Here is a 114,712-nt window from a genome sequence, read left to right on the forward strand (position 1 = left end):
CTCGGCCGCTCGCCACTGCGAACACAGACCGGATGCCACAGGCGGACCAGGGTGAACCCGTCACCCTCTCGGTGCTGGAGAACGACTCGAACCCCTTCCCAGACGTGCCGTTGAAGGTCTTGTCCGCGCAGCGGGAGTCCGGTCAAGGCTCGGTGAAGGTGGACGGCGATCAGGTGACCGTCACGCCGGCGGATGACTTTGTGGGCACCATGGTGGTGCGTTATCGGATCCAGGATGCGACTGAGGATGCCGACCGCGAGGTCGACGGAAAGATCGTCCTCACTGTGCAGGGTGTTCCGGATGCGCCAGGACGTCCGACGGTGACGAGCGTGCAGGATCGCGTCGTGGTCGTGTCGTACGCCGCGCCGTCCAATAACGGGGCCGAGATCACGAAGTACACGGTCACGAGCGTGGCAGGCAAGCCGTACTCGAAGACGTGCACGTCGACCACATGCACACTGGACGGCCTGACGAACAACGTCGAGTACACGTTCCAGGTGACGGCGACCAACCGCGTGGGCGAATCCGAGGCGTCTCAGGCGTCCGAGATCGCCCGCCCCGATGCCCGTCCGGACACGCCGGTGGCACCGACGCTGAAATTCGGTGACAAGTCGCTGGCCGTGGCGTGGACGACGCCGACGACGCCCGGCTCGCCCGTCGACTCCTTCACGCTGCAGATTTCGCCGGCGCCTCCGTCGGGCATCACCGAGAAAAAGGTCACCGGCAACTCGATCGTCTGGGAGGGGCTAGAGAACGGCACCGACTATCAGGTGCGCGTGCAGGCACACAACAAAGCGCCTGAGGCGTCGAGCTGGAGCGGCTGGTCGTCATCCGAGATCCCCGCTGGTCCTCCCGCGGCACCGGCGGCGCCGACCACGACCGAGCTCTCACCGGTGGGATCGCAGGCGCAGATGCAGGTTTCCTGGGTCACGCCCTCGAACAACGGCGCGGCGATCTCCGGCTACCAGCTTCAGATCCGCAACGGATCGACTGTCGTGGACACTCTGGACATCTCCGCCGGTCAGACCAGCCAGGCGGTGACGGTCAACACGTCGGAGACCGGATACACCTACATCGTGCACGCGATCAACAAGGCGGGCTGGGGCGAGTGGAGCCCACCGTCAGCGGAACGCAGAGGCGTCATTGCGCCCTCGGCGCCGACGAATGTCGCCGGCAGTCCGGGTGACAATGTGATCAGCCCGGTCACGTATACGCCTGGGGCCAGAAACGGTGCCAGGGCCAATGAGGTCACATATCAGTACAGCGTGAACAACGGCAGTTGGCGCTCGGACTGGGACGGCGCGACGATCGGCAACGGCCAGGTCGACAACAACGGCAGCTATGCGATCCGCGTTCGAGCAGTCGCGACCGTGGACGGAACGGTCTACGCCGGAGCGCCGTCCGCGCCGTCCGCTACCGTGCAGCCCTACGGGGCTGTCGGCCAGCCAGGGGCCGACGGTGCCGTCACCGGCACCACGATCAAGTGGTCCTGGACAGCCCCTGCCCGCAACGGCCGGGACATCGTGCTGGAAGTTCGCTTCGACGGTGGTGCGTGGGGGCCAGCCAACGGGACCGGAACCACCGGTACCTACGGGTACAGCCAGACGGTGAAGATGGATGTACGCGTGACAGACGCCGCAGGCCAGACGAAGACCACCTCGATTTCGCGCACCACGGTGGCTGCGCCACCCCCACCGCCACCACCGCCGGAACCACGCGCATGGGTCACCCGGGGCGACTCCGTTTACGTGAACGATGAGACCGGGGTGTGCACCACAGAGGCCTGTGCGTTCTTCTTGCTGAACACCAAGGACTTCCAAGGCGACCGATACAACGTGCAATGCATGTCGGCCCACGGGGCACTCGGCGGCAACCACCCCGTCGACGTGCCCTCCAACGGGACGAAGCAGCTTTCGTGCTACTACGGTTACCCGGGCGAAAACGTGTGGGTGGAAATCAACGGCAAAGCCTATGAGAAGCGCGCATGGTAGCCGTGACCGCACCCTCTGAGAGAAATAAGGAATCGCACGCATGACAATGACACCCGAGCAGGCCGCCTGGTTCCAGGGCACCTTCAACCGCCTCGTCGACAACGTCGACAAGGCGCTGCAGGGCAAGCGTGAGATCGTCAGCCTCGTGCTGGCGTCGATGCTCGCCGAGGGGCACGTGCTCCTCGAAGACGCCCCCGGCACCGGAAAGACCAGCCTCGCGAAGGCGCTCGCCGCGACGGTGCAGGGCAGCAGCTCCCGCATCCAGTTCACGCCTGACCTGCTGCCGTCCGACGTGACCGGCGTGACGATCTATGACCAGCAGGCGCACAAGTTCGAGTTCCACAAGGGGCCGATCTTCGCATCGATCGTGCTGGCGGATGAGATCAACCGTGCCTCTCCGAAGACACAGTCCGCGCTGCTTGAGGTCATGGAGGAGTCACGCGTCACGGTTGACGGTGTCACGCACGAGGCCGGTCGCCCGTTCCTCGTCATCGCAACGCAGAACCCCGTCGAGCAGGCTGGAACTTACAAGCTCCCCGAGGCGCAGCTCGACCGCTTCCTCATCAAGACCTCGATCGGCTATCCCGATCTCGCGGTGACCGAGAGCATCCTTGCTGGCGCGTCCGATCGCAACCCCTCCGCGCGACTCTCCGCGATCATCACCACCAGCGCGGTCGCCGACATGGCAGACCTCGGCGCGAGTGCCCATGTCGACCCCGCGGTACTGCGCTACGTGGCAGAGCTCGCCGAGGCGACCCGTGAGGACAGCGGGGTGCGCCTGGGAGTGTCCGTGCGTGGCGCGATCGCGATCATCCGTCTGGCCAAGGTCTGGGCAGCGGCCCACGGCAGGCACTACGTGCTGCCGGACGACATCAAGATGCTGGTCCGTCCGGCGTGGCAGCATCGTCTGCTGCTCGACGCTGAAGCCGAGTTCGCTGGTACGACGCCGGATGTCGTTATCGACCGTGTGCTCGACCGCGTTGCGGCTCCTCAGGCGCGATCGGCGGCCTGATGACCGCAGATACGGTGTCCGACGCGCCGGAGATCGAACGCGACGCCGGCTGGCGTGACGTCGCGGCGGTCCTCGGGGCGCGCGTCGGCGCGCGTCTGCTGAAGATCACGAGTGTGATCAGACCGCTCGCCTGGGTGCTGATGGCGCTGGCGATCGTCTTGTGGGTTCTCGGCCAACGTTTCGGCTGGATCGAACCGACGATCGCCGCCGTCGTCATCACAATCACGCTGATACTGTGCGCCCTGTTCCTGATCGGACGCACCGAGTACGACGTCGCCCTCGATTTGGCGCGCACCCGCGTGGTCGTCGGCGAGAGGGCCGTCGGTGCGCTGACGCTCGCTAACCCGAGCAGTCGGGCGATCCTGCCCTCGCGGGTTGTGCTTCCGGTCGGAGCCGGGCGCGGTGAGTTCGGCATCCACCGGCTCGCGCCGGGGGAGACGTCGGAGGAGCTGTTCGCGATCCCTACCCAGAAACGTGGAGTGGTCAAGGTCGGTCCCGTCAGCGTGGTGCGCGGCGACCCGCTGGGGCTGTTCGAGCGCGCACATCGGCGCGACGATCCCGTCGACCTCTATGTGCACCCGAAAACCACGATGTTCGGTGGCCAGTCGCTGGGGTTCCTGCGCGATCTCGAGGGACTTCCCGCCGCAGACCTCTCTCGGGACGACGTCTCGTTCCATGCGCTCAACGAGTACCAACCCGGCGACGACCTTCGTCACGTGCACTGGCGCTCGACCGCTCGCACAGGTGTGATGATGGTGCGCCAGTACGAGGAGACCCGGCGATCACACTTCGTCATCGGCCTCTCGCGCTCGAGCGGCGACTACATGACGGAGGCCGAGTTCGAACTCGGCATCTCGGTGGCCGGTTCCGTCGGCCTGCGCGCACTGCGCGACTCGCAGCGCGTTGACGCGCGTGTGCAGGGGCGCGAACTGCGGGCGGGCAGCGGCAAGCAGTTGCTCGACTCGCTCGCGGCTGTGGAGAGCAGTAGACCGCGTGACGGCGGCATCTCCGATCTCAGTGGCCTGATCGCAGCCACCATGCCGCTGGCGAGTGTCGTGGTGCTCGTCTGCGGCTCGAAGGTCTCGAACGAAGACCTCCGCCTCGCCTGCTCGCGTCTCCCGTTCGGCGCACGCGTGATGGCTGTCGTGGCCGACACGACGGTCGAACGGCCTTCGCTGCGACGGATCGCTGACGCGGATGTCGTCAGCCTCGGCGCGCTTGAGCAGATCCCCCTCGCACTCCAGAAGGTCCTCGCATGAGCACGCCCGCTGCCCCGCCGATCTCCGTGCGCCGTTGGATAACCGACCTCGTGGCCGTGGCAGTGCTGCTCGGCGTCTCCGTTGTGGGGTTCTGGCCGAGCTTCGCCGGTCCGAGCTACCTCGTCGCCGCGCTCGGAGGAATGGCGCTCGGCATTGGTATCGCTGCCGTCTCGACCTGGCGCAAGTGGGGCATGCTCATCGTTGCCGGGCTCACCGTGCTCGTCTACTTCGTCTTCGGTGGCGCGCTCGCGCTGCCGCACACGGCGATGGCTGGCGTCATCCCGACGCTCGACACACTGCAGCAGTTGGCGGTCGGCGTGATCACGTCGTGGAAGCGCATGCTCACCACCGTTGCGCCAGTGGCCGCGCCCGATGGGCACCTGCTCGTGCCGTTCCTGCTGATGCTGGTCGCCGCCGTGCTCACCGCATCCCTCGCGCTGCGGCTCACCCGACCTGCCTGGGCGCTGATCCCCGCCGGCGCCCTGCTCGCGCTGGTCATCGCCTTCGGTACCCCCGAGCCTGCCGTTCCCCTCATCCAGGGCACCGTTTTCGCCATCGTGAGTGTGGCCTGGCTCGCCATTCGCCAGCTCGCCTCTCCTCAGAACGCGGCCGTATCGGCAGGCCAGATCGATGTGACGCGTGCCCGTCACATGCGCACGCGTCGGCTGCTCTCGGGAGCTGCGGTGCTGGTGCTCGCCGGTGGTGCAGGCATCGCCACCAGTGCGTTCACCACCCCGTCCGAGACGCGCCACGTGCTCCGCGACGTGGTCATCCCTCCGTTCGATGTGCGCGACTACCCCAGCGCACTGCAGTCGTTCCGCGGGGACGTGCGTGACGCGGGCACGAAAACGCTTTTCACGGTGAGCGGCCTTCCGGCCGGTGCGCGCATCCGCCTCGCGTCCATGGACGAGTTCGACGGGCAGGTCATCAACGTCGTCGATGGAGGCCCCGGCTCTTCCAGCACGTTCTCGCCGATCCGCTCCAACATGTCGCCGGAGGCCGAAGGAGTGCCGGCGACGCTGGAGTTCGAGATCGGCGATTACGACGGAGTCTGGGTGCCCAATGCCGGCGCCGTGTCGGAGTTCTCCTTCGACGGCGACGACGCAGACGAACTGCGACGGAACACCTACTACAGCACAGGTACCGGCACCGCGGTCACGACGACCGGGATCGCGGAGGGCGATGCCTACTCGGTGCAGACGACGATCCCCGCGCAGTATGCCGAGGAGCAGCTCGTGGATGCCGAGTTCGGCACCGTGCGCGTGCCCAAGCACGAGAACGTGCCGGAGGACCTCACCGCGCTGGCGGCGGAAACCGTTGCGGACGCGGAGACGCCGATCGAGAAGGTACGAGCGCTGGAGTCTTTCCTTTCGGAGGACGGCTTCTTCAGCCACGGGTTGGAGGGCGAGGTGATCTCTCGCGCTGGGCACACCTCGGAGCGCATCTCGACGCTCATCGGCGGCGCACAGATGGTCGGAGACGACGAGCAGTATGCGGTCACGATGACCCTGCTCGCCAGCGAGCTCGGCATTCCGGCGCGCGTGGTGATGGGCTTCTACCCTGACGAAGACCAGCAGAAGGATGCCGTGTTCACCGCGACTGGTGAGAACGTGCACGCCTGGGTCGAGGTCAACTTCGACGGCTTCGGATGGGTGTCGTTCGATCCGACGCCTCCCGAAGACCAGGTGCCGAACGATCAGAACACCAAGCCCCGTGCCGACCCGAAGCCGCAGGTGCTGCAGCCGCCGCCTCCGCCGCAGGAGCCGGTTGATCTCCCGCCGACACTTCCGGACGATCGCGAGTCCGAGGACGAGAAGTCAGACATCGGCGGCATCATCGCTGTGATCCTGGCGATCGGCGGCATCTCGCTCGGCGTGATCGCCCTGCTGGCCTCGCCGTTTATCATCATCGGCGCGTGGAAGGCGTCGCGGCGCCGGTCACGACGCGCCGCCGAGCGCACGGCCGATCGCATCAGCGGAGGGTGGGATGAGCTCACCGACCGCGCAGTCGACTACGGCGCGCGCCTCGTGCCGGGGGCCACGCGCGGTGAGGAAGCAGTAGGGGTCGCTGAGTCACTGTCGGCCCCCGCCATCACGGTGCTCGCCGATCGGGCGGACGCCGAGGTCTTCGGACCGAACGAACCGACCCCCGAAGACGTTGAGGCGTTCTGGAAGCAGGTCGATGAGATCGTTGTCGGCCTCGGTAGCGAAGTTGGCTTCTGGAAGCGGATCAAGGCACGTCTCAATATGCGCTCGCTGCTGGGAGGATCACATCTCTCCGCAGGCGTGCAGAGTCTGAAGGATGCCGCGAACGCGCGCGTTCGACGAGAACCTGGCACGATCAAGAACAGCACTTCCGATGTATCCGAGAGCGAGACACCATGACACAACCGGCGTTCGGCACGGTCGCCCAGACGTCGCGGCGCGCCGTGGCATACATCATCGACGCTGCGATCGCGGCCGGAATCGGCATCGTGCTCGGCATCATTCTCGCGGTGGTCGCCGTCTCGGCAGGCCTTGAGGGGATGCTCGGGGTGCTGGCCATCGGTGGCCCGCTGATCTCGGTGGTGATGCTCGGATGGTTCATCGTCTACACGCTGATGCAGAGCGGTCGCGGGTCGATCGGCATGCGCGCGCAGGGCATCCGCCTCGTGCGCGAGGTCGACGGCGCGCCGCTCGGATTCGGTATGACGCTGGTGCGCAACATCATCTTCGGCCTCGCAGCGTCCATCGTCGTCGGCTACTTCACGCCGTTGTTCGACGGCTCGGGGCGATTCCAAGGCTGGCACGACAAGGTCGCGAAGTCCCTCATGTTGGAATCACGCACGCTGCCGACCGCAGGCAGCGCAGCGGCTCCTCCGACCCAAGCGATGCAGGTGCCGCCGCGCCCGCCGCTTCCTTCAGTGCAGCCCGGAGCACCCACACTCGCAGCGGCTCCACGCCCGACTGTGCCGCAGATGCCGATGGTTCCGCAGATGCCAGTGGTTCCTCGGATGCCTGCCGTTCCGGCGATGCCGAGCGTCGCGCCGGTTGCGCCGGATGCGCCGGTACCACCAGCACCCGTCGCGGCCGCTCCGCGGCCGCCCGCACCGGTTGCCGAGGATGCACTGATCGCGTTCGTTCCAGGTGTGACGCAGGACGCCCCGCCGCAGCGGCCCGAGCAGATTGACGACGTGACCGTTTCGCTGCCCGATCCCGAGCGCACTACCGTGCCTGATCTCGTTCCCGTCTCATACGAAGCCGAGTCGGAGGACATCGAGGACACCCGGATCAGTATCCCCGGCCACCGGCTGGTGTTCACTTGGGATGACGGAACCCGCGTTCCGGTATCCGGGCGCACCATTTTCGGACGCAATCCTCAGCCCGAGCAGGGCGCAACCATCGTGTCCGTGCGCGACGAGACGCTGTCGCTGTCCAAGACACACTTCGAAGCAGGCGGTGACGTCAGTGGCGGATGGGTGATGGATCGCCACTCCACCAACGGGGTGACGATCGTACGCGACGGCGAGCGGATCACCTGCGCACCCGGTGAGCAGGTAGGCATCCGCCTCGGCGATGCCATCGAGATCGGCGATCGCATCGTCACGATTGGCGGCTACGTATGAGTGCATCCCTGATCGTGACGTCCGGCTCGGCCACGCATGTGGGCAGCCGCCGCACTCTGAATGAAGACTCGCTGCTGGCGAGCGCTCCCGTCTTCCTCGTCGCGGACGGCATGGGTGGTCATGAGGCGGGGGAGCGCGCGAGTGCCGCGGCGCTCGCCGAGTTTGAGCGGTATTCCGGTCGTGAGTCACTCGTCCTCGATGACGTGCGTGCCGCCGTGAGCAGCGCACGTTTCGCCGTCGACGACATCTCCGTTTCCACCACCGGGCGCGCAGGAACGACCCTGAGTGGCGTGGTGTTGGCTTCGGTCGACGGCACCGGATACTGGCTCGTCCTGAATATCGGAGACTCCCGCACCTATCGGCTGTCGGACGGTGAGCTGGAGCAGATCAGTGTGGATCACTCGGTCGTTCAGGAGCTGGTGGAGTCGGGTGAGCTGACAGCGGCCGAAGCCGCCACAGACCATCGTCGCAACATCATTACCCGTGCGATCGGCGGTGGAAGCACTGGTGAGGCCGACTACTGGATGTTCCCCGCCGACCTGGGTGACCGAATCCTGATCTGCTCGGACGGGCTCTGCTCCGAACTGTCCGACGGCCACATCCGTGACGTCCTTTCCCTTGAGACCGATCCGCAGAGCGCCGCCAACGTCCTTGTCGCCGACGCTGTGAGTGCCGGTGGCCGCGACAACGTGACTGCTGTGATCGTCGACGCAATCTCCGTCGCGTCCCATCCTGGGCGCCCCGTGGAGACAGATGTTCCTGACATCGCGGATACGCGTCCGCGCGAAGCCGCAGGAGGAGTGCGCCCGTGAACGTCACCTATCGCCCTGGACAGTGGAACGCGCTTGTCAACGTGGACACTGTCATCGTTCTGCCTCCGCGGGCCGACGCGACATTCGTCGCCGAGATCTGGGACGGCATGCGTGACGCGCATGAACTCGGCGCGCTGGTGGATCTGCTCACCCTCGGCTCCGGAGGAACGCTTGCGGGGCTCCCCGACTTCGTGGCGATCGCCACCACGGACGGTGCGAACGTTCGTGTCGCTGTACGGGGTGTGCCCGAGGTGACGGTCGACTCCACAGAGGGCGAGACGCGCGTCAGCGGACGCGACGTCACCACCTGGAGTGAGCGTCTGATCCGCTCGGCCAGCCGGATCCGCATCGCGATCGCAGACGAACCGGACATCTCCTTCCCCATCATCGGCGGCGTCGTGCGCGCTGCTGCGCTGACCGTGGAACTGGTGGCGTCGGAGCATCCGATCGTTCCCGTGGCTCCGCCCGTTTTGATCGCCCCGTCTGTCCCGATCGCCTCGCCCGTTTTGACCGCCCCGCCTGTTTCGAAGGCCCCGCCGATTCCTGAGGAGACCCTCGTCACAGAGGAGATCCCTGTCGCAGAGGAATCCCCTGTCGCAGACGAGGATCCTGACACGGGTGACACGGACGACACGCTGATGCCGGAGCAAGCCGACTCCACCGCAGAGGTTGATGACTTCGATCTGTTGTTTGGAGACACCGTCCACGTGATCCCGGCAGGAAGTCCCATACCCGATCACGCGCCAGGCGACCACGACGGTGCAACCATTTCCCTCGCGCAGGCCCGCGCGCTCCGAGATCCAGCCGCAGCGTCATCGTCGGAAGCTCCGACTGTTGCGATTCCGGTGGCATCCGTCGGCCGCATCCGGCTCTCCACGGGGCAGAGCGCATCCCTTGACCGCCCGGTGATCATCGGCCGGCGGCCGCGATCGACCCGGGCCAGTGGTGCCAATCTGCCGCACCTCATCGCGGTGGACAGCCCCCAGCAGGACATCTCCCGCAATCACCTCGAGGTGCGCCCCGAGGGCGACACCGTGGTCGTGATCGACCTGCACACCACGAACGGATCGACTCTGCTGCGGCCGGGTGCGGATCCCATGCGCTTGCACCCCGGTGAGCAGGTCCTGGTGCTGAGCGGCGACGCGGTCGACCTCGGGGACGGCGTCATCGTCACCTTCGAGGATCTTCCGTGAGCAGGCCACCCTCCCCACCACCCGATCTCCCTGGCTTCACATACGTCGAACCACTGGGCACGGGTGGCTTTGCCGATGTCTTCCTGTACGAGCAGCAGATGCCGAAGAGGCGGGTCGCCGTCAAGGTGCTGCTGGCTGATCGCATCTCGAGCGGATCCGCGCAGGAGTTCGCCGATGAGGCGAATGTCATGGCAATGCTGTCGACGCACCCGGCGATCGTCACGATCTATCAGGCCGCGGTCGCCGGCGACGGACGCCCGTACATCGTGATGGAGTACTGCCCTCGCCCGAACCTGCAGCTGCGCGCCCGCAAGGAGCCGTTCTCGGTCGCGGAGGCGCTGCGCGTCGGCATCCAGGTCGCCGGCGCAGTGGAGACCGCGCATCGTGCCGGCGTCCTGCACCGCGACATCAAGCCGGCAAACATCCTCGTCACGGAGTACAACCGACCGGCGCTGACCGACTTCGGCATCGCTTCGACGACCGCGGCGATCTCCGAGGCAACCGGTATGTCGATTCCGTGGTCGCCACCGGAATCATTCGGCGACCCCCCGCAGAGCGGCACATGGTCGGATGTGTGGGCGCTTGCTGCCACGCTGTTCACGCTGCTTGCGGGGCGTTCGCCGTTCGAACGCCCCGGTGAGCGTAACTCCAGCGCCAATCTGATCGAGCGCATCGAGCGCGCCCCGCTGCTGCCACTCGGCCGCCCGGATTCGCCAGCGAGCCTGCAGCGTGTCCTTGAGCGGGCGATGGCGAAGAACCCCGCCGACCGGTACCCCAGCGCCGTCGCCTTTGCGCGGGCGCTGCAGAAGGTACAGATCGAGCTCTCGCACTCCGTCACGCCGATCGACATCGTCGATGACCATCCCATCGAGCAGATCGATGATGATGACGACGGACTGACCAGGGTGCGTCAGGTCGTCAGCATCGCACCGGATGCGGGAGCGACCCGGCCGTCCGCGCTGACGCAGCCGTTCGCTCCGAACATCGACTCCGCACCGATCCCGCCGGCTGCCGATGACACCGTGATGCGACCGCCCACGGTCGTCATTCCCGAGCCTGTGCCACAATCCGCGGATGACCGCACCCTGCTGCGTCCGCCACGGGTTCTGGCGCCGGATGCGCCGGCCGCGCCGAGACTCGCCCCCGCTGAGGCTGAAGAATCACCTGGTCGCGGCCCTGTGGGCTGGATCATCGGCGGGATCGTGGCGGCGGTATTGCTCATCGCCGGCGGCATCGTCGGTGTGAACCTCATTGCCACAAGCCTGAACGCCCAGCAGCCCAACCCCGAGGACACCGAACAGGTCGTGCAGCCACAAGACATCGTCACGACCACTGTCCCGCGAGTGACGGACGTCACCGGTGTCCGCGACGGCGAACAGGTCACCTTCACGTGGACGAACCCGGACGAGCAAGACGGCGACTTCTACATCTGGGATCAGGTCGTTCTCTCGGGAGAGATCAGCGCCGAGCGGGTGACGACACCGACGGTCACGTTCACCCCGCAGGGATCCGGTGAGGTGTGTATTGATGTGTTCCTGATCCGTGAAGGCGGACGCTCGTCCGAACCGGTGCGGGGATGCGTGGACTGACATGATTTGGGAGATCGACGAGAAGAAGCAGACGATCGAAGGACTCGACGCCTCCGGGCGCCCGGATCCGGCGTATGCCGCCGCACTCGGCCTGTTGCGCGCGCCGTTCGGTCGCCGTGCCTTGGCCTTGACCTTGGATGTCGCGCTCTGGCTGTTGTTGCAGCTGCCGCTCTGGCTTGGTGCGATGCCGTTACTCTTCAAGCTCGCGACCGGATCGATCTCCTCCTACGGGTTCCTCAATCATCCGGGCTTCGTGCTCGGTATCGTGATGGCGGGCGTCACGGTACTCCTCACCCTGGTTTTCAGCGTCGTGCAACTGGTCCTCCACGGAACCAAGGGGCTGACGATCGGCAAGGCCATCGTCGGCATCCGAAGCGTGAATGTGCGCACGCTCGGACGTCCTGGCGTCGGCGCAGTGCTGTCGCGCTTCCTCCTCGTCGCCGTCGTGAGCCTCGTGCCGCTTTTCGGCCTCGTACTGTTCCTGATTTCTCCGACGCTTGACCCGCAGCGCCGCGGACGCGGATGGCATGACAAGGCGACGAATGTCTGGCTGGTGGACGTGCGCAAGGGGCTGCAGCCCTACGACGAGAAGCGGATGCGCGTCGCACGCAAGATGGTGAAGGCCGAGCCGGCTCCTGAGCGATCGGCGTTACCTTCCCTTGCAACACCGATGGATCCGGCGGCACAGCCCGAGTATCGGCCCGGCAACCGTGTCAGCGCCGGCGTGATTGGTATTGCGCGTCCGTACGAGGCGCGTGAGCGTCCGGTGATCGGTCTGCCGCAGCCCGTCCAGCCTGCGGAGGCCGGCCCGGGTGAGGCTGGTAAGCCGGTGCTCGGCGGATACCGGCTCGCCGGTGCTCCTGAGCCCGTGCAGGCTCCCGTGCCGCCGCCCGCGCCCGCGCCAGAACCTGCGCCAGAGCCGATGTCCGATCCAGCCCCGATACCGCAGCCCGCGCCCGCGCCAGAACCTGCGCCGCAGACCACCCCAGCCGCACGCTTCGCGCTGCGTCTCGACACGGGCGAGAGCATCCTGGTATCCGAAGCCGTGCTCCTCGGGCGTAACCCGGACCCGGCGCAGTATTTTGGCGCACGACCGATCCCGCTGGCCGATGATAGCCGGTCGCTTTCGAAGACACACCTGCTGGTGCGTCCTGTCGACGGGGGACTCGAGATCGTCGACTGCGGTTCCACAAACGGGTCGGGGCTGATCCGAGACGGTGTGGAGTACGTTGTCGCTGCGGGCACGCCGGTCATGACGACGGACAGCGACCTGATTCGGATCGGCGATCGTACGGCAGCCGTGATTCGGATATGAGCGAGGGCGAGCACAAGATGATGGTCGCTGGCGAGCTAAGCGGGACTGAGGGACACGAATGCGACTGAAACTGACCTTGCACCGGCAGTCGGGCGACCCCGTCGACATCGTGATCACGACGGATTCGACGGCTACCACCGGCGACGTGGCTCGCCATGTCGCCGAGGCCGATCCGACACGGTCGACGCCGGTCGCCGAGGGCGACGTGGTCACACTCGCCGTCGCGCCTCCCGCCGGTGAACGACTGGTCCCGCTGCAGCCGGATGTACCGATTGGCGAAGCGCCGATCGGCTCCGGTTTCGCAGCATCCATCGTCAATTACGGCCCCAACTATGCAGCCAGTGGCCAGGGCGAGATCGTCGGCGTGCTGCGCGCGACGGCGGGAGCGTTGGAGGGCCAAGAATTCCCCATCGCCGCCGGGCACGTGTTCCTGGGCAGGGACTCGGACAACGACGTTGTCCTCGTCGATCCTTTGGTTTCGAAGCGTCACGCGCGCCTCGAGGTCGGGGCGCACATCGAGGTCGTCGACCTGAACTCCGCAAATGGCGTGCTCGTAGACGGTGTCGCGGTACAGCGGGTCAGGGTCGAAGAGGGTGAGCCGTTCGTGATCGGCGGCACCACGCTCATCCTGCGCCTCGCCCGGTCCTTCGATGGCTCGGCGGCAGAGGAGCCGATCATCGAACGAGGTGGGGGCCTGCTGTTCAATCGAAGCCCCCGTGTCGAGGTGCGCTACCCGGGCACACGGTTCAAGGCTCCGCGTCTGCCCACCGAGAAGATCGGCAAGATGTTCCCGTGGCCGATCCTGGTCACGCCGATCCTGATGGGTATGGCGCTCTACGCGCTGAATGAGAATCCGCGGTCGCTCCTCATGATCGTGATGACGCCGCTGATGGCGCTCGGCAACATCATCAATCAGGCGGTACAGAGCAAGAAGAGCTCCAACCACGAGTACCTCCTCTTCGAGCGACAGTACGAGCAGCTGGAAGAGGACTTCTTCCGAGGTAAGCCGGAGGAGGAGCGCGCCCGCAGTGCGGAGGCTCCGCCCGTCGCGGAAATCTTCGATCACGCCATGCGCCTCGGCCCGATGCTGTGGACGAGGCGGCCGGAGCACTGGAACTTCCTCGGTCTGCGGTTGGGCAGCTGCCAGCTCCCCGCACGCAACATGATCGACGATGCCGACGAGCCGGACGGCCTTCCCGAGTTCATCGAACGCATCGACCGACTGCGCGAACGCTACGAACTCGTCGACGACGTGCCGGTGTTCGACACGCTGGCCGACGCCGGGTCGATCGGAATCGCGGGTCCACAGGGGCCGGTGGCCGACACGATGCGCGGCCTTGCCGTCCAGCTGTTCGGTCTGCACGCCCCCAACGATGTCGTCACCGTTGCCTTCGCCGACTCCGCGTGGACGCCAGAGTTGGACTGGCTCAAGTGGATGCCGCACACATCCAGCGAGAAGAGCCCGTTCCGGAACATGGCGCTCGCCGATTCCGCACCGACCGGTGCCGCACTGCTGAGCATGCTCGAGGAGTACGTGCTACGCGCCGGGGCAGAAGGCGTCGGCGGAGAGCCGCGCGGTCCGTTCAAGGAAGACTGGAACCCGCTGCTGTACGGCACGGATGTCGCTCGCGCGGCGACGGATCACAAGAGCACTCCACCGCTGTCAGTGATCGTCTTCGTGACCAGTGACGCACCGGTCGACCGCGGTCGACTCACGGATGTGTTGGAGCGCGGCGCGGATCGCGGCGTGCACGCGGTGTTCATCTCGCCCACGGTCGAGTCTCTCCCGGCCGTGTGCCGCAGCTACATCGACGTCACAACGGGTCTCGAAGATGCCCAGGTCGGCCTGGTCCGCACCGGCGAGCACTTCGAGCATGTGCGAGTGGAAGGCGTCTCCAACGCGTACCTGCACATGCTCGCTCGACGTCTCGCACCGGTGGTGGATGCGAGCACAGTGGTGCACGACGCGTCTGACATTCCTAATTCGGTGATGTTCTTGCAGCTCGTCGACCCGGCGATCGCGGAGGATCCGCAGGTCGTGATCGAGCGCTGGCGACAGAACAACACCATCGTGGACCGGTCGCCGGGGCCTCGGCCTCGGTTGAAGAAGTCTGGCACGCTGCGTGCGATCATCGGCCAGGGGGCGAGCGACGCGATGGCACTCGATCTGCGCACGCAGGGTCCGCACGCCCTCGTCGGCGGTACGACCGGCGCGGGAAAATCCGAGTTCCTGCAGGCGTGGGTTCTGGGTATGGCTGCGGCGCACAGCCCGGATCGCGTCACGTTCCTGTTCGTCGACTACAAGGGCGGATCCGCCTTCGCCGATTGTGTGGAGCTGCCGCACTGCGTGGGGCTCGTGACCGATCTGAGTCCACACCTGGTACGCCGAGCGCTGACCAGCCTTCGTGCTGAGTTGCAGCATCGGGAGCATCTGCTCAATCGCAAGAAGGCGAAGGATCTTCTCGAGCTTGAGAAGCGCCAGGATCCGGAGTGCCCTCCGGCCCTCGTCCTTGTGATCGATGAGTTCGCCGCACTCGCGTCGGAGATGCCGGAGTTCGTCGATGGCGTGGTGGATATCGCGCAGCGCGGACGCTCGCTCGGCATCCACCTGATCATGGCGACCCAGCGACCAGCGGGCGTCATCAAGGACAACCTGCGCGCGAACACCAACCTGCGCATCGCCCTGCGCATGGCGGACGAGGCCGACTCGCGCGACGTCGTCGACGACGGCATCGCGTCGACCTTCTCGGCAGCGATCCCCGGCCGGGCGATCGCCAAGACCGGCCCTGGCAGGCTGGTACCGTTCCAGTCGGCGTACGCGGGCGGATGGACCACCGACGATGATGCGGCCGTGGCGGAGGTGCGCGTCGCCGAGCTGCGCTTCGGCTCCAGCGCCGAGTGGGAATCCGATCGTCCCGCCGAGTCGGACTCCCATGAGGAGGATCTCGGCCCGAACGATCAGAAGCGCATCGTGTCGACCTTGATTCGCGCCAGCGAGGTCGGAGGGCTCATCCGGCCCCGCCGTCCCTGGCTCGATGACCTGTCGCCACTCGTGGATCTGCATGATCTGCCCAACGAGGGCGACACACGCATCCCGCTCGCGCTGGTGGATGTGCCAGAGAATCAGCTGCAGCAGCCAGCGGTGTTCTCACCCGACCGTGATGGTTCGCTGGTGATCTACGGCACATCTGGTTCAGGTAAATCGACCCTGCTCAAGACGATCGCCACAGCCGCCGGCATGAGACCAGATCGTGGTCGCGTGCAGGTCTACTGCCTCGATTTCGCCTCGGGTGCGCTGGGCGCGCTTGCCGCACTTCCCCATGTCGGCTCAGTCGTCGACAGTGCAGATGTCGAGCGCATCCAACGTCTGCTGCGGACGCTCGATCGGGAGATGGATCGTCGTTCGGCGTCGTTCTCGGCCGCCAGCGCGGCATCCGTGCAGGAATACCGAGAACTCGTCGACCCGAAAATGCCGCGCATTCTGCTGCTGATCGACAACTTCCCCGAGTTCAAGAAAGACTGGGAGTTCGCGCCGGGCCGTGCGCCGTTCTACCGCACCTTCATGCGCATCCTCGGCGAAGGACGCACACTGGGCGTGCACACCGTGATCACCGCCGACCGTGGCAACGCCGTGCCGAGCGCGGTGGCGGCGAACATCTCACGTCGCGTCGTGCTGCGGATGGGAGATCCCAGCCAGTACATGCTGTTGAACGCGCCACGGGACATCCTTGACGAGCAATCCGCGCCGGGGCGTGCGGTCATTGACGGGCATGAAGCGCAGATCGCAGTACTGGGTGGCACCATGAACGTGGTCGAGCAGACCAAAGCGCTCGGCGTGCTCGGTGATCGCCTCCGCGAAGAGGGCGTGCTCGATCTACCCGAGATCGGTGCGCTTCCCACCATGGTTCCCGTGTCCGAGATGCCAGCACAGGTGGGTGGGATGCCGGTGTTCGGCGTTGCCGACGACACGCTCGCACCTCACGGCTTCGAGCCGATCGGCTCGTTCGTGATCTCGGGTCCTCCTGCATCGGGCAGGACGAACACGTTGAAGGCGCTCATCATCGCCATGGAACGCTTCAACCCGAACGTGCGCATGTATCACTTCGGCAGTCGCCGATCGGAGCTCAAGGACTTCCGTCCGTGGGTGCGCAGCGCTACGCGCGCCGAGGACGAGAAGGACCTCGCCACAGAGCTCGCAGAACTGGTCGTGAGCGATTCGCCCGATGGTCGCATCATGATCGTCATCGAGGACATGCCTCACCTTGCCGACGGTGCGGCTGACCGCCCGATGCGGGCACTGCTGCAGGCGATGAACAACAGCGACCATCTGCTGATCGGCGAGGCCGAGATCAGTCGTGCCAGCGGCAGCATCGGCGTGATGGGGGAATGGAAGACCGGAAGACAGGGCATCGTGCTCAAACCCGACACCTACGACGGAGAATCGATCTTCAAATCTCCGTTCGGTCGCGTCAAACGTTCGGACTTCCCGGTCGGCCGCGGCATCTTCGTACAGGCAGGTAAGGCGGTCACGATGCAGATCCCGTTCGTGCCCGATGCGCCGGCTCATGGGTAGAGGTACATGGGTACCGCTCCCCGTATGCCAGATCGAGATCGTTGGCTAACCTCGTTGTAAGAGGCCGAGCGGCCTGACGAAGACAAACTTGGAGGCGGCTCTCATGGCAGCAGATTTTGGTGCAACATACAGCGAGATGGAAAGCGCGGCACAGCGCCTTCGTGACGGACGTACCACCGTCACCGACACGCTGAAGGAGCTCCAGGGCGTCATCGAGGACCTCGTCCAGGACGGCTTCAAGACCGAGAACGCTTCGGTGGCGTACAACACGTCGTACGGTGAGCTCACGAGCTCCCTGGACGATGCAGCGGAGGCCGTGAACGACATGGCGCAGGCACTCGACCAGATGGCGGACCAGATCCGTGACACTGACGCGAGCATGGCCGGCGGCGCCTGAACCATCGCACTTTTAGAGGTCGTGGCGTCGGGGGAACTGACGCCACGACCTCTGTCTTTGCCTGAGATGCACAGCGCGCGGCGAATAGAATTGGAAACATGAGCGGAACGCAGAGCTACTGGTACAACCTGTCGACCCAGTCGGTCCAGCGTGCGGATGAGCGCCCTTCCGAGGACACGATCGGACCGTTCGCCACTGCTGAAGAGGCGCAGGATTCGCCGGCGGTGCTATTGGAGCACGCACGTGCGTGGCTGGAGAGCGAAGAGAGCGAGCGTTTTCGCGAGATGGCCGAAGGCGACGACAGCGCCGACTTCGTGTGACGCGGCTCCCATGAGGGCTCGTCGCCTTGCTGCACCACTTGCTGTCCTCCTCGCGGTAGGCCTGACAGCATGCACACCGGCGATGCCGGAATCGGTCGTGCCGGGCTCTGCCATCACCGTCGGGTGGACGGGTGAGTTCACATCGACCAACGCAGCCGCATCCCCCACGTCAGGCAACGTCGACATTGCCGCGACGATCCGAGGCGACTTCGGAGACGTGATCGACGGTGAGTTCGTCGCCGACGAAGGCTTCGGAGCGGTCACGATCGTCAGTGACGACCCTTTCACGGTGCGGTACGACCTCACCGAGCCGTCCTGGTCGGACGGTATCCCGCTTGACGCCGCGGATCTGCTGTTGGGCTGGGCGGGAGCGTCCGGATACTTTGACGTCGGTGACGAAAGCGAGACAGCGGATGCCGAGCCGGATGCCGAGCTCGCGGTCCCTGTCCTCGATGAGTTCGCGCGCGCGATTCAGGTGACGTTTCCGCAGCCGGTGATTGATTGGCAGCAGGCGGTCACGGTGCCGGTGCCTGCGCACATCGTCGGTCGTCTTGCCTTCGCCATGGACGACGACATGGAGGCGAAGCAGGCGGTCATCGGGGCGATCCAAGAGCACGATTCGGCCGCGCTCGAGGCGCTCGCCACGGTCTGGAACGAAGGCTTCGAGCTCTCCGACCAGGCCGAGCTTCCCGCGGATCTGATGCTTTCCAGCGGGCCATTCCTGGTCGACGGGGTCGATCGTAGCGATGCGGGGCAGAGCGTGACGCTGGTGCCGAACCCCTCGTACAGCGGGCTCGTGACTCCCCAGGTCGCCCGCATCGACATGGTGCCACCCGGTGTCGACCCGATCGCCACGATCGGTGACCAGTTGGATGCCGCGCAAGTGGCTCCGATCGCGGTCAATCGGGCACCGATCATCGAGCTTGAGCGCAAGGACTTCACGGTCGACACAACGCATGACGGAACTGTCTGGGCGATGCTGTTGAATCCTGCAGGCGTCTTCACCCAGCAGCAGGCGCGGACTGCGTTTATCCACGCGGTGCCGGCGCGTTCGATGGTGGAGCGCGGTGCCGGCGACTGGGCAACTGCGTACGCCGGCACCACATCGATGGTGTCGGCGCCGGGGTCTCGCGCCTACGACATCGTGAACGCCGATTCCGGTTTCGCCGAGACGCTCGGCGAAGCGGGAGATGACCCGGCGCTGGAGCGGGAAGCTGCTGGCCTCGCTGCAAGAACACACGTCTGCGTGCTGTATGACCGGCGGAGCGAGTTCGCGGTCGGTGCGTTCGCTGCTCTTCGGGACGCGGCAGGTGAATTCGGCTGGAGCGTGGTCGACTGCGGCAGCGATGACTTCGACACCGCGCTCGTGCAGCGCGGTTGGGATGCGGTGATCGCCCGCGTGCCGATCCCGCAGACGCCCGGGCAGATCGCTGCGCAGTGGGGCAGTCAGGGTGACGCATCCATCACTCGCCATGCGGATCCGGAGCGTGACGCTCTGATCGCGCAGCTTGCCCAGACGACGGATATCTACGAGGCGCGAGATATTCGTGCGCAGATTGAGGCGACGATCGTCCGTGCCGCCGTGGCACTTCCGATCGCCGCGAACCCGCGGGTGACAATCAGCGATCGTGACGTGACCGGCGTCGCATCACGCAACGGCGCGACGGCTCCGTTGACGTCTGGCGCCGTGCAGTGGGCGGCCCTGCCGTGAGCCCGGTGCTGTGGGTTGTTCTCCCCATCGCGAGGCAGCGTTCGCGACCCGTAGAGTCTCCTCTGGAGGTTGTGCTGTGGGAATGATGTTGCCGAATGAGCTGATCTGGGTAATGGAGAAGCTGGGTTTTGAGTGGCCGGATATTGACGAGGACGAGTTGCGCCGGGGCGGCGACATGGTTCGCGTGTTCCACGGTGAGCTGGAGTCGAAGATTCAGGTGATGGATCGCAAGGTCAACGGGGATCTTGCGATGGCAATGCGTGGGCAGGCGGGGCCCGCATATGTGAGCGCGTGGAATACGAACCGTTCGCAGAATCTGCAGAAACTGTTGGATGTGCTCGGTCCTGTGCCGACGGGTGTCGACATCGCGGCTGATGTGGTCTTCGGTTTGAAGATGAAGGTCATCGTTGACGTGACGACGACGATGATCACCTTGGTGGCGATGCTGACGAACCCGGTCACGGCGTTGGGCGCGGGGCCGATGATGCTGATCAAGAAGAAGCTGTTGAATGCGGCGGTCGATATCGCGGTGGAGCAGGCGATGAATCAGGTTCTCCCGATGGTGATCGAGCCGTTGGCCGAGCACCTTCCTGCGGCGATTATGGCGGCGTTGGATTCGCCGATCGTTGAGGCGGTCGCGGGGGATTCGGAGGAGTTCTACGCGGATCTGCAGGCGTTGGAACACGCGGAGGGTGAGATGGAAATGCATGCGTCTGACGTCGAGACTTTGACGGAGCGGTTGATGGCAGATCTCGCCACGCTCAACATCGGGGGAGACTGATTATGGGTAAGGGACCAGGCTCCGAGATCGCCGACGCCATCAAGCATTCGCTTGATGGCGTGCCGATCCATGTGCGCCAGCTCGCGGAGATGTTCCGCAAGCACGGCCGCAAGCAAGACCGCAACACGAGTGACGTTCAAAATCTCGACTCCGCGGACGTCACGCACCCGCTGCAGAACGCGTGGAGGCCGGACAGCAAGTGGGAGCCGAACGACGTCGTCGACGTCGGTCATGGGAACCGGCCGCATCCTTCGGAGTATCTGGATCAGTCCTACATCGATCAGCATCTCGACCGGTTCCAGGATGGTGCGAGCCGGATCTATATTTCCAGCAATCTGGCTGAGTATGGTCCAGGAAACAATGGCACCACATTCGTCTTCCCCACATCCGAGCTGAAGACGATCATCGACGAGACTGGCGGTGACGCACGCCAGCTGGCCATCCGTCTCGGCATGGACCCGGACTACTATCTCGGCGCCGATGGCCTTCCCGTCGCCGTGGAGATCCGCAACTTCGCTCCTTCGGAGCTCAGTAACCTTGATATCCCCCGCGGCAATGAAGGTGGAGCCAACCCGCAGTGGATCCCTGGAGGATACCTTCCGACAGGCGATCCGGAAGCAGTGATCAGCATTCCAAAGAGTGAACCAGGCCATTGGCCGGGCACGACCCAAGATTTGACGCTGCATTGATGGCCATCCACGCTGAGCCGTCAGATGCTCCGACGCCTTTCGGCCCTGTGTCGCTCCGTTCCGGCGCAGTCATCACGTTCAGTGGAGAGCAGCTCGTGGTCACCGCCGACCGGATCGTCGATGCCATCGAGTCCACGTTGGTGGGTGCCTCGTCGGCGGGTGATGGTCGCGATCAGTGGTTGCTGTCCGACGTTCCCGCCCTGTCGCGGGATGTCGCTTGGATCATCCCACTCTCATGGGAGCCGCCGTCATCCGACGGAGATCCGATGCGGGACCGCGCGACCCAGCTGTGGAGCGAGATTCGAGGGGCGTGCGAGCACCGACACGGCCTCCAGATCGGCATCGACCTCTCGCCCGATCGTGAGTTTGGGGGCTCCTACGCCGCAGAGCTCGCGCGGACCGGTGCGCGACGCGCAGACTGGTGGGCCTTCGGCGATCGGGCGGTAGTACTTGTGGTTTACGGTCCCCCTCTTCCCGGGCTGAAGACACTGATGGCGCTGCACGTCGTGCCCCGGAACTGGGTCTGGGATGATTCAACGCGTGACAAGGCGACTGCGATGAACCTCCGAACCGGCGACCTGAGCTGGTCATGGGCGGATGTCGTCAGGCTTGGAAGCCAGAAGGCGCAGGGGCTGGCAGATAACCTGACAGAGGCAGACGAAGAGGGGCAGGACTCATGACAGGTGCATTTGGGAACGTGGACGTGAAGATGGTTCCACGCATCTACGGTGCGAGTGAACTTGGAGTTCTGTCCATCACTGCTCCGGGGGACGCTCATCCGCGGGTGGAGTATGTCGGCGGCGAGCTCTTCGTTGGGCTGGACGCAGTCGGCAGCGGTGCCGCGATCACGCAGGGCCAGGCGGAGGGGTGGTCCCGCCCGTTCACCGACGCGGTGACCTCGGTGGCTTCGACCGCACAGGTACCCGAGCCTGTCGAGGGCGTGATCGTCGTTGATGATGAGGTGCTGGCGGCATCCGTGCTCGTCGACTCGGCGAGGCTGGCGGTGGTTTCACTCGCGGGTGCTCCGGTGGTGTTCGCGCTGTCACGGGACCGGCTGGTGATCGTTGGTGCGGATGATGAAGCCGGCATCGCACGCGTCTTGGACTTGGCTGAGGAACTGTATGACGCGGGCGGATCGCTCGTCAGCGCACACCCGATTGTTCTCGTTGCCGGCGCCTGGGCTCCATTCCCCTGGCGCGAGCGCTTCCCCTCGCTGGAGATGCGGTTTGAGCGGGTGCTGCGCCTGTTCAGCGTGCGTGCATACGAGGCTCAGACCGTCGCGCTGCAGCGTCCGGATGTTCACCTTGCTGATCCCAAGATTCAGATCCTCAATACCGGTGTGACGACCACGTTCGCAACCTGGCCGAAGGGCACTGCGACTCTGCTGCCAGTGGTTGACAACGTGATCATTGCGGATCCGTCTGGTTCGATCAGTGTGGCGACGATGAACGAGTTCCTCGACGCGGCAGGCGATGCCGTCATCCGCACCGGGCTGTCGCCGTTGCGCTACTTTGTGCCAGGAGCACCGCCGCGCTGACCGGGGAAGTCAGGCGGCGATGCCGAAGCGTGCGCGCCCGCCGAGACGTGGTGTGCGTGCGGGGTCGACGTAGGCGGGTGGGATAAACCAGACCCGTGCGGTGATGCCCGAACCGTCGATCCGGATTTCCCAGCCGTTGTCGTGGATGCGGTGGTGGCAGGTTTCGCACAGGAGGATCCCGTTGGAGAGGTCCGTCCGTCCGTGATCGCGTTTCCACCATCGCAGGTGGTGGGCTTTGGTCATCTCCGGCGGGAGGTTGCACATGGCGCATCCATCGTCGCGTTCGACGAGGGCGAGGCGTTGTGCCCGGGTGAAAAGTCGTTTCTTGCGGCCCCAGTCGAGGATTTCGCTGTCACCACCAAGGACACAGGGGATCACCCCGGCGCCTGCGGCCATCCGCCGAGCGGCGCCTGCACTGACGGGCTGGTCGATGCCATCGATCGTTGCTGTCCCGGTCCCGCCTACGAGGTCTTTGTAGTCGATGCGAACGATGACTGTCGCCCCGGCAACCGGGGTGCGTTCCTTGCAGCCGAGCACGTGGGAGCAGAACAGGGCGAGCGCATCGGCCTGCAACATGGCGACGGTGCGGTGGTCAGTATCCGGGGCATCCGGATCGGGGGCGTTTTTGCGTGCGGCGAACGCAGCGGACACGTAACCTCGGAGCGCGGCCACGATCGGCGCACCGGTCTCGACGTCGAAGTCCCCGTCGAAGTGCAACCGGCCGCCACGCTCGTAGAACGTCAGCGAGCGCTTGCGGCGCTGCTCATCCTCGTGCGGCTCCACACCGTCTGGATTCAGCCATGCCTCTACGCGCACCACGAGCCGGCGCACCTCGTCGAGCGCGAGCCCCGGCGCAGCGTCGACCAGCAGTCGTTCGCCCTCTGCGATCCGCTCTAGCCCGGCCGCGATACGGCACCGCTCGAGCACCGCGATGATCAACGCGGCCGCCTGCGCACTGAGCGCCCCGGCCTCCATCGCCTCCCGCACGAGTGGGTACTTCGCCGGCAACCGCGAGCCCAGCAGGTCCGTGCGGATCGCGGTTGCCTCGCCTACCTTGATTAGACGCGACGCGTCCCCCGTCGACACGCCAGTCGCCGCAGCGATCAGCTTCGCCGCCGAACGGAAACCCTGCTGCTTCGCCAGCGAGTCGGCGACGAGCTCAGGGTGTGACTCGCTCGCGATCCCCGCCGCCACATCGACATGCACAGCATCCAGCCGACGCTGCAACAAACCGACCGCGTTCGTGGCCGAAATGAGCTGTTCCCTCGAAAGGTCATTTGCATCGCTGGCGCCCGCCCACACTTCATCGAGGCGAGAGATCGCCTCGTGCAGACCGGTCAGCTTTGACATGCCTTCAGCCTATCGCAGAATCGTGCCCAAGTCGAAGCTTTGTTCGAATTGATTGCAGAAATATCCCGACATTAAAGGGTCGGCCTGGCAAAGCGGGATTTACCGCTCTAGAATCTTTCAACGAAGTACAAGGGAAGTAGAGCAGCGTGGTGGGCTGATCTCCCCATCGCCTTCTGCCCCCGCCGCTCGGTAGCGTCATAGCCGGAGGTGGTTGCCGTGGGAATGATGCTGCCGAACGAGCTCATCTGGGTGATGGACAAGATGGGGCTCGAATGGCCCGACATCGATGAAGATGAGGTGTGGAAGGCCGCTGGCCTCGTGCGCGCATATCGCGATGACATGGAGACGCTGGTGCAGGCGGCCGATCGGCGCATCAACGGCGACCTCGCTGTCGCAATGGTCGGACAGACCGGCACCGCGCATGTGACCGGGTGGAATCGGAACCGATCCGAGAATGTTCAGCAGCTGCTTGATATTCTCGGGCCCGCAGCCACCGGCATCGACCTCGCCGCGGATATCGTGCTCGCGTTGAAGATCAAGGTGATCATCGACGTCACGATCACTCTCGCCCAGTTGATCCCGTTGCTGGCAGCCGGGCCGTTCGGGCTGGGTGGCGCCGCTGTGCTGATCCTGGCACGCAAGAAGCTCTTCGCGATGGCGATGGAGGCGACTCTCGAGCAGGTCATCAACCAGGTGCTGCCGCTGGCGATCGAACCTCTCGCTGAGCAGGTGCCGGTGCTGGCGATGGCGATGCTGGACGCTCCCGTCGTGGAGGGCGCAATTGGTGATGTGGACGAGTTCTACGCGGATCTCGTCGCTCTCGACCAGGCAGCCGAGGACATGGATGCGCACGCCGTCGATGTCGAGGATCTGACGGATCGACTGCTTGCAGACCTCGCTAACCTACAGATCTCAGGGGAGTGAACGATGTCGTCGATGAAGAAGCTGATGCGGGACCTCGTGGATGCCGTGGATGGCGCAGGGCGCGAGTTCAAACAGGGTTTCGCGGGTGCGTTCCGCAAGCGCGGTGGAAAACATCGAGCGGATGCCGACCTCATCCGCGGCGTGGACCGGAGCAAGCGGGACTATGAGCCACGGCACCGGGGAGACGGCAAGAGCCCCGCATCGCACGCGAAAGATTACGACATCCGCGAGGATGTCCGGCTTGGTGTCGAATCCATTGGGAACACACCGCGACACCGTGACCCGGACTACAACTCCTCTCGCGACCTCGGTCTGTCGCTGGGCAAGGACGTTCGCGCGCTCCCAGGCGACGTCATCGACGAGATCAAGGACGTTCCGAAGACCGTGCCGAAGCAACTCGTCGAAGAGCTGTACGAGGATGCGATCGGGCAGGACAACCCCGATGAATACGGTGTGGGCCCGGGTGACATGAGGTTCCTTGCGCCCGCCAGTGAGGCAGGTGATCTGAGTGCCCTGAGCGCCGCCGAGCTCGAGGTCCGTTTCGGTTTGGAGCCGGGTTCGCTCCGCGGCGCGACGGTCAAGTTCGAGACGATCCCCGGCTCACGGTTCGTCAGCGTCAAGATCGATGCTCCTGACGACTGAAACGGATTGCTGGGACGTCACGTGGGAAGTGCTACCCATGGTCAGCGCCGGGCCGGAAACGTACAGTCGAGCCTGGAGGTGCTGACGTGGGAATGATGTTGCCGAATGAGCTTGTCTGGGTGTTGGAGAAGCTGGGTTTTGAGTGGCCGGATATTGATGAGGATGAGGTGCGTCAGGGCGCGGTTTTGGTGCGCACCTTTGGCTCGGATTTGGAGACGGTGATTCAGTCTGTGGATCGCAAGGTCAATGGTGATCTTGGTGGTGCGATGAAGGGTCAGACGGGTCCCGCGACGATGAGCGCGTGGAATGCGAATCGTTCGCAGAATCTGCAGAAGCTGATCGACATTATGCCGCCTGCGGCGACGGCGATGGATATCGGTGCGGATGCGATTTTCGCGTTGAAGATGAAGGTCATTGTTGATGTGACGACGACGTTGGTCACGTTGGTGGCGATGTTGACGAATCCGATTACCGCGTTGGGTGCGGGTCCGATGTTGTTGATCAAGAAGAAGCTTCTGAATGCGGCGGTGGATATCGCGGTGGAGCAGTTGTTGAATCAGCTTTTGCCGATGGCGATTGAGCCGATGGCGGAGCAGTTGCCTGCGGTGCTTGACGCAATTTTGGATGCGCCGATGGTGGAGGGGTCTGTGGGGGATTCGGATGAGTTTTATGCGGATCTGCAGGCGTTGGAGGATGCGCAGTCGGAGATGAAGGTGCATGGTGCGGATATTCAGACGTTGACGTCGACGTTCTTTGCGGAATTCTCCGCACTTGATTTCGGAGGGGACGCCTGATGAGTGCGGCAGCGAAGTCGGCTTTCCGGGAGCTGCGGCAGGCGGTTCTCAACGGGTTCGGTCATGCGAAGGACAAGCTGCCTCAGCTTGCGGACAACATGAATGACCACCTCGACACCGTCATCAAGCGGGTGCGCGACAAGGACAACTACGACGGCAAACCGGACACCCCAAACAGCACCAATCCGCACCGCCCCGGCGACGGAAATAACGGCGGTGGAAACAACGGCAATGGAAACCCCGGCGGCGGGAACAACGTCGATGGAAACAACGGCGGCGGAAACCCCGGCAGCGGACGCAACGACGGCCGCGACGAACGCGGTCGCTTCGTAGGGGACGGCAACAGACCCTGGGTCGACCGTGAAAAAATCGGGCTGGACAACGTCGCCGACGACCTGGGGGTCGATATCATCCGCGACCAGGTGGCGTCGAGACACCCCAGCACGGGCGAACAGGTTCGTTTCTTCGATGGCCTGTTCGAGAACCCCGACGGGACGTACACCGGTGTCGAGATCAAGAGTGGTTCGGCTGGTCGCAGCCCGGCACAGAATCTGTTTGACGGAGCCGTTAGTGTAGAGACGCCCGCTATCGCGCATCTGCCGGATGTCGGGCAGATCGACATCATCAAAGTCATTCTGAGGAACGTGCCATGACCCGAGATACCCATGTGGTGGAGTCCAACGGATTCAGTCGGGGTCCGCTCGTAGACATCATCCGACCGTACCCAGATCAGCTCCGTTTCGCACTGAACCGGATGAACGGCACTTCTTTATGGGCCTACAGCCTGTGGCGTGCCCCTGAGGATGCGAATCTGCTCGAGGACATCCCTCTCTCCGACGAGTATCTGCAGAGCGCCGGCACGGCAGAGGCGATGACGATTGAGATGCGCGCCTTTGACGCCGACGGCGTTGCCCATCAGTACACCGTTGGCAAGGCCGGCGACGAACCGGCGGCGGCACCGACCGAAGTGATCAGGTGGGACGAGGGCCGTCACAGCACGACCGTGTACCCGAACGAAGTGTTCACCGCTGACGAGGCCGCGGACGTCTTCTACGCGTACTTCCTGACTAACACGGTTGCCGAGCCGTATATTCTCCGCGAACTCGACCTGTCCTGACATGACCTGGCCACAGCCCGGCGCGGCCGACTGACAGCGCCCCGATCCCGCGGAGCGGTCTCCCACGTGGCAGGATGTTTCCGAGGGGGGCATTACGTGACTGATCTGAATCCTGCTTCGGAGCCTGACGAGGTCGCCAAGGTGATGGATGCGAAGCATGTCGCGCCACTTCGCCTCGAGTTCGCCGGCGAATGGCACGACCTGCCCATCGAGAAACCGTTCATCATCGGCCGCGAGGGTGACCTCGAGATCGACGACAATCCGTACCTTCACCGACACTTCCTGGAGTTGCAGCACCGTGACGGCCTATGGTGGCTGGCCAACATCGGCGTGCGTATCGCGGCCACGATCTCCAGTGCCGGCGGGGCGGTTCAATCGTGGCTATCGCCGGGGGCGCGGATGCCGCTCGTCTTCGAGCGCAGCGTGATCGTGTTCACCGCTGGCCCCGTCACCTATGAGCTGAGCCTGCACACCGAGCAGGCCCCATATGAGGTGTCCCGACAGGTCGAGGCGTCGATGAGCGGCGAAGAGACGGTCATGCCGGCCAGTTTCACACCGTTGCAGAAACAGCTCATGGTCGCCCTCGCCGAGCCGATGCTGCGCCGTGAGGGCGTGAGTATTAACGAGCTGCCGTCGTCGAGCGTCGCTGCCGAGCGGCTCGGATGGACGATGAGCAAGTTCAACCGCAAACTCGACAACGTCTGCGACAAGCTTGACCGCATGGGAGTGCAAGGCCTTCGCGGTGGCCCGGGCAAGCTGGCGACCAACCGTCGTGCGCGCCTGGTCGAGTACGCGGTGACTACACAGGTGGTCACCCGCGCGGACCTTCCGCTGCTCGACGATGAAGCACTGCGGAATCAGATCGATTCCGACGTCGGCTGAGCAGCCTGCTCAGCGCATCGCGTCGGCGAGGTGGCGTGAGTCGGTGCTGAGCACCTTCACCATGATCCCGCGCTGACGCAGATCCGTGATCGTACGGGTCTCTTCATCGCGGTCGCGGCCCAGCGCGTGCACGTTCGTGACGACGAGCACGTCACCCTTCTTCATCGTCGGGATGAATCGCGCGAGCCGGTCGCTCCAACTCTCCATGATCTCGGGCGCCGGATGCCGGAACCCCTCGATCGGAACCCCGAAGCGGGTCAGATCGTCGCGCTGCTGCACGACCGACGGCATCCCCTCGCGAGAAACCACCAGCCCGACCAGGCGCGAATCTGCGGGCCGTGCGTGCCACCAGTCATGGTCGTGCTGAAGCTCCGTGAAGCATTTCGAGCACTGAGTTGCCGCGTGCGGCAGATGCAGCGGGCTTGTCAACGGCTCGTCGTGCACGGACCCGGTCGTCACATCAGTTGAATCACTCATCGTCGCACCTCCTGCACCCATTCTGCCTTGAAAGGGGGCGACGGGATGGTCGCGGTTAAAGTTGCTGAAGCCGCCGCTGTGGTCCTTCCAATCGAGCCACCGCGATCTTCACGTCGACGAGCTCGCTTTCATGTCGATCCAGACGGGCATCTATCCGATCGAATCGAGTGTCAATTCGATCGAACCGTACATCGAGGATCCTTGTCAGCCGTGCGAGCATGACAGCGACTCCGCCGAGCACCGTGACGGTGAATGCGAAGAGTGCGATGATCATTCCGATCACGTCTGGTGACACGAACATGCTCCTATTCTGCGCCTGCAGTCGACGAACTTCTAGAGAACCCCGAGCGCCCGCACGGCCTCGCGCTCTTCCACGAGTTCGGCGACAGAGGCATCCACTCGCGCTCGCGCCCATGCATTCAATTCGAGGCCTTCGACGATCTGCCACTCGCCGTCGATCGAGCGCACGGGGAACGATGACATCAGCCCCTCCGGCACGCCGTACTCGCCGTGTGAGACGACTCCGGCACTGGTCCAGTCATCCGTCCCCTGCACCCAGTCGCGGGTGTGCTCGATTGCCGCGTTCGCGGCGGACGCCACAGACGACGAACCACGCACCTCGATAATTTCGGCGCCGCGCTTCGCGACCCGCGGGATGAAGGTCTTCTCCAGCCACGTCGAGACATCGCCGACACGCTCCGCAAGTGCCTCGAGAACCGGCCGCCCGTCGACTGTCGCGTGCGAGACATCCGGGAACTGCGTCGCCGAATGATTTCCCCAGATGGGCAGGCGGCGGATGCTCGAGACCGGTGCATCCAGTGCCAGGGCGAGCTGCGCGCGGGCGCGGTTCTCGTCAAGTCTGGTCAGCGCAGTGAAGCGCGCGGCGGGTAGTCCGTCAGCGGATGCCGCGGCAATCAGCGCATTCGTATTCGCGGGGTTGCCGACCACAGTGACACGCACATCGGCTGCAGCATTCTCGGCGATCGCCTTGCCCTGCGGCCCGAAGATTCCGGCGTTGGCAGCCAGCAGATCGGCGCGCTCCATGCCGGGACCGCGCGGCCGGGCGCCGACCAGTAGTGCGATGTTGCATCCGTCGAAGCCTGCGGCAGCGTCGTCGGTCACCTCGACGTGTTCGAGCAGGTCGAACGCGCCATCCTGCAGCTCCAAGGCCGCACCCTCTGCGGCCTTGAGCCCCTGGGGGATCTCGAGCAGCCGCAGCCGCACCTTCTCGTCGGGACCGAGCAACGCTCCTGCGGCGATGCGAAACAGCAGCGCATACCCGATCTGCCCGCCCGCACCTGTGATTGTGATTGTGGTCGACATGGCTCGAGCCTACGACTGGTGCTCACGCACGCACAGAGTGCGCGGTAATCTCGTCGCATGACGTTCAATCCTGATGCCGATATCTCGGGCCACAAGACCCGGCGCCCCGGGCGCACGGCCGCGGTCGCCGGCGGCGGTATCGGACTGCTCGCTCTCATCGCGCTGGTCGCCGGTCCTTTGCTCGGCATCGACCTGTCGGGTCTCGTCGGCGGCGGCACGCAGGGCGGCGAATCGAGTTCAGAGGAGAGCACTGTGCTCGCCTGCGAGAGCGGCGAGGATGCCAACACACAGGACGACTGCCGCATGGCGGGCGCCCAGCTGATGCTCGACGAGTACTGGACGAAGCATGTCGAGGGCTACACGCCGCCGCAGCTCTACGTCTTCCATGGTCAGACGTCGACGCAGTGCGGCACGGCATCCAACTCGGTCGGTCCGTTCTACTGCCCGCCGGAGCAGGGTGTGTACATCGACCCCGACTTCTTCCAGATCATGCGCGAGCAATTTGACGCATCCGCTGGCAACTTCGCACAGCTCTACATCGTGGGCCACGAGTGGGGCCACCACATCCAGAACATCATCGGCACGATGGACGCCTACCCGAACAACGGCAGCGGGCCCGACAGCAACAGCGTGCGCACCGAGTTGCAGGCCGACTGCTACGCCGGCGCCTGGCTGGCTGATGCGGCAGAACAGACTGACCCCGAGGGCCGTCCGTACCTCGAGACACCGACCGAGGCTCAGCGTGAGGACGCGCTGAACGCGGCGTTTACCGTCGGCGACGACCACATCCAGGAGCAGTCCGGCTTCAACAACCCCGAGTCCTGGACGCACGGCTCGAGCGACCAGCGTCAGGGCTGGTTCGCGAGTGGCTACGCGAACGGGCTCGACAGCTGCGACACGTTCGCAGTGAGCGCTGATCAGCTCGGATAGCGGCTCTCCTCCCGCAGTCGGCGGGCACTGCGCGGTACGGTGAAGAGGCTGCCAAAAGGCGGGGTTTCATTCATCGGGGGTTGAATATGAATCTTGACGCGCTGTATCCAGCGATCGAGCCGTACGACAGCGGGATGCTGCTCGTCGGCGACGGACAGCGCATCGCGTGGGAAGTCAGCGGCAACCCGGAGGGGAAGCCGGTCGTATTCCTGCACGGCGGCCCTGGTGGAGGAACCGCACCGTGGCATCGGCAGTTCTTCGATCCGCAGAAGTACCGGATCGTGCTGTTCGACCAGCGCGGTTGCGGCAAGAGCCAGCCTCATGCGAGCGATCCAGGCGCCGATCTGCGCTTCAACACCACGGCGCACTTGATCGCCGATCTCGAACTGCTGCGTAAGAACCTCGGCGTCGAAAAGTGGCAGGTCTTCGGCGGCTCGTGGGGGAGCGCGCTCGCGCTCGCCTATGCGCAGGCGCATCCGGATTCCGTGACCGAGCTGATCCTGCGCGGCATCTTCACTCTCCGCCGTATGGAGCTGGAATGGTTCTACGAGGGCGGAGCGGGGGCGCTCTTCCCCGACCTGTGGGAAGACTTCATCGCGCCGATTCCGATTCTCGAGCGCAATCACATGATCGAGGCCTATCACCGCCTCCTGTTCGATCCGAATCCTGCCGTGCACGTACCTGCCGCGAAGGCGTGGTCGACGTGGGAAGGCTCCACGATCACGCTGCGACCGGATACGGACAAGGTCACGGAGATGACTGAGGATGCCACGGCGGTCGCGTTCGCCCGCATCGAGAGCCACTTCTTCGTGAACCGTGGCTGGTGGACCGAAGGTCAGCTGCTGGCCGGGATGGACGCGATCCGGCACATTCCCGCCGTGATCGTGCAGGGCCGATACGACGTCTGCACGCCGATGATGACCGCGTGGGACCTGCACCGCGCCTGGCCGGAGGCGGAGTTCGTCGTCGTCGATGACGCAGGTCACGCGGCATCCGAACCCGGCATCCAGAGCGCGCTGCGCGACGCGACCGATCTCTTCGCCGACGACTGACGCTCAGGCGCGAAGCGCCTGGAACAGCGTCTTCGCCAAGCCCAGGATCCCGCCCGTTGCGCGGAAGCGGGTCAGCCCCTCGCTCACGACCGCGCCGGTGCGCGCGGTGACAAACCACGGGGGCTTCGGCAAGATCGTAAAGCGTCCGCCGCCGTTCGCCATAGGCAGCGATCGCGGGAATGGGCGGAACGGGCCGCGAACCACCGACCGCTCGACGTTGTCCAGCAGCAGGGCGTTGTGCACCACGCTGAGCCCGCTGCCAACCTCGTCGATCGTGTTTCCGGGGAATGCGCCCCACGTCAGTGTCGGCGTGATGAAGCCGAAGGCGGTCCAGGCGTTGATCGCGATCGACCCGTAGTGCAGCTCAGCGATCGCTCGCCCGAACCCCGTGCCGAGCGATTCCTGCGTTGCCGGATCGATCAGAAGGTTCGCCCCGAGCGTGCCCTGAAGCTCGTCGTTCGCGTAGGCGATAGCGGCATCCAAGAACGTCTGGCCGGCGCCGGCGACCTCGACAACCCCGAGCACCGGAGCGAAGTACTCGGTGCTCTGCAGCGCTGTCGCGTCGTCACCGTCACTGATCTCGACGAGCAGCCGGTCGCCCAGCACGAGGGCGTCGGGGTAGTCGTCACTTGCCTGCTGCATGCGGTCGCCTGACCCTGGGTACCAGATCGGACGCTCCGGAGCCTTCGCATAGGCGCGGCGCAACGCCACACGGAACGCATCGCGCTGAGCCCAATCGGACGACATGATCACGACCTGGCCCGCGATGCAGTTGTGTCCGCAGTTCTGCAGTCGCATCGTCGCGATGTGCTCTGCGTGGAAAGTGAGATCGGCATCCGTCCACTCGCCGGGAACCACGATGATGGGCGAAACGCCGCCGAGCTCGGCCGTGATCGGCTTCTTCAACTGCGGCCGGTTCTCCCGGCGACGGCGCTTGCCTGCGGCGCCTGTGCCCCACACGATCGTGTCGAAGGTCGCCGCCGATCCCGTGATGTGCACGTGGACCAGCTTCTTGTGGGCCGTGAGGAAGGCGCCGGTTTCACCGCTGCCACGCACGATTCGCAGAAAGCCTGGCTCGATCAGTGCCGCCAGGGCGTGTTCGAAGATCGGCACCAGAGCATCCTGCGTCGGGTTCACTTTGAGTAATGCGACGCGGTTGTGCGCGAGCAGTTCGTACAGCACATCGAGCACGGGGATCGAGGTGACGTTGCCCGCGCCGAGTACCAGGCCGACTCCGCCGGATTCTGTAGGAGTGCGCTGGGCCAGGCCCGCGCCCGCACGGGCCGACCGCGGCGTCGTGCCCGGTGTGAGCCACACCTCGCCGGTGAAGCCGGAGAGCAGCACCTTGTCGATGCCGGTCAGCGGGAATGCGTGCACGGTTGTGCGGCCGCCCGGCGCGCGTCCGAGCTGGAGTCCCTCCAGGGGATTGCGGCCCTCAGCCAGGCGCGACAGCGTCTCGATGTACGCATCGAGTGCACCCAGGACGCTGTATGGCCCTGCAAGCCACTCCTCGCCGCGGAGCGGGTGGCTGCCGTTCAGTCCCTTGGACATCGCGGCCGTGTGCGCCCACTCCTCTGCAGAGGCGGCGACCGCCGTGCGCACGGCACGCAACAGTGTCGCGCGCTGGCCGACGCCGAGAGCAGACCAGGTGCGCGAGCCCGTCTCGAGCTCGTCGATCGCGGTGTCGAGACTCGCGCGTTCAGCGTCAGTCAGACCAGGCGTGGCAGCGGTCGCTGACGTCATCGGAATCTCCTTCGGGGCGGTTGTTCCAGCTTATGCGGGCTGAGCGGTTGAGGCCTCGACATCGCTTCGGCGCAGGGGGTATCGCCGGAGGGGGATGAGGCTCAGCAGCATCAGGACGGCTGGCAGGATGCTGAAGCTGAGCACGATGCCGGTGACCGCGGCATCCGGCTGCACAGTATCGACACTGGCGACGCGGGAGACGTAACCCGTTGCGGCGAGCATGAGTGCGACGGCGGTGGCACCCAGCGCGAAACCGACGGTCTCGCCGGCGGTCCAGATGCCGGTGAACGTGCCGGCTTGGCCCGGGCCGCTTGTGCGCTCGTCATGCGAAATCACATCCGGCAGCATGGCCATGGGCAAGGACTGCAGGCCGGCATAGGAGACCCCGGCGACGGCCACTGAGGCGTAGATCCACGGACCCGGTGCCCACACCGCGATGGTGATGGTCGCGGAGGCGACCAGGAAAAGGATGCTGGCGCCGAAGAATGCCCGCTCCTTGCCGATCCGATTCGCGACTGCCGTCCAGCCTGGCGTCGCGAGCAGCGCAGGACCGACTAGCGCGACGAAAAGCAGCTCGACGGCGGCCTCATCGCGAAGTACCCAGGTCGCGACGTACTGTGCACCGGCGAGCATGGTGCCGGTGGCGAGGGCCTGCAGCAGAAAGGTGCCGAGCAGTGCTCGGAACGCGATACTGCGGCGCAGCGCCCGGAACCCGGAGAGATACTGATCTCGAAGGCTGGATGCTTCCGCAGGCTCCAGGGGTGAAGCGGCAGTCGGCGGAGCAGCCGTCGCCGCAGCATCCGTCGCGGTGCGACTGGCGACAAGCATCCCGATCCCGATCGCGGCACCGGCGACGATGCCCATCAGTAGGTAGCCGGTGACCGGATCGCCGGTGGCGCGGCGGAGCATGGGGCCGCCCGCGCCGAACAGTAGAATCGCGGCGGTGAGCACGACTACGCGCCAGCCGAGCAGTCGGGTGCGTTCGTCATAGCTGCGGGTGAGCTCGGCCGGCAGCGCGACGTATGGCACCTGGAACAGGCTGAACGCTGTCGCGGTACCAAGGAACGCCAGCAGCACGCAGGTCGCGCTCGCGACCGGTCCCCAGGATGGCGGTACGGCGAACGTCAGCGCGAAGAAGACCGGCAGCGTGAGCGCGCCGGTCACCATGAATCCGCGTCGAGATCCCGTGCGGGCGAGCTGGCGATCGGATGCCGCGCCGATCAGGGGATCGATGATGACGTCCCACACCTTCGCGGAGGTGACGATGAGCCCCGCGGCGAGGGCGGCGACACCGAGGTTGTCGGTGAGGAAATAGGTCAGCACGAGCCCGGGCAGGGTCGCGTAACCGCCGGTGCCGAGCGATCCGATCGCATAGTTCACGATCGTGCGCGGGGACAGGCGGGCGGAAGCTCGTTCGGGTCGAGCGCCAGTGCTCATCGCGCCAGTGTAGCGCCGGAGCTGTGTCAGATCAGGGAGAGCTCGCGAAGCTTTGACTCGACATCGTCGTTCGAGGGCTCGACGTGGTGCGAAGCATCCGGGTACACGACGACCGGGATGTTCATGCGCCCGGAGATTTCCTTGGCGACGTCAGCGGCGGCCGGCTCAGCGACGAGGTCTACGTAGGTGTACTCGACACCGAGCCCATCGAGCTGCTTCTTGGTGCGGATGCAATCGCGGCACCAGTCGGCGCCGAACACGGTGATGGTGTCAGAAGCAGGAGAAGTCATACCCCAAGGATAAAGGGCTTTAGAGGGGTGAGGACGCGACGAAGTGCCCCGGCGCGACTTCAACAAGCGGGCCGTCGGAAGCGGATGCTTCGGCAGCCGGCCGACTCGCCACATGAGCGAGTCGCTCGCGCGCACTCTCCGGATCGGGAACCAGCACCGCTTCGAGCAGGCGTCGGGTGTACGGATGCTGCGGAGCGTCGAACAGCTCTGCCGTCGGTGCGAGCTCGACGATGCGTCCGCGGCGCATGACGGCGGTGCGCGTTGCGATCTCTCGCACGACGGAGAGATCGTGCGAGATGAACAGGTACGTGAGGTCGAACTCGCGCTGCAGCTTCTGCAGGAGGTCGGTCACCTGCGCCTGGATCGACATGTCCAGCGCCGAAACCGGTTCATCGCACACGATGAAGGCCGGTCGTGGTGCGATCGCCCGTGCGATGGCGATGCGCTGACGCTGTCCGCCGCTGAACGCGCGCGGTCGCTTGTGCACGGCATCCTGATCGATCCCGACGGCCGTCAGCGCTTCACGCGCGATGGTGGCTGCGGCATCTGCCGGGGTGCCCCGAGCCGTCAACGGTTCCATCACGCTGGCGAGCGCTGAGCGATGCGGGTTCAGCGCCGAGTAGGGGTCCTGGTGGATGACCTGCATCTCACCGCGCCGGGCGTAGCGCTCGCGCCGCGACATCGTCGACAGATCGCGTCCGTCGTAGATGACTGAGCCGGCGGTCGGCTGCTCCATCTGCAGGATCAACCGCCCCAGCGTCGACTTTCCGCTTCCGGACTCGCCGACGATGCCCAGGGTCTCGCCGGCGCTGATCGTCAGGTCGACCCCGTCCACAGCATCCAGAGTGCCGGTCCGTCGACCCCAGGCATTGCGCACCTGGTAGGTCTTGCGCAGGCTCTCGACGCGGATGAGCTCGCTCATAGGTCGCTCCCGTCACCGATCGTCGACAGCAGCGACTGCGTGTACGGATGCTGCGGAGCGCGGAACAGATCGTCGACGCCGGCGCGTTCGACGATCTCACCGGCCTTCATCACCGCGACCGTGTCGCACAGGGCCGCGACGACGCCGAGATCGTGCGTGACGATCACGACCGTAAGGTCGCGCTCCGCCTGCAGTTGCCGGATCAGCGCGAGGATCTCGGCCTGCACGGTGGCATCCAGAGCAGTGGTCGGTTCGTCGAGCAGCAGCAACCGGGGGCGGGCGAGCAGCGCCATCGCGATCATGGCTCGCTGGCGCAGCCCACCGGACAGCTCGTGCGGAAAGCGTGCGAATACGCGTTCCGGATCGGGAATGCGAGCGGCGCCGAGCGCCTCGATCGACAGCTGTCGCGCGTCTCGTCGTGACACTCCCCGGCGCCGGCGAGCCACTTCGACCAGGTGCGCGCCGATGCGTACCAGCGGATTGAACGAGGTCAGCGGGTCTTGGAAGACCATGGAGATCGGCAGCCGGGAGTGGTCGTAGCGATCGGTGACATCTGCACCGTCGAACTCGATGCACGACCAGGTGCGCTGGGCGCCCTCGGGCAGGATGTCCATGATCGCTCGCAGCAGCATGGTCTTGCCGGATCCGGATTCTCCGACGATGCCGAGAATGCCGCCGGCGGGCACGTCGAGCGTCTGCTCTTCGATGACACGGAACGGGCCGCTGCCGGTGGGCAGGTCGATCGTGAGGCCGGCAATATGCAGCAGATTCATCGGGGGCCCTCCTTGCTGACTCTGCGGCGCAGCGCGTCACCGAGCACGTTGAACGACAACACCGTCAGCATGATCAGGAGCCCCGGCACGATCGCGAGCAGCGGGCTGCGCGCGAGGCTGCCCTGAGCCGATTCGAGCAGGCTTCCCCAAGACGCCATCGGCGGTTGGATGCCGAGACCGAGGAAGCTCAGTGCGGCCTCGGTGAGCATGGCGGCGGAGATCGTCGCAGTTGCGGCAACGATGATCGTGGGAGTGGCATCGGGCAGCACATGACGCCACACGACCGTGGGCGGACGGACGCCGGTGAAACGGGCATAGCCGACGAAGGTGCGCTCGCGCAGCGACAGCGTCTCCGCCCGGACGAGCCGTGCCGTCGGCATCCAACTGAATGCGCCGATCACGACGATGATCGTCCACAGGCCTGGACGCAGGAAGACGCTCGCGACGATCACGAGCACCATCCACGGGATCGACGAGAGGAAGTCGACGAAGCGCATCAGCACCTCGTCGACCCAGCCGCGCGCGTACCCGGCCGTGAGGCCGACGATGACGCCGATTGCTGTCGAGGCGAGCATGGCCAGCACGCCCACCATGAGCGAGATGCGTCCGCCGTAGATCACGCGGGAGAGATAGTCGCGGCCGACGTCGTCGGTGCCCAACCAGTGCGCAGCACTCGGACCCTGCGAGCGGATCGCAAGGTTCGTGCTGTCGGGGTCAAGGGGGAGCAGGGGCGTGATCAGGCTCACGACGACCAGAAGAATGAGGAACACCGCCGCGGCGATCTCGGAGGCCGAGCGCAGTGGACGCCTGCGGCGCATCGGGTGCGGGATGATGACGGGAGTGGTCATGCGCCTGCACCTCCGAGTCGGATGCGCGGATCGATCAGGACGTAGAGGATGTCGGCGATGAGATTGCCTACGATCACCAGCAGGGCGGACAGCAGCAGGATCGCGAGGATCACCGGATAGTCGAGGCTCTTCGTCGCGGCGAGGAAGTACGGCCCGATTCCCGGCCAGGCGAACACGGACTCGGTGATGATCGCGCCGGTGATGAGCATCGGCAGCGCGAGCCCCAACTGGGTGACGATCGGCAGCAGCACGTTGCGGCTGACGTGCACGCCGAGGATGCGCCGAGGCGGCGAACCATATGCACGCTGGACGAGCACGTAGTCCTCAGAGAGCTGGCTGATGGTCGCAGATCGCACGTACCGCGACAGCTCAGGGAAGAATGCGAACACCAGCACGGTGAAGGGCAGCACGTAGTGCGCGAGGAAGTCGAGCGGATCGCCCTGTTTGCCCACCGTGTGCATGCCGATGATCGGGAACCAGCGCAGCAGGTATCCGAAGACGTAGATCATCAGCAGCGCGAACCAGAACGACGGTGTCGCGATACCGATACCAGCGACCGAGTCGATGATCCGATCCGCCCAGCGGCCTTTGCGGGAACCAGCAATGAGCCCCAGCACGATCGCGATGACCAGGGCGGCCAGGTACGCCGGGGCGATGAGCAGGATCGTGTTCGGGATGCGGGCCGCCAGCTCAGAGCTGATCGACTGACGGCTGGTGAGCGAGTAGCCGAAGTCACCCTGGATCACGTTGCCGAGCCAGAGCAGATACTGCGTGATCACGGGCTGGTCGAGTCCGAACTTCGCTCGCATCGCGGCGACTGTCTCGTCGGACATGTTGGGGGTGGTGATCGAGTCGACGACGTCATACGGCGCGAGTTGGATCAGCAAGAAGACCACGAAGGAGAGCAGGAGCAGCATCGGGACGACCTGTATGAGTCGCCGGATGATGAACCTGGTCACGGGGATGCTCCTTCTGTCGGATTACTGCTCCGACGGGCAGACGGATGCCGTGAGTCGGCGCTGTGCGCGACCCACGGCATCCGGAGGGATTACTTCTCGGTCAGCAGACCGAAGTTCTCCAGCGTGTAGATCGGAACGAGACCAGCCTCTTCCACCCCGCCGATGCGGGGGTTCACGGCGAGGATCTTGAGGTTGTCGGTGATCGGGTAGATCACGGCATCCTCGGCGATCTGTGCCTGAAGATCATCGTAGATCGCGCCGCGTGCGTCGGCATCCAGTTCTGCCATACCGGCATCGAACAACGCGTCCGTCTCGGGGTTGGCGTAGTGGAAGAAGTTCGACGAAGCGCCTGAACGGAACAGCGCGCTGTACGCGTCCGGGTCAGCACCCATGATGTAGCCGCCGAGGAAGGCGTCGTACTTGGCGTCTGCGCCCTTCTCGATCTCGGTGTAGATCGATGCGGCCTCGACGCCGGCGAGCTCGACCGTGACGCCGGCCTGCTTCAGCTGCTGCTGGATGAGTGTCGCCTGGGTGGTCTGCGCCGGGTCGGAACCGGAGTACGCGAGCGTGATGGTGAGACCGTCAGCAGCGGCTGCAGCATCCAGATCCTGCTCGTACTTCTCGACATCTTCCGTGGCGAACGCGTTGCTCGGCGGGAGGATCGTGTATGCGTTCTCGTAGTACTCGTCAGACAGGTAGGCCGCGTCGTTGAGCTCGTTGCGGTCCAGTGCGAACATGAGTGCCTGGCGCACATCCTGGTCGGTGAGCTTCGCGAGGTTCAGGCCGAGGTAGGCGACGCGACCCTCCGAGTAGGGGTAGATGTCCAGACCCGCGGCGGAGAGTTCGTCGATCTGGTCGGGGGTTGCGAACGAGGCATCCGCTTCACCGGTCTGCAGAGCGGTCTTGACTGTGTCGGCGTTCGGGACGATCTGCAATGTGACGTTCTTGATGTTCGGCGCCTCGCCGTAGTAGTTCTCGTTCGGCTCGAACGTCAGGTACTGCCCGCGCTCGTAGGCGGTGAGCACGTACGGACCGGAGCCGACGGCGATCGGATCGAGCTCGGCACCGGAGAAGTCAGTGACCTCGCCGTAGATGTGCTCGGGGATGATGTAGGTCTCGGTGGCGATGTTGCTGAGAGCTGCGGCACTCACCGAGGGGAGGTGGAAGACGACGGTGCGCTCGTCGGTGGCCTCGGCGGTGACGGCCTGGTCGCCGACCCAGAGCAGGTCAGCGGCGCCGTTTTCGCGGATCGCCTTGTTCGTGTACGTGAACACGACATCGTCCGCGGTGAGCGGCTCGCCGTCGGACCAGAGCAGGCCCTCCTTGAGGGTGACCGTGACGGAGCGGCCGTCGGCTGCGGGCTCGATGGTCTCGGCGAGTTCGTTGACCACGGTGCCATCGCCCTCGACGTGTGCCAGCGGCGAGTAGACGAGATTCGTGGTGGTCAGACCCCACCGGTCGCCGACGTTGATCGGGTTCAGTGACGTTGGATCGCCGCCGATCACATAGGTCAGAGAGCCGGTGGCGGCAGAAGAATCGCTGCCGGTGTCGGAGTCGGTGCCCGTCCCGGCCGCGCAGGCCGTGAGGGCAAGGGCTGCGGCTGCGATGAGCGCGGTGAGACCGATACGTGTCTTCGTCATGGATGTCCTCAGCTGTGTATACGCGCGAATGCGCACTACAAGGCTAAGCGCGTGCGGGCGTGGGATATTCCATGGTGTCGCTCTGTGACGCGGTGGGGCTTCGACGGGTGCGTTCTCAGCGGGCGGACGCCATCGCCGGCTGGTAGCCGGCGGAGATGGCATCCAGCGCTCGCCGGAGTGACGTACTCGAGGTGTGCGCGGTGTAGGGGAAGTACACGACCTCGACGCCGACCTCGGCGAACTCGCGTTCGAGGCGCAAGCCTTTATCGGTGCCGCGCCAGTCATCGCCCTTGAAGAAGTGCGTGAAATGCACGTCGCGCCAGGCATCCATCTTCTGCGGTGCTGTCTCGACGTAGACGTCGTCGACGAACGAGATGTGGCGCACGATCTCGGCGCGCTCAGCGGTCGGAATGACAGCTTCGATGCCCTTCACCTGCCGCAGCATCTCGTCGCTCACGACGCCAGCGATCAGCACATCGCACTGCTGCTTTGCGTGGCGTAGAAGATTCAGATGCCCGACGTGAAACAAGTCGAAAGCTCCCGCGGCATAGCCGATACGCGTCCCCATGATCTCCCCAGACCATTCATTCCCCAGAAAGTGGCCCCCACGGCCACGCACGACCCCCAGAGTCGTACTCGGTTAGCTTAGCGCTTGCGGCGGCTGCTGTCACCGTCGGATCGCAAGCCGTGAAACGATGGATGCTGGTAATGCGAGCGCCGGGGAGGAGGGGCACGTGAGAACTTCAGTCACAGTCATCGTGCCGACCTTCAACGAGCGCGATAACGTCGCCGAACTCGTCGCGCGCATCGGTGCGGCGTTGAGTGGTCGCGAAGCGGAGATCCTCTTCGTCGATGACAGCTCGGATGGCACGGCCGCAGAAGTCACGCGGGTTGCTGCTTCAGCTGACCTGCCGGTGCGGGTCATTCATCGTGAAGTGAATACCGGGGGGCTGGGCGGCGCGGTCGTACTCGGTCTTTCAGAGGCTGCCGGCGACATCTGCATGGTGATGGACGGTGACCTGCAGCATCCGCCCGAGTTGCTGCCGATCATGCTGGAGCGGTTCGAGCAGGGTGACGCTGATGTGGTCGCGGCATCCCGCTATGTCGGCGGCGGCGATTCTCGCGGACTGGGCACCGCGTTGCGATTCGGCGTCTCGAGGGCGGCGACTTGGCTGGCAAAGGCGATGTTCCCGCGGCGGTTGATGCGCAGCACCGATCCGATGACTGGCTTTTTCCTCGTCGATCGGCGCCGCCTCGATGTATCGAATCTGCGCCCGCAGGGCTTCAAGATCCTGCTCGAGATCCTCGCGCGGTCTGACGTGCGCATCGCCGAAGTTCCTATGGAGTTCGCCGAGCGTCGCAATGGCACGTCGAAGGCGACGCTGCGCCAGGGCGCTACTTTCGCCCTGCACCTGACCCGGTTGCGGTTCGGCAAGATGTCGCTGTTCGCGATGATCGGTGTCATCGGCGCAGTCGCGAACCTCGGCATCATGTGGATTCTCACGACGATGGGCATGCCCTACATCTGGGCGGCGATCATCGGAGCCGGCGCGACGATCATCGGCAACTTCCTGTTGCAGGAGCGGTTCGTCTTCGCTGATATGCGTCAGGATGCCCGCGGCGCCTGGGCACGCTTCGGCGCTTCGTTCAGCTTCAACGCCATCGAAGCGGCGTTGCGCATTCCGATCATGGCGCTGATGGTCGAGACCTGGCATATTTCCAGCGTGCTGGCCACCGCGCTCTCGCTGATCGTCGCGTTCTTCGCGAGGTTCCTGTTCCACTCGCTGGTTGTTTACGCGCCGCGGCGCGGGCGCTTGTCGCGAGCGGATGCTGCGGTGGATGCCACGGCGGTTTCCGAGGCGCAGCCGGACACCGCGGCGCAGCGGATCATTCGGGCTATTGATGCTGAGGCGATGCGACCCGGAGAGCTCTAGGCGAGAAGCTCGCCCTACGATGGAGGGGATCGGCATCGCGCCGGAGCTTGTGGGGAGCTGTGAAGAGAGCGGTATTCCGGGCGAAGGTCCACCTGCTGATGCGTCAAGATCTGCGGGCGTTCCAAGACATGCGCCGACATGAGGCCATGTCGGAGACGGAGCTTTCCCGCCTCATCGACGAATCGAGTGTGCGAATCGCGCTGCACGCGTTCGACAACTCGCCGTTCTATCGGGAGCTGTACTCCGAGGCAGGCTTCTCACGCGCTGACATCGCCGTCGCCGACAACTTCACCCGACTTCCGGTCGTGACCAAAGAGCGACTGCGAGCAGCCGGGGATACGGTCCTTGCGCAGAACATCGCGCCACACCGTGCGTTGCTCTCCCAAACCGGCGGCAGCACGGGCTCGCCTCTGCGAGTGCGCAACGATGCCGCAGCACCGACGGCACCGATGTGGTGGCGCATCTACCGCTGGTGGGGCATTGATCCTGCGGATGACACCGCGTTCGTCTATCGGCGACTCCGCCAGGGCAAGGACGCCTGGTTGTACGCCGCGCAGTGGTGGCCGAGTCGTCACCTGCTGCTTGACGCCCGTGCGATTACCGAGCCTTCGGTCGAAGAGTTCATCGAGCAGTGGATCCGCGTGAAACCACGGCTTCTCGTGGCGTACGTCGAGGGTGCGACCGCCGTGGCCGCCCACCTTGAGCGCACGGGGAGAAAGCTGTCGACCACTGCTGTTTCCGTCACGGCGGCGATGCTGCAGTCGGGGCAGCGCGAACTCCTGGAGCGAGCCTTCGGTGCACCGGTGTTCGACACCTACCGGTCGGCCGAGATCCCCTGGATCGCCGCCGAATGCGCTGCACATGACGGACTGCACGTCGCAGCAGACCAGCGACGCATCGACATCATCGATGAGGATGGGAATCCGGTCGATGCCGGCGTTGACGGATCCATCGTCGCGACGGACTTCAGCAATGAAGTATTTCCGCTGGTGCGCTACGAGATGGGGGATCGGTCCAGAACGCTGCCTGGGCGATGCGCCTGCGGACGTGCGTTCCCGCGAATCGCCCCAGTCCAAGGGCGGATCGCCGATGCCATCTGCACGCCCTCTGGGAAACGGGTCACCGGCGGTCTCAGCGGACTCTTTCTGAGTTCCCCCGGCGCGATCAGGCAGATGCAGATCGTGCAGCACGCCGACTTTTCGATCACTCTGCGTTACGTCGCGGCCGCTCCAGACCTCGCTGATGCGGCGGTGATGCTCGCAGTTCGCACGTTGGAGGACCTGCTCGACGGTGAAGTTCGCGTCACGCCACTCGCGGTCGACGCCATCGAGAGCACGGCCGGAAAAGCGCGACTGGTCGTCTCCGAGGTTGAGGGCTGATCCGGCCGCAGACAGGGGACTCCCTGCGGGCTGTCGAGCGCGGATTGTAAGATGACGGAGATCCGCGTCCGACACTGATGTTCGGGGGCGGTAGCGACTGGGGGAGACGCGTGGAATCACATTGGACACTGGAAGATCTCTATCGCGGGATCATGCAGTCCTGGCTTGTGCTGGTCGGCACCATCGTGGTGTTCGCGCTCGCCGGGGTGGGAATCTTCGCGATCTACCCGCAGAAGTACACCGCCGTGGCACAGCACACGGTGGAGCCGATCAGCGTGCTCTCGTCAGGATCGAGCTTCAACACCGTCAATATGGAGACGGAGCGGGTCGTCGCGACGTCCACCGCCGTGCTCACTCGAGCGACCGACGGACTGGATGACACCTCGGTGGAAGCGCTCCGCGCGAACACGACGATCGAAGTACCACGTAACTCGCAGGTGCTGATCTTTCAGGTGACTGCGAACAGCCCGCAGCTCGCCGCCGACCGTGCGAACGCTGTCGCCACTGCTTATGGCGAGGAGCGCACCGACAACGCGCGCGAGGTCGTCGAGAGGACGACCGAAGAGCTTGGCAACTCCATCGCCCAGCTGCAGACCCTTCTGGATTCTCAGGCTGAGGGCAGCAACCAGCGTGCGGCGACACAGCTTCAGGTTCAGGCGCTCCTCGATCAGCAGGCGCGCATCACGGCGACACCGTTCTACTCCGGAACGCTCGTCACCCCCGCCGATCCTCCGCAAAAGTCCAACCGGCCTTCAATTCTCGTCTTCGTCGCCGCGGGTATGTTCCTTGGAATTCTCTTCGGTGCGATAGCAGCGCTGGTCGTCTCACGCGTTCGTAATGGTCCTGGCAGCTCTTACAAGCGCGCCAAAGCCGCAGAGCACGACGATGACGATCTCGTCTTGGACTCGGATGTTGAGGATCCAGATGACGTCGACCTTGATGAGGACGACAGTCTGATCGAACCATCGCGTGACGATGCCCTGACGCCACGACCGTTGCACGCCGCATACAGCAAGAAGCGCCGCTGACCCGAAAGTCTGCGGCGCTTCCTGCGAGGAGCGCGTTGGATCAGTCCCCGTTGTACTTCCACATGCGCACGTAGTCGACCTGATAGTCGAGGTTCTGCGTCGCCGAGCGGTTGTTCGGGTCAGGCAAGCCCCAGTACGCTTCAGACGGGCCGACATGCAGATTCAGGCGCATGTGCAGCGGGGAGCCGAAGTAGGCCGGATCCCATAGATCCGGATAGCTAGCCGGTGTGACGCGCATTACCTCGATGCCGTCGACGAAAGTCGCAGCATACGTCGGGGTCAGCTCGAACGCGTAGGTGTGGAATCCGTCCCATGGGACGGTCTTCGCTCCCTGCTCATTGTGGCGCCAGATGGCTTTTCGGCCGGTCCCATCGGTCTTGGTGTGGATGGTGGTCGCCGCGGTGTCCTTCACCCACTTGTCGTACTCAGCGGGCATGGCGCCACCATGACCCCACGCCTCCATGATGTCGATCTCGCCGGACTGCGAGTTGCGCAGCCAGAACGCAGCCAACGCGCCTCGGGTGTTGTCACCAGTCGGAGTCTTCGCTCGGATCTCCCAGCGCCCGTACTGCTGGCTCATCGACACGTCATCCGACTCGAGCTTGCGCTGATCGAGGTAGCCGGTCGTGTGCCACAGGTTGGTCGGACCGCTCTGGGTCGATGGCCGTTTCGCCGCCTGATCGAGCCAGTCTGCGCGGATGTGCAGCACGCCGGCGTCGTCCACGCTCACCTGCTCGCGCTCGACCACAGCCGCATCGAAGAGCAGTCCGAGGTCGTCGCGTCCGCGGACGTTCCACTTGGCCGGATCCACGTTGGGCTTGCCTGTCGACGCATCGACGTAAGTAAATTCGTCGCGCCATGTTGGTGCACCCCAGCCGGCAACGTCGCCGCCTGTCGGCGGGGTCACTTCGGGAACGACCGGGGTCGTCGGCGGTGCAGGCTCAACCGGAGTGACAGGAGCCGTCGGGGTGGTGGGCTTCGTCGGAGTGGTGGGCTTCGCCGGAGTCGTGGGGGCGCTGATGCGATCCTCCCGGACGAGGTGCGCGTCAAAGCTGATGTTCGGTGTGCGGCGCCAGCTGAAGAGCACCTGCACGGCGATCGTGTTCTCGCCGGGTTTGAGGAGGGATGCGGGCACTGAGAATGTCACCGGATCGCGTCGAGCCGCGGCGGATGACGGTGCGATCGTCGAGTAGCTGTTGGCCTTGATCGCACCTTTCGGTGCGTTCTTGCGACCGACCTCGACGCCGTTGACCCAGACGACGATTCCGTCGTCAGCCCAGGTGTTGAGCCAGGCCCACTCCGGAAGATCCGATGTGAGAGTGAAGGTCTTATGGAAGTAGGCCGAAAGTGGCCGTGCGTCCTGCGGGGTCGGAATCGTCGTGTTGACTCTGCCGAGGTCCCGGCCCTTGCCGAACGGCGCATTGCCGCTCGACCAGGTCGATGCGGCGGTCTGCCAGCCTGACCTCGGAGCAGTAGTGCCGTGATAGTACGACCACGGAGACTGCCGGGGAATGATCGAGGTGACCGACGAGGTGGAAGGCGTTGCCGCGTGTGCCGGCTGGGCAGCGACGAACGACGTGGCGAGCACGGCGATGGTCGCGAATGAGGCAATCAGGAATCGGATAGGAACGTGGGTACGGGCTGTCTTCTTCATATCGAGGGGGAGAAGAGGGCGTACTGCTTTCGCAGCGGACTCTCTCCAGGTCTCCTGGGGAGTTGCGGATGCCTGCCGAGCCCCCTCGATGCATCCTGATTGGTCGGGTTTCAGGCCCTAGTGTAGATGTCCCTTCCCCAAAGTTCCCTGACAATGCCTGTGGTGCTTGCTATAGATGCGCGGGACGAAGCGCCAAACACGATCGCCTCGACGTTCGCGTGATCGTGGATCCACTGCAACGCCGGCTGTGGCGCGATCGCCCCTGATGCGAAGACGGACATCGCTACAGGCCGGAACGAACGCTCCTGCAACGCCTTCTCGTACCCCTCGATGCCCCCGGACATCCGGAAGCCCAATTCGTTGATGTTCGCGCACACGATCGGATTGACGACACCCACTCTGTCGAGAGCGTCGAGCAGCATCGGCAGATTCATCGTGATGAACCCAGGCTCGGCACCGTAGCGCTCCCTGACGTGCCGGTCGAAGATCGCGAACGCCTCATCGAAGCCGAGTCCGAGCATCAGATCAACGACGACGTTCTGCAAGAAGATGACCGGAGTCTTCAGCCCCTGGAACATCTTCATCTCAGCATCCACCAGGAGTGTGATGATGCCCTCAATGTCCTTCTTCACGAACGATTTGCCACCCCGCAGGGCCGCATTGAGGAGTCCTTCCTCAGGGAGAAACTGCCGAATCGCTCCCAGCATGCCGTTGTCGGTGATCGCGTTCGCGTATTTGTGCGCGTAGGGCATGCAGGGGTAGAACCGGTAGTCGGCATAGCGTTCCGGGTGTGCCCGTACGTGATCGCAGACCTCAGCGATACGGTCGTGCGTCGTGCACATCAGGGTGCGGATGCCGTTGTCCAGGGCGATGTCGATGACATCGATGATCGCCTGCGTGTCCTGGAAGCGGATCGCCTGCGCACGCGCCTTCTCCTCTGACATGTGATTGATGCCAAAGAATTGGTTGTCGCCGAGGAGGAGCAGATCCATCGCGGTGGTGGTCGTCGTACTCATGCGCTCTTCCTCCGGCCGAACAGGCTGCGTTTCTGTGGAGCGGTAGGCAACGCTGTCAGCGTGCCGGTCTCGGACTTGTCGGCGGAGTCCTCAAGGATCCACTCGATCACCCGGTCGGTCTGCGCGGCACTGGCGAAGCTGTTCTGTCGTGCCTCGATCTCACCCGCGAGCACTGCGGCGATGAACGTCTCTAGTTGTGCGCTGTATTCTTCGCCGCGGAGATAGAACGAGACCTGCTCGGTGAGTTCGGTCGTGTACTTGATGTTCCATCCGGCCCGGTAACCATCGGGGATGTCCGCGCCCTCGCGTAGGTACACGCGGATCTCCTGCCGGTCGGCGATGATGCGGCCCTGCGAGCCAGACATCGTCACGGAGGTAGACATCTTTCGGTACGACTCGTCCGACCAGTTGACCGAGAGCTGCACGCTCAGTCCGTCCGCGTAGTCGAGCGTGGAGTAGACCTCGTCGTCGGTATCGGCGGAGAAGATGCTGTTCAGCACCGACCCGCGCACACGATCCGGTGCGCCGAGGTACCAGTGCATCAGGTCAAGAGGATGTGCGGCGTAGTCGTACAGGCATCCGCCCCCGCTAGTGCGCTTGCTGCGCCACGTCGATCCCTTCGCCTTGAGGACAACAGGACCATAAGCCTCAGCCAGTACGTGCGTGACACGACCGATTGCGTTCTGATCCAGCAGGCGCTTGACCTCCTGGAAGGTCGCGATGAAGCGGTTGTGATACCCGACCTGTGCGACGAGTTCCTTCTCAGCGGCGAGTGCCACGAGCTCAGCAGACTCCGTCGCGGAGAGCGTGAGCGGCTTCTCGCAGAAGACATGCACACCCCGCTCGAGCGCGCTGCGTACAAGCGACGCGTGCGAACCAGTTGGTGTGGCGATGATGATCGCCTCAGGCTGAGCCTCTGTGAGCATCTTCTCCAGAGTGGAGAACGTGCTGGCTCCCGTGTACTTGTTCAGGACATCGAGTAGATAGTCGGTGGAGTCCACGACTCCGACCAGCTCGACATCATGCAATGCGCGGACGATCGCAAGATGAGAGAGCCCCATCTTTCCGACTCCGACGACTCCGACGCGAACGCGTCTCTTAACAGCTCCGTCTGGCACGACGAATCCCCTCCCCAGAAAGTTCCCCAGTTGAGTGCCCCTTCCCAAGGGAGCACTGTTCGATATACTAGCGCCCAAGCTGGCTTTCGTGTCAGCGATTTTCTGCTGGGGTGGGACTCGCAGAGAATCTGGGGATTCCGAACGCGCGGGGGCGCGGATATCGGATGCGTATCTAAGGGGAAGTGCGCGTGCTGTGTGAAGTGTCTGTCGTCGTGCCGACGCATAAACGTCCGGAGCTGATGAAGCTCGCCGTCGAGAGCATCCTGAATCAAGGAGCCGCTCGCACGGGGGAGGTCATCATCGTCTTCGATGCCTGTCCGATTGAGGTGCCAGATGTCGAGGTACCCGACGGCTGGTCTGTGAGAGGAATCGCGAACACTCGCGTGCGGGGCCTTGCCGGCGCCCGTAACTCAGGCATCCTCGACTCCAAGGGTGACCTCGTCGCCTTCCTTGATGACGACGATGAGTGGCTGCCCGGAAAGCTCGAAGCGCAGCTAAAGCGGATGGACGAGCGTCCTGACGCCATCGCCATTGCGACGGCAATGGTGCTGGATGACGGGGTGAACAATATTGTCCGATTGGTCGAAAAGGACGACTTGACACACCAGGATTTCCTCCGTGATCGCCACCCTGGCATCCCCTCGGGCGGACTACTTTTTCGCCGGGATGTGCTTCTCGGGCCGGTGGGCCTGATCGACGAGGACCTTCCTCGAGCCTACGGCGAGGACTACGACCTGTTGCTGCGCGCCTCCGAACATGGCATCGTCACCGTGGTGAACGAGCCTCTGGTGAAGGTCAGGTGGCAGGGCCAGTCCTATTACTTCGGCCAGTGGGCCGTCTACGCTGAGGCATTGCAGTATCTGCTGCGCAAGCACTCGGACATCGCGACGATTCCTTCCGCACTGGGCCGCATTGAAGCGCAGATCGCGTTCGCTCTCGTCGCGAACGATCAGCGCAGCGAAGGTCGAAAGTGGGCGTGGCGTGCACTTCGCCACAACCCGAAGCAGATCAAGGCAGCGCTCGCCATCGCCATCTCCTGGCGGCTGGTCAGCGCTGACGCGGTGATCCGTTTCGTACGGAGTCGCGGTCGAGGCATCTGACGATGAAGATCCTCATCGCCTGCTCGTCGGGAGGACACCTCACCCAGGCGCTTGCCCTGCGCGATTGGTGGGGCGAGCACGAGCGCTCTTGGGCGACGTTCCCTGTCGAGGACGCGCGATCTCGGCTCGCGTCAGAGAAGGTCCACGAGATCCATTATCCGACGGTGCGTAACGTCCCGAACCTGCTGCGCAATTTCGGTCTCGCACGACGAGTTCTCGCCGAGGAGCGTCCCGACATCGTCTTCTCGACTGGCGCGGCCATCGCCCTTCCGTTCTTCACACAGGCGAGGTTCTTCGGAGCACGCACCGTGTATCTTGAGCCGGTCGACCGCATTTCGTCGCCGGGACTGAGTGGACGGCTCGTGTATCCGTTCGCCGACGAGTTCCTCGTGCAGTGGGAGCGTATGCGGGAGTTCTATCCGGGCTCTCGAAATGTGGGTGTGGTGCTGTGAGCGCGCCACTCGTCGTGGTTTCGGCGGGCACCTACCACCTCCCGTTCGACCGCCTGTCTGAGTGGGTGCAGAGTTGGTTGCAGCGCACGGAGGGCGTGCGACTGGTCATGCAGCATGGGCCTTCGGTCGCCGTCGTCGGCGCGGAGAACATCGAGATCCTCCCGTACACGGAACTGCTCGACCTTTGCGGTCAGGCGACCGCCGTCGTTCTGCAGGGAGGGGCGGGTGGCGTGATGGACATGCGGGCGCTCGGGATCATCCCCATTGTCGTTCCGCGAGTGCCGGGCGACGGTGAGGTCGTCGATGACCATCAGCTCGTCTTCTCGGCGGAGATGGAGTCGCTGGGCATTATCCGACGTGCACTCACATCGGAGGATCTGGCCGCGCTTCTCGATCGCGCACTTGCATCTGCCGACACGGACGAGAAGCCCTCTGAGATCTCGACGCCGGGCGCCGACGTTGTTCGCGCATTGCTCGAGCAGCCCATCCGGCCCGCACGCTGGTACGCCTTCGTCCCGCGCCTCGTTCGCAGCGGGTCGGCGATCGTGGCGTCCAAGCTGCGGCGTTGAGCATCCCTCAGCGAGTCATGCGAATCGGCCGATGACGGGGATCTTCCGCCACAGCGAGTCGATGTGCAACCGGCGACGAAACACCCAGAGCACGGCGGCATAGATCAGGCAGAGCACGATCCCGCCAAGGATCAGGATGCCAAAACTCGTGCCGCCCCACCAGCCGAAGAACGCGCCGCCACCGCCGAACACGATGACCGGCGCGATCATCGCAGGGATCAGTTTCGCCGGTTGCAGATTCACGTGCATGCCGCGGTGCACCTGGACCGCCGCGATCAGATTGTCGACCACGACAACGATGACCCAGGTCACCGCAGCGCCCCAGATGCCCCACAGGGGCACGAGCGCGAGGTTGCCGCCGATACTGAGCGTGAGCGCAACCGCCTTGTTGTACATCTGCCATGTGCTCTTGCCGCCCTGCAACAGGATGCTCTGCAGCATGCCGCAGGCGGTCTGGAACATCATGGCGGCAGCGAGCAGCGTCATCGGTCCCCACCCGACGATGAACTCCTCGCCGAAGATCGCCAGCACGGCCGAGCCCATCGAGATCAGGAGTAGGTAGAACGGCCAGTTCATGAGGATCATCGCGCGCACGACCTTGGTGTGGAGCCTGGTCGAGTCCTCGAAGCGGTCGCGTGCGAGAAGAGCGGAGATCGTAGGAGACACCGCGACGCGCATGGCCTTGTCGACGACGCCGCCGGCTCGGGTGGCGCGTGTGACCACCGCATAGACGCCCGCGACGGCGGGCGAGGCGACAGCGGCGATGATGAGGACGTCAGCCCACTCCAGCGCCGTTTCCAATCCGGAGCTGACGGAACGAGGCGCGTTGAAGCGCCAGAACGAACCGAAACTGGGGCGGGTTTCCGGACTGCTCTCCGATCGACGCCGGATATCGCGCATCAGGGGACCAACGACGACCGCTGCGGTGATGAGTACCCACACTGGCAGCGGCCACAGCCACGCTTCGAAGGCGCCCCAGGCGGCGACACCCGCGATGGATACCGCGAACAGGACGGTGAGGAGTCTGCTCGCTGGGAGCAGCACGCTCTGCAGCAGGGTGAACGAGGTGACACCGCGGAGCATCCGTGCGGAGATCTGCAGCACACCGATCAATGCTCCGAGGATGACGAACGGTGCCATCGCTCGGAGGAGGTTCGCGAGGCCCTCCGCATCGGCCGGAGCAGCCAACCACGCAGCCAGGGCGTCGGCGAGGAACCACACCGCGACGGAAGCTGCGCCGGAGACGATGGCGACCGGAATCACCGCGTATCCGATGATGCGCCATTCCGCGCCCGCGCGTTCGAATGCGCGCTGTTCGGCGATGAAACGCACGACGCCGCTGTTCGTGCCCAACCGCAGCACCTGCGTGAGGATTGTGAAGATGCCCATCGCCTGGAAGAAGAGCCCGGTGCCGCTCGCGCCGAGAGTATTTCCGACGATCGCCGTGAGCACGAGCGCGGCGACTGCTGCGAACGCCGACCCAAACAGACTGATCAGTCCGCTGCGCGCGAGACCCTCACTCTTCATTCTTGGCTCGGGCGAAGGGGACCGGATGTGTGATCCAGTACGACGATCTGCCAAGATATTTCTCCCGCAGCAGCACGGCGAGGGCGATGCCAACGAAGACGAGCTGACGGTCCAGCCCGTAGAAGACGGATAGGAAAACCGTGACGACCACGCTGGCGTGGATCCACACGGCGGAGAGGTTGGGAGCGTCGAAGGTGCGCACGGCGCCCAGAACGATCATGCCGAGGAAAAGAACGAGCCCGACGAGCCCGAAGCAGAACATCGCGTTCCAGATGGCGCCCTGTGTCCCCACGTGGATCTCGCTCATCAGGCTGGGGCGAGGTGCACCGAAGCCGATGATCGGCGATTCCAAGGTCCGCTCCCAGGTCTCCAGATAGAGATCACCTCGACCCTCCGTGGTATCGACGGTCTCCTGGCGGGCGATGATCCCATCCAGGAATCCGGACAGCAGCAGGATGATCGTTCCAGCGATGCCCAGCATGGTGACCCAGAAGAATGCGAGGAGCCGTCCCCGAATCAACAGGCAGAACAGCACGTAGATCACGGCGCCGGCGAGGCCGAGGAAGAGACCCCGGTTTGTCGTGGCGACGGCAGGCGGAATCGCGGCGACCAGAGCGATGACAAGCATCCACATCGCGCGCGCGGTGCGATGCCCGATGGCGGTGCCGATTGCGATCGGCGTCAGGACCGCCATCGCGGCACCCCAGCCGTTCGTGTACGAGAACGGCGCGGACGGACGGACGAACGGCTCTTCCGCGCCCCACGGTGTCTGAATCTCCGCCAGCGTGGGGAATACGAGCTCGGCGACGTAGTCGTTGCTCGTGAGCGCATCGGGCAGCAGCCGTCCGATCGTCATCGTCAGCTGCACTTCGGGAAACAGCATCCCCAGATAACCACCGACGATGATGAAGATCCAAATGAATGTCAGCCCGTTGAAAACGCGCTTCGGCGAGAGCGATGTGCGCGCATTGACGATGTAGATCATGATGATCGCGAGCGCCAGGAACTGACTGAACCGCACGCCGAGGCCGACTCCCCGACCCAGCTGGTCGATCATCAGTGCGGATGGGATCATCCACAGGACGAAGCCGATCCAGGGCATGATGCCGGGTACGAAGAGGATACGGCGCCGCATGACCAGCAACGCCACCATCGGGACCGCCATGATCACTGACACGAAGGGCAGCAGCCCGAGCAGCCAGAAGATCGGGTATCCCCACAACACGGTGAGCACGGGCCAGGCCGGGAGCACGCGCGGTTCGACCTCACGGCTCGCGTCCTGGCCGGTCGCGGCGATGAGCGATCGGCTTGGCGAGGAGATGAGTGTGGCCATGTTGATTTCAGAGAGCTGCGAGTTGAACGTATTTGCGACGCATCGATGCTGCGGACATCAGCACGTGCCACGCGAAGAGGGCTGTGTAGATCACGGCGAATGCGATGGGAAGCCCAAGAAATAGCAACGTCAGGTAGGTCGTTGAGGTGTCGTGCGGCTGCTTGACGAACGAGTTCATCACTCCTGCGGACGAATCGTCGGCAGCGCGAGGAACCTTCGGCAATAGTTTTTCGGCGAGTAGCTGCGACAGGAACCATGCCGAAACCAGCGCCGAGAACAGCCCGGCGATCAGTACCAGCCAGAACGGGGAGTCCGTCCGTAGGAGGTGAATGGCGATGGCAATATGCACCAGCGGTGCGCGTACACCGTCGACGACATGATCCAACCATTCGCCTGCGGGACCGCCACGCCCCTGGATACGCGCGAGTTGGCCGTCGGCGGAGTCCAAGATGTATCCGAGGAGCAGGAGCACCGCGGCGATTGGCCCTGCCCACCAGGTGGGGACACCTGCGAGGACGCCGATGCCGACCGCTCCCAGCGCGGCGCTGAGCGCGGTGACGCCGTTCGGACTCCAGCCCCACGTCGCGGCGATGACCGCGGCCTGCCCGCCCAATGGCCGGTTCACCCAGCGCAGGTACGCAGGAACGCCCGCCCCTGACTTTTGTGCAGAAGCGAGCGCTCGCCGGGCCTGGACCGTTGTAAGCCTGCTCATCCGCGAAGCATACTCAATGAGAGCTCGAATGTGAGATCGGGTGTTGCTCGCCAGCTCGCGTGCGTCGACGCCGCGATCACGTTCTCACCTTCCTGAAGGAGGGCAGCCGGCACGGAGAATGTGACCGGCGCGGCTGCTGCCGTCGAATGCCGCGGCGCGACGGTGGTGTAAGTATTCTGCGTCAATGGGCCTTCGGGCAGGTTTGCTCTGCCCAGTTCGACCCCGTTGAGATAGAGCACAACGCCATCGTTTGCGATCGCTGTGACCGTGCCGTCGGCAACTGTGCCGGCATCGAGCACCGTGAACGTGTGGCGGAACTGGGCGCTTAGCGGGTTGCTCGGAATGTCGACAGGCTCGATGTCGGTCGTGACTTCGGCGACACCGCGGCCGAACAGTCCGGTTCCGGTCGCCCAGGCGGAGTCGTCGAAGACGAGTGCGTTCCAGTCCGCTGGCAGAGCATCATTTGAATACCGCCAGCTCCATACCGAAGCGCCGTCGACACTGACCGGCAACTCGTTCTCAGCCGGTGGGGCCGTGGTGCTCACCTCCACCGTGGCGGGCGGAGAGATCAGGCTTCCCAGACCCGTCGCAGTGACCGCGTATGTGTACGCAGTGCTGGCAGTCAGTCCGTCTTCGGAGAAGGTCGTCGTAGCCGCGTCCACCGAGCCGACGTTCTCGCCCCCTCGAGTGATCACGTAGCCAGTCGGCGCTGAGCCCTCGGCCGGGGCAGCCCAGGTGAGTGTCACGGAGGTTTCGGCGCTTGTGGCGCTGAGGTCGGTTACCGCGTTCGGCGCAGAGGCCATCTCGCCGCGTTCAGCCGTATACGAAAGCTGGAAGCTCAGGTCGGTGGTCGCCCGCCAGCCGGCATGCGTTGACGCTGCGATGACGTTCTCCCCGTTGAACAGGAGGCTCGCGGGGACAGCGAAGGTCACCGGGTTGGCGATCGCTGTCGAGTGCCGTGGGGCGGACTGCGCGTAGGAGTTCTGCGACAGTGCGCCTTCGGGCAGGTTCGAGCGGCCGAGTTCGGTCCCGTTGAGGTAGACCACAACACCGTCGTCGGCGATCACGGTAACGGTGCCGTCGGTCAGGCTGGCTGCCTGAATCACGTCGAACGTGTGTCGGAACTGAGCACTCAGCGGGTTGCTGGGAATGTCGACGGGTTCGATGTCGGTCGTTGCTCCGCTGACACCCCGCGCGAACAGACCGGTTCCGATCTCCCATGCCGCATCATCGAATGCGACCGTGTTCCAATCCGACGGGAGTGCGTCGTTTGAGTAGCGCCAGGACCAGACCGATTCGGCATCGACGGCGACGGGCAGCTCATTGGCATCCGGTGGCGGCGTGGTGGTGACCACAGCTGTTGCCGCGGGCGAGACCAGGCTACCCAGCCCGTTCGCAACTACGTCATAGGAGTACTCCGTCTCGGACGACAGACCGGTGTCCGTGAAGGTCATCGTCTCAGCATCAGTGGTGCCGATCTTCTCGCCATCACGGCTGATCGTGTATCCGGTGGGTGCGGTGCCTTCTGCCGGTGCGGTCCACGTGAGTGTGACCGCGTCCGCCGTGCTCGTGCCGACAAGTGCGGTCACGGCATCCGGTGCTGCGGGCATTTCACCACGATCCGCGGTGAACGAGAGCTGGAAGCTGAGATCGAGACTCGCCCGCCAGCCCGCGTGTGTCGATGCGGCGATGACGTTGTCACCGTTTACCAGCGCCCCTGCGGGCACCGCGAATGTGATCGGGTTGGCGACCGCAGTCGAGTACCTCGGTGCACTGGTTGCATAGGAGTTCTGCGTCAGCGTGCCTTCCGGCAGATTCGCTCGGCCAAGCTCAACCCCGTTGAGATACACCACCACGCCGTCGTCGGCAATCACGGTGACCGTGCCATCGACGATGCTCGCAGCTTCTGTCGCCTCGAACACGCGGCGGAACTGCGCGCTCAGCGGATTGCTGGGGATGTCGACCGGTTCGATGTCAGTGGTCGCTGAGCTGACGCCACGGCCGAACAGGCCGTTGCCCGTCGCCCACGCCGAGTCATCGAATCCGACGATGTTCCAGTCAGCCGGCAACGCATCGTTCGAATAGCGCCAGGTCCATTCGGACTCAGCATCGGCGAATGTCAGTGCGGATTCCGGCAACGGCGCGACCACGAATGCGGGCGTGGATGCAGACCGGTTACCGGCCGCATCGCGCGCACGAACGAAGTAGTTCGTTGGCTCTTCGGAGACCGGCACGGTGTATGTCGCGGTCGTGGTCGAGGCGATGACATGGTTCTCGCGGAGCACCTCATATGTCACACCGCCTGGATCGGAGGACCCACCCCAGGTCAAACTCATCTCAGCGGTACTTGCGGGCACCGCGGAGATCTCTCCTGGTGTGGTCGGCGCGGCCGTATCCATCGGGGCGAAGCGGATGTACCCGCCAGACCACTGGTTGACCTCGCCGGCACGCACCGAGCGGCTGAAGTCACCACCGACCCAGAGCACGCCTGTCGAGTCGTAGAACGTGCCCCATGCGCCGTAGCCGGCACGCGCCTGCAGAGTGGGCGACCAGGCATGGATGTAGTCGCCGGTGGCCGCATCCCACGCACCGACGAGGTTCATCTTGTCGGCTTGCTCCCATGCGGTGCCAGGATCCCTCCACGTATAGGCGTCCTGGTAGACCCAGTTGCCGCAGTGGCAGCCCGCGATAACGAGGGCGCCGTTCGTCTCCACCGTCTGGAAATCGCCACCGTCGTTGGTAATCGATCCGCGCAACAGCTCGAAGGTGTCGCGACTATAGGCGAACAGGGAATGCTCCGAGCCGCCGAGCCACACCTTGTCGCCTGCTTCTTGGACGCCCAGCTGCCAGACGTTTCCGGTGATATTGCCCGATCCGTCGGTGCCGGACTTCGAGAACCGCGGAACCCAGAGCGGGCTGACCAGCGGCGCCCCAGATGCGGTCTGGATCGCAGCCGCACTCGGAGTCGAGGTGCTCTGCTTCATCTTGAAGTATCCGGAGAAGTACGTCCGATCGCCTTGATCTGAGGCATCGACGGAGACGGAGGTGCCGTTCAGGAAAGCGTTCCAGTTGATGTCTGGTGCTCCGGTGGCGAGGTCGATACGACCGCCGTTCCACGTGCTGGCGCTCGTTGTAGAGCCGACCGCTGTGAGGTGGGTGAAGGACCCTGCGACATAGAGGTGGCCGCCCTGAACGTCCAAGCCTCGGATGTACGGAACGCCACCGGTCGAGCGGTGTTCGGCCGCTACCTGCCAACCGGAGAGTTCCCCTGTGTTGGGGTCGAGGAATGCGAGTCCAGCTTGGGCGACGCCATTGACCATCGAGAACTGTCCGCCGATCGCGAGACGCCCGTCAGGGAGAGTCGCGATGGCTTTCACTTGGCCGTTCATCGTCGGTCGGAACGTGGAGTTCCACTGTCCAGTGCTGACGTCGAAGGCAGCGAGGTTCGACTGCTGAACCTGGTCGCCGCCAGCCTGCGTGCGCTGCACGAACTTGAAGTTGCCGCCGACGAAGACGTTGCCCGCGGCCTCGCCGAAGACTGCGACCTCTGTGTTGAGCTCGCCACTACTGCCGTTGGCGAATCCGGAGACGCCCCAGGAAGTCGTGATCGCATCGCTCTCGGGGATGGCGGCCACCGTGCTCGCGGGAGTTCCCTCCGCCGGAACGGTGCCGAAGTCGAGCGCTGCGAGCGTCAGTTTCGGTCGCAGGAACATCTGAGTGAACGGTCGGGCATAGCCTTGCCCGCTCGGGCTCCACACGTAGGAGTCGGCTGCAGTACTTCCGCCGATATTGGAGCCGAATGCCCAGCCATTGACGTAGCCGTGCGAGGACTGTTCGCTGAACACCACACGGTTCGTCTGGTTGTTGCTGCCGAAGTTGTTGGTCTGTCCGCCGGAGCCGGTGCTGCCATTGAACGAGTAGCTCGCGACGCGGTGCGTCGCACCAAACGTCCACACCCAGCGATCGCGTTGCGTGAGCTTGAATCGCACCTCTTGCCACTGCGTTCCGCCCGTGTTCGTCGCACGACGCAGACGGATGCCGTCGGCCAGGGTATCCACGCGCTCGCCGTTGAGCAACGCGTCTACTGTGGCCGACGGCAGTTGTGCAGGCAGGAACGCACCCGTGCCCGTGACGGTGTTGCGCAGCTGAGCCGGCGTGCGCAGACCGTTGTAGCCTTCCTTCCAGGCTTGGCGGCCGCGGCCGATCAGCACCCAACCGCCACCATCGGTGGTCTGGTCGCAGTAGAACTGCTCGGGCGCCACCAACTCGGGCGTCACCAGCCAGTAGATGCCGTCGGTGGATGCTGGGTGGCTTTGCTTGATCTCCCAGCACGAGGCCGCGGCGGACGCCTCCGTCAAGCCGTCCGGGAGAAGTGCTTCGGCAGCTGGTGCTGCCGTCGGCATCAGCAGGGTGCCGATCATTGCTGCGATGGCGACGGCTGCGCCGGTCGCGATGCGCGCGGTCTTTGACTGGCGCGGGATAGAGATGGTGTTCATCATCGTCTTCCGTAAACGGTTGTGGGGGCGGTCAGGCTGCGGGGCAGTCCTGCACGTCCGGAATTTCGTGAGTGGAGATCTTCCAGGTGTCGTCCTCGAAGATTGCGCCATAGACATGAGCCACCGGGTGGCCCGGGTTGTACAGCGCAGCCTTGAGCGAATTGCCGGCGGCGTCAGTCACATCGATGTCAGACACATCGATGCAGACCTTCAGCGTCATCGTCGCCGGATCGGCGGCCAGATCCACAGCGGTCGTGGTGATGCTGGTCACAACTGCTTCACCGGTCTGCTGGTAGCCGAGGTCGTACTGTTCCCTGGCCTTGGACTGCAGCTCTCCGAGAACCCAGCCTGTGGCAACCGATTCGATGCCGACCGCAGAGCCATCGCCGCGCTGGGCGATTTCGTCTGTGGCCGCCACGATCAGATCGACGGCGACGTTGACTCGTTCGATCTCGACTTGCTCGTCCGAGGTCAGCGGTGCTGTTGTTGGCACTGCCACGGTCGCGAGAGGATCCTCGGAAATATCTTCGTCATCGCCAGTGTCGCCTTCTTCGAGAATCACGTCCGGTTCTGACGCTGACGGTGGTGCTGTCAACGTCGGTACCAGTACGGCGATTCCGATGCCGACTGCGGCCACGGCGACAAGGCCTGCGATCGCCTGTGGCAGCCAGCGCCGTGGCTTCGAATCCGGTTCTATTTGAGTGTTCATCAGTACGCCCCCTTCGGCTGTACCATCGCCCGTCCGGTCCGCCACATGATCTGCAGATCGTTCATCACGGACCAGTTCTCGACGTAGCGCAGGTCCAGGCGCACGCTCTCGTCCCATGAGAGATCGCTGCGTCCGGAGACCTGCCAGAGTCCGGTGATGCCGGGCTTGATGTAGAGGCGGCGAAGCACCGTCCCGTCGTACGCGGTGACCTCGCTGGGCAGCGGCGGCCGTGGGCCGACGACACTCATGTCACCGATCAGCACATTCCAGAACTGCGGCAGCTCGTCGAGCGACAGCTTGCGCAGCAGCTTGCCGACGCGCGTGACCCGCGGGTCGTCTTTCATCTTGAACAGCAGGCCTGCACCCTGGTTCTGCTCCTTGAGCGCGGCGAGCTGCTGTTCGGCGTCCGTCTTCATCGAGCGGAACTTCACAATCCGGAACGTGCGGCCATCGCGGCCGACGCGCTCCTGGAGGAAGAAGACCGGTCCTGGCGAATCCAACTTGATCAGCAGTGCGAGCACAGGCGTGACCAGGCCGATCGGGATGAGCGCGAGCCCAGAGACCGCGACGTCGAGGGCACGCTTGAGTAGGTGCAGCCCGCCCTCGTACGTCGGGATCTTCACCTGGATCAATGGCAACCCATCGACCTGACGCAGAGAGATGCGCGGACCTGCGACATCCGTCAGACGACTGGAGAGCACGAGCTCGGCGGCAGTTCCCTCGAGCTGCCAGCTCAGGTGCTTCACGAAATCGGTGTCCCCATCGGGCCGGCTGGCCACGATGATCGTATCTGCACCGATCCGCGCGGCTGCCGCTGCCACAGTTGTCACGTTGCCCACCACCGGGTACCGACTTTCGCCGACCGTGACTTCGCTCGCATTGCGATCCAGCAACGTCGTCCCCACGACGTGGTAGCCGTTCTCGCCACTGGTCTGCAGCGAGCTGATCACATACTCGACATCCGTGGTGGCGCCGACGACGAGCGTGCGCGAAACATACGCACCGCCCCGTCGTCGACGCTGCAGCCAACGCCGCCAGCTCCACCGCGCGACCAGGAGCCCCAGCATCCCGGTCGGCAGAGCAATGACGAGCAGTGGCCGCAGACCATCCCACTCCAGGAGGATGCCGATGATCGCGACGATCCCGAACGCGAGCCCACCGGCGTGCGCAACCCGACGGTACTCGGTGGCACCCGAGCCGAAGATCGCAGCCGAGCGCGTGTTCAACGCGGCCAGCATCACGTAGAGGGTCGCGATCGACAGGATCGCACCGCGAAGTACGACGGTGAGCGGTGTACCAAGAAGGAACACCTGAATCGCTGCGGTAAGCGCGGCGACTGCCACGATGACCGCGGCGTCAGACAGGCGCAGCCGCATGCGATAACGGCGCTCCCACTGCTGGCGTCGCTCGAGCGTTGCCGACATGCGTGGCGCTGCCACGTGGTTCGGCAGCGTCCTGGCGGCGCGCGGCGCCCCGGCAGGCATGAACTTCGACCCGGTACGCGTGAGACTCAGCGCGTCCTCGACGGACGTCATGCTGACGCTCCCCGAACTGCGAATGAACGCAGCATTCCCCAATGCGACATGTGTTCCCCAGTGTTCCCCAGCCCGCGAACAACCGCTCGCGGTGAACGTCCGCATTCCCGACCCCTCGGGTCCTGTTGCTTCACTGTGATCCCATATCACAGGAGGTAAACGCCATTCCCACATGGAGTTCGTCGCAACAGGTACTGCAGACGCTGGTCACTCTATCGGAAGTCGGGCGCGAGCGGAAGATATGTCCTGTGAATGGATGAAATACGCACTGTCGTCGGCGAAAAGGACGGAAATGTGAACGCGCCGGCGGTTCTGCGGTAGAGTAATAGCGCAACGTGAAGGTTTCGCCGTGATTCGGCGCATCACGTAGCCACTGATCAGGGCCGTAAAGGACCGCTCGCACCGACGCGCGCGGCATCCGCTTCTGATCTCAAGATCCTGAGATGCGCCTGCGCGCGCGTCCGCACCAAGCAATGAGTATTGAGCATCACCATGAGTAGTACATCCACCCATTCACCCCTGCCCCTGAACTGGAAACAGGCAGACGACAACGTCTATGTTGCGACTCGCGAAGGCGAGTTCGCCGGTTTCGTCGAACGCGAAGGTGCCACACACCTCGTTCACGACAACCACGGAACCGACCTTGGGTCGTTCTCCACCCTCGCCGACGCCCGGTCGGCCCTCGAGTGCCCACCACGTCGCCGCACGCGTTCGATCCGGCAGACGCTGCGCCGTCACCTGACCAGGGCTCGTTCCTGAAGATTGCTTCCGAAGGCCGAACGTATACGCGGCGGCGTATACGGGGCACGTTAGCCTGGAGTGAAGCGAACGGCGTCCGCCCTTGGCTTCACAGCTCAAGGGCTCCGATCGACAGGAGAACATTATCTCCACCTCTACGGTCGCCGAAACGACCAGTAACATCCTCGGACCAGTACGCCAGACGTACGCAGGCAATGCCGACTTCCCCCCGATGGCGAAGGCGTATCGAAGCGTGTCGCAGGTCGTCCGTGAGACCGGACTTCTGAATCGCACCATCTGGTTCTACAGCCTCGTCGCGGCGGGCATCGCACTCGCACTCGGCGGAGCCATCACCGGGTTCATCCTGCTCGGCGACAGCTGGTTCCAGCTGCTCATCGCCGGAGCTCTCGGCATCATCTTCACGCAGATCGGCTTTCTCGGCCACGAGGCGGCACACCGGCAGATCCTTGCTTCTGGCCCGGCGAACTTCCGCCTCGCCCGCATTCTTATCGGTCTCGTCGGGATGAGCTACTCCTGGTGGGACAACAAACACACCAAGCACCACGGCAACCCCAACCAGGTCGGTAAAGACCCCGACATCGAGATCGACACGATTTCATTCCTCGAGGAGGATGCGGCGAAGTCGCGGGGGCTGATCCGACTGATCACCCGCAAGCAGGGGTGGCTGTTCTTCCCGCTGCTCACGCTGTTGGGCCTGAACTTGCACTTGCAGGGGCTCAAGTACCTTTTCACGAAGAAGAAGGTTAAGGGCCGGTGGCTCGAGATCGGCCTCATCGTGGGGCGTCTTGCGGCCGTGTTGGTGCCGGTGTTCATCATGCTCCCGCTGGGGATGGCATTCGCATTCGCAGGCATCCAGTTTGCCGTCTTCGGCGTCTACATGGGCATTGCGTTCGCCCCGAACCACAAGGGCATGCCGATCATCGAGCCTGGCGCTCGACTCGATTTCTTCACCAAGCAGGTGCGCACTTCGCGCAATATTTCCGGCGGCTGGTGGGTCACCGCGTTCATGGGCGGCCTCAACTACCAAGTTGAGCACCACCTGTTCCCGAGCATGTCGCGCCCGCACTTGGCTAAGGCGCGTGCGATCGTGCGCGACTACTGCCTGGCCAATGATGTGCCTTACACCGAGACCACCATCCTCCGCTCGTATGCGATTGTCATCGAATACTTGAACCGGGTGGGACTCGCTGCGAGCGATCCGTTCGATTGCCCTGCGGCGTCGCAGTTCAGCAAGGCATCCGCTTAGCCCACTGCAACTCAGCGGAACATCGCAACTTCTGCGGCCACATCCTTCGGGAGTGGCCGCAGAAGTTCGTTATGGCCGCAAAACCTGACGGCTACAGTAGCCCGAGTTCCAGCGCGAGCGTGACGGCGCGGGTGCGGTCGGAAACGCCGAGCTTCTCGAACACGTGCAGCAGATGTGTCTTGACCGTCGCTTCGCCGATGAACAGCGCCCTCGCGATTGCGGGGTTGCTGCCTCCCGCCGCAACGAGCCGCAAAACGTCGAGTTCGCGCGGGCTCAACTGCGGACGCTCCTCGCGGGCCGCACGCATGCGAGTGACCAGGGTCGCAGCGATCGATGGCGCGAGCACCGTGTGTCCGTCAGCGACCGACCGGATGCCGGCCACGATCTCCTCCTGCGGGGCAGCCTTCAGAAGGTAGCCGCTCGCGCCCGCCTCGATCGCGCCGAGGATGTCGTCGTCGCTCTCGTAAGTGGTCAGTACGAGCACTCGGATGTCGGGCAGTTCTGCGGCGAGGCGGGCGGTGGCCTCCGCGCCGGTGAGTCGCGGCATCCGCAAATCCATCAATATGACGTCTGGGTGCAGCGCATGCGCGAGCTCGATGGCCTCGACACCATCGGATGCTTCTCCGACAACTTCGAGCCCGTCGTCCAGCGAGAGTAGGCCGACGATGCCGGAGCGCACGATGGGGTGATCGTCGGCGACGATGACGCGGATCATTCGGGAACCTCCGCTGTGGTCAGCTCCGCCTCAGTTTTCAGGGGGATGCGCACGGTCAAAGCGGTGCCGCTCGGCGCGGCATCCGTCACGTCCAGCGTTCCGCCGACGAGGGCGATGCGATCACGCATGCCCGCCAGCCCGAAACCGTGCCCGGCGTCGATGGTGGCGTCTCGAAGCCCGCGGCCGTCGTCGCGCACCGTGAGGCTGGCGTCCGCGCCAACCTTCAGCGCGATGGATGCGGCGCTCGCCGCGGCATGTTTGCGGACGTTCGCGAGTCCCTCCTGTGCGCAGCGCAGCAGGACGACCTGGATGTCACGGGGCACGGTGCACTCGGATGCTTCGACGTGCACGCTCACCCCGGTCTCGCGCTCGAACCGTTCGCCGAGCCGGTGCAATGCCTGCGCGAGAGATCCGGACGGCGTGGACGCCGGCGATTCCAAGACCACGAGCGTGCGCGCTTCTTGCAGGGCATCGCGCGCGGACTCCTCGATCAGGGCGATGGTGTCGGCCGACCCGTCGCGTCGAGCGCGTTCGGCGAGCATGACGATGCTGGTCAGCGTCTGCGCGATCGTGTCATGCACTTCTCGGGCGAGACGCGAGCGCTCGGCGGTGGCACCGGCCTCGCGACTTGCCGACTCCAGGCTCGTCTGCGCCTCAGTCAGCTCTGCGAGCAGTCGCTGTCGCTCGGTGCCCCATTCGGCGATGCGGCTGATCCACAGTCCGAGGGCAATGCTGAACGCCGCTGAGAGGAACGAGGTGAGGAACCCCGCGATCACCGTCGCCTGTTCGAATCCGCCCCACACGGAGTAGGCGAGTCCCAGCACGACCGCGTTCGCGAGGGTGACGAGTATGGACTGGCGGACGGAGCGCGACGTCATCCAAATCAGCGGCAGCACGATCGTCTGCAGCAGGAGCATGTTCGGGGCGAGCGAGGTTCCGACCGCGAGGAGCGCGATCAGTGCGATCTGGATGACGGCCGACGCCAGTGCTGACGGCAGCGGGGCTTCGCGGATGCTGACGTACCGCCGCGCCCCGAACACGTAGACGGCCAGGATGCCAGCCGCAATCGCGACCAGCATCCACGATGTCCCGGCGAAGCGCGGCGCGTCCGCGAACGCGATGACCGAGGTCACAACGAACAGCGCAACGCTGGCGATGTCCCACCCCAGTTGTTCACCGCGGATCCTACTCATGCGTCCCACTCTTCCACTTCGATGCGGACCCTGCGCACCACTCATCCGTTCCGATGGATCCAGCGAAACGTCAGCCTGCTGATGATGAGTCCGACCACGAGCCAACCGACGAGCACGAGCGCGATGAGCCCGAGATCCCATGATCCGCTGACCTCGGCGACCTGGAACGAATCGGGCAGGAACACTGAGCGCATGCCCTGTGCGATCCACTTCACCGGCAGCACGCCGGCGGCGTTCTGTAGCCACTCCGGCAGCATCGAGAAGGCGATGTAGACGCCGGAGATGAACTGGATGAGCAGCACGATCGGGATGACAACCGCTGCCGCCGACTTGCCCGTGCGTGGCACGGCAGAAAGTGCGATGCCGAGCAGGGTGCAGGTGATGAGCCCCAGCACGAAGACCCAGGCGAAGCGGCCCCATGCAGCGGCATCCGTTGGCAGTTCCACTCCGTAGAGCACCACGGCGACGACGATCAGTAGCGCGATCTGCAGGATGGCGGTCACGAAGACCTGGCCGAGTTTTCCAATGAAATACGTCACGGGAGAGATCGGGGTACCGCCAAGGCGCTTGAGCGTGCCGTCGTCTTTCTCCATCGCGATCTCGAGTGCGGGGCCCTGCACGCCGGAGAGCAGGATGCCACCGGCGATGAGTCCTGGCAGATAGTAGGTCGCCATGCTGATGGCGTCGGGGCCCTCACCGATGTCGCCGGTGAAGATCGTGGCGAAGATGAGGTACATCAGCGTCGGGAAGAGGAAGGTGAAGAACACCTGGTCTCCGGCGCGGAAATACTGGCGCAACTCGAACCCGATGCGGCGGAGGCCGAGGCGGAAAGTGCGGACGAGGCCGAAGTTCGTGGTCGTCGCGGGCAGTGTGGTGGCGTTCATGCGAGTTCCTTCACCGTTTCCATGGTGTCGGCGGCCGCATGCTCGCGGATCAGGCCGAGATAGATGTCTTCGAGCGTGGGGCGGACGACTTCGAGTCCGCGCGGCTCGCCGCCGTCGCGGAACAGCCCAGCAACGACCGCGCCAGGCTGATTAGTGTGCTCCTCACGCGTCGTGCCGTCCGCGTCGGTCCAGCGAACACGTGGGGTGCGGGCATCCGCCCCGCCGATCTCATCGATGCGCCCGATCGCGCTGATCTGACCGCCCGTGATGACTGCGGCGCGATCTCCGAGCTTGGCGGCTTCGTCGAGGTAGTGAGTGGTGAGCAGGATGCTCGTGCCCTCTGCCTTCAGGGAGTTGATCAGATCCCAGAACTGGAGCCGCGCCTCGGGATCAAAGCCGGTGGTCGGCTCGTCCAGGAAGAGCATCTCGGGGCGACCGATGATCCCGAGGGCGACGTCCATGCGTCGCTGCTGTCCGCCGGACAGCTTGCCGACGCGCGTCTTCTGCTTCTGCTCGAGTCCGACGGCGGCGATCACCTCATCGATGTCTCGCGGGCGAGGGTAGTAGCCGGCGAACTCGGTGAGCAGTTCGCGCACCGTGACGTTGCCGGCCTCTCCTGTGGACTGCAGCACGATGCCGAGCCGTGCCTTCCACTCGAGTCCACCGCGCTGTGGATCCACGCCGAGTACCCGCACGTCACCGGAGGTGCGGTGGCGGTATCCCTCGAGGATCTCGATGGTCGTGGATTTACCCGCACCGTTCGGCCCCAGCAGTGCGAAGGTCTCGCCACGGTGGATGTCGAAGCTGATGCCGTCGACGGCAGTGAAGGCCCCGTACGACTTGCGGAGGTCGCGAACCTCGATCACGTTTTCGGTCATGGTTCCATCGTGGCCTGTTCCGGGGGCCTGTCGGTAGCGGCCGGGCGGCTGATTGTGGGGTCCACCGATCGGTGGATGCCCTTTCGGCGGTCGCGGCAATTCGCTAGCTTGTGGGCATGAACAACGACTACTCAGGACTGGCAGCAGGACTCGGAATAGGCGCAATTATTTTCGGGCTGGTGATCTATCTCGGCACGCTCGCGCTCACACTGTGGATCGGTTATCTCATCATGCGTACTGCCGTTAAGAACGGCATTCTGCGCGCCGATGCGGAGCGGGTGGGGCAGCGGCCAGGTGGCCCGTACCCCATGCCGCCGACCACGCAGCATCCCGGTATGCCGCCGCGCCAGTGAAATGACGCGGCGGCCGCACGCAGTCAACGTCGCCCGTAGGCTCGAGCCATGGCTGAGCTGCACGACCTGACCGCGATCGAACAGCTGGCGGCGCTCCGAGCGCGTGAGATCAGCCCTGTCGACCTCGTCGCGCACTACCTCGACCGGATCGACCGGCTCGATGGCGGACTCGGCGCTTTCGTCGAAGTGACGGCGGATGCTGCGCGCTCCCGGGCTGCGACGCTCGGTGAGCCTGAGGGTGCGCTCTGGGGTCTGCCATTCGGCGACAAAGACCTCGTCCCGCGCGCCGGGGTGCCGACGCGGTTCGGCTCCAGACTGCACAAGGATTTCGTACCGGATGCCACGGCAGATCAGGCCGCGGTGCTCGATGAAGCGGGCGGCATCAGTCTCGGCAAGACGAACACTCCGGAGTTCGGGCTCACCGGATACACCGAGACGCAGATCGCTCCACCTGCCCGCGACCCGTGGAATCCGGCGAACGGTGCAGGTGGCTCAAGCGGAGGCGCGGCGACCGCCGTCGCCGCCGGGCTGCTGCCGCTGGCCCCGGCATCCGATGGTGGCGGGTCGATTCGCATTCCGGCGGCGACGGCCGGCGTGGTGGGGATCAAGCCCTCCCGAGGTCGCATCCCATTCGCTTCCGGTCTCGACAGTCCTGGCGGACTGCCTGTGGCGGGTCCCATCGCTCGCACGGTCGCGGACGCCGCACTGCTGCTCGACGTACAGGTCGCGGGACGAGCGTATTCGTACGCCACGGCGGCTCCCGGCGGAGGGTCGTTCCTCGACGCAGCGACGGAGAATCTGGCATCCGCTCGCGTCGGCGTGACGACAGTCTCGCCGTGGGACGATGACGACGACATTCGTCTCGACCCGGATGCTGCGCGGGCGGTGTTGGTGGCGGCAAAGCTGCTGACGGATGCCCGACACGGTGTCGACGAGTTCGACTGGCGTCCGCGAGGCTATGCCGAGATGTTCACGACGATCTGGCGCACGAGCGCGGCGCGCATGAATCTCTCTGATGCCGAGCTCGAACTGGTCGAGCCGATCACCGCGTGGCTGGTGCGCGAGGGACTCGGTCTCACCGGCGCCGAGGTTCTGGAGGCGCTCGCCGCGGCAACGGCGTTCGAGCGCGCCACGATCTCGTCGTTCGCGCCGTTCGATGCGGTGCTGACCCCGGCGCTCGCGCTGCCACCGCAGCCGGTCGGATGGTTTCACCCGACCGACGCCGCGGAGAACTTCTCGCAGCAGGTGCGCTACGCGCCGTACTCGAGTTTCGTGAACGTCGCAGGTCTTCCGGCCGTGGTGGTTCCGGTAACACTGGATGCGTCGGGGCATCCGGTGAGCGTGCAACTGATTGGACGCCCGGGTGGAGAAGCTACGATCATCGCGCTCGCCGCGGAGCTGGAGCGTCGCGTTGGCGGGATGCCGCGGCCTGCCGTGTGGAGTTCGCTTCGCACGTGAATCACGACTCACCACCCATTGCACGCCCCTTGACCTGCGACGTTGCGAGTGCTCAAATATCACACGGAATCGAACTAGAGGGGGCAGCATGTGGAGTCGTATCAGAGCGAGCAGTGACGGTGGAACGCTCGGCAACAGCAGCCATCTGAACCGGATCGAACCGTTCACATTCGGGCTCGTCGGGGCGCTGGGAGTGCTCGTCGCACTTCTGATCGGCGCGATCGTCGGCCAGCTTGCGACGGTCTTGATTTATATCGGGGTGGCGTTGTTCCTTGCCCTCGGCCTCGACCCCGTCGTGGTGTTCCTGGAGAAGCGGATGCCGCGGGCTGCTGCCGTGAGCGTAGTGGTCGCCGGAGTACTGGTGATCTTCGCCGGCATCCTGCTCGCGATCGTCCCCATACTTGTGCGCCAGATCGCCAATCTCATCGAAGACGCCCCGAAGATGATCGAGGACGTGATGAGTAGCGACTGGTTCACGCAGGTGACCGGCCAATATGGTGCGGAGATTGAGAACGCTGCCAACGGTGCGCTGGAATTCTTCCAGGACCCCGACAATCTCGGCCAGATCGGCGGCGGGCTGATCGCTGTCGGGTCGGGGATCGCGAGCGGAGTCACCGGGGTGATCATCGTGCTCATCCTGACCCTGTACTTCATGGCGTCGCTGCGGAGCATGAAGCGGACCGCAGCGCGGTTCGTTCCTGCATATCGGCGGCCGGGCTTCAGCGAGCTGCTCGAAGACGTGTCAACGGCGGTGGGGCGCTACGTGATCGGTCAGGTCAGCCTGGCATCGATCAACGCGGTGCTGACGATCATCTTGATGAGCATCATCGGGGCGCCTGTGCCGGCGCTGCTCGCGCTGCTCGCATTCATCGGTTCGCTCATCCCGCTCGTCGGAACGCTCAGCGCATCGATCATCATTTCGTTGATCTGTCTGTTCGACGCACCGATCACCGCGCTGATCGCGGCCGTCTACTACCTCATCTACATGCAGATCGAGGCGTACGTGCTGAGTCCGCGCATCATGAGTCGCGCGGTTTCAGTGCCCGGTGCGATCGTCGTGATCGCCGCGGTAGGTGGCGGTGCACTCGGAGGAATCCTCGGCGCCCTGGTGGCGATCCCGGTGACGGCAAGCATCATCATCATCGTGCAGAAGGTGCTGTTTCCCGCACAGGATCGAAAAATTACTCCGCCTGATGCAGAGGTGGGCGTCATCGCGTAGTGAGGCGAAGGTGACAGTCCGCCTCAGCTGAACGAACGCGCGGTGTGCCCCAGCCTCTCAGACAGGGCAATGATCTCATCGACGTTGGCGGTCGGGACGGCGACCAACGGGTAGGCATCAGTGTCCTCATCGAGGTAGACGAGGCGTAAGCCGTGCGGGTTGAGAAGTTCGTCGGCGCGGACCACAGCCGCGGACAGATCACCGTCGACGTCACCGACCTCATCGACGTCAACCCCGGTGCGGAAGATTCGGGGGAGCGCGGGCAGAGCATCAGCAAGTTCGATGCCGGTGTCTTTCTCATCGAGGTACGCAAGCGCGCCCGCCTCATCGAGCCCGTCGATCAGCACCTGCCAAGCGTCGGTCTCGTCGGTGACCGCCTGGCGCACGGCCGGTTCCAGCTCGGGGTCGTCGTCCAGTAAAGCGCAGAGACGGGCCCAATCTTCGATGGTCGTGTCGCTCATTTTGCGTCTCCGTTCGCCTGCTCCGGGCTGCCGCCGGCGTCAAGGTCGAGGGGCTGTTCATCCGAAGCATCCGCCACGATGATCGGCAGCGACGAGGTTTCGAAAATTTCGGTGAACGCCTCGTCCGCCGGCTCATCGATCCATGGGTGGTCGTCCTGGGAATGGTCGTACTCGCTCGGAACGAGCGCGAAGTCATCTCCGTACTCTTCCAGCCCTGTGCGCACACTGTGCCGGAGCGCCTGTCGTGCGTACTTGTCACGCAGGATCAATGGGTCGCGACCGAGGTCCTTCATCAGCGCGACCATCATGAACACCAGGATGACGGCGAATGGCAACGCCGCAATGATCGTCACGTTCTGCAACGCGCGTAGACCACTTCCCTCGACACCCGTGGCGAGCAGCACCGCAGCGATCACGCCGATGAGCGTGCCCCACGTGATCGTGACCCATCGCTTGGGCGTCGGGTCTCCCTGCTGTGACATCGTGCCCATGACGAGTGACGCAGAGTCAGCTCCGGTGATGAAGAAGATCGCGATGAGGAGCATCAGCAAGATGTTCGTGATGCCGGTGAGCGGAAGGTTCTCGAGCACGCCGAAGAGCACATTTTCCGGCGGTGCCGTCGCTAGCTCTGCTCCGTTCAGCTGCTGATCGATCGCGGTTGTCCCGAAGATCGCGAACCAGACCATAGAGATCAGTGACGGTACGGCGATCACGACCAGCACGAACTGCCGGATGGTGCGGCCGCGCGAGATCTTGGCGATGAACATACCGACGAACGGCGACCACGAGATCCACCACGCCCAGTAGAAGATCGTCCAGGAGGCGAGGAACTGCTGCGTCGCCTCGCCCTGTGCGCTGGAGCGTCCCATCATCTGGGGGAGATCATTGATGAACTCGAACGCGATCGCCGGGATGATATTCAGGATCAGCAGGCTGGGGCCGACGAAGAAGACGAACAACGACAGAACGATGGCTGCGACCGAGTTGATGTTCGATAGTGCCTGGATGCCTTTGGATACACCGGATGCCGCTGAAGCGATGAAGCAGGCAGTGAGCACGGCGATCACAGCGATGAGCACGCCGTTGCCGATCTCTCCGATGCCGGAGACGATCTCGACGCCGTGGCCGATCTGCAAGGCGCCGAGACCCAGAGACGCCGCCGTGCCGAAGAGAGTCACGAGGATGGAGAAGATGTCGATCGTCTTTCCCAGCGGACCTGTCGTCTTGTGCTCTCCCAACAGGGGCGCGAAGACCGATGAGATGAGCGGCGTGCGCCCGCGGCGGAACGATCCGTATGCGATCGCGACACCCACCAGGGCGTAGAAGGCCCAGGCCTGCGGGCCCCAGTGGTACAGCACCTGTGCCTGTGCGGTCTGCATCGCCTCGAGTGTTCCGCCCTCGACGGTTCCTGGGGGCGGCGTCTCGAAGAAGGTCAGCGGCTCCGCGGCTCCCCAGAACACCAGGCCGATGCCCATGCCCGCGGCGAAAAGCATCGAGATCCAGGAGAACATCGAGAACTCTGGCGCTTCGTCGTCACGCCCGAGTCGGATGCGACCGTACTTGCTGACTCCGAGGAAGATCATGAAGAGCAGGATCGCTGTCGCCACCGAGGTGAAGAAGACTCCGGTGTACTCGATGACCCAGTTCAGCGTGGATTGTGCAGTGGTGGCGAGGCTGTCGCCGCCGAGGACGCCCCAGCCGATGAATGCGACGACGAAGGCCGCGGCGACACCGAAAACCAGCCAGTCGGTGCGATACACCCGGCCGGTCTGTTCCACTCCGACTCCGGGGATCAGCGCCGGGTGTACACCTTTCGGTGGCAGATTCGTCAGACTGCGCGCGATGTTCCGTGCCACTTCTGCGGCGCGTGTGGCCGAACGCGTCGCAGACGATGCATCTTTGGTGTTCTTGCCCGTTCCGTCATCACTGTTCACGAGACCCATACTTGCAGTGACTGGGCTATACGGCCGGTAGTGTGAGTAGAAACGGAGGGATGCCGCAGTGATCACTCGGTTCGAAGAACTTGACTGGCAGCCCACACCGATCGGCGACCTCATGTTGCGGCGGCGCACGGAGCCGTCGGTGGGGCAGGAGATCTACGAGGTCAAACTCGGCGACGAGTACCTCATGTCGAGCCTATTCACGGTGGCAGAGGAAGAGCTTGCGAACCTCGGTCTCGCCGCTGTCGAGGGTGACGACCTTACGGTCCTCGTCGGAGGCCTCGGGCTCGGGTACACGGCTGTCGCCGCATTGCGAGATGAGCGAGTACGCGCCCTTACGGTGATCGATCGGCTTGGCGCCGTCATCGGCTGGCATGAGCGGATGCTGCTGCCGGTGTCGACCGAGCTCGTCAGCGATGCGCGAACGACCCTGGTCGAAGACGACTTCTTCGCCATTATCCGCGCGGAACCTGTCGAAGGTGTTGGCGGTTACTCGGTGATCCTGCTCGACGTGGATCACTCGCCGCGTCACCAGCTCGACCCGACGCATGCTGATCTTTACGACGCGGCCGGTCTGCGTGCGCTTGACCGACACCTCGCGCCGCGCGGTGTCTTCGCGCTGTGGTCGGATGATCCGCCCGACGATGTCTTCATGGTCGAACTGAACGCAGTGTTCAACGACGCCGTCGCGCACGTCGTCAACTTCGACAACCCCGTCACCGAGGGAGTGTCATCCAACACCGTGTACGTCGCTCGCAGCCGCGGCTGACATCACGCCCGACCGGCATCACGCAGGTGGCGCTCAGCGTCTGACGCGGGCACGCGATTTCGCGACGCTGGCGAGGGTTTCGCGTATCGGCGTGCCCAGGTAGAGCCCCAATGACGCGCCGGCGGCGAGGCCGACGCCAATTGTTCCGGCGAGTACGAGCGGGCTGATGCCGACGAGCATCCCTTCGGCAGTGCCGTCGGAGTCGACGATCCCGAGCAGTCCCCGAAAGACTGTCAGGCCCGGTACCAGCGGAACGATCGCTGCGGTCGTGACGGCGACCGACGGGACATGCAGATTGCGGGCGATCAGGATGCCGACGAAGCTGGCCAGAAGTGCGCCGACGGCGCTTGCCGCGCCGACGTGGATGTCGAGCAGGAGCGTGAAGGTGTAACCGAGGATCGCGATCACGCTCAGCACTGCGCTGACGAGAATGATTCGCATCCCCGCGCCGTTGAACAACGCAACCGCCACTGCGATGATCGCCGCGCCTGCGATCTGAGAGGGGAGCGACCCGAATGGCAGTGCATCATTGGGCAGTGCCACGCTGAATCCGAACAGGCGGGCGACTTCGAGGCCGATGAGGATGCCCAGCACGACGCCGACGGTCTGCATGGTGAGATCAAGGATGCGTCCGACGGCGGTGAGCGCAAACCCGTCGATGGCATCTTGTGCGGCGCTGACGACGGTGAGACCGGACAGCATCAGGACGATGCCCGAGGCCACGATGATCGAGGGCTGCACATCGGTGAAGGGTTCGATGCCGGCGGCGCCGAGAGCCGAGACGACGGTCGCGAAGGCGGTGATGACGAATGCGCCCGCAATCTGGCTGAAGAATGATGGAACCTGCAGGCGAGCGAGCCCGGCCTGGGTGAACGCCGCGCAGAGAGCTGAGATGAACGTCAGCAGGATGATGAGAGGCGATGCGCCGAACAGGATCGCGGCGCCGACGGTGAGCAGCGCGCGGGCGACGATCACGACGATGGGGCGATACAGGAATGGCGTGCGTCGGATGATTCGGAAGGCTATCCGCGCTTGACTGAGCTCCATTCCGTCGGTGATGTCGACGACCAAGGCCTGCAGTCGCTGCAGCTTCGCGTGATCCGGTGACGCGGCGCGCACCACACGGAGCAGCGTGGTCGGCCAGTCCTCTTCGCCACGATGATACGAGACGCTGATGGCGTTGAACGTGACCTCGACCTGCACTCCGGTGAGGCCGTACACCTGGGAGATGCGAGTGATGGCGAAGGTGGCATCGTGCGCGGATGCACCGACGGCGAACATCGACTCGCCCACGCGCAGCGCGAGGTCGAGGATCTTCACGACGACGGTCTCATTAAGGACGGGATACGCCTCGGTGAGCGCGACCTGTGAGGGGTCGGTTCGGATGGCACGGCGTACCGAAGTCAGCAACCGCCACTCGCGTTCGGGAGACATACTCCTATTGTGTCTCCGAACGAGGGTCTTAGTCGGTATCGATCCCGAGTCTGCCGCGGAGGAAAGGCAACATCGGCGCCCGGTACTTGATCGCCGGCGCATGGCGGGGCTCGAGCGCGAACTCCGCCTGGCCGAAACGCCATAACCGGTTGAAGAGAAACACACCCAGCTTCACGGTTTGGTCGGATGGAACCTGCCAGGTGCCGAGACCCCACTGGACAGGCTGGCCTCGGCCCTCGATGACGAGTGTCGGCCTGACTCCGGCGTACAGAGCGAACCAGGGCTTGTGCAGTGTCAGTTCGATGCGGCGGGTGGCGTTGTCGTCGGAGCTCATCGTGCGATCAGCTTATCCGCGGCAGCGTGATCCCTGCTCCGTACACGTCGTCTCTTCGCCTCCATGAGTAGGCTCCGAGGCATGGATCTGTTGCGGCTCGCGGGCGCGCCCGGCGTCGGAAAATCCACGACGGCGTGGGCGATTGCACAGCAGATTGCGTCAGACGGCGTCGCGGCTGCATACGTGGACATCGATCAACTGGGGATGTGCTACCCCGCGCCGGACAATGACCGAGATCGTTGGGCGCTCAAAGAGCGCGCACTTGCTGGTATCGCCGAAGTGTTCCAAGTCGCTGGTGTGAGCCGATTGATCGTCTCCGGGGTTGCATGGCCCGATGATCCGCCGCCGCAGATCGGCGGAATCTCCATAGGATCGATTTGGCTGGATGCCTCGGAGCAAGTTCGACGTGGACGCCTCGAGGTGCGAGCGCTCAGCGACGGACAGCTCAGTCAGGCGCTCGTCGCTGGCACCGCTGAAGCCGAGCGGCTGCATCCCGCGTGGGATCGGGTCGATACGAACGGCAGCTCGGAGGCGGAGACAGTCCAGGATGTGCTCGCGAGATGGCAGCCGGCTTCGGCTCAGGCGACCGCGGTCAACGCCGCCCGATCCGTCTTGAGCGTCGATCGGTCAACAGATCGAGTGCTGTGGATCACCGGTGCGCGCGTGGCGGGCGCGTCGCGAATCGGCTGGGAGGTCGTGAACCGGGAATGGGGTGTGGGGCGACGTGCTGGCTTCATCGATTTCGCGCAGCTGTCTTTCGCCTGGAACATCGACGGGGCGGTCGGGCCCGCGAACCTGGAGCGCTTACACGGAGCGTTCCGTGAAGTGGGCGCCGACAGGCTCGTTGTGGTGGCCCCACTCGAGGTCGATCCGGTGGTGGTGCGCGCGGCGCTTCCGACCGCGCAGGTCTCGTTTGTTCGCCTCACTGCATCCGCCGCGGATCGGTGGGCACACGCCCGCCACCGCCAGCGCGGGGGAGGCCCGACGCTTGCCGGAGACGACATCGTCGGCGCGTCGGATGCTGCGATCGACCGCATCATCCGAATCAGCAGCACGCAGGCGTCGTTGCCTCTCCGTGCACACGAGCTGAATGTCGACACACGAGCTCTCTCGCCTGAGGACGTCGCGACGGTGGTGCGGCACGCGGCTGGCTGGTAGACGGCGTGCCTCAACTATCTTTCGTTGCCCACGCCTCGAACTCTGACTGGACCCGATCAAAGAACTCCGTTTTGGCCAGGGTGTAGTCGTCGTAATCGGCTTTGCCGATCTGCTGCGCGCTCAGCGTTCGTTTCACCGTCTCGTATCGCTGGCACGCGTCGGTGTTCGCGCGAAGCCAGTTGCGGAACCAGACGGTGTACAGACCCCATGGTGAGTCCGCACGACGGACGTGAAGTATCGCCTGGGCGTCTTCATGCCAGAACAGCAGCTTTTCCCAGACGCGGGGATCAGCCTCGATCGACCCTCGGGGTATATCGCGATCGACGCCTGGGGAATCGGGGCGCGAACCACGTGCACGCACGTAACCGAGCGGCGTGAGCCGGGCGACGAGGTCGGTCTCCGAGGGGAGCGGAGAGATGCGCAACTGCAGGTCTACGAACGGCTTCGCTGCGAGGCCTGGCACGGAGGTCGAGCCGATGTGATCAAGCGTTGCAGCCTCGGCGCCGTCGAGTCCGTCGACGGCATCCAGTACTTCCGCAAGCAGCCGCGATGCGCGCTGTACCCACTCCGCCTGATGCTCGACCAGTGCTGCCGGGTTTTCCTCGTCGCTCACAGCTCACTCCAGACGCGTCGGAGCGAATGAACTGCCTCGCGGGCGGCGGTCGGAGACAGAAGAATTGGGCCGTCGGAGATATGCGCATCGGTGCACATTTCACACTTCACCGGATCGGTGAGCGCCGCCCATTCCTCCTCCGACCACCACATCACGCCATCGTAGCTACTGGTCGGAGTTGTGCGGGGTACGGGAGGCGCTTGTCTCGCTCGATTAACGGGCGGCTTGGAGGACGGACCGGGGGCTTCCCCTGAAGCGGCCGGTAGTCACTACCAGGCGTAGACGTTCTCGGAGACTTGCGTTGCTCCATCTGGTGCCATCAAGCCGTCGGGTAGAACTTCGAATGTGCCAGCAACGCCCTTCGAGCCGATGGGCGCGGCGCCGCACGACACGGTCCAGTCGTCCCCGGCGTCTGCAACAAGACATACGGTTGACCCTTCAAGCCCCCGAGCGAGCCAGAGTGAGGTGCCGTCGTGTTCCCCAACGAACCGACTGGACGGAACGTCAACCGCGTCGTACGCATAATCTTCCAACTGCGGTAGTTCATCGCGAGTCTCGCGATCGCCTTGAAGGTCCGCGAACGGCTCCTGAGCGCTGCAACCGGCGAGAAGAACGACGGATACCGCTGTCAGAGCAAACGCGAAAACATGGCGTTGGTGGGACATGGCTTCATCTTGGACCACCCTGGTCACGAGCGCCACAGGGTGTGCGGTATAAGCCACTTCCTCTTGTGTGCGGTATAAGTCACATGTATCGTTGTGCGTTATAAGTCACTTGTGAGGTCGACATGGAAGTACGCGCTGCATCGGACTTCGGCGCACTCGTTGCTGAGCGCCGCGAAGTTTTGAGCCTGTCTCAAGCCGAGCTCGCGCGCCGCGCCGGGGTCACGCGCGAGTGGGTCGTGCGGCTGGAGAACGGTTCCACCGCCGTCACACTCTTTCGGCTCATGCGCGTTCTCCGTGAACTCGGCCTCGTCGTCGACGTTAGCGAGGTTGATGATGTCGAGTGAACTGTTCGCGTATCTTGATGGCGAAGCGATCGGCGTAGTCGAGCAGTCGGCAGGCGGTGCATTGTCGTTTACCTATGACGATGACTTCCGACGCCGGCGCGATGCAACCCCGCTTTCGCTCTCCATGCCGCTTGTACGTGCCGGGCATAAGAACAAACCTGTGCGCGCTTTCCTACAGGGGTTGCTTCCGGACAGCCCTGGCCGACTCGCGGAGCTTGGACGCGAGTATCGCGTCAGCGCCAATAATCCCTTCGCTCTGCTTTCGCACATAGGTCGTGATGCGGCCGGTGCCGTGCAGTTGCTTCCTCCTGGCGAGGCGAGCGCTGATGCAGCCGAACGTCAAGGCGATGTGCGTGAACTCTCCGACACTGACTTCGCGGAGCTCGTGGCAGATCTTGTTCGCAATGGTGACACGTGGGGAAGGCACGCAGATGACGCGCGCTGGAGCCTTCCCGGAGCGCAGCCCAAGGTCGCTCTGTTCCGTACCGAGAAGGGGCGATGGGCGGTGCCGCAGGATTCTACGCCGACCACGCACATTCTGAAGCCCGCGGTCGCGCCGTATCCGGACCATCACATCAATGAGTTCATGACGATGGCCGCCGCGCGTGCGCTGCGGCTTCACGTTGCTGACGACTTCTTGGTGTCTACCGAGCGTGGCGATGCGGTGTTCGTTTCCACGCGCTACGACCGACGGATCGAGGAAGGGCGTTGGCATCGGCTCCACCAGGAAGACTTCTGTCAGGCGCTGAGCGTGCCACCAGACATGAAGTATCAGTCCGAGGGCGGACCGGGTATCGCCGCGATTGCCCGCCTCATCAACTCTCTGCCTGACGCCGAAGATCGTCGAGGCAACGCAAAACAGTTCTACGAGGCCCTCGTGTTCTCGGTGGCGTCGCTCGGCACTGATGCACACGCGAAGAACTATTCGCTACTGCTGCAGCGTGATCGTGCCAGGCTCGCCCCGCTTTATGACCTCGGCAGCTACGCTCCGTACCTCGCCGCCGGCGGGGGGAACCCGAAGATCGCCATGTCGATCGATGGGGAGTGCAACGTCGGACGGATCAGCCTCGATGCGCTGGTCGGGGCGGCGGCACGGCTCGGCATCGACCGCGACTGGGCCGAGATGCGTGCCCATGACATTACGGACGGCATCGTGACCGCCTACGCCGCGGCGGCAGATGCTGCGCGAGAGCAGCTCGGCGACGACCCGTTCGTCGGGCGGGTGCTCGACAGCATCCATGAGCACGCGTCTTCGCGAAGCTGGAACGCGTGACTCAACCAGACCAGTACTAAAAGAAAAGTCCCCCACGAGTAGAAGCCTCGTGAGGGACAGCAACTCCGACGGGCGTCGATCCCGTGACCTCACGATTCTCGGTTGGATTCGGTGGGGTAGCGGGTGCTTGCTGGTCGCCGTTTGCCGCGTGATTCCGCGGAAGTTGTCACGGTTGGTTGCGGCTGGTCTGGGGTGGTGTCAGCGGGGCTACCGGCACAGAACCGGCACACGATCAAGTCATGGGACTATGTCACTATGCGGAGCATCGATAAGGCTGAGTTCGAAACGCTATACAGCGCTCGTCACTCGCATCTCTTGGGGGGTGACGCGGCCGATTTCAGTTTCTCGCTAGAGGAGATCCGCGTCCACGGCGGCGGCGTCATTAGACCGCAGCGTGCTGGGGTCACCGCGATCGTCGGCGCGAACAACGCGGGAAAGTCGACTCTACTTCGAGAAGCGCATTCGTATATCGGTGTTCATTCAGGACAGATGCAGCCGCCGCATATCCTCGTCGAGGCGGTGTCGATTGCGGGATCTGACAGCCCTGCTGACCTCATCGCATGGATGCTTGAGAATTCAACACCAGTCGTAGACGGAACGAACACATATTTTGTCCGCTCGCATGCGTCGCAAGAGAACGCGGAATCCTTCGAGTACTACTGGAACAACCGAACTATCGAGCGTGGTGGTACCGGAGGGGTAGGAGGGCTTAGCGCTTTTTTGACCTTCTACGGAGACGCGTCAGGCCGGCTTAGCCTCGGTGCATCGGCTGAGCTGCGGGACTCGGTATTGATGCCGCCGACGCACCCTGTCCACTACCTCGAGGATTCGGTCGAGCTGCGCCAGCGTCTGAGCGACATAAGCCAGCGAGTTTTCGACCGCCCTCTCACCCTGGACACGTTGTCACGTACTGTTCGACTTCGCGTCGGAGAGCTTCCGGGCGAGGCTCCGCGATACAACGATGTGTCGCGTGAGTATCGCGAGGCTATGGGTGCTTTGCCCGCCCTTGATGAGCAAGGAGACGGCATGCGGAGCTTCTTCGGACAGCTCCTGCCCGTTGTAACTGCAACCTATCCATTGATTCTCCTGGATGAGCCGGAGGCGTTCCTGCACCCTCCGCAGGCGCATGCGCTTGGCGTCGAGCTGGGGAAGATCGCCACTGAGCGTGGCACGCAAATCATCGTTGCGACACATGATCGTCATCTGTTGACGGGGTTGCTCGACTCCGGTGGTGACGTCTCTGTGGTTCGTGTGAGCCGAAGCGGCACCAATTCAGCCGTCCGTCAACTCGACGCGGCGCAGCTGAGGAACATATGGACGGATCCGGTCCTGAAGTACTCGAATGTTCTCGATGGGCTGTTTCATCAGGTCGTGGTGCTGGCCGAAGCCGAGGGTGACTGTGCGTACTTGGCCGCGGCCGCTGGAGTCCTCAACGAAAGTGCAGGGGCTTCGCCAAGTGGCGAGGCGCTCTTCGTTGCGAGCGCTGGTAAGCAAGGCATGTGGAAGCTTGCTCAAGCGCTACGTGCTGTCGATGTCCCAGTCGTTGCCGCTCCAGACATGGACCTTATTTCAGACGAGGCCGAGACGAAGCGTCTGTTTACCGCCCTTGGGGGCCACTGGGACGACGAGCTTTCGACGCTATGGTCTACGGCGACGGCCGCTCAACGCGCGCCACGGGAGCCAGTGAAAATCGCTCACGTACTCGACGCGGTTGCAGGTTCGTTGACGCCTCGGCGCGATGAGGTCTATACGCCGGCCGTCCGCGACGAGGTGCTCTCCCAATTGCGTTCGCGCGAGTCTTCTTGGGTAGAAGTCAAGAAGCACGGTATCGCTGCCTTCGTCGGCCAGGCGCGGGCGGCGCTACTTCAGCTGATGGAGCGACTCGAGACAGTTGGGCTGGTGCTCGTACGCGCAGGGGAACTGGAGAGGCTCGCCCCGGATGTCATCGCGCGAAAAGGGCCGGCTTGGCTTGAGGAAGCGTTCCGTAGCGAGCAGCACCGCAATGCGACTACGCAGGAACACATCGTCCGCGTGACAGAGGTGGGGCGGCGACTGGCTGGCAACCGTGTGGCGAGCAGTGAGCTAGACGATGCGTGAGCGGGGTTCGTTCGTTGACAAGCCGCTCGGGTGCGCCGCTGAGGAGCGCCCGGACCGCAGCGGAGCGAGGACCGGACGCACCGCAGGTGGCGTAGCCGGCCGCTAGGCCGGCCTTGAACAAGTAAAGAAAGTTCCCACAGCTGGACCCGCAGCCAAGTCAAAATGCGATGATTGCGTATGCTCTTCACCGCACTCCACCGGCTGCTTGGGTGTGCCGCAGGCCCAATCACCGATGAATTGATCGATGCCGCCGTCGAGCAACACATCGCGGAAACTGATGACCTTGACTGGAAGCGGGATTTGCCGCCTACGAAGGGTCTGTCGGCCACTGATTTTCCGAAGGATGTGGCCGCCATGGCTAACAGCGGTGGCGGTGTCATCGTTTACGGAGTATACGAAGAACAGAAGCGTGCGATCGGTCGACACGACGTGGGGGAGCTCACGGAGCATCACGAACGGACGCTTCGTGCTGCAGCTTACGGAGCGATTACGCCGCCGGTATTTGTCGCTATCCATGCTTTCGGAGTGGCCGGCAATCGGGGACTCGCGATCGTCGTGCCGCCTTCTGCTGATGGGCCTCACTTGATCTTCAAGGAAAAGTTCTTCGGCGCTCCTCTTCGCAACGACGCAGATACCGAGTGGATGAACGAACGGCAGCTTGAGGCGGCGTATCGGGCCCGCCTGGACGAGCGACGCCGCTCCGCTACTGCTCTAGCGCAGCTCTATGATGACGCCGCAGCCAATTGGAGCGACAGCCAGCGCGCCGTCCTGATCGCTATCGCACGACCGCGCCTGTCTGTCGCCGGATCAGCACGTGTTGAACGTACGGAAGCACGTTCGGTATTCGCGAGAGCTGAGAAGTTGGGCCGAGTGCTTGCGGGCCCGACTGGTGTTCACCCCCTTGACAGCGTTGTCAATAACCCGCGACCGGGTCTACGTCGGTGGGTAGCTGTGAACGCGCAAACAACGGACAAGTCTCGTTGGCGCGCGGCCGGAGCGTCGATCCACGACGACGGTTCGGTCAGTATGGTTGCGACGGTTGGTGGCCATCCGAAGCCCTATGGCGGCGAAATGCGAGACAGTCAAGTGGACTCGGCGGCCATTGAATGTGCTGTGGCTGACTTTCTGGCGCTCGTCCGCAAATGGAGTGAGTCGCGCGGGACAGGGGAGCATGACGTCAAGGTTGGTATCGAATGGTCCAACTCGAACCCGCTGCTTATTCAGACAGTTGACCAGAGCGGACATCCGTATGACGGCACCTCTGTGCCGTTGAGGCGTTATCTTCCGGTCGAAGCGACTATCGATGCCGATGTGGCGGATGCTGAGTTCCTGTCGCGCGTCTACGAGATTGCCGAGGACTGTGTCAATCAGGGTGGGATTACTAACGTCAGGATGATCAGGCGTCCCGAACCCGAAGAATAGGTCAGTTGCGCGCTCGAGCCTTGCGAATTGGGTTCTACTCGGCATCGACGTCACCCCCAAACCGCTCGATGATGATCTCAGTTTTTAAGAGGCCCAGCCGGTGAGGCTTACAACGACCGATCCGGGGTCGATCGCATCCTCTTTTGTACGTCTTCGCGTTGGAAAGCGTCTACACCGTTGAGCTCCAGACACTCGGGGCAGTCGGTCCGTGAGACCTCGGGATCTGGTTTCCGCTCGAAGCAAACGGGGCTGAGGCCGCAGAGCGCATACGGGTGGCGCTGGTCGACTTCTGCGAGAACCTCGGCGAGCATATCGGCCGCATCCTCGTCATCACTGACGATGTGCAGGTAGCGGTCCCGCCAGTCGACGTCGTCCCAGGCGTGGGTCTTCGGCTCCGCGATTGTCTGCATGCTCGCTCCGATTCTCTTGGAAATCTCGCTGTAGAGTCCAGGATCGCGTAGGCCACAGACACCGCACTCTATCGACAGCATTTGTGGCCGAAAACAGGTACAAATGCTGCTGTTAGCGCAGGACTTGCCCGCTGTTCTCCAAGGTCAGTGTGAGGGTCTCAGTAAGTCGGACTATGGCTGGCAGGATCGGCTCCGGTTCAAAACGTCTTCCGGTGCGATGGCACATGAGCCTCTCGAAGTAGCTGCGCAGAAGCCAGTCCCTCCGCCAAAGTGCATCGTCGAGAGACATTGGGCGTCCAGGGATGAACGAGCGTTCCCCGGTGCGGGAGGTGCTCACTATGGAGTACCCGTGTGGTTCACCAGCGGGCGCTCGGTGCGCTCGCACTTCCCGGTAGCTCGGGGGCATGTCTGAATACATGGAGGAGATCGGGCCGGACGATGGCAGGGGTAGCGCGAAGACGCCAACGATGACGCTTCCAGGGTGGTGCTGCCGTGCCGCTTCTGCTGCGTCCGCTGCCGTCGCCGCAGCTGTCTTCATCTCGGCTAGTCGTTGTCCTGATCGAAGGCAAACATTCCAGAGCTGTTCGACGGGATCCGCGGTGGGGGGCGTAGGTGAGGACACACAGGACAGCGTAGAGCTTACGGGGGCGGCAGCTTAGGGCGCTGTTCTTGCTCCCTCCCGGCACGTTCCCGGCACAAAGACCTGGAGTGCCGCGGAACGTTCTTGCAGGATGCGCAGTAACTGGACAATTCGCAAGCGCATCGATCGGGAGAAAACGCAACGTGACCAAGGAGAAAACTCGACCTGACCAGGGCAAAGCAAAACCCCCGCCATGTTAGAAGCTAGGCGGGGGTTTCTAGGATGACTGTAATGATCACCCGTGTGGCTCCGACGGGCGTCGATCCCGTGACCTCACGATTTTCAGTCGTGCGCTCTACCAACTGAGCTACAGAGCCATGCGGCACATCATAAATCTGCCGCAACCTAGACGAAAGGCCCTTTTCGAAAAAAGGGCCCGTCGCTTAGAGCGACCCTGACGGGACTTGAACCCGCGACCTCCGCCGTGACAGGGCGGCACGCTAACCAACTGCGCTACAGGGCCATGCTATTAAATTGTATCGGATTGAGTGACCCCAACGGGATTCGAACCCGTGCTACCGCCGTGAAAGGGCGGCGTCCTAGGCCGCTAAACGATGGGGCCGAGGCTGTCCCGGGGGACTTCCTTGCCGACGCTCAAGCATAAGCGATGTTTTGAGCAAAACGCGAATCGAGGGCGCGCCGTCTTCCCGCCCGGGCGTTTCGGGAGGACGATGGGGTGTCGTCTGCCGCGTCTGCACACTATCGCTCGCTGTTGCGGATGTTAAAGATGTTGCTACTGTGGCATGAGTGAAACCGCTGGAAGGGGCCGTGTGAACGACGAGCAGTCCATGATGGACGCTGCGCTTGACGCGGGGGACTCCTGCGGGTGCGCGCCCAGCGTCGATGAGCAACGCACCTTCTGGCAGAAGAGTGCTCTCACGCGCCGCAACGCCCTCGGGCTCGGCGCGCTCAGTGTTGTCGCACTCAGTGCCTTCGGTATCGGCTCCGGCGTGAACGCCGCCTACGCCGCCACGTACCCGAGCTGGGACGACGTGCAGCGCGCCAAGAACAATGAAGCGGCGAAAGCTTCTGAAATTACCCGCATCGAGGGATTGATTCAAGCCCTCACGCAACGGGTCGCTGAGACCCAGGCGGCTGCCGAAGCAGCGGGCAATGAGTACTTCGAGGCACAGCAGGCGTTCTTCGAGGCCATCGCCGAAGCGGAAGCGCTGCAGACGCAGGCTGATGCGCAGGCAGAGATGGCCGATGAATCCGCGCGTAAGGCCGGCCAAGTAGCTGCGCAGCTCTACCGCAATGGCGGCGACGACACCGCCCTCGAACTCTTCTTCGCCGGCTCTGCCGCGAACGCTGACCAGCTGCTTTCGCGGCTTGGCACGATGGACAAGCTCCTGCAGTACAACCAGTCGGTCTACGATGACGCGGTTGCTGCCCGCAACTCCGCCCAGTCGCTCAGCGATCAAGCGGTCGTTGCTCGCACCGAGCGTGACCGCCTGCAGAAGATCGCTGAAGAGAAGATGATCGCCGCGCAGCAGGCTGCGGCGGCGGCCGAAGCCGCGCTCGCTGAGCAGGCGCAGTACCTCACCACACTCGAAGCGCAGCTGGAAATGCTGCGGAGCGAAACCGCGAAGACGGTCGCCGACTACGAAGCGGGCGTCGCAGAAGCGAAGCGCATCGCCGAAGAAAAGCGCAAGGCCGAGGAAGCGGCACGACGTGCTGCGGAAGACGAAGCTCGCCGGAGAGCCGAGGAAGAAGCTCGCCGGAGAGCCGAGGAAGAAGCAAACGGCGGCGGAGGCGGAGGCGGAGGCGGAGGCGGCGGCGCTCCCGCTGGTAATGGCGGCGGCGATGGTGGCGGTGCAGTCGGCAACGGAGGCTGGGTCAGGCCGCAAGGTGGCCACCGCTCCTCGGGCTATGGCCCGCGCATGGTGCAATGCGGCACCGGATACTGCTCCAGCGGATACCACTACGGCGTCGACCTCGCCAACGGCTGCGGAGCGCCGATCTTCGCCGCGCAGTCAGGAACAGTCGACTACGCAGGCTGGAACGGTGGCTACGGAAACTACATCCGCATTCAGCACGGCGGCGGCGTCGGCACCGGTTACGCACACATCAACACCATCGCCGTGGGCTGGGGCCAGTGGGTCAATGCCGGCCAGATCATCGCCTACGCGGGCAACACCGGAAACTCTTTCGGATGCCACCTCCACTTCGAGGTGTACATCAACGGCGGTTACACCAACCCGATCGACTTCATGGGGGCGCGCGGAGTCTGGGTCTGACGTCGCGAGCGCACGAAGAAGCCCTCGGCCGCTGGACAGCGGAACCGAGGGCTTCTGACGTTGGTGAGGGTCAGTGGTCCTGTTCGCCTGCGCGGACGATTGCCTCGTCGAGGATGCGCTGCGCCTCGGCAGCGTTACCCCACTCATCGACCTTGACCCATTTGTTGGGCTCGAGATCCTTGTAGTGCTCGAAGAAGTGCGCGATCTCTTTCTTCGTGTACTCGGCGATGTCGTCGATGTCCTGGATGTGCGCCCAGCGCGGATCCTTGGCGAGCACAGCGACAAGCTTGTCATCGCCGCCGGCCTCATCGCTCATCTTCAACACGGCGACAGGACGCACCTCGACGACGACGCCGGGAAACAGGGCGTGGTCGAGGAGCACGAGCACGTCCAGCGGATCGCCGTCTTCGCCGAGCGTGTTGTCGAAGTAGCCGTAGTCGGCCGGGTAGCCGAACGTCGTGTACAGGATGCGGTCGAGGTGTACTCGCCCGGTCTCGTGGTCGACTTCGTACTTCACGCGGCTGCCGCGTGGGATTTCGATGACGGCGTCGTGTGCGCCCATGCGTGTACTCCTCAGGAAAAACGGTCGGATGCCGGGAACCACCCTACCCGCGCATCCGCAAGAGCAGTTTCTCCAGTGGACCGGAGAGCGCCACAAGGAGTAGTGCGAAGTAGCCGATCACATGCACCCACGCGGCGATAGGATCGGGCTCCATCTGACCAAGCATCGCCGTCGGCACGGGCAGCCACACGATCGTGAACATCCACGCGAAGTTGATCCACAGCAGAGGCGGGGAGATGCGGCGCACGCGTTCGTACTGCCGATGGTGCTCCATCCAGAATGTCGCGATCAGCACGAAACTGAGACCGAAGCTGATGATCTGACCGCGGTGCTGGTCGAGGAACGGGCCAGTGCCAATCCCTGAGCTCGCAGCATCCGAGACAGCTTCCAACAGCGGCAGGATCAAAAGCGTCATCGCGATCGCGACGACAGCATCGACGAACGCCTTCAGTCGCTCCGGTGCGAACGTCGTCGGTTTCGTCACGCGCCCAGAATACGACTGAGACGGATGCCGCGGTAGGCATTCTCCGGTGCCGTACCGTTGAGGCGTGCCTTCGCTTGCCCCTGCCATCGCTGAAATCCGCCTCGCTGTGCGCACAGCGCTCGCCGACCTGCCCGACGGCTCGACCGTCTTGGTCGCTCTCTCCGGAGGTGCGGATTCGCTCGCCCTTGCCGCTGCGACAGCATTCGAGGCGCGCTCGCGCGGGATGAAGGTGGTCACCGTCACGATCGATCACGGCCTGCAGGAGGGGTCGGCGGATGTTGCGGCTGAGGCCGCGGCGAAGGCCGAGAGTCTCGGAATCCGTGCGCTGATCGAGCGGGTGGACGTGCCGGGCTCGTCGAATGGCGTGAGCAATGGTGGTCCGGAGGCTGCCGCGCGCGACGCGCGCTATGCAGCACTGCGCCGGATCGCAGCATCCGAGAATACGGTGGCCGTGCTGCTCGGGCACACCCTCGACGACCAGGCTGAGACCGTGCTGCTCGGTCTCGCTCGCGGCTCGGGCGCCGCAAGTCTTCAGGGCATGGCCCCGCGCCGAGAAGACGAGGACGGCACCGTCTGGCTGCGACCGATACTCGGCGTGCGTCGCGAGACGACCCGCGCGTTCTGTGCAGCATCCGATCTCATGCCCTGGGACGATCCGCACAATCTCGAAGCGCGCTTCGCACGTGTCCGTGTGCGGGAACGTGTCTTGCCCGTGCTGGAAACTGAACTCGGCCCCGGTATCGCGGAGGCCCTGGCGCGCACCGCCGAACAGCTTCGTGAGGATGCCGAGGCGTTCGACGAGATGATCCACGAGACCATCGAAGACATCGTCGAGCACGCCGAGGCGGGCATCTCGGTCAGCGTCGCCGCCCTCGCGGCGAACCCGGCAGCACTGCGCAACCGCATCATCCGCCTCGTCGCGCACAGCGAGTTCGGCGCAAGCCTCACCCGCACGCAGACCGTGGAAGTGGCACGCCTTGTCACGGACTGGTCAGGGCAGGGCCCCATTGATCTACCAGGGTGCGCCGCGGCGCGCGTCGGAGGACAGGTGGTGTTCACCGCGCGGTGAACACCACCACCAACTACTTCTTGCCGCCGAACAGTCCGCCGAGCAGATCGCCGATCCCGCCACCACCGGACGAACCGCCGCCGAGGATGCCGCCCAGCAGATCGCCGATGCCGCCACCACCGGAACTGTTGCCGCCGAGGAGTCCTCCGATGAGGTCGCCGATGCCGCCGCCGGACTCTGCGCCGTCGGCGGAGTCAGACGTGCTCTTGTTCTTGTTCGCGATCAGGCCCATGATGATCGGCGCGAGAATCGGCAGCAGCTTGCCGAAGTCGATGCCTGCGGTCTTGTCCGACGCGTTCAGCTTCGCGGTGACGTCCTGCTCCTGCGCGCCCAGCACATGCTTGAGAATCTTTCCGCCATCCGCCTGGTCGACGTCATCGACCGCGGAGACGCTCTTCGCGCCCTCGTGCTTCTTGAGGGCGTTCTTGATTGCCGCAGAGCCCTCTTCGCTCTCGGCATTCTTGGCCAGTCCGGTCAGCAGAACTGCGCCGCCCTGCTCTACTGCCGCCTTGGCGACGTCAGTGGAGACACCGAGCTTTGCGGCGATGTCTTCGATCGGAACCTGCGTGAGGATGTCGTCAAGAGCCATGGGGGATCCTTCCTTCGGCGGGCGGGCGCCCGGTCATTCCTCACAGTATTGCGGAACCCACAGGAACCGTCGCCTAAAATCAATCTATGCGCGCGGCTGACATCCAAGATGACCTTGCACAGATCCTCGTCACTGAGGAGGAGATCAAAGCCAAGCTCGAAGAGCTCGCAGTTCAAGTTGCGAAGGACTACGAGGGCAAGGACCTGCTGCTGGTCGGCGTTCTCAAGGGAGCGGTCATGGTGATGGCCGACTTTGCCAGGGCTCTGCCGGTCCACGCACCGATGGACTGGATGGCGGTTTCCAGCTACGGCTCGAGCACGAAGTCCAGCGGTGTCGTGCAGATCCGCAAGGATCTCGACACCGACCTGCATGGCAAGCACGTGCTCATCGTCGAAGACATCATCGACTCCGGCCTGACCCTCAGCTGGTTGCTGGAGAACTTCGAGTCGCGCGGTCCGGAGTCGCTCGAGGTGCTGGCGCTGCTGCGCAAGCCCGAGGCTGCCAAGGTTGAGATCGACTGCAAATATGTCGGCTTCGACATTCCCACCGACTTCGTCGTCGGCTACGGCCTCGACTACGACGAGCGTTACCGCAACCTCCGCGACGTCGCCGTCCTCGCTCCGCACGTCTACAGCTGAGGGCGGGACGTACGCCGTGGGCGAATCACAGGGGACCATTAACTGCGGCGCGATACGCTGAACGAATCATGGACGTGAAGAAGATCACCCGCAATCCGCTGCTCTATGTAGTGCTGATTGGTGTTTTGTTGTTCGGCGGGTTCCTGCTGATCTCGAATCTCAACGCCCCAGCGACGATCACCACCCAGGAGGGGCTCGATCTCCTCGCGGGGGAGACCGTCACCGAGGTCACCAATACCGACGGTGATCAGCGCGTCGACATGACCCTGTCGAAGGCCTTCGAGGACTCGAAGCAGGTGCAGTTCTACTATGTGGATGCGCGTGCATCCGAGGTCGTCGACGCAGTCACCGCAGCCGACCCGAAGGACGGCTTCAACGACGTCGTCCCGCGTGCCACCTGGTTCGATGGGTTCCTCTCGCTTCTTCTTCCGCTCGTGCTGCTGGGCCTGCTGTTCTGGTGGCTGCTCTCCTCGATGCAGGGCGGCGGCGGAAAGGTCATGCAATTCGGCAAGTCCAAGGCGAAGCTCGTCAACAAAGAGACTCCGACGGTCACCTTCGCGGACGTCGCGGGGGCCGATGAGGCCATCGAGGAACTCGAGGAGATCAAGGAGTTCCTGCAGAACCCCGCGAAGTTCCAGGCGATTGGTGCCCGCATCCCGAAGGGCGTGCTGTTGTACGGCCCTCCAGGAACCGGAAAGACTCTGCTCGCTCGCGCCGTCGCCGGCGAGGCGGGCGCCCCGTTCTACTCGATCTCAGGATCGGACTTCGTCGAGATGTTCGTCGGTGTCGGTGCCTCGCGCGTTCGTGATCTGTTCAACCAGGCCAAGGAACACGCGCCGGCCATCATCTTCATCGACGAGATCGATGCCGTCGGCCGTCACCGTGGCGCAGGTATGGGCGGCGGCAACGACGAGCGCGAACAGACGCTGAACCAGATGCTCGTCGAGATGGACGGCTTCGACCCGAACGCGAACGTCATCGTGATCGCGGCGACCAACCGTCCAGACATCCTCGACCCTGCACTGCTGCGCCCGGGCCGTTTCGACCGCCAGATCGGCGTGGATGCTCCTGATCTCAAGGGACGCCTGCACATCCTGCAGGTGCACGCCAAGGGCAAGCCGTTCGCCAAGACCGTCGACCTCGAAGTCGTCGCTCGCAAGACGCCAGGCTTCACCGGTGCTGACCTCGCGAACGTGCTGAACGAGGCGGCGCTCCTCACCGCTCGCTCGAACGCGCAGCTGGTCGACAACCGTGCACTGGACGAGGCCATCGACCGTGTGATCGCCGGCCCGCAGCGTCGCACCCGCGTCATGAAGGACCGCGAGAGACTCATCACCGCTTACCACGAGGGTGGTCACGCACTCGCTGCCGCGGCGATGAACTACACCGATCCGGTGACCAAGATCACGATCCTCCCGCGCGGCAAGGCACTCGGCTACACGATGGTGATGCCGCTGGATGACAAGTACTCCATCACCCGCAATGAGCTGCAGGATCAGCTGACCTATGCGATGGGCGGTCGTGTCGCCGAGGAGCTCGTCTTCCACGACCCCACCACTGGCGCCTCGAACGACATCGAGAAGGCGACCAGCATCGCCCGCAAGATGGTCATCGAGTACGGCATGACGACCGACCTCGGCCCGGTCAAGCTCGGCACCGAGGGTGGCGAGCCGTTCGCGGGTCGCGACATGGGCCGCGGGCGAGAGTACTCGGAGAGCGTCGCCGAGCGCGTCGACACCCAGGTGCGCCGGCTCATCGAGCAGGCCCATGACGAGGCTTACCAGGTGATCAGCGATAACCGTGATCTTCTCGATCGCCTCGCTCTTGCGCTGATCGAGGAGGAGACGCTCGACCACAACCGGATCGCCGAGATCTTCACCGACATTCGCAAGCTGCCAGAACGCCCGCTGTGGCTTTCCAGCAGTGAGCGACCGGTGTCGACTCGCCCTCCGATCGAGGTGCCCAAGCGCGTCATCCCGGTGGATGCTGTGGCCGCTGTCGAAGGGTCGGTGGATGCTGCGGCAGCCCACGGTGCGACCGACGGTACGCCCGCATCCGGGCAGGCACGTCCGGCGACGGCCTGACTGTGGCCGTAGACAGAGATCGTGTCCAGCGGCTGACTCGCGAGCTTCTCGAAGCGATCGGTGAAGACCCCGAGCGTCCGGGGCTCAAGCAGACTCCGGCGCGCATGGCCGACCTCTATGCGGAGTTCTTCTCCGGTGTCGGCGAGGACGCTGCGGCGCCCCTGGCTCGCACGATCAGCGTTGCGCGTGGGCCCGCGCCAGAGACCCTGCCGTCCGGCGCGGTGCTCCTGCGTGACATCCGCTTCCGCTCGGTCTGCGAACACCACCTGCTGCCCTTTGCCGGACGCGCGCATATCGCCTACCTGCCAGGCGAGCAGGTCGTCGGGCTCGGCGCACTGGTACGTGTCGTGGAGATCCTCGCCGCCCGCCCACAGGTGCAGGAGCGGCTCGGTGAGCAGATCGCTGACACGATTGCGGAGCACCTCGACACGCGTGGGGTGCTCGTCATTCTGGATGCCACGCATGGCTGCGTGACGATGCGCGGTGGACGCCAACCCGAAGCCTCGACGCTCACGATCGCCGCACGTGGCGAATACACGGAGCCGGTCGCTCGACAGGAACTGATCACGCTGATCGGCGCTCCTGTGGGCTCAGGGATCGGCGGCGCGCAATGACCGAAATTTGGGGCATCGTCAACGTCACGACCGACTCTTTCAGCGACGGCGGGCGCTTCATCGAGCCCGAGCAGGCCATCGCCCACGGGCTGGCGCTGCGAAACGCCGGCGCTGCGGTGCTCGACATCGGCGGAGAATCCACCCGCCCTGGCTCCAAGCGCGTCGACCCCGCCGTCGAGGCGCAGCGAGTACTTCCGGTGATTCAGGAGCTCTCATCACGAGGCATCCCCGTGAGTATCGACACTCTGAACGCGTCGACGGCTGTCGCTGCCGTCCGCGCGGGCGCGCGCATCGTGAACGACGTTTCCGGTGGCCTTTCCGACCCAGGCATGCTCAGCGCCGTCGCGGCGTCTGGCGCCGATTTTGCGATCGGTCATTGGCGTGGGCCCTCCGACGACATGTATGCGCGCGCCGAGTACCGGCGTGCCTCACGTGAGGTCGCCGGCGAGTTGCGTGAGCGGTGCGGTGCCGCGGCGGCTGCGGGTATCGCCCCTGCACGGCTCATCGTCGACCCCGGCATCGGATTCGCCAAGACGGGGGAACAGAACTGGGACGTACTGCGTGGCCTCACCGATGTCACGGCGCTCGGCCATCGGGTACTGATTGGCACCTCGCGCAAACAGTTTCTGGTCGACACTGTCAGCCAGGCTTCGCCAGCGGAGGCTGAAATCGACGAGTCGCGACGCGATCTCGCCACAGCAGTCACGAGCGCCCTGGCTGTACGCCACGGCGTATGGGCTGTGCGTGTGCACAACGTCGCAGCGACCCGCGATGCTCTCGCAATCGCACACGCTTGGGAGGGCTGATATGCAGATCCTGGACGAGATCCAACTCACCGGTCTCACTGTGTTCGGCCGTCACGGTGTCTTCGAGCACGAACGTGAGAACGGTCAAGAGTTCTTGATCGATCTGCGTCTGCAGGTCGATCTGGCGGTTGCCGCGGCATCCGACGACGTCGTCGACACTGTGCACTACGGCGAGCTCGCCGAGAAGGTCGCAGCCGTCGTCGCAGGCGAACCGGTCAATCTCATCGAGACGCTCGCTCAGCGCATCGCCGATGTCGTGCTCGCGGACAAGCGGGTAACACAGGTCGCCGTCACCGTGCACAAGCCCCACGCGCCCATCCCGCTGACGTTCTCGGATGTCTCGGTCACCATCGTTCGCGTCACGACGGGCGCACAGTGATGACTCGCATGCCGCCGCTGACAGTGCCAGATCCGCGTCCCGGCCGCGACAACGTGCGCGCGGTGATTGCGATCGGCGCGAACCTCGGCGACCGCCGCGAGACGATCCGGCGAGCGATCGAGAGGATCTCCCGACTGCCGCTCGTAGAAGACGTGCAGCTGTCGGAGCTGTACGAGACGGTCGCGGTGCGACTGGATGGCCCGGACCCGGATGCGCCGACCTACGTCAACGCGGTCGCGCTGGTCAGTACCCGCCTCGCGCCGCAGGTGCTGCTGGGATTGCTGCACGCAATCGAAGATGAACACGGCCGCGAACGACATGAGCGCTGGGGTGATCGCACGCTCGACCTCGACCTGATCGCCTACGGCGATCTGCTCTCTGACGACCCGCACCTGCAATTGCCGCATCCTCGGGCCGCTGAGCGAATGTTCGTGCTCGAACCGTGGCTGAGCCTTGACCCAGACGCGGAGATCCCCGGGCAGGGACGGATCGCCTCGCTGATTGAGCGATTGCGTGCGGATGCCGCGGACACCGGTGCGGAGCACGAATGAAGCGCACATCCGCCGTGCTGCTGATTCTCCTTGCCCTCTTCGGCGCGGGTATCGGCTACCTGGTCGATCATGTGCTGACGGTGTCGGGGCGTGCCACCTTTGCACCTTCTGGCTTCCTGCCACTTCTTCTGCTCCTCGTTGCCGCTGCTGTGCTCGCGCTCGCCTGGCCGGTACGGCGCAGCGTGCGTGGACGCACGCCAGGTCGTATCGACCCGTTCCGTGCGATGCGTGCCGCGACCCTCGCACGGGCATCGAGCCTGCTCGGTGCGATGATGGCCGGGTTCGGCGCAGGACTGGGAGTGTTCCTCCTGTCACGACCGGTGGGTCCCCCGGTAGGGTCGATTGTGGCGATGGCTGCGCTCGTCGTGAGTTCGATCGTGCTCGTAGCTGCCGCTCTCATCGCCGAACAATTCTGTACTCTTCCGAAGGATCTTGATGACCGACAGCCAGATGACCCCGCCACCGGAGCCGACGCCGGGCGCTGATCGATCTCAGCCGGTCATCCCGCCCGTCCCTCCGGTACCGCCCGTCCCATCCGTGCTGGATGTCCCTCCGGTGCAGCCGGTTCAGCCTGTGCAGCCCGTCCCATCCGTGCTGGACGAGGGGACGTACACGCAGATTCGTGAACCTCGCGGCGCCGCACGCCTCGCCCTCGACGGGCACTGGCACCAGATCTCGCCGCGCTATGTCACGTCACAGCTGCTGCAGAATGCGGTCGTGTTCGTGCTCATCGTGATCGCGGCGCTCGTGCTGAGCCTCGCGTTCGACCAGACCTGGGTGTGGATTCCGGCCGGAATCCTGCTCGTGATCGAACTCATCACGCTCGTGATCCTGCCCCGACAGGCGAAGGCGATCGGATACATGCTGCGCGCCGATGACATCGTCTTCCGCAAGGGCATCCTGTGGCAGCGGATCATCGCCGTACCCTACGGGCGCATGCAGCTCGTCGACATCACGCAGGGACCGCTGGATCGTGCGTTCGGAGTGTCACAGCTGAAGATGGTCACCGCGGCCGCCACTACTGGCGTGCAGATTCCCGGGCTGACACAGGCTGCGGCCGAAGCGTTGCGTGACACACTCATCGACGTCGCCGAGACCCGCCGGACCGGCCTGTGAGCACGCCTCAGCAGCTCTCGAGCGATTCACTTGCAGACGGAGAATGGCACCGTCTGCACCCGCTGACCCCGCTGTTCAAGGGCGGCCTGGTGCTCATCATCGTGGCGGGCATTGTGCTCAACAACTTCCGCGACCGGATCATTTTCTGGGGCATCAACCTCTTCGCTCCTGACGGGATGCACGCCGACGACTACTCCGGCGGAGACCCGGTGGACTGGGTTCTGGCGAACAACCTGGTCATCGTCGCACTGCTCGTCGTACTGGGCGTTTTGATCGTGCTCATCGTCGGATTCTGGTTGGTGTGGCGGTTTCAGCAATTCCGTATCTCCGATGAGCACGTGGAGATCCGCAAGGGCATCATCTTCCGCTCGCACCGGCGCGCGCCGCTTGATCGGGTGCAGGGCGTCAACCTCACGCGTCCCTTCCCTGCGCGGCTGATCGGCATGGCAAAACTCGAGGTCGTCGGTGCCGGCACCGACGCGAACGTTCCGCTCGAGTACCTCTCCACGCAGAAGGCCGAAGCCGTGCGCTCGGACATCCTTCGGCTCGCCTCCGGTGCCCGTCAGTCACGTGAAACGCGTCGTACCGGACAGCCAGCGCCCGAGCAGCCAGCCGCTTCTGCCGGGTTGCGCTCCCAGCTTGTCGGATCAATGAACGAGGGCGTCAACGACCTCATCGGAGGCGTCGACCTCGCCGATGTCGCTCCGGAGAGCGTCGTGAAGATCCCGACCGGACGACTCGTCGGATCGATGCTGCTCGCCGGCGTGCTCTGGTTCGGGTTCTTCCTGGTGATCTTCGGCGTCGCGATGGGATTCACGATCCCGGCGATCCTCGCAGATGGTGATCCTGACGCTTGGATCGGCATTGTGGCGATCGTCCTCGGTATGGGCATCCCCTTCATCATCGCTACGGTCGCCATCACCTGGGGACAGATCTCCAAGTCACTGCGTTACGCGATCGCTCCGACGCCGGATGGAGTGCGCATCACCTACGGCCTGTTCACGACGGTGACCGAAACGATCCCTCCAGGGCGTATCTTCGCAGTCGAGATGTCGCAGTCGCTGCTGTGGCGTCCGTTCGGTTGGTGGACGATCAAGATCAACCGCATGTCGGGCAAGAGCGCGTCTCAGCAGCAGTCCGGATCTGCGCAGCAGTTCAACGTGGTGCTTCCGGTCGGAACACGCGCCGACGTCGAGCGGGTGCTCGCCCTCATCCTTCCTGACCTGCCGGCAGAGGATCTCCCATTGGTCTGGGAACACGGCATCTTCGGCCCCCAGCAGGACGACCCATACGTCTCTCTTCAGCCGCGTGCCTGGTGGCGCAGGCCGGTGTCGTGGAAACGACACGGGCTCATCGTCACCGACTTCGCACTGTTGATGCGTCGCGGACAGTTCTGGCGCAAGCTCGCAGTGGTTCCGCTCGCGAGGCTCCAGGGTGTCTCGGTGTCGCAGGGGCCGGTTGATCGACTGCAGCGCGTCGCTTGGATGAAGGCGCACAGCATCGCGGGCCCCATCCTCGGCGAGGTCGTCGGCATCGAGAGCTCCACCATGATGACGACGATGGACGACATCACCCGCAAGGCCTTCGCAGCCACGGGCCGCGATCACAGCCACCGTTGGGCGCAGTACGCAGAAGAGACGGCGGCTGTGGCCCCTGTCCCCGGCGACTTCACCCAGCAGGATCTCGCGCCGCCTCCTCCCACCTTCCATCCGCCACAGGCGCCGCATGAATCGTGACGGCAGGCTCGGCGTCGGCATCATCGGCGCCGGGCACGTCGGCCCGGTGATCGGCGCTGCTCTCGCCGGGGCGGGGCATGCGATCACGGGGATCACAAGCGGTTCAGATGACGACCGCGCGTCTGGGGTCCTTCCAGGCGTGCCGGTGCTCGACGCGACCGAGGTGCTGCGACGTAGTGAGCTGGTGATACTGGCGGTGCCGCATGACGTCCTTCCCGGATTGGTCGCTGGACTTGCCGAGGTCGGCGCGTGGCAGAGCGGCCAGCTCGTGTTGCACACCGACCCCGCGTATGGCATCGGTGTGCTTGAGCCAGCGCAGCGTTCCGGCGCCATACCGCTCGCGGTGCACCCGGCGATCACGTTCACCGGCACCTCGATCGACCTGCGTCAGTTGCGGGCGAGCTTCGCTGCGGTGACCGCCCCCGCCCCCGTACTCCCGATCGCACAGGCACTCGCCGTTGAGCTCGGGTGTGAACCGATCGTCATCAGCGAAGACGATCGGGTCGTCTACGCGGAGGCGATCGCCACGGCATCCGCGTTTTCGCGCGCGATCATCGGGCAATCCACCGCGCTGCTTCGAGGCATCGGGGTGGAGAACCCTGGCGGTTACCTCTCGGCACTCGTGCAGTCCGCCGTCGAGCGGGCTTTGCGCGAAGCATCCGACCCGCCTTTCGGGATCTGACCCGCGCTCAGCGACCGCCGGAGAACCCTCCGCCGCCGCCTCCGCCGGAGAATCCTCCGCCTGATGACCCGCCGGAGCTCGATGAGCCGCTGCTGGGTGCCGTATACGTTGACGACGAGTTGGTGGCCGATGAGAAGATCAGCATTCGGGTGACGAGGCCGTAGCTTGAGCCGTTGATCCACCCCGGGTCTTGCTCTGCCACACCATAGGCGACTTCGAGCACCTCACCCCACTCGCGCTCCTGGCCGAACAGGATCGCGTACGGCAGCAGTTTTTCGTACACATGGATCACGTCGACGCTGCCATCGCTGCGACGCTCGGCGCCGGCGTATGACTGCAGCATCCGCAGCCGGTCGGCTTCGGCGACGCGGATGAACTCGCGCACGCCCTCCAAATACTCCAGCTGCAGCGCACCATCCTTGGTGAGAACCGTGTGCTTCTTGAAGGCCACGACACTGGAGATCAGCAGGAAGATGCCGCACATCAGTGTGACGAAGAAGACCGGACCGGCCGAGGCGCGTCCGGTGAACAGGCCCCAGCCCAGCAGAAACATCATGCCGGCGAACACGACGAGAGCGAGGCTCTGAACGACGCGCGCGAGCGTGCTGTGTGCCTTTGTCGTGAGCCCTCGCTTTTCCGCTTCGATCGGACCGGACTTGAGCAGCTTCTGAACCCTCGCCGCGAACGCCGAACTGTTCTTCGGCATCTTCATGACGATGTCCAGATCGGTGCTGCCGAACAACGCCTTCAACGATCGCTCGTCGAGCGGATCTGGAATCGGAGCATCGAGGCGGCGCAGGCGTGGTCGACGCTTCTTCTGGCCCTCCTCCGGGAGCTCTTCCAATCGCAGCATTCCGTGCACGGCGAGGTGGATGATCTGGGCGCTGAGCGTGTTCTTCGCCTTCGGGACGACCGCGCTCGCCAGCAACGGCGGCATGGAAGCGGGCACGTCATACTGCGCGACGATGATTCCCGTGCCTCGACGACGTGAGCGGATCATGGATCGAGTGGCGAACCAGCCGCCGATCGACAGCAGGATTGCGCCCCCACCGACGGCATACGGCAGTACGTCCGTGGCCGCATTGGGCTGGCGAGCGGATGGCTGAGTGACAGTGCCCGGTTCGAGGGCGATGGCGATGGTGACGCCTTCGCCCGCAGGGATATCACGCGCGGCAACGCGGAAGGTGGCGCCGTCGACGGCGAGATCGCACGTAGCGGTGGAGTTCTGCTGTCCCTGATAGCAGGAGGAGGCGCCGGTCAGATTCGTCGCCAGATCATCATCGAAGATGATCTCGGCGTCGAACGCTGTGATGTCCTGAGTACTGTCCAGAGGAAGAAAGTTCCAGTAGAACTCATCGACCTTGGTCTTGGTCGCGGCGATGATCACATCGCGCATCTCATACTCGATGACATATGTCGTCGGGCCGTGCACATAGTCGTTGTTTCCGGTGAGCACATACACGAAGCCGTCGTCGTTTTCGGTCTCGTAGGCAACGGCGTCGCCGTTCTCATCGCGCACGGAGATGATCCTCGTGTCGATCCCGGCACCCTCATAGGTCTCGGGGTAGCCCGCCACGATGCCGCGGTTCTGATCGAAGTCGGGAAACTCGGCGACGCGGGTCTCCTCGACATGCATCGTGGCGCGTCCGTCATCATCGATGCCGATCTCGTAGGTTGCGTTCCACGTGGAGAAGTCGAAATCGTCGACATCGGCGCGTGGTTCCGCTGCGGATGCGGCGGACGCCGTGCCGGCCAGCAGCGTGGCTGCCGTCACCGCGATGAGGGCCAGAGAACGTGGAAGAAAGCGCCGGAACATGCTTCGAGGGTATCGAGCCTCAAACGGGGAAGCTGGTGAAGTGTCCCGGAAGCGGGGTTCCGCGCCCCGCCCGGTAAACTGGGGGAGACTTCCAAGGAGCCTCTATGACCACCGCGCCTGCCGCGCCCGCATCCACCCCTGACGACGCTGACGGCGAGGACGTTCACGAGCAAAAAGCCGTACGTCTCGCCAAGCGCGAGCGACTCATCGAGCAGCGTGCGAATGCCGCCGGTGGAGCATTCCCGGTCAGCGTGCCGGTGACGCATGCGATCCCGGCGCTGCGCGCTGAATACGGCGAGCTGGAGGCGGGCGCCGAGACCGGCGTCGTTGTTGGCGTTGCGGGCCGTGTGGTGTTCAGCCGCAATACCGGCAAGCTCTGCTTCGCGACGTTGCAGACCGGCGATGGCTCGCGCATCCAGGCCATGATCTCGCTCGCCGAGGTGGGCGAGGAATCGCTGGCGCGGTGGAAGGAGTTCGTCGACCTGGGCGACCACGTATTCGTGCGCGGCCAGGTGATCTCCAGCCGCCGTGGCGAGCTGTCGATCATGGCCACCGAGTGGGCGATCGCTTCGAAGGCGATCCTGCCGCTGCCGAATGCGTACGGCGACCTCAGCGAGGAGAGCCGGGTGCGCAGTCGCTACCTCGACCTCATCCTCCGCGAGCAGGCGCGCCACACAGTACGTGCCCGTGCTGCGGTGAACGCCAGCCTGCGTGCGACTTTCTCATCGCACGAGTACCTCGAAGTCGAGACGCCCATGCTGCAGGTGCAGCATGGTGGAGCATCCGCTCGTCCGTTCGTCACGCACTCCAACGCCTTCGACACCGAGCTGTATCTGCGCATCGCGCCGGAGCTGTACCTGAAGCGCGCCGTCGTCGGCGGCATCGAGCGGGTGTACGAGATCAACCGCAACTTCCGTAACGAGGGGGCCGACTCCACGCACAGCCCGGAGTTCGCGATGCTTGAGGCGTACCAGGCCTATGGCGATTACAACCAGATGGCCGAGCTCACGCAGGAGCTCGTGCAGCAGGCTGCGATCGCCGTCACCGGTTCAACTACGGTGACGTGGGCCGACGGCACTGAATACGACCTCGGCGGCGAGTGGGATCGCGTCTCGATGTATGAGTCGCTGTCGGCAGCTGCCGGACGCACCTTCACGACAGAAGACTCGGTCGAAGACCTCACTGCTTTCGCCGAGCAGAATGGTGTCGGCATCCCGGCACAGGCCACGCACGGCAAGCTCATCGAAGAACTGTGGGAGCACTTCGTCAAGGGTGACTTGACGCGCCCCACGTTCGTGATGGACTTCCCGGTCGATACTTCACCGCTGGTGCGCGAACACCGCTCGATCGACGGTGTCGTGGAGAAGTGGGACCTGTACATCCGCGGATTCGAGCTGGCCACCGGATACTCCGAGCTCGTCGACCCCGTCATCCAGCGTGAACGCTTCGTGGAGCAGGCGAAGCTCGCAGCCCGAGGTGATGTCGAGGCGATGCCCGTCGATGAAGAGTTCCTGCGTGCTCTCGAGCACGGCATGCCGCCGTCGGGTGGCATGGGCATGGGAATCGACCGTCTGCTCATGGCGATCACCGGTCTCGGTATCCGCGAGACGATTCTCTTCCCGCTGGTGAAGTAGCGCGCCACATTTGACGCTCATCCGTCGACGTTGTCACCGCGACGAAACGTCCACTCCGGCAGTATGGCCGCGTCGATCATGCTGCTGATCAAGGATGCGAGAGAGTAGCAGGGGTCGATCTCGGCGACCATTCGCAGGTAGTGCGCGGCGTGCGTGGAACGGCCAAGCGCCCAGGACAGCCAGGCCGCCGCGGTCAGCGGCGCGGGTCTGGATGCACGGGGTGCGCGCACGGCGACGTTGCGCGCGATCGTCAAGGCGACGGCGAGTCGGTCGGCGTCCGGACTCGGTCCACGCCCGAGGAACACCTGGCCCACATCGTCTGACACGCCTGCGCCATATTCGGCGTAGGCGAGTTGTGCGTTCAGTGCGCGTACACCGGTCGGCAGGTCTGTCGCCCACTGCAGGAGCGCGACGTCGCGGTAGCGCGGGCGGTCCAGACACCAGAGCAGCGCTGCGGTCTCGAACGGCGGCATGTTCTCCGGAGACTCCAGCAGGTCTTCGAAGAACAGCGGCAGGTCGTCGAGCAGCATCGAGGCGGCGATGGCCTGAGGGTTCTCGCGTGCGCCGGTGAGGCCGAGGTGCTCGTGCGCCAGCACGTCTGACAGGTCGCGCAGTGCGCGACCCACGCGCTCTTTCTCGGCAAGACCGACGACGGGCAGCGCCGCGCCGGCATCCTGATCACCCGAGACATCGCCGATTTCCGGAACCGTCGGGGGAACGGGAATCTCTGCAGACGGGCGCAGGACTGGGTCGTCATGCAGATAGCTCGACCATCCCTCCGGGGTGACGCAGAGCGCGTCGACCACGTGGAGCCCGAGGTCGACGGCCAGATCGAGCAGGTCATCGACGACGATGGTCGACGGCAACACGATGCCGTCCGGGGTGTGTAACGGATGCTCGTCGGTGTACACCACCACGGCGACAGCATCCGTTCCGGTGACTCGCGAGACCAAGCCGATCGCCGTGTCGACGTACTCGTCGAGGTCGACGTCATCTCGAGGAAGATCGATGCGCATCGCACCGTGGGCGCGCGAGCGTTGAAAGGGCAGCAGCACGATGCTCTGCCTCGGTGTGAACCCGGCGAGGCTCGGGACGATGCCGAGAAACTCGGCGGAATCAGTAGCACGAAGGACTGTGTTCATGACGCGAGTGTGGCGGAAAAGCCAGGCCGGAAACGGGTACTCACAGGGTGGGCTGTCCACATCCATCGGTGCAGAACGAGTCGGCTGTTCCAGAGGAATGACCGCGTACGATAGACACATGGACAACTTCTGGGTCGCCGCGGTATGGGCACTTCTGCCGACCCTCGGAGTCAGCTTCGTTTTCTTCTTTGTGCTGCGCGGCATCATTCACTCCGATCGCACTGAGCGCAAGGCTCACGCACAGATCGAAGCGGAAGAACGCCTCGCACGCGGCCTCCCGCCCCGCGTCTGACGACCTGCGCCTGACCGCACTGTCCGCGCTACCGACTACTCTGAAGCCAGACGCCGATTTCGGCGAGTTCTGCTTGGTGCTTGCCGGGGGTGATGCGCGTGTGGCAATGGTCATGGCCATGGTGGGTTCTTGCGGTCGCCGCCGTCATTGACATCACCATCCGTGTGATGGCGATCATCGTGATCCCGCGCAACCGGCGCCCGACCGCAGCGATGGCCTGGTTGCTCGCGGTGTTTTTCATCCCCTACGTGGGCGTGATCCTCTTCCTGGTCATCGGCAATCCACGACTGCCGCGTGCGCGCCGTCGTAAGCAAGATCAGATCAACGCGTACATCGCCGAGACCAGCCATCAACTGCACTTCGGGACACTGCGCCCGAACGCACCGGAGTGGTTCGCCCCCCTGGTGACGATGAACCAGGCTCTCGGAGCGCTGCCGATCTCCGGCGACAACGGGGCGCACCTGATCAGCGACTATCAGGAGTCGTTGGACGCGATGGCGGAATCGATCCGCACCGCAAACGACTACGTGCATGTGGAGTTCTACATCCTGCAGTCGGATGACGCGACCGACAACTTCTTCTGTGCGCTTGAAGAGGTGGCCGCTCGCGGCGTTGAAGTGCGCGTGCTTCTTGATCACTGGGCCAACCGTTGGAAACCGCGATATCGCAAGACGATCAAGCGACTGACCGCGATGGGCGCAGACTGGCATCTGATGCTGCCCATGCAGCCGTTGAAGGGTCGGATGCAGCGGCCAGACCTGCGAAACCACCGCAAGCTTCTCGTCGTTGACGGCAACGTCGGATATCTCGGATCCCAGAACGTCACCGATTCGACATACAACCTGCCCAAAAATATCAAGCGTGGACTGCACTGGGTAGATCTCATGGCCCGCGTCGACGGTCCGATCGTGCTCAGCCTCAACGCGATTTTTCTCAGCGACTGGTATAGCGAGACCGACGAGATACTCAGTGAGATCGACATCGCGCACGCCCAGACCGGCAGCGGAGATCTGGATTGTCAGATCGTCCCGTCCGGCCCCGGCTTCGAGGTCGAGAACAATCTGCGACTCTTCCTTGCGCTGCTCTATGCGGCACGCGAGAAGGTCATGATCGTGAGTCCGTACTTCGTGCCCGACGGTGCGCTGTTGCTCGCCGTCAGCGCAGCGTGCGACCGCGGTGTTGCGGTGGAACTGTTCGTCTCCGAAGAAGGCGATCAAGCCATGGTCTACCACGCGCAACGCAGCTACTACGAGGCACTCTTGCGCGCCGGCGTGCGGATCTGGATGTACCGCAAACCGTACATTCTGCACACCAAGACACTCACAATCGACGACGAGATCGCAGTGATCGGCTCGAGCAACATGGACATGCGCTCGTTCGGTCTCAACCTCGAGATCTCGATGCTCGTGCGCGGCGAGGAGTTCGTGGCGGAGATGCGCGAGATCGAAGACACGTACCGCTCACTGAGCCGCGAACTCACGCTGGAGGAATGGATGCAGCAGCCGCTGCGTTCCACCGTGCTCGACAACCTCGCTCGACTCACCTCGGCGCTGCAATAACGAATCGGCGGAACTTCGACAGGAATCCTTACGTGCATGCACGTCGAGAGATACCCTGAGCGCATGACCTCCTCGTTGCGTCTCGCTATGTCTGCGGCGGCCGTGCTCGCTACCGCTCTGCTGGTTGTCGGTTGCTCATCCTCGCCGGGATCATCGACGCCGACGAGCGACGCGACACCGGATGATTCCGGGTCGTCCACGACGCCGGTGACTGATGATGACATCGAGGCGGCCTGGCTTGACAATGGACGACTGTTCGCCATCGTGACCTGGGGATCTTCGACGTGCGTTCCGGTCGTCGACGAGGTCACCGCGAACGGGCAGACCGTCACGGTCGCTCTTGCCGACGCGCCCAGTGCAGACGGTGCGGAGACGGCGTGCACAGCAGATTTGGCACCTCGCGCCAGCATCGGTGGCGTTCCTGAGGGCGTGGATCCGACCAAGGACGTAGAGTTCGTCGTCACGGTGGATGGTGTCACCGACGACGCCGAACTTGATGGGAACGCCGCACTCACCGGAACGCCGGGAAGTGAGACGGACTACGCGCCGAGCGCCGGCTGGTTCGACGATGAGGGCGTCGTGCTGCTCACCTGGGGCTCGTCGACATGCCCTCCGATCGTGGAGAACCTCGAGGAACAGCCGGGCGGTGCGACGGTGACGTTCAAGACCGAAGACAGGCAGTGCACGATGGACATGGCGCCTCGGGCGACCATGCTCGGATTCAGCGACGACATCGATGACGACGGCGACTTCATCCTGACTCTCGTCGGCGACAACCTCGACGGCGCAGTCACAGTGATGAAGGGCTGATCCTCAGAGCGAATCGACCGGGTGCCCCTCTGGCAGCGCCAGCAGGAGAGCCCCGGGGTCGACGCGGCAACGTATGCGCACGGCGATCCCGAACGCGTCACCGTCGAGTTCGATGGGTGTCGGATCGACGGCGGCGGCCTCGATCGTCAGTCCGCGCAGATAGCGCACTGAGGCATCCTTCCCACGCCGCTGGAGCACCAGACGCCCGGCACGGAACCTGCGCAGCACGGAGTTGTCCCACCAGATTTTGCGCCACACGCCCAGCCAGCCGAGGGGACCGGTCGGCTGGATGATCGCGATGTCCAGCTCGCCGTCGGTGACGGATGCAGACGGGATGAGCGAGATTCCGGCCGGCAGTGTGCCGCAGTTCGCGAACAGCACGCTGTGCACCTTCGTGGAATGCAGTCGTGAATCGTCGAGCTGGTACACGACGCGGAACGGCTTGGCGTTCGGAAGTGAGCGCGCCGCGCCATCCACGTAGGCCACCCAGCCGACAGATTTCTTCAGATCTGGGCGAGTGTTCGCGATCATGTCGGCATCCAGCCCGATGCCGGCAAGGACGACGAACGCATGCTCGCCGGTCTCTCCGTTCGCTCGGGTGAGCTCAGCCCAGCCGATGTCGATCGGATGCCGGAACTCGCCCAGCGCCGCACGGATCATTGCTTTCGGATCCAGGAGCGGCAGTCCGAGGTTGCGGGCGAGCAGATTCCCGGTGCCGCTCGGCAGGATCGCCAGTGGTACACCGGTGCCGGCCATTGCCTCCGCGACTGCGCGTACGGTGCCGTCTCCACCAGCGACGAGCACGACATCGACTCCGCGCTCGAGCGCCTCTCGTGTGATCGACTGCCCGGCGTCCGCAACCGTCGTCGGATAAAAGGCGGGGTGGTCCCAGCCCGCTTCCTTCGATAGATCGCGCATTACCCCGCGCAGATGCTTCTCGTCGACCTTGATGGGGTTGTAAACGAGAGCGGCCTGGCGGTGGCGCGAGGTGCTCTTCCTCATGGCGATCACTCTACGGCCCGCATCCGCCCGCGTGGGTCTCGCCAACTAGACTTGGAGCATGATTGACCTCGCTCTTCTCCGCGACCAGCCTGACCTCGTTCGCCGCTCGCAGGCGGCCCGTGGCAACGACGAAGCCACCGTCGATGCCGCGATCGAGGCTGACCGATCGCGCCGTGTGGCGCTCACTGCTTTCGAAGATCTGCGCGCAGAGCAGAACGCATTCGGCAAGCAGGTCGCCAAGGCACCCAAAGACGAGAAGGCGGCCCTGGTCGCCCAGGTGAAAGAACTCGCCGAGCGTGTCAAGCAGGCGCAGCAGACGGCGAACGAGGCAGCGGATGCCGCGGCATCCGCTCTCGCACGTATCGAGAACGTCGTGATCGATGGGGTGCCGGCCGGCGGCGAGAAGAACTTCGTCGAACTGCGCCGCGTCGGCGAGGCGCCGGCCTTTGATTTCGAGCCCCGTGACCATTTGGAGATCGGCGAGATACTCGGCGCGATCGACATGGAGCGCGGAGCGAAGGTCTCGGGAGCGCGGTTCTACTTTCTGCGCGGCATCGGCGCTCGCCTTGAGATCGCACTCATGAACCTGGCGCTCGACAAGGCGCTGCAGAACGACTTCGTGCCCATGATCACCCCGACGCTGGTGCGTCCGGAGATCATGCAGGGCACCGGCTTCCTTGGCGAGCACGCTGATGAGGTCTACCACCTCGACAAAGACGATGACCTGTATCTCGTCGGCACGAGCGAGGTCGCGCTCGCCGGATACCACAAGGACGAGATCGTCGACCTCTCCGAAGGTGCGCTGCGCTATGCCGGCTGGTCCACCTGCTACCGCCGTGAGGCAGGGTCGTACGGCAAGGACACCCGAGGCATCATTCGAGTGCACCAGTTCAACAAGCTGGAAATGTTCGTCTACACGAACGCTGAGGATGCCGAGGCAGAGCACCTGCGTCTCGTCGCCCTGCAGGAGGAGATGCTGACCGCGCTCGGCCTTTCGTACCGCGTGATCGACGTCGCTGCCGGCGACCTCGGATCGAGCGCTGCTCGTAAGTACGACATTGAGGCGTGGGTGCCGACGCAGGGTGCGTTCCGCGAGTTGACGTCGACCTCGAACTGCACCACGTTCCAGGCTCGCCGACTGGACGTGCGGCATCGTCCGGAAGCGGTGGACGGGGCTCCGGCCAAGACGCAGCACGTCGCCACACTGAACGGCACGCTGGCGACCACGCGCTGGATCGTCGCTCTGCTCGAAACTCATCAGCAGGCAGATGGCTCGGTGCTCGTCCCAGAGGTGCTACGGCCTTACCTGGGCGGCCTTGCCGTGCTGGAGCCGGCCCAGCGACAGGCCCAGGGGTCGAAGATTCAGGGATCGAAGTGACCGCCCGCTGGCTCGTCGGCCTCGATGTCGACGGCACGATCATCCTGCAGGACGAGACCATGAGCCCCGGAGTGCCGGAGGCAGTCGCGCGCGTGCGGGATGCGGGGCACGTGGTGACAATCGCTACTGGACGCAGTTGGATGGCCACCGAACGCTGGGTGGATGCGCTCGAAATCACTCCGGAGTTCGTCGTCTGCTCGAACGGCGCCGTCACCATGCGACGCGTCGCGGACGGCTGGGATCGCTGGCACGTCGAGGTTTTTGACCCGCGAGTCGTGCTTTCGCTGCTCACCGATCGGCTGCCGGAAGCGCACTACATGGTGGAGCTCGAATCCGGTCAGCGGCTGTTCACCGGCGAGATGGATGATTGGACCCTTGACGGGGGCAGACAAGTGACGCTTGAGGAGCTGGGCGCTCAGCCGGTTTCTCGTGTCGTCGTGGTCTCTCCCGGTCATGACGAGGAAGACTTCCACGAACTCGTGGCGGATGCCGGACTCAATGAGGTCTCGTACGCGATCGGCTGGACTGCCTGGCTGGATATCGCACCGCAGGGTGTCGACAAGGGCACCGCGCTCGCGCGGGTTCACACCGAACTCGGCATCAACGGCGCACAGGTCTTCGTCGCGGGCGACGGACGCAACGATATTGGCATGTTCGGCTGGTCGCTCGGCATCGGTGGTCGTGCGGTGGCGATGGGGCAGGCCCCCACTGAGGTCAAGGATGCCGCGGGTGAGGTTACCGCAGACGTCGCCGAGGGTGGTCTTGCGCGTGCCCTGGATACTCTGTTGATTCACCCAGGGGCTCCTCAGGTCGAGGCTGGAGAATGAAACCGGTTAGACTCGACCACTGATCGATAGATTCGTCCGTCGATGGAGGGCTGTCCGAGCGGCCGATGGAGCTGGTCTTGAAAACCAGTGGGCAGAAATGTCTCGTGGGTTCGAATCCCACGCCCTCCGCAGAGAACTGGCTGCGGTACCCCCACAGTCAGAGTGAAAGGCATTGAGTGAGCGAGAAGATCCGTCGCCGCAAGACCGTGGCACGCCACGGTCAGTTACGGTCTCCGGGCCCGATCAGCCAGCTCTTGAAGATCTTGGGTGTGGGACTGGCGGTTGTGCTGGTCAGCGGGTTGAGTATCGGTGCCTTCGTCGTTGCCGACCTCAGCAACACCGTCAGCGCGAATGCGGTGGAGCTCGAAGGCCAGGAAGCTGCTCCGCCGAACATCAGCGAGTTTGAGGGCGGATTCGACCTTCTGCTGGTTGGCACAGATACCTGCGAGGAAGCGTACGCGGAGCTGTTCGGTGACCGCTGCTCTGGCGCGGATTCCGAGGGCAACCTCAACGACGTCAACATCCTGCTGCACGTCTCAGAAGAGCCACGACGCATCACCGCGGTGAGTTTCCCGCGCGACCTTATGCTTCCGATCCCGTCGTGCACGCGTGAGGACGGCAGCGAGACCTCAGCGATGAGCAAGCAGCCACTCAACAGTGCGTACACGTACGGCGGCCTGAACTGCGTCGCGAAGACGATCTCCAACCTCACCGGTCAGGACATCGAGTTTGCGGCATCCGTCACCTTCGGTGGTGTGATCGAGATCACCAACTCCATTGGTGGCGTTGATGTGTGCCTTGCGAGCCCGATCAAGGATTACCACACGGGTCTTGATATGCAAGCAGGCATCCACACGGTCTCTGGGCTGGAAGCGCTGCAGTTCCTGCGGACTCGGCACGGTGTCGGCGACGGCAGCGACCTTGGTCGCATCGGCAACCAGCAGCAGTACATGTCGAGCCTTGCCCGCAAGCTCATCAGCGGTGAGGTGCTCGGTAACGTTCCGACGATGCTCCGCCTGGCGAACACGGCGTTGAGCAACCTTGAAGCGAGCACGACACTGACGAACCCGATGACGATCGTGCAGGTCGCGCTCGCGGTGAAGAACGTGCCGTTTGAGGACATCGTGTTCCTGCAGTACCCGACATTCGGCGACTCGGCTGATCCGAATAAGGTGGTTGCGGACTCCGCCTCCGCGGAGCTGATGTGGGATGCCATCAACGCGAACCAGCAGCTGCAGATCACGCACGTGAACTCTGAGAATGAGGGAGTGATCGTGGAGGAGTCAGGCGTTCCGGTAGATGAGACGGCGACGCCGGATCCGACCGTCTTCGCACTCCCTGACAGCATCAAGGGCAACTCCGCGGCTCAGGAGACCTGCTCCAACGGTAACGTTCGCTAGGTAGCTCAGCCGGTCGTCGACCGGCGAATGACGAGTTCCGGCGGAAACACGGTCTGGCGAGGAATGCTCGCAGGATCGTCGGCCTCCTCCAAGAGGATTCGCAACGCCGTGCGGCCGATCATCCGGCTGGGCTGACGAATAGACGACAGCGGCACCGCAGCGGCCGCTGCGAACGGAATGTCGTCGAAGCCGATGATCGCGATCTCGTTCGGCACCAGGAGTTGGCCTCCAGAGACGAGCGATTGCAGCAGCCCGAGAGCGAGCAGGTCGTTCGCGGCGAACAGGGCATCCGGCCATTCCCGGCGAGGGCGGGCGAGGATGCGGGCGCCGGCGGCGACACCCTCCTCCACGGTCATCGCCGATGTGGCGATGACCTCCAGGTCGACCCGTACGGAGGCGTTTTCTGCGGCGGCCCTTGCTCCGGCGAGGCGGTCATTGACCTGTCGGATGTCGAAGGGCCCACCCACGAATGCGACGCGGCGCCGGCCGACATTGATGAGATGTTCTACAGCCAGGCGGCCGCCGGCGACGCTGTCGACAGAGACCGAGGAGAAGTTCCCGTCGCCGCTGAAACGATCGACGAGGACGGTGGCGATGCCGCTGGCGCGAAACCGGCGCAGTCGCGTCATGACGTCGCCGTATGGCGCAATCAGGAGCCCCCGCACCTGCTGCTCCTGGAACAGGTCGAGGTAGACCTTCTCGCGTGATGGGTCTTCGTCGGTGTTGCCGTAAAGGATCGCGATGCCGTGACTCGTGGCTTCATCTTCCGCACCGCGCACGACGTCGTTGTAGAACGGATTCTGGCCGTCGAGGACGACGAAGCCGACGGTCGTACTGATGCCTGCGCGCAGCTTCCTGGCGGCGTCATTGCGCACATAGCCGAGCTGTTCGATCGCCAAACTGACGCGCTGGACCGAGTCGGCCGAGACTTCTTCGGGGCGATTGAGGACGTTGGAGACCGTGCCAACGGAGACGCCGGCGCGCTGGGCGACATCACGGATACTCACCGCCACGGCCGTCACCTCTCTTCGTCGATCCGATCACGATTCGCTTACCTGGGGTTGACCTCCAGGTGGTATTTCATACACTAGCTTGAACCTACATGAATCGATTCATGTAGATTCAACCTTGGATCAATTCGATCCACCTCAACGGAGAGGACGCGCCAGTGGCCGTCGAAGACGACAATCGCAGCTCGCCGAGCGTGGCGCTGGAGCTGCATCGCGTCGTGAAGTCTTTCGGGCCGGTTGTCGCACTGCGCTCGGGCAGCCTGACGTTGCACTCGCAGTCGATCCACGCGCTCATCGGCGAAAATGGCGCCGGCAAATCGACGCTCGTGAAGATCATGGCCGGGCTGTATCGGCGTGACTCAGGGGAATTCCGACTGCACGATGAGCCGGTCGACTTCTCCAGCACGGCACAGTCCAAGGCTGCGGGTATCGCGGTCATCTACCAGGAGCCGACGCTGTTTCCTGACCTCTCGGTCACCGAGAACATCTTCATGGGGCGTCAGCCGACGAACGGCATCGGGCGTATCGATCGCAAGGCGATGCGGCAGGAGGTCGAGCAGATCTTCCAGCGACTGGGCGTAGCGCTTGACCCTGACCGGATCACCGAGGGGCTGTCGATCGCCGACCAGCAGATCATCGAGATCGCGAAGGCGATCTCGCTCGATGCCAGCGTCCTCGTCATGGACGAGCCGACCGCGGCTCTCAGTGGGGTCGAAGTCGACCGGCTCTTCGCCGTCGCGCGAAGCCTGCGGGACGAGGGTCGCGCCGTACTGTTCATCTCGCACCGCTTCGATGAGGTGTTCGCGCTCTGCGACACCGTCACCGTCATGCGCGACGGCGCGTACATCAGCACGACGCCAATCGCGGACACCACGGTGGATGAGCTGGTGCGTCAGATGGTCGGCCGCGACGTCACGGAACTCTTCCCCAAACAAACTGTCCCGATCGGCGAACCGCTGCTCGAGGTGGCGGGCCTCACGAGTCCAGGCGTCTTTCACGACATCTCGTTCGTCGTGCGTGCAGGCGAGATCGTCGCCCTCGCCGGGCTTGTCGGCGCCGGACGCAGTGAGGTCGTCCGCGCGATCTTCGGCGTCGACCCATATCGGGAGGGCGAAGTGCGGATGCTGGGCACAGCGGTGCCGCGACGGAGCCCGACCGATGCCATGCGTGCCGGTCTCGCGCTGGTCCCCGAGGACCGGCGTAAGCAGGGGCTCGTGATCGAATCCAGCGTGGGCAGCAACATCACCATGGCGATCCGCAGCCAGCTCGCAAAGTTCGGGCTGATCACCACCGGCATCGAGAACCGGGCTGCGAGGGAGTGGGCGAGTCGTCTTGAGGTCAAGACTCACGCGCTGGACACGATCGCTTCGACGCTCTCCGGTGGCAATCAGCAGAAGGTGGTCCTCGCGAAGTGGTTGGCCACGAATCCGCGCGTGCTCATCATCGATGAACCGACGCGTGGCATCGACGTCGGCACCAAGGCCGAGGTGCACCGCCTGCTCTCACAGCTCGCCGGAGAGGGGATGGGCATCCTCATGATCTCCTCCGAGCTCCCGGAGGTGCTGGGGATGGCCGACCGCGTGCTGGTCATGCGGGAGGGACGCATCACCGCCGAGATCGCCCGCGCCGAGGCGACCAGTGAAAACGTCATGTTCGCCGCGACACACTCAACGGAGCTGCACTCGTGACCACCACCTCGATCTCGCGCACGGGACTCGGCAAGACTCTCGGCGGTGTCGGGAGGGCGCGCGAGTTCGGCATCCTCATCGCGCTCGCCCTCGTTGTCATCGCCGCGACGGTGAAGAACCCGAACTTCCTGTTCAGTGCGGATGGATGGCGCGACCTGCTGCTCACACCGTCGATCCTCGTTCTGGTCGCGGTCGGCCAGGCGATTGTCATCATCACCCGAAACGTCGACCTGTCGGTCGGATCGGTGATGGGCCTGACCGCCTACCTCACTGGGCGCCTCTTCATCGACATCCCCGGCATCCCGATCATTCTTGTGGTGCTCGCTGCCGTCGTCTTCGGTGGGCTGCTCGGCCTCGTCAACGGAGCGCTGGTCGCCTTTGCGAAGGTCCCTGCGATGGTGATCACACTGGGCACCCTTTATGCCTATCGCGGCATAAACGTGCTCTGGGCCGGTAGCAGCCGGGTCAACGCCTCGGATATGCCCAAGGACTTTCTCGCGTTGGGCACCGCGCAGGTGATTGGTATTCCGGTGCTGGCGATCGTCGCACTGATCGTTCTGGCCGCTGCTGCCTGGTACATGCGCAACACTCGCGGTGGCCGCGAGTATTACGCGATCGGTTCGGATCCTGCTGCGGCAGAGCTGTACGGACTCAAAGTCACCCGTCGCCTGCTCTCCGCATTCGCGCTGTCTGGTGCCCTCGCAGGTCTCGCTGGAGTGTTCTACGCGGCCCGCTACGGTTCGGTGAGCTCGCAGGCTGGCGCCGGATGGGAACTGGATGCGGTGGGTGCGGCAGTCATCGGTGGAATCGCGATCATGGGCGGTGTCGGCTCTGTCTGGGGTGCGGCGATCGGAGCCATGCTGCTGATGACCATCAATCGGGCACTGCCCATCCTCGGCATCCCGGATTTCTGGCAGCGGGCCGTCGTGGGTGCGCTCATCATCGGTGCCATCGTGCTCGACCGGGTGCTCGCCGTGCGGCAGAAACAGCGGCTCATCGAGGCGAGGGACGAATCATGACCACGACATCCACCACCTCCACGCTCCGCGTCATCCAGGATCACGATCGCTCGCTCTGGCGTCGACTTCTCCTCACCCGCGAAGTCGCGATCATTGCGCTTCTCGTCCTCGTCGTCCTCGTCGCATCCACCACGGTGAAGGGGTTTGCGCAGCCGATCACGGTGAACTATCTGCTGCTCGACGTCGCACCGATCCTGCTCATCGCGCTGCCGATGGCGCTGATCATGGTGACCGGGGAGATCGACCTGTCGGTGGGCAGCATGGTTGGCCTCTCGAGCGTCGTGACCGGTGTGCTCACGCACGCCGGAGCGCCCTTCGAGGTCGCAGCTCTCGCCGCACTCACCGTCGGCGTCATCGGCGGAGCAGTCAACGGATTCCTCGTCACTGTTGTCGGCCTGCCATCGCTCGCCGTCACGATCGGCACGCTCGCGCTGTTTCGGGGGCTCGCTGTCGGTCTGCTCGGCACCACGGCCGTCACCGACTTCCCTGAGCAGTGGACAGCGCTGGCCAAGGCGAAGATCGCCGGGACCACCATCCCGTACATCACCATTCCATTCTTGATTCTGCTGGTGATTTTCGTCGTGCTGCTGCACTTCACGCCGTTCGGTCGAGGGATCTTCGCAATTGGTCTGTCGAAGGATGCCGCCCGGTTCTCCGGTATAAACGTCGAACGCACGAAGTTCATTTTGTTCGTGCTTGCCGGTATCGTCTCCGCGTTCGCCGGAATCTTCTTCACGCTTCGGTTCGGCAGCGCGCGTGGCGACAACGCCACGGGTCTGGAACTCCAGGTCATCGCGGCGGTCGTCCTCGGCGGGGTATCGGTGTTCGGCGGGCGGGGCCAGCTGCATGGCGTCGTCGCTGCGGTTCTGCTGATCGGGGTGCTTTCCAGTGCGCTGCGCCTCGCCAACGTCACCTCCGATGTCATCAACATCATCACCGGCGGCCTGCTCGTTGCCTCCGTGGTCGCAGCCAGTCTTCTCAGCTGGATGCAGCGACTGCGTGCCAAGGCGGGTCCACCGACTCGGTTCGCCGTCCCCTCGATCAGCTGAGGGTGCTTCTCGCCGCCGGCATCCGTCTGTGGCAGTCTCAACGAAAGGAAGAACAATGAAGTTTCCACGCAAGCACGTCGCTGCGTTCGCGGCTGTCGCCGTCGCCGCGGCGCTGGCTCTGACCGGCTGTGCCGACACGAGTGGCGGAACAGGCGGCGATGGCGGCGGTGGCGGGGCTGAGGGTGGCTCCGACAATCTCGCGATCACGTTCCTGCCGAAGAACCTCGGCAACCCGTACTTCGACACCTCCAGCAAGGGTGGCAAGGCTGCGGTGGAAGAGCTCGGTGGAACGTTCGCCGAGGTGGGGCCGGCGGAAGCCACCCCGGACGCACAGGTGAGTTACATCAACACCGCCACGCAGCAGGGCATCGGTGCTCTCGTTGTCTCAGCCAACGATCCGCAGGCGATCTGCGATGCGCTGAACGAGGCACGGGATTCTGGGATCAAGGTCGTGACCTTCGACTCTGACACCAACCCCGAGTGCCGTGACCTGTTCGTCAACCAGGCCGATGCCGAGGGGATCGCGAAGGTTCAGATCGATCTGATCGCCGATCAAATCGGCGGCGCCGGTGAGATCGCCGTACTGTCCGCTTCTGCAAACGCGACGAACCAGAATGCGTGGATCGAGCTGATGGAGGCGTACCTCGCCAGCGATTACCCCGACATCACGCTCGTCGAGACGGTCTACGGTGACGACGACGACCAGACCTCGTTCGACAAGACCGCGGCTCTGCTGCAGACGCACCCGGACCTGAAGGGCATCGTTTCGCCCACCACGGTCGGCATCGCGGCTGCTGCGCGTTACTTGTCCACTTCGGACTACAAG

Annotated in this window: 104 protein-coding genes and 4 tRNA genes (2 of these 108 cut by a window edge); 66 read left to right on the top strand and 42 right to left on the bottom strand. The window is 64.3% G+C overall.

The window, feature by feature from the left end:
- The 17 genes from ACSU1G_RS12530 to ACSU1G_RS12610 all read left to right on the top strand — a co-directional run.
- Positions 1-1,991 carry the 3' portion of an Ig-like domain-containing protein gene (locus tag ACSU1G_RS12530; RefSeq protein ID WP_439280286.1) on the top strand. Its footprint begins 4,096 nt before the window's first position, so only the last 1,991 of its 6,087 coding nucleotides appear in the window; its start codon lies off the left edge, out of view; the stop codon is at positions 1,989-1,991.
- A gap of 40 nt (positions 1,992-2,031) precedes the next feature.
- The gene (locus ACSU1G_RS12535; RefSeq protein ID WP_439280287.1) at positions 2,032-3,003 is read left to right on the top strand and encodes an AAA family ATPase; all 972 of its coding nucleotides are present in this window, start codon (positions 2,032-2,034) and stop codon (positions 3,001-3,003) included.
- Positions 3,003-4,262, top strand: coding sequence for a DUF58 domain-containing protein (locus ACSU1G_RS12540; protein WP_439280288.1), 1,260 nt, complete (start codon positions 3,003-3,005; stop codon positions 4,260-4,262). The genes ACSU1G_RS12535 and ACSU1G_RS12540 overlap by 1 nt, the downstream gene beginning before the upstream one ends.
- Complete coding sequence (locus ACSU1G_RS12545; RefSeq protein ID WP_439280289.1) at positions 4,259-6,646, top strand: transglutaminaseTgpA domain-containing protein; 2,388 nt, start codon at positions 4,259-4,261, stop codon at positions 6,644-6,646. Before ACSU1G_RS12540 ends, ACSU1G_RS12545 begins: the two co-directional genes overlap by 4 nt.
- Complete coding sequence (locus ACSU1G_RS12550) at positions 6,643-7,866, top strand: RDD family protein (protein ID WP_439280290.1); 1,224 nt, start codon at positions 6,643-6,645, stop codon at positions 7,864-7,866. The genes ACSU1G_RS12545 and ACSU1G_RS12550 overlap by 4 nt, the downstream gene beginning before the upstream one ends.
- Positions 7,863-8,678, top strand: a complete 816-nt coding sequence (locus tag ACSU1G_RS12555) for a PP2C family protein-serine/threonine phosphatase (RefSeq protein WP_439280291.1) — start codon at positions 7,863-7,865, stop codon at positions 8,676-8,678. The genes ACSU1G_RS12550 and ACSU1G_RS12555 overlap by 4 nt, the downstream gene beginning before the upstream one ends.
- Complete coding sequence (locus ACSU1G_RS12560; protein WP_439280292.1) at positions 8,675-9,871, top strand: FHA domain-containing protein; 1,197 nt, start codon at positions 8,675-8,677, stop codon at positions 9,869-9,871. Before ACSU1G_RS12555 ends, ACSU1G_RS12560 begins: the two co-directional genes overlap by 4 nt.
- Positions 9,868-11,460, top strand: a complete 1,593-nt coding sequence (locus ACSU1G_RS12565) for a serine/threonine-protein kinase (RefSeq protein ID WP_439280293.1) — start codon at positions 9,868-9,870, stop codon at positions 11,458-11,460. Before ACSU1G_RS12560 ends, ACSU1G_RS12565 begins: the two co-directional genes overlap by 4 nt.
- 1 nt (position 11,461) lies before the next feature.
- Positions 11,462-12,775 (top strand): RDD family protein, encoded by a 1,314-nt coding sequence (locus ACSU1G_RS12570; protein WP_439280294.1) that lies wholly within the window; start codon positions 11,462-11,464, stop codon positions 12,773-12,775.
- Between the two features lie 58 nt (positions 12,776-12,833).
- Entirely contained in the window at positions 12,834-17,348 is a 4,515-nt protein-coding gene (locus ACSU1G_RS12575; RefSeq protein WP_439280295.1) for an FtsK/SpoIIIE domain-containing protein, read from the top strand.
- 103 nt (positions 17,349-17,451) lie between these two features.
- On the top strand, positions 17,452-17,745 hold the full coding sequence (locus ACSU1G_RS12580) for a WXG100 family type VII secretion target (protein ID WP_439280296.1): 294 nt from the start codon (positions 17,452-17,454) through the stop codon (positions 17,743-17,745).
- Positions 17,746-17,843: 98 nt separating this feature from the next.
- Positions 17,844-18,065, top strand: coding sequence for a hypothetical protein (locus ACSU1G_RS12585; RefSeq protein WP_439280297.1), 222 nt, complete (start codon positions 17,844-17,846; stop codon positions 18,063-18,065).
- 82 nt (positions 18,066-18,147) lie between these two features.
- A complete protein-coding gene (locus tag ACSU1G_RS12590) occupies positions 18,148-19,776 on the top strand; it encodes an ABC transporter substrate-binding protein (protein ID WP_439280298.1) in 1,629 nt (542 codons plus the stop codon).
- Between the two features lie 82 nt (positions 19,777-19,858).
- Positions 19,859-20,557 (top strand): hypothetical protein, encoded by a 699-nt coding sequence (locus ACSU1G_RS12595; protein WP_439280452.1) that lies wholly within the window; start codon positions 19,859-19,861, stop codon positions 20,555-20,557.
- 59 nt (positions 20,558-20,616) lie between these two features.
- Positions 20,617-21,246 carry a hypothetical protein gene (locus ACSU1G_RS12600; protein ID WP_439280299.1) on the top strand — a complete coding sequence of 210 codons (630 nt, stop codon included), beginning with the start codon at positions 20,617-20,619 and terminating at the stop codon, positions 21,244-21,246.
- Positions 21,246-21,926: a hypothetical protein gene (locus ACSU1G_RS12605; protein WP_439280300.1), complete on the top strand. Its 681-nt coding sequence runs from the start codon at positions 21,246-21,248 to the stop codon at positions 21,924-21,926. Before ACSU1G_RS12600 ends, ACSU1G_RS12605 begins: the two co-directional genes overlap by 1 nt.
- Complete coding sequence (locus ACSU1G_RS12610; RefSeq protein WP_439280301.1) at positions 21,923-22,783, top strand: hypothetical protein; 861 nt, start codon at positions 21,923-21,925, stop codon at positions 22,781-22,783. Before ACSU1G_RS12605 ends, ACSU1G_RS12610 begins: the two co-directional genes overlap by 4 nt.
- A 9-nt stretch (positions 22,784-22,792) precedes the next feature.
- Here the strand turns inward: ACSU1G_RS12610 and ACSU1G_RS12615 are convergent, their stop codons facing one another.
- A complete protein-coding gene (locus ACSU1G_RS12615) occupies positions 22,793-24,133 on the bottom strand; it encodes a DUF222 domain-containing protein (RefSeq protein WP_439280302.1) in 1,341 nt (446 codons plus the stop codon).
- A 222-nt stretch (positions 24,134-24,355) separates the two neighbouring features.
- On the opposite strand from ACSU1G_RS12615, the gene ACSU1G_RS12620 reads away from it, so the two are divergent.
- The 6 genes from ACSU1G_RS12620 (at position 24,356) to ACSU1G_RS12645 (ending at position 28,492) form a co-directional block, all read left to right on the top strand.
- Positions 24,356-25,057, top strand: coding sequence for a hypothetical protein (locus ACSU1G_RS12620; RefSeq protein WP_439280453.1), 702 nt, complete (start codon positions 24,356-24,358; stop codon positions 25,055-25,057).
- 12 nt (positions 25,058-25,069) lie between these two features.
- Positions 25,070-25,699, top strand: coding sequence for a hypothetical protein (locus ACSU1G_RS12625; protein WP_439280303.1), 630 nt, complete (start codon positions 25,070-25,072; stop codon positions 25,697-25,699).
- A gap of 92 nt (positions 25,700-25,791) precedes the next feature.
- Positions 25,792-26,493, top strand: a complete 702-nt coding sequence (locus ACSU1G_RS12630; protein ID WP_439280454.1) for a hypothetical protein — start codon at positions 25,792-25,794, stop codon at positions 26,491-26,493.
- The gene (locus ACSU1G_RS12635; protein WP_439280304.1) at positions 26,493-27,146 is read left to right on the top strand and encodes a hypothetical protein; all 654 of its coding nucleotides are present in this window, start codon (positions 26,493-26,495) and stop codon (positions 27,144-27,146) included. Before ACSU1G_RS12630 ends, ACSU1G_RS12635 begins: the two co-directional genes overlap by 1 nt.
- Positions 27,143-27,610 (top strand): hypothetical protein, encoded by a 468-nt coding sequence (locus ACSU1G_RS12640; RefSeq protein WP_439280305.1) that lies wholly within the window; start codon positions 27,143-27,145, stop codon positions 27,608-27,610. Before ACSU1G_RS12635 ends, ACSU1G_RS12640 begins: the two co-directional genes overlap by 4 nt.
- A 144-nt stretch (positions 27,611-27,754) precedes the next feature.
- Positions 27,755-28,492 carry a hypothetical protein gene (locus ACSU1G_RS12645; protein WP_439280455.1) on the top strand — a complete coding sequence of 246 codons (738 nt, stop codon included), beginning with the start codon at positions 27,755-27,757 and terminating at the stop codon, positions 28,490-28,492.
- Between the two features lie 9 nt (positions 28,493-28,501).
- Here ACSU1G_RS12645 and ACSU1G_RS12650 read toward each other — a convergent pair whose 3' ends face one another.
- Genes ACSU1G_RS12650 through ACSU1G_RS12660 form a run of 3 tightly spaced genes read right to left on the bottom strand, consistent with a single transcriptional unit; the run spans position 28,502 to position 30,292 of the window.
- Complete coding sequence (locus ACSU1G_RS12650) at positions 28,502-28,969, bottom strand: recombinase family protein (RefSeq protein ID WP_439280306.1); 468 nt, start codon at positions 28,967-28,969, stop codon at positions 28,502-28,504.
- A 55-nt stretch (positions 28,970-29,024) separates the two neighbouring features.
- On the bottom strand, positions 29,025-29,270 hold the full coding sequence (locus tag ACSU1G_RS12655) for a hypothetical protein (RefSeq protein ID WP_439280307.1): 246 nt from the start codon (positions 29,268-29,270) through the stop codon (positions 29,025-29,027).
- 32 nt (positions 29,271-29,302) lie between these two features.
- Positions 29,303-30,292 carry a malate dehydrogenase gene (locus tag ACSU1G_RS12660; RefSeq protein WP_439280308.1) on the bottom strand — a complete coding sequence of 330 codons (990 nt, stop codon included), beginning with the start codon at positions 30,290-30,292 and terminating at the stop codon, positions 29,303-29,305.
- Between the two features lie 57 nt (positions 30,293-30,349).
- On the opposite strand from ACSU1G_RS12660, the gene ypfJ reads away from it, so the two are divergent.
- Both ypfJ and pip read left to right on the top strand, forming a co-directional pair.
- A complete protein-coding gene (gene ypfJ, locus ACSU1G_RS12665; RefSeq protein ID WP_439280309.1) occupies positions 30,350-31,222 on the top strand; it encodes a KPN_02809 family neutral zinc metallopeptidase in 873 nt (290 codons plus the stop codon).
- Between the two features lie 86 nt (positions 31,223-31,308).
- Positions 31,309-32,274: a prolyl aminopeptidase gene (gene pip / locus ACSU1G_RS12670; RefSeq protein WP_439280310.1), complete on the top strand. Its 966-nt coding sequence runs from the start codon at positions 31,309-31,311 to the stop codon at positions 32,272-32,274.
- A 3-nt stretch (positions 32,275-32,277) separates the two neighbouring features.
- Here the strand turns inward: pip and ACSU1G_RS12675 are convergent, their stop codons facing one another.
- From ACSU1G_RS12675 to ACSU1G_RS12715, 9 genes are all read right to left on the bottom strand, one after another.
- Positions 32,278-34,017 (bottom strand): aldehyde dehydrogenase family protein, encoded by a 1,740-nt coding sequence (locus ACSU1G_RS12675; protein WP_439280311.1) that lies wholly within the window; start codon positions 34,015-34,017, stop codon positions 32,278-32,280.
- 30 nt (positions 34,018-34,047) lie between these two features.
- Entirely contained in the window at positions 34,048-35,454 is a 1,407-nt protein-coding gene (locus ACSU1G_RS12680; protein ID WP_439280312.1) for an MFS transporter, read from the bottom strand.
- A 26-nt stretch (positions 35,455-35,480) separates the two neighbouring features.
- Positions 35,481-35,744, bottom strand: a complete 264-nt coding sequence (locus ACSU1G_RS12685) for a glutaredoxin family protein (RefSeq protein ID WP_439280313.1) — start codon at positions 35,742-35,744, stop codon at positions 35,481-35,483.
- 19 nt (positions 35,745-35,763) lie between these two features.
- Positions 35,764-36,666: an ATP-binding cassette domain-containing protein gene (locus ACSU1G_RS12690; RefSeq protein ID WP_439280314.1), complete on the bottom strand. Its 903-nt coding sequence runs from the start codon at positions 36,664-36,666 to the stop codon at positions 35,764-35,766.
- On the bottom strand, positions 36,663-37,439 hold the full coding sequence (locus ACSU1G_RS12695; protein ID WP_439280315.1) for an ABC transporter ATP-binding protein: 777 nt from the start codon (positions 37,437-37,439) through the stop codon (positions 36,663-36,665). The genes ACSU1G_RS12690 and ACSU1G_RS12695 overlap by 4 nt, the downstream gene beginning before the upstream one ends.
- Entirely contained in the window at positions 37,436-38,287 is an 852-nt protein-coding gene (locus ACSU1G_RS12700) for an ABC transporter permease (protein ID WP_439280316.1), read from the bottom strand. The genes ACSU1G_RS12695 and ACSU1G_RS12700 overlap by 4 nt, the downstream gene beginning before the upstream one ends.
- On the bottom strand, positions 38,284-39,246 hold the full coding sequence (locus ACSU1G_RS12705) for an ABC transporter permease (protein ID WP_439280317.1): 963 nt from the start codon (positions 39,244-39,246) through the stop codon (positions 38,284-38,286). Before ACSU1G_RS12705 ends, ACSU1G_RS12700 begins: the two co-directional genes overlap by 4 nt.
- An 89-nt stretch (positions 39,247-39,335) precedes the next feature.
- Positions 39,336-40,886, bottom strand: a complete 1,551-nt coding sequence (locus ACSU1G_RS12710) for an ABC transporter substrate-binding protein (protein WP_439280318.1) — start codon at positions 40,884-40,886, stop codon at positions 39,336-39,338.
- A gap of 115 nt (positions 40,887-41,001) precedes the next feature.
- Complete coding sequence (locus ACSU1G_RS12715; RefSeq protein ID WP_439280319.1) at positions 41,002-41,454, bottom strand: adenylyltransferase/cytidyltransferase family protein; 453 nt, start codon at positions 41,452-41,454, stop codon at positions 41,002-41,004.
- Between the two features lie 127 nt (positions 41,455-41,581).
- On the opposite strand from ACSU1G_RS12715, the gene ACSU1G_RS12720 reads away from it, so the two are divergent.
- The 3 genes from ACSU1G_RS12720 (at position 41,582) to ACSU1G_RS12730 (ending at position 45,227) form a co-directional block, all read left to right on the top strand.
- Positions 41,582-42,820 (top strand): glycosyltransferase, encoded by a 1,239-nt coding sequence (locus ACSU1G_RS12720; protein WP_439280320.1) that lies wholly within the window; start codon positions 41,582-41,584, stop codon positions 42,818-42,820.
- 59 nt (positions 42,821-42,879) lie between these two features.
- A complete protein-coding gene (locus ACSU1G_RS12725) occupies positions 42,880-44,199 on the top strand; it encodes a phenylacetate--CoA ligase family protein (protein WP_439280321.1) in 1,320 nt (439 codons plus the stop codon).
- A 110-nt stretch (positions 44,200-44,309) separates the two neighbouring features.
- Positions 44,310-45,227: a YveK family protein gene (locus ACSU1G_RS12730; protein WP_439280322.1), complete on the top strand. Its 918-nt coding sequence runs from the start codon at positions 44,310-44,312 to the stop codon at positions 45,225-45,227.
- Positions 45,228-45,267: 40 nt separating this feature from the next.
- Here ACSU1G_RS12730 and ACSU1G_RS12735 read toward each other — a convergent pair whose 3' ends face one another.
- The 3 genes from ACSU1G_RS12735 to ACSU1G_RS12745 form a co-directional block, all read right to left on the bottom strand.
- Positions 45,268-46,881: a glycoside hydrolase family 16 protein gene (locus ACSU1G_RS12735; protein WP_439280323.1), complete on the bottom strand. Its 1,614-nt coding sequence runs from the start codon at positions 46,879-46,881 to the stop codon at positions 45,268-45,270.
- Between the two features lie 110 nt (positions 46,882-46,991).
- Positions 46,992-47,897 carry a hypothetical protein gene (locus tag ACSU1G_RS12740; RefSeq protein WP_439280324.1) on the bottom strand — a complete coding sequence of 302 codons (906 nt, stop codon included), beginning with the start codon at positions 47,895-47,897 and terminating at the stop codon, positions 46,992-46,994.
- Positions 47,894-49,015 (bottom strand): Gfo/Idh/MocA family protein, encoded by a 1,122-nt coding sequence (locus ACSU1G_RS12745; protein WP_439280325.1) that lies wholly within the window; start codon positions 49,013-49,015, stop codon positions 47,894-47,896. The genes ACSU1G_RS12740 and ACSU1G_RS12745 overlap by 4 nt, the downstream gene beginning before the upstream one ends.
- Positions 49,016-49,227: 212 nt before the next feature.
- On the opposite strand from ACSU1G_RS12745, the gene ACSU1G_RS12750 reads away from it, so the two are divergent.
- From ACSU1G_RS12750 to ACSU1G_RS12760, 3 genes are read left to right on the top strand one after another with little or no spacing between them, the layout of a single operon-like run.
- Positions 49,228-50,115 carry a glycosyltransferase family 2 protein gene (locus tag ACSU1G_RS12750; protein ID WP_439280326.1) on the top strand — a complete coding sequence of 296 codons (888 nt, stop codon included), beginning with the start codon at positions 49,228-49,230 and terminating at the stop codon, positions 50,113-50,115.
- 2 nt (positions 50,116-50,117) lie between these two features.
- The gene (locus ACSU1G_RS12755) at positions 50,118-50,567 is read left to right on the top strand and encodes a UDP-N-acetylglucosamine--LPS N-acetylglucosamine transferase (protein ID WP_439280327.1); all 450 of its coding nucleotides are present in this window, start codon (positions 50,118-50,120) and stop codon (positions 50,565-50,567) included.
- A complete protein-coding gene (locus ACSU1G_RS12760) occupies positions 50,564-51,136 on the top strand; it encodes a glycosyltransferase (RefSeq protein WP_439280328.1) in 573 nt (190 codons plus the stop codon). Before ACSU1G_RS12755 ends, ACSU1G_RS12760 begins: the two co-directional genes overlap by 4 nt.
- A 15-nt stretch (positions 51,137-51,151) precedes the next feature.
- On the opposite strand, the gene ACSU1G_RS12765 is transcribed toward ACSU1G_RS12760, so the two are convergent.
- From ACSU1G_RS12765 to ACSU1G_RS12790, 6 genes are read right to left on the bottom strand one after another with little or no spacing between them, the layout of a single operon-like run.
- Positions 51,152-52,663 carry an oligosaccharide flippase family protein gene (locus ACSU1G_RS12765; protein ID WP_439280329.1) on the bottom strand — a complete coding sequence of 504 codons (1,512 nt, stop codon included), beginning with the start codon at positions 52,661-52,663 and terminating at the stop codon, positions 51,152-51,154.
- Positions 52,653-53,996 (bottom strand): O-antigen ligase family protein, encoded by a 1,344-nt coding sequence (locus ACSU1G_RS12770; RefSeq protein WP_439280330.1) that lies wholly within the window; start codon positions 53,994-53,996, stop codon positions 52,653-52,655. Before ACSU1G_RS12770 ends, ACSU1G_RS12765 begins: the two co-directional genes overlap by 11 nt.
- Before the next feature lie 7 nt (positions 53,997-54,003).
- Complete coding sequence (locus tag ACSU1G_RS12775; protein WP_439280331.1) at positions 54,004-54,708, bottom strand: CDP-alcohol phosphatidyltransferase family protein; 705 nt, start codon at positions 54,706-54,708, stop codon at positions 54,004-54,006.
- On the bottom strand, positions 54,705-59,204 hold the full coding sequence (locus tag ACSU1G_RS12780; protein WP_439280332.1) for a fibrinogen-like YCDxxxxGGGW domain-containing protein: 4,500 nt from the start codon (positions 59,202-59,204) through the stop codon (positions 54,705-54,707). Before ACSU1G_RS12780 ends, ACSU1G_RS12775 begins: the two co-directional genes overlap by 4 nt.
- A gap of 31 nt (positions 59,205-59,235) precedes the next feature.
- Entirely contained in the window at positions 59,236-59,913 is a 678-nt protein-coding gene (locus tag ACSU1G_RS12785) for a hypothetical protein (RefSeq protein ID WP_439280333.1), read from the bottom strand.
- The gene (locus ACSU1G_RS12790; protein ID WP_439280334.1) at positions 59,913-61,448 is read right to left on the bottom strand and encodes a sugar transferase; all 1,536 of its coding nucleotides are present in this window, start codon (positions 61,446-61,448) and stop codon (positions 59,913-59,915) included. The genes ACSU1G_RS12785 and ACSU1G_RS12790 overlap by 1 nt, the downstream gene beginning before the upstream one ends.
- 492 nt (positions 61,449-61,940) lie before the next feature.
- Between ACSU1G_RS12790 and ACSU1G_RS12795 the strand changes: the two genes are divergently transcribed.
- Positions 61,941-62,207 (top strand): hypothetical protein, encoded by a 267-nt coding sequence (locus tag ACSU1G_RS12795; RefSeq protein ID WP_439280335.1) that lies wholly within the window; start codon positions 61,941-61,943, stop codon positions 62,205-62,207.
- 82 nt (positions 62,208-62,289) lie between these two features.
- Entirely contained in the window at positions 62,290-63,453 is a 1,164-nt protein-coding gene (locus ACSU1G_RS12800; protein WP_439280336.1) for a fatty acid desaturase family protein, read from the top strand.
- A 91-nt stretch (positions 63,454-63,544) separates the two neighbouring features.
- Here ACSU1G_RS12800 and ACSU1G_RS12805 read toward each other — a convergent pair whose 3' ends face one another.
- The 4 genes from ACSU1G_RS12805 to ACSU1G_RS12820 are packed head-to-tail and all read right to left on the bottom strand — an operon-like array spanning position 63,545 to position 67,123.
- Entirely contained in the window at positions 63,545-64,168 is a 624-nt protein-coding gene (locus ACSU1G_RS12805) for a response regulator (RefSeq protein ID WP_439280337.1), read from the bottom strand.
- The gene (locus ACSU1G_RS12810) at positions 64,165-65,361 is read right to left on the bottom strand and encodes a sensor histidine kinase (protein ID WP_439280338.1); all 1,197 of its coding nucleotides are present in this window, start codon (positions 65,359-65,361) and stop codon (positions 64,165-64,167) included. The genes ACSU1G_RS12805 and ACSU1G_RS12810 overlap by 4 nt, the downstream gene beginning before the upstream one ends.
- A 41-nt stretch (positions 65,362-65,402) precedes the next feature.
- Positions 65,403-66,245: an ABC transporter permease gene (locus ACSU1G_RS12815; RefSeq protein WP_439280339.1), complete on the bottom strand. Its 843-nt coding sequence runs from the start codon at positions 66,243-66,245 to the stop codon at positions 65,403-65,405.
- On the bottom strand, positions 66,242-67,123 hold the full coding sequence (locus tag ACSU1G_RS12820; RefSeq protein WP_439280340.1) for an ABC transporter ATP-binding protein: 882 nt from the start codon (positions 67,121-67,123) through the stop codon (positions 66,242-66,244). The genes ACSU1G_RS12815 and ACSU1G_RS12820 overlap by 4 nt, the downstream gene beginning before the upstream one ends.
- A gap of 116 nt (positions 67,124-67,239) precedes the next feature.
- Between ACSU1G_RS12820 and ACSU1G_RS12825 the strand changes: the two genes are divergently transcribed.
- From ACSU1G_RS12825 to ACSU1G_RS12835, 3 genes are all read left to right on the top strand, one after another.
- The gene (locus ACSU1G_RS12825) at positions 67,240-67,476 is read left to right on the top strand and encodes a hypothetical protein (protein ID WP_439280341.1); all 237 of its coding nucleotides are present in this window, start codon (positions 67,240-67,242) and stop codon (positions 67,474-67,476) included.
- A 48-nt stretch (positions 67,477-67,524) separates the two neighbouring features.
- Complete coding sequence (locus tag ACSU1G_RS12830) at positions 67,525-68,934, top strand: amidase (protein WP_439280342.1); 1,410 nt, start codon at positions 67,525-67,527, stop codon at positions 68,932-68,934.
- Positions 68,935-69,022: 88 nt separating this feature from the next.
- The gene (locus ACSU1G_RS12835; RefSeq protein WP_439280343.1) at positions 69,023-70,153 is read left to right on the top strand and encodes an AI-2E family transporter; all 1,131 of its coding nucleotides are present in this window, start codon (positions 69,023-69,025) and stop codon (positions 70,151-70,153) included.
- Between the two features lie 23 nt (positions 70,154-70,176).
- On the opposite strand, the gene ACSU1G_RS12840 is transcribed toward ACSU1G_RS12835, so the two are convergent.
- Positions 70,177-70,614 (bottom strand): DUF6630 family protein, encoded by a 438-nt coding sequence (locus ACSU1G_RS12840; protein ID WP_439280344.1) that lies wholly within the window; start codon positions 70,612-70,614, stop codon positions 70,177-70,179.
- Positions 70,611-72,548, bottom strand: a complete 1,938-nt coding sequence (locus ACSU1G_RS12845) for a BCCT family transporter (protein WP_439280345.1) — start codon at positions 72,546-72,548, stop codon at positions 70,611-70,613. The genes ACSU1G_RS12840 and ACSU1G_RS12845 overlap by 4 nt, the downstream gene beginning before the upstream one ends.
- Before the next feature lie 67 nt (positions 72,549-72,615).
- Between ACSU1G_RS12845 and ACSU1G_RS12850 the strand changes: the two genes are divergently transcribed.
- The gene (locus ACSU1G_RS12850; protein ID WP_439280346.1) at positions 72,616-73,323 is read left to right on the top strand and encodes a spermidine synthase; all 708 of its coding nucleotides are present in this window, start codon (positions 72,616-72,618) and stop codon (positions 73,321-73,323) included.
- Between the two features lie 33 nt (positions 73,324-73,356).
- Here ACSU1G_RS12850 and ACSU1G_RS12855 read toward each other — a convergent pair whose 3' ends face one another.
- Positions 73,357-74,757, bottom strand: a complete 1,401-nt coding sequence (locus ACSU1G_RS12855) for a threonine/serine ThrE exporter family protein (RefSeq protein WP_439280347.1) — start codon at positions 74,755-74,757, stop codon at positions 73,357-73,359.
- 28 nt (positions 74,758-74,785) lie between these two features.
- A complete protein-coding gene (locus tag ACSU1G_RS12860) occupies positions 74,786-75,091 on the bottom strand; it encodes a hypothetical protein (protein WP_439280348.1) in 306 nt (101 codons plus the stop codon).
- An 81-nt stretch (positions 75,092-75,172) separates the two neighbouring features.
- On the opposite strand from ACSU1G_RS12860, the gene ACSU1G_RS12865 reads away from it, so the two are divergent.
- The gene (locus tag ACSU1G_RS12865) at positions 75,173-76,249 is read left to right on the top strand and encodes a hypothetical protein (protein ID WP_439280349.1); all 1,077 of its coding nucleotides are present in this window, start codon (positions 75,173-75,175) and stop codon (positions 76,247-76,249) included.
- A gap of 10 nt (positions 76,250-76,259) precedes the next feature.
- Here ACSU1G_RS12865 and ACSU1G_RS12870 read toward each other — a convergent pair whose 3' ends face one another.
- On the bottom strand, positions 76,260-76,862 hold the full coding sequence (locus ACSU1G_RS12870) for a GrpB family protein (protein WP_439280350.1): 603 nt from the start codon (positions 76,860-76,862) through the stop codon (positions 76,260-76,262).
- A 787-nt stretch (positions 76,863-77,649) separates the two neighbouring features.
- Here ACSU1G_RS12870 and ACSU1G_RS12875 point away from each other — a divergent pair.
- The 4 genes from ACSU1G_RS12875 to ACSU1G_RS12890 all read left to right on the top strand — a co-directional run bounded on the left by ACSU1G_RS12875 (position 77,650) and on the right by ACSU1G_RS12890 (position 82,663).
- Positions 77,650-77,871 carry a helix-turn-helix domain-containing protein gene (locus ACSU1G_RS12875; RefSeq protein WP_439280351.1) on the top strand — a complete coding sequence of 74 codons (222 nt, stop codon included), beginning with the start codon at positions 77,650-77,652 and terminating at the stop codon, positions 77,869-77,871.
- Positions 77,861-79,144 (top strand): HipA domain-containing protein, encoded by a 1,284-nt coding sequence (locus ACSU1G_RS12880; RefSeq protein ID WP_439280352.1) that lies wholly within the window; start codon positions 77,861-77,863, stop codon positions 79,142-79,144. The genes ACSU1G_RS12875 and ACSU1G_RS12880 overlap by 11 nt, the downstream gene beginning before the upstream one ends.
- Positions 79,145-79,399: 255 nt before the next feature.
- Positions 79,400-81,241 (top strand): ATP-dependent nuclease, encoded by a 1,842-nt coding sequence (locus ACSU1G_RS12885; RefSeq protein ID WP_439280353.1) that lies wholly within the window; start codon positions 79,400-79,402, stop codon positions 81,239-81,241.
- Positions 81,242-81,418: 177 nt separating this feature from the next.
- Complete coding sequence (locus tag ACSU1G_RS12890) at positions 81,419-82,663, top strand: AlbA family DNA-binding domain-containing protein (RefSeq protein WP_439280354.1); 1,245 nt, start codon at positions 81,419-81,421, stop codon at positions 82,661-82,663.
- Between the two features lie 107 nt (positions 82,664-82,770).
- Here the strand turns inward: ACSU1G_RS12890 and ACSU1G_RS12895 are convergent, their stop codons facing one another.
- From ACSU1G_RS12895 to ACSU1G_RS12910, 4 genes are all read right to left on the bottom strand, one after another.
- The gene (locus ACSU1G_RS12895) at positions 82,771-83,073 is read right to left on the bottom strand and encodes a hypothetical protein (RefSeq protein WP_439280355.1); all 303 of its coding nucleotides are present in this window, start codon (positions 83,071-83,073) and stop codon (positions 82,771-82,773) included.
- Positions 83,074-83,957: 884 nt separating this feature from the next.
- Positions 83,958-84,030 (bottom strand) — tRNA-Phe (locus tag ACSU1G_RS12900).
- A 72-nt stretch (positions 84,031-84,102) separates the two neighbouring features.
- Positions 84,103-84,176, bottom strand: a tRNA-Asp gene (locus ACSU1G_RS12905).
- Between the two features lie 26 nt (positions 84,177-84,202).
- Positions 84,203-84,275 (bottom strand) — tRNA-Glu (locus ACSU1G_RS12910).
- A 181-nt stretch (positions 84,276-84,456) separates the two neighbouring features.
- Here ACSU1G_RS12910 and ACSU1G_RS12915 point away from each other — a divergent pair.
- Positions 84,457-85,950 carry a M23 family metallopeptidase gene (locus ACSU1G_RS12915; protein WP_439280356.1) on the top strand — a complete coding sequence of 498 codons (1,494 nt, stop codon included), beginning with the start codon at positions 84,457-84,459 and terminating at the stop codon, positions 85,948-85,950.
- A gap of 70 nt (positions 85,951-86,020) precedes the next feature.
- Here the strand turns inward: ACSU1G_RS12915 and ppa are convergent, their stop codons facing one another.
- The gene (gene ppa, locus ACSU1G_RS12920) at positions 86,021-86,512 is read right to left on the bottom strand and encodes an inorganic diphosphatase (RefSeq protein ID WP_439280357.1); all 492 of its coding nucleotides are present in this window, start codon (positions 86,510-86,512) and stop codon (positions 86,021-86,023) included.
- A gap of 43 nt (positions 86,513-86,555) precedes the next feature.
- Entirely contained in the window at positions 86,556-86,996 is a 441-nt protein-coding gene (locus ACSU1G_RS12925; RefSeq protein WP_439280358.1) for a TMEM175 family protein, read from the bottom strand.
- Between the two features lie 64 nt (positions 86,997-87,060).
- Here ACSU1G_RS12925 and tilS point away from each other — a divergent pair, with 64 nt between their 5' ends.
- Entirely contained in the window at positions 87,061-88,065 is a 1,005-nt protein-coding gene (tilS, locus tag ACSU1G_RS12930) for a tRNA lysidine(34) synthetase TilS (RefSeq protein WP_439280359.1), read from the top strand.
- Positions 88,066-88,078: 13 nt separating this feature from the next.
- Here the strand turns inward: tilS and ACSU1G_RS12935 are convergent, their stop codons facing one another.
- A complete protein-coding gene (locus ACSU1G_RS12935; RefSeq protein WP_439280360.1) occupies positions 88,079-88,654 on the bottom strand; it encodes a DUF937 domain-containing protein in 576 nt (191 codons plus the stop codon).
- A gap of 86 nt (positions 88,655-88,740) precedes the next feature.
- On the opposite strand from ACSU1G_RS12935, the gene hpt reads away from it, so the two are divergent.
- From hpt to ACSU1G_RS12985, 10 genes are all read left to right on the top strand, one after another.
- Positions 88,741-89,292, top strand: a complete 552-nt coding sequence (gene hpt / locus ACSU1G_RS12940; RefSeq protein ID WP_439280361.1) for a hypoxanthine phosphoribosyltransferase — start codon at positions 88,741-88,743, stop codon at positions 89,290-89,292.
- 68 nt (positions 89,293-89,360) lie between these two features.
- Positions 89,361-91,376 carry an ATP-dependent zinc metalloprotease FtsH gene (gene ftsH / locus ACSU1G_RS12945; protein ID WP_439280362.1) on the top strand — a complete coding sequence of 672 codons (2,016 nt, stop codon included), beginning with the start codon at positions 89,361-89,363 and terminating at the stop codon, positions 91,374-91,376.
- Between the two features lie 2 nt (positions 91,377-91,378).
- Positions 91,379-91,990, top strand: a complete 612-nt coding sequence (gene folE / locus ACSU1G_RS12950; protein ID WP_439280363.1) for a GTP cyclohydrolase I — start codon at positions 91,379-91,381, stop codon at positions 91,988-91,990.
- Positions 91,987-92,796 (top strand): dihydropteroate synthase, encoded by an 810-nt coding sequence (folP, locus tag ACSU1G_RS12955; protein WP_439280364.1) that lies wholly within the window; start codon positions 91,987-91,989, stop codon positions 92,794-92,796. Before folE ends, folP begins: the two co-directional genes overlap by 4 nt.
- 1 nt (position 92,797) lies before the next feature.
- Positions 92,798-93,175 carry a dihydroneopterin aldolase gene (gene folB, locus ACSU1G_RS12960; protein WP_439280365.1) on the top strand — a complete coding sequence of 126 codons (378 nt, stop codon included), beginning with the start codon at positions 92,798-92,800 and terminating at the stop codon, positions 93,173-93,175.
- Entirely contained in the window at positions 93,175-93,726 is a 552-nt protein-coding gene (gene folK, locus ACSU1G_RS12965) for a 2-amino-4-hydroxy-6-hydroxymethyldihydropteridine diphosphokinase (RefSeq protein WP_439280366.1), read from the top strand. Before folB ends, folK begins: the two co-directional genes overlap by 1 nt.
- On the top strand, positions 93,723-94,211 hold the full coding sequence (locus ACSU1G_RS12970) for a DUF3180 domain-containing protein (RefSeq protein WP_439280367.1): 489 nt from the start codon (positions 93,723-93,725) through the stop codon (positions 94,209-94,211). The genes folK and ACSU1G_RS12970 overlap by 4 nt, the downstream gene beginning before the upstream one ends.
- A 52-nt stretch (positions 94,212-94,263) precedes the next feature.
- Positions 94,264-94,842 carry a PH domain-containing protein gene (locus ACSU1G_RS12975; protein ID WP_439280456.1) on the top strand — a complete coding sequence of 193 codons (579 nt, stop codon included), beginning with the start codon at positions 94,264-94,266 and terminating at the stop codon, positions 94,840-94,842.
- Positions 94,839-96,578: a PH domain-containing protein gene (locus tag ACSU1G_RS12980; RefSeq protein ID WP_439280368.1), complete on the top strand. Its 1,740-nt coding sequence runs from the start codon at positions 94,839-94,841 to the stop codon at positions 96,576-96,578. Before ACSU1G_RS12975 ends, ACSU1G_RS12980 begins: the two co-directional genes overlap by 4 nt.
- Positions 96,568-97,260 carry a DUF2520 domain-containing protein gene (locus ACSU1G_RS12985; RefSeq protein ID WP_439280369.1) on the top strand — a complete coding sequence of 231 codons (693 nt, stop codon included), beginning with the start codon at positions 96,568-96,570 and terminating at the stop codon, positions 97,258-97,260. The genes ACSU1G_RS12980 and ACSU1G_RS12985 overlap by 11 nt, the downstream gene beginning before the upstream one ends.
- A gap of 7 nt (positions 97,261-97,267) precedes the next feature.
- Here ACSU1G_RS12985 and ACSU1G_RS12990 read toward each other — a convergent pair whose 3' ends face one another.
- Positions 97,268-99,076, bottom strand: a complete 1,809-nt coding sequence (locus tag ACSU1G_RS12990; RefSeq protein ID WP_439280370.1) for a DUF2207 domain-containing protein — start codon at positions 99,074-99,076, stop codon at positions 97,268-97,270.
- A 104-nt stretch (positions 99,077-99,180) separates the two neighbouring features.
- On the opposite strand from ACSU1G_RS12990, the gene lysS reads away from it, so the two are divergent.
- Entirely contained in the window at positions 99,181-100,710 is a 1,530-nt protein-coding gene (gene lysS, locus ACSU1G_RS12995) for a lysine--tRNA ligase (RefSeq protein WP_439280371.1), read from the top strand.
- 17 nt (positions 100,711-100,727) lie between these two features.
- On the opposite strand, the gene ACSU1G_RS13000 is transcribed toward lysS, so the two are convergent.
- Complete coding sequence (locus ACSU1G_RS13000; RefSeq protein ID WP_439280372.1) at positions 100,728-101,852, bottom strand: DUF4192 family protein; 1,125 nt, start codon at positions 101,850-101,852, stop codon at positions 100,728-100,730.
- A gap of 118 nt (positions 101,853-101,970) precedes the next feature.
- Between ACSU1G_RS13000 and ACSU1G_RS13005 the strand changes: the two genes are divergently transcribed.
- The 3 genes from ACSU1G_RS13005 to ACSU1G_RS13015 all read left to right on the top strand — a co-directional run bounded on the left by ACSU1G_RS13005 (position 101,971) and on the right by ACSU1G_RS13015 (position 104,513).
- A complete protein-coding gene (locus ACSU1G_RS13005; RefSeq protein ID WP_439280373.1) occupies positions 101,971-102,144 on the top strand; it encodes a hypothetical protein in 174 nt (57 codons plus the stop codon).
- Positions 102,145-102,242: 98 nt separating this feature from the next.
- Positions 102,243-103,703 carry a cardiolipin synthase gene (gene cls, locus ACSU1G_RS13010; RefSeq protein ID WP_439280374.1) on the top strand — a complete coding sequence of 487 codons (1,461 nt, stop codon included), beginning with the start codon at positions 102,243-102,245 and terminating at the stop codon, positions 103,701-103,703.
- Between the two features lie 63 nt (positions 103,704-103,766).
- The gene (locus tag ACSU1G_RS13015) at positions 103,767-104,513 is read left to right on the top strand and encodes a hypothetical protein (RefSeq protein WP_439280375.1); all 747 of its coding nucleotides are present in this window, start codon (positions 103,767-103,769) and stop codon (positions 104,511-104,513) included.
- 3 nt (positions 104,514-104,516) lie between these two features.
- Here the strand turns inward: ACSU1G_RS13015 and ACSU1G_RS13020 are convergent, their stop codons facing one another.
- Positions 104,517-105,515 (bottom strand): diacylglycerol/lipid kinase family protein, encoded by a 999-nt coding sequence (locus tag ACSU1G_RS13020; RefSeq protein WP_439280376.1) that lies wholly within the window; start codon positions 105,513-105,515, stop codon positions 104,517-104,519.
- Positions 105,516-105,573: 58 nt separating this feature from the next.
- Between ACSU1G_RS13020 and serS the strand changes: the two genes are divergently transcribed.
- From serS to ACSU1G_RS13040, 4 genes are all read left to right on the top strand, one after another.
- Complete coding sequence (gene serS / locus ACSU1G_RS13025; protein WP_439280377.1) at positions 105,574-106,893, top strand: serine--tRNA ligase; 1,320 nt, start codon at positions 105,574-105,576, stop codon at positions 106,891-106,893.
- Positions 106,890-107,720: an HAD family hydrolase gene (locus tag ACSU1G_RS13030; RefSeq protein WP_439280378.1), complete on the top strand. Its 831-nt coding sequence runs from the start codon at positions 106,890-106,892 to the stop codon at positions 107,718-107,720. Before serS ends, ACSU1G_RS13030 begins: the two co-directional genes overlap by 4 nt.
- A gap of 44 nt (positions 107,721-107,764) precedes the next feature.
- Positions 107,765-107,849, top strand: a tRNA-Ser gene (locus ACSU1G_RS13035).
- A gap of 47 nt (positions 107,850-107,896) precedes the next feature.
- Positions 107,897-109,120, top strand: coding sequence for an LCP family protein (locus tag ACSU1G_RS13040; protein ID WP_439280379.1), 1,224 nt, complete (start codon positions 107,897-107,899; stop codon positions 109,118-109,120).
- A 5-nt stretch (positions 109,121-109,125) separates the two neighbouring features.
- Here the strand turns inward: ACSU1G_RS13040 and ACSU1G_RS13045 are convergent, their stop codons facing one another.
- On the bottom strand, positions 109,126-110,133 hold the full coding sequence (locus ACSU1G_RS13045; protein WP_439280380.1) for a LacI family DNA-binding transcriptional regulator: 1,008 nt from the start codon (positions 110,131-110,133) through the stop codon (positions 109,126-109,128).
- 155 nt (positions 110,134-110,288) lie between these two features.
- Between ACSU1G_RS13045 and ACSU1G_RS13050 the strand changes: the two genes are divergently transcribed.
- The 4 genes in view from ACSU1G_RS13050 to rhaS are tightly spaced (at most 55 nt apart) and all read left to right on the top strand, a layout consistent with a single transcriptional unit that may run on beyond the window.
- Positions 110,289-111,818, top strand: coding sequence for a sugar ABC transporter ATP-binding protein (locus ACSU1G_RS13050; protein ID WP_439280381.1), 1,530 nt, complete (start codon positions 110,289-110,291; stop codon positions 111,816-111,818).
- Positions 111,815-112,837 (top strand): ABC transporter permease, encoded by a 1,023-nt coding sequence (locus ACSU1G_RS13055; protein ID WP_439280382.1) that lies wholly within the window; start codon positions 111,815-111,817, stop codon positions 112,835-112,837. The genes ACSU1G_RS13050 and ACSU1G_RS13055 overlap by 4 nt, the downstream gene beginning before the upstream one ends.
- Complete coding sequence (locus ACSU1G_RS13060; RefSeq protein WP_439280383.1) at positions 112,834-113,886, top strand: ABC transporter permease; 1,053 nt, start codon at positions 112,834-112,836, stop codon at positions 113,884-113,886. Before ACSU1G_RS13055 ends, ACSU1G_RS13060 begins: the two co-directional genes overlap by 4 nt.
- 55 nt (positions 113,887-113,941) lie before the next feature.
- On the top strand, positions 113,942-114,712 hold the 5' portion of the coding sequence (rhaS, locus tag ACSU1G_RS13065; RefSeq protein WP_439280384.1) for a rhamnose ABC transporter substrate-binding protein. 279 nt of this gene lie beyond the right edge of the window; the window shows 771 of its 1,050 coding nt (coding positions 1-771); the start codon lies at positions 113,942-113,944; its stop codon lies off the right edge, out of view.

The organism is Microbacterium sp. A93 (assembly GCF_051842835.1).

What these genes read in the sequence shown, in the direction of transcription:
- ACSU1G_RS12535 (WP_439280287.1), top strand. Translation starts at nt 2,032, where the DNA reads ATGACAATGACACCCGAGCAGGCCGCCTGGTTCCAGGGCACCTTCAAC.
- ACSU1G_RS12540 (WP_439280288.1), top strand. Translation starts at nt 3,003, where the DNA reads ATGACCGCAGATACGGTGTCCGACGCGCCGGAGATCGAACGCGACGCC.
- ACSU1G_RS12545 (WP_439280289.1), top strand. Translation starts at nt 4,259, where the DNA reads ATGAGCACGCCCGCTGCCCCGCCGATCTCCGTGCGCCGTTGGATAACC.
- ACSU1G_RS12550 (WP_439280290.1), top strand. Translation starts at nt 6,643, where the DNA reads ATGACACAACCGGCGTTCGGCACGGTCGCCCAGACGTCGCGGCGCGCC.
- ACSU1G_RS12555 (WP_439280291.1), top strand. Translation starts at nt 7,863, where the DNA reads ATGAGTGCATCCCTGATCGTGACGTCCGGCTCGGCCACGCATGTGGGC.
- ACSU1G_RS12570 (WP_439280294.1), top strand. Translation starts at nt 11,462, where the DNA reads ATGATTTGGGAGATCGACGAGAAGAAGCAGACGATCGAAGGACTCGAC.
- ACSU1G_RS12575 (WP_439280295.1), top strand. Translation starts at nt 12,834, where the DNA reads ATGCGACTGAAACTGACCTTGCACCGGCAGTCGGGCGACCCCGTCGAC.
- ACSU1G_RS12580 (WP_439280296.1), top strand. Translation starts at nt 17,452, where the DNA reads ATGGCAGCAGATTTTGGTGCAACATACAGCGAGATGGAAAGCGCGGCA.
- ACSU1G_RS12585 (WP_439280297.1), top strand. Translation starts at nt 17,844, where the DNA reads ATGAGCGGAACGCAGAGCTACTGGTACAACCTGTCGACCCAGTCGGTC.
- ACSU1G_RS12590 (WP_439280298.1), top strand. Translation starts at nt 18,148, where the DNA reads ATGCCGGAATCGGTCGTGCCGGGCTCTGCCATCACCGTCGGGTGGACG.
- ACSU1G_RS12595 (WP_439280452.1), top strand. Translation starts at nt 19,859, where the DNA reads ATGATGTTGCCGAATGAGCTGATCTGGGTAATGGAGAAGCTGGGTTTT.
- ACSU1G_RS12605 (WP_439280300.1), top strand. Translation starts at nt 21,246, where the DNA reads ATGGCCATCCACGCTGAGCCGTCAGATGCTCCGACGCCTTTCGGCCCT.
- ACSU1G_RS12610 (WP_439280301.1), top strand. Translation starts at nt 21,923, where the DNA reads ATGACAGGTGCATTTGGGAACGTGGACGTGAAGATGGTTCCACGCATC.
- ACSU1G_RS12615 (WP_439280302.1), bottom strand. Translation starts at nt 24,133, where the DNA reads ATGTCAAAGCTGACCGGTCTGCACGAGGCGATCTCTCGCCTCGATGAA.
- ACSU1G_RS12620 (WP_439280453.1), top strand. Translation starts at nt 24,356, where the DNA reads ATGATGCTGCCGAACGAGCTCATCTGGGTGATGGACAAGATGGGGCTC.
- ACSU1G_RS12625 (WP_439280303.1), top strand. Translation starts at nt 25,070, where the DNA reads ATGAAGAAGCTGATGCGGGACCTCGTGGATGCCGTGGATGGCGCAGGG.
- ACSU1G_RS12630 (WP_439280454.1), top strand. Translation starts at nt 25,792, where the DNA reads ATGATGTTGCCGAATGAGCTTGTCTGGGTGTTGGAGAAGCTGGGTTTT.
- ACSU1G_RS12635 (WP_439280304.1), top strand. Translation starts at nt 26,493, where the DNA reads ATGAGTGCGGCAGCGAAGTCGGCTTTCCGGGAGCTGCGGCAGGCGGTT.
- ACSU1G_RS12640 (WP_439280305.1), top strand. Translation starts at nt 27,143, where the DNA reads ATGACCCGAGATACCCATGTGGTGGAGTCCAACGGATTCAGTCGGGGT.
- ACSU1G_RS12645 (WP_439280455.1), top strand. Translation starts at nt 27,755, where the DNA reads ATGGATGCGAAGCATGTCGCGCCACTTCGCCTCGAGTTCGCCGGCGAA.
- ACSU1G_RS12650 (WP_439280306.1), bottom strand. Translation starts at nt 28,969, where the DNA reads ATGAGTGATTCAACTGATGTGACGACCGGGTCCGTGCACGACGAGCCG.
- ACSU1G_RS12655 (WP_439280307.1), bottom strand. Translation starts at nt 29,270, where the DNA reads ATGTTCGTGTCACCAGACGTGATCGGAATGATCATCGCACTCTTCGCA.
- ACSU1G_RS12660 (WP_439280308.1), bottom strand. Translation starts at nt 30,292, where the DNA reads ATGTCGACCACAATCACAATCACAGGTGCGGGCGGGCAGATCGGGTAT.
- ypfJ (WP_439280309.1), top strand. Translation starts at nt 30,350, where the DNA reads ATGACGTTCAATCCTGATGCCGATATCTCGGGCCACAAGACCCGGCGC.
- pip (WP_439280310.1), top strand. Translation starts at nt 31,309, where the DNA reads ATGAATCTTGACGCGCTGTATCCAGCGATCGAGCCGTACGACAGCGGG.
- ACSU1G_RS12675 (WP_439280311.1), bottom strand. Translation starts at nt 34,017, where the DNA reads ATGACGTCAGCGACCGCTGCCACGCCTGGTCTGACTGACGCTGAACGC.
- ACSU1G_RS12680 (WP_439280312.1), bottom strand. Translation starts at nt 35,454, where the DNA reads ATGAGCACTGGCGCTCGACCCGAACGAGCTTCCGCCCGCCTGTCCCCG.
- ACSU1G_RS12685 (WP_439280313.1), bottom strand. Translation starts at nt 35,744, where the DNA reads ATGACTTCTCCTGCTTCTGACACCATCACCGTGTTCGGCGCCGACTGG.
- ACSU1G_RS12690 (WP_439280314.1), bottom strand. Translation starts at nt 36,666, where the DNA reads ATGAGCGAGCTCATCCGCGTCGAGAGCCTGCGCAAGACCTACCAGGTG.
- ACSU1G_RS12695 (WP_439280315.1), bottom strand. Translation starts at nt 37,439, where the DNA reads ATGAATCTGCTGCATATTGCCGGCCTCACGATCGACCTGCCCACCGGC.
- ACSU1G_RS12700 (WP_439280316.1), bottom strand. Translation starts at nt 38,287, where the DNA reads ATGACCACTCCCGTCATCATCCCGCACCCGATGCGCCGCAGGCGTCCA.
- ACSU1G_RS12710 (WP_439280318.1), bottom strand. Translation starts at nt 40,886, where the DNA reads ATGACGAAGACACGTATCGGTCTCACCGCGCTCATCGCAGCCGCAGCC.
- ACSU1G_RS12715 (WP_439280319.1), bottom strand. Translation starts at nt 41,454, where the DNA reads ATGGGGACGCGTATCGGCTATGCCGCGGGAGCTTTCGACTTGTTTCAC.
- ACSU1G_RS12720 (WP_439280320.1), top strand. Translation starts at nt 41,582, where the DNA reads ATGGATGCTGGTAATGCGAGCGCCGGGGAGGAGGGGCACGTGAGAACT.
- ACSU1G_RS12735 (WP_439280323.1), bottom strand. Translation starts at nt 46,881, where the DNA reads ATGAAGAAGACAGCCCGTACCCACGTTCCTATCCGATTCCTGATTGCC.
- ACSU1G_RS12740 (WP_439280324.1), bottom strand. Translation starts at nt 47,897, where the DNA reads ATGAGTACGACGACCACCACCGCGATGGATCTGCTCCTCCTCGGCGAC.
- ACSU1G_RS12755 (WP_439280327.1), top strand. Translation starts at nt 50,118, where the DNA reads ATGAAGATCCTCATCGCCTGCTCGTCGGGAGGACACCTCACCCAGGCG.
- ACSU1G_RS12765 (WP_439280329.1), bottom strand. Translation starts at nt 52,663, where the DNA reads ATGAAGAGTGAGGGTCTCGCGCGCAGCGGACTGATCAGTCTGTTTGGG.
- ACSU1G_RS12770 (WP_439280330.1), bottom strand. Translation starts at nt 53,996, where the DNA reads ATGGCCACACTCATCTCCTCGCCAAGCCGATCGCTCATCGCCGCGACC.
- ACSU1G_RS12775 (WP_439280331.1), bottom strand. Translation starts at nt 54,708, where the DNA reads ATGAGCAGGCTTACAACGGTCCAGGCCCGGCGAGCGCTCGCTTCTGCA.
- ACSU1G_RS12780 (WP_439280332.1), bottom strand. Translation starts at nt 59,204, where the DNA reads ATGAACACCATCTCTATCCCGCGCCAGTCAAAGACCGCGCGCATCGCG.
- ACSU1G_RS12785 (WP_439280333.1), bottom strand. Translation starts at nt 59,913, where the DNA reads ATGAACACTCAAATAGAACCGGATTCGAAGCCACGGCGCTGGCTGCCA.
- ACSU1G_RS12790 (WP_439280334.1), bottom strand. Translation starts at nt 61,448, where the DNA reads ATGACGTCCGTCGAGGACGCGCTGAGTCTCACGCGTACCGGGTCGAAG.
- ACSU1G_RS12795 (WP_439280335.1), top strand. Translation starts at nt 61,941, where the DNA reads ATGAGTAGTACATCCACCCATTCACCCCTGCCCCTGAACTGGAAACAG.
- ACSU1G_RS12805 (WP_439280337.1), bottom strand. Translation starts at nt 64,168, where the DNA reads ATGATCCGCGTCATCGTCGCCGACGATCACCCCATCGTGCGCTCCGGC.
- ACSU1G_RS12810 (WP_439280338.1), bottom strand. Translation starts at nt 65,361, where the DNA reads ATGAGTAGGATCCGCGGTGAACAACTGGGGTGGGACATCGCCAGCGTT.
- ACSU1G_RS12815 (WP_439280339.1), bottom strand. Translation starts at nt 66,245, where the DNA reads ATGAACGCCACCACACTGCCCGCGACGACCACGAACTTCGGCCTCGTC.
- ACSU1G_RS12820 (WP_439280340.1), bottom strand. Translation starts at nt 67,123, where the DNA reads ATGACCGAAAACGTGATCGAGGTTCGCGACCTCCGCAAGTCGTACGGG.
- ACSU1G_RS12825 (WP_439280341.1), top strand. Translation starts at nt 67,240, where the DNA reads ATGAACAACGACTACTCAGGACTGGCAGCAGGACTCGGAATAGGCGCA.
- ACSU1G_RS12830 (WP_439280342.1), top strand. Translation starts at nt 67,525, where the DNA reads ATGGCTGAGCTGCACGACCTGACCGCGATCGAACAGCTGGCGGCGCTC.
- ACSU1G_RS12835 (WP_439280343.1), top strand. Translation starts at nt 69,023, where the DNA reads ATGTGGAGTCGTATCAGAGCGAGCAGTGACGGTGGAACGCTCGGCAAC.
- ACSU1G_RS12840 (WP_439280344.1), bottom strand. Translation starts at nt 70,614, where the DNA reads ATGAGCGACACGACCATCGAAGATTGGGCCCGTCTCTGCGCTTTACTG.
- ACSU1G_RS12855 (WP_439280347.1), bottom strand. Translation starts at nt 74,757, where the DNA reads ATGTCTCCCGAACGCGAGTGGCGGTTGCTGACTTCGGTACGCCGTGCC.
- ACSU1G_RS12860 (WP_439280348.1), bottom strand. Translation starts at nt 75,091, where the DNA reads ATGAGCTCCGACGACAACGCCACCCGCCGCATCGAACTGACACTGCAC.
- ACSU1G_RS12865 (WP_439280349.1), top strand. Translation starts at nt 75,173, where the DNA reads ATGGATCTGTTGCGGCTCGCGGGCGCGCCCGGCGTCGGAAAATCCACG.
- ACSU1G_RS12875 (WP_439280351.1), top strand. Translation starts at nt 77,650, where the DNA reads ATGGAAGTACGCGCTGCATCGGACTTCGGCGCACTCGTTGCTGAGCGC.
- ACSU1G_RS12880 (WP_439280352.1), top strand. Translation starts at nt 77,861, where the DNA reads ATGTCGAGTGAACTGTTCGCGTATCTTGATGGCGAAGCGATCGGCGTA.
- ACSU1G_RS12885 (WP_439280353.1), top strand. Translation starts at nt 79,400, where the DNA reads ATGCGGAGCATCGATAAGGCTGAGTTCGAAACGCTATACAGCGCTCGT.
- ACSU1G_RS12890 (WP_439280354.1), top strand. Translation starts at nt 81,419, where the DNA reads ATGCTCTTCACCGCACTCCACCGGCTGCTTGGGTGTGCCGCAGGCCCA.
- ACSU1G_RS12895 (WP_439280355.1), bottom strand. Translation starts at nt 83,073, where the DNA reads ATGCAGACAATCGCGGAGCCGAAGACCCACGCCTGGGACGACGTCGAC.
- ACSU1G_RS12915 (WP_439280356.1), top strand. Translation starts at nt 84,457, where the DNA reads ATGAGTGAAACCGCTGGAAGGGGCCGTGTGAACGACGAGCAGTCCATG.
- ppa (WP_439280357.1), bottom strand. Translation starts at nt 86,512, where the DNA reads ATGGGCGCACACGACGCCGTCATCGAAATCCCACGCGGCAGCCGCGTG.
- ACSU1G_RS12935 (WP_439280360.1), bottom strand. Translation starts at nt 88,654, where the DNA reads ATGGCTCTTGACGACATCCTCACGCAGGTTCCGATCGAAGACATCGCC.
- hpt (WP_439280361.1), top strand. Translation starts at nt 88,741, where the DNA reads ATGCGCGCGGCTGACATCCAAGATGACCTTGCACAGATCCTCGTCACT.
- ftsH (WP_439280362.1), top strand. Translation starts at nt 89,361, where the DNA reads ATGGACGTGAAGAAGATCACCCGCAATCCGCTGCTCTATGTAGTGCTG.
- folP (WP_439280364.1), top strand. Translation starts at nt 91,987, where the DNA reads ATGACCGAAATTTGGGGCATCGTCAACGTCACGACCGACTCTTTCAGC.
- folB (WP_439280365.1), top strand. Translation starts at nt 92,798, where the DNA reads ATGCAGATCCTGGACGAGATCCAACTCACCGGTCTCACTGTGTTCGGC.
- folK (WP_439280366.1), top strand. Translation starts at nt 93,175, where the DNA reads ATGACTCGCATGCCGCCGCTGACAGTGCCAGATCCGCGTCCCGGCCGC.
- ACSU1G_RS12970 (WP_439280367.1), top strand. Translation starts at nt 93,723, where the DNA reads ATGAAGCGCACATCCGCCGTGCTGCTGATTCTCCTTGCCCTCTTCGGC.
- ACSU1G_RS12985 (WP_439280369.1), top strand. Translation starts at nt 96,568, where the DNA reads ATGAATCGTGACGGCAGGCTCGGCGTCGGCATCATCGGCGCCGGGCAC.
- ACSU1G_RS12990 (WP_439280370.1), bottom strand. Translation starts at nt 99,076, where the DNA reads ATGTTCCGGCGCTTTCTTCCACGTTCTCTGGCCCTCATCGCGGTGACG.
- lysS (WP_439280371.1), top strand. Translation starts at nt 99,181, where the DNA reads ATGACCACCGCGCCTGCCGCGCCCGCATCCACCCCTGACGACGCTGAC.
- ACSU1G_RS13000 (WP_439280372.1), bottom strand. Translation starts at nt 101,852, where the DNA reads ATGAACACAGTCCTTCGTGCTACTGATTCCGCCGAGTTTCTCGGCATC.
- ACSU1G_RS13005 (WP_439280373.1), top strand. Translation starts at nt 101,971, where the DNA reads ATGGACAACTTCTGGGTCGCCGCGGTATGGGCACTTCTGCCGACCCTC.
- ACSU1G_RS13015 (WP_439280375.1), top strand. Translation starts at nt 103,767, where the DNA reads ATGACCTCCTCGTTGCGTCTCGCTATGTCTGCGGCGGCCGTGCTCGCT.
- ACSU1G_RS13020 (WP_439280376.1), bottom strand. Translation starts at nt 105,515, where the DNA reads ATGAGGAAGAGCACCTCGCGCCACCGCCAGGCCGCTCTCGTTTACAAC.
- serS (WP_439280377.1), top strand. Translation starts at nt 105,574, where the DNA reads ATGATTGACCTCGCTCTTCTCCGCGACCAGCCTGACCTCGTTCGCCGC.
- ACSU1G_RS13060 (WP_439280383.1), top strand. Translation starts at nt 112,834, where the DNA reads ATGACCACGACATCCACCACCTCCACGCTCCGCGTCATCCAGGATCAC.